The sequence below is a fragment of the Halococcus salsus genome (assembly GCF_009900715.1).
GTDB lineage: Archaea > Halobacteriota > Halobacteria > Halobacteriales > Halococcaceae > Halococcus > Halococcus salsus.
Map to the genome: position 1 here is coordinate 54872 of NZ_JAAAJC010000007.1, position 84157 is coordinate 139028.

Here is an 84157-nt window from a genome sequence, read left to right on the forward strand (position 1 = left end):
GAATATCATCACGGGAGACGTCTGACGACGCGCGACGACGGAGGTGGTCCTCGGGGTGGTCGGTGACCGGACCGCCTCGAAATAAAAGTCGGGTTCTGCGAGCCTCAGTTGCCGTCGCCGGTCTCGATCGGGGTGCGGATCATGCTGCCCCACTCGGTCCACGAGCCGTCGTAGTTGCGGACGTCCTCGAAGCCGAGGAGCTCGCGCAGCGCGAACCACTCGATCGAGGAGCGCTCGCCGACGCGGCAGTAGGCGATGGTCGACTCCTCGCCGTCGACGCCGGCCTCGGCGTAGATCTCGCGGAGCTCGTCGGGACTCTTGAACGTGTCGTCGTCGTTGAGGATGGTCGCGATCGGGACGTTCGACGCGCCGGGGATGTGGCCCGCGCGCTGGGCGGTCTCGTTGAGCCCCTCGGGCGCGATGACCTCGCCGGAGAACTCCTCGGGCGAGCGCACATCGACCATCGGCAGGCCCTGGTCGATGGCCGTGTCGACGTCGTCGCGGTAGGCGCGGATCGACTCGAAGGGACCACGGGCGTTGTACTCCTGGGACGAGAAGTCGGGGACCTCCTCGGTGAGCGGGTAGTCGTTGGCGACCCAGTAGCCCTTCCCGCCGTCGAGCACCTTCGCGTCCTCGTGGCCGTAGTACTTCGCCTGCCAGTAGGCGAAGAGCGCGAACCAGTTGGGGACCCGACCGCCGCCGTAGAACACGATCGTGTCGTCCTCGGTGATGCCCGCCTCGCCCATCGTCTGCTCGAAGGCGTCCTTCGAGAGGATGTCGCGGGTCTGCTGGTCGGTGAAGTCCTCCTCCCAGTCGAAGAAGATCGCGCCCGGCGCGTGACCCTCCTCGTAGGCGGTGTACTCCGAATCCGCCGTCACGGTCGGGTTGTTCACTTCGAGCAGTCGATAGCCCGAGTCCTCGTCCTGGAACTCGTCGAGATGCTCCTCGACCCAGTCCGCCGACACCAGTACGTCGTTTGCGTAGTCACTCATGTCCACTCCCCGTTTCGCACCCGGGGCATATATTACCGATACATTCGGCAGGTTCCGCCAGTGCTCCACGTATACCGGAGATTTCTGCCGGATCCTGGGCGGTTCCAGTCGAAGTCACGGGCCGACCGACCGCCAGCGGCCGCGTGGGCCCGGAGGCGGGGGCGAACGGACCGACGAAACCGGACGATGTTACTCACACTTCGCGCGTGTCGGGGTCAGGGAACGACACCCACGGTCAGCAGCGTCCCGAGGGTCCGGTAGCGCTCGACCATCGCCTCGCGGCTCTCGAAGCCCTCGGTCGGGAATTCACTACGGGGCGGGATCTCGATCTCACGGTCCGGGATGGTGTCCTGACTCGCGACGTGAAACCCCGCCTCGCGGAAGGCCGCGCGGTACTCGTCCATGTCCCAGCGGGTCATCGGGATCTCGATCGCGTCCTGCCAGTCGTGACTCGCGGTGTTCTCCTCGTAGTAGTTCACCGCACAGGAGAAAGTGGCCCCCGAGCGGAGCACCCGCCGGAGATCCCGGAGTGTCTCGACGGGGTTCGCGGCGTAGTAGAAGGCCTCCATCGAGAAGGCGTGGTCGAACGAGTCGTCGGCGAACGGCAGCGCGCCGAAGTCGCCGACGAGGAACTCGAGGCGGGAGTCGTCGGCGTACGACCGCGCGTTGTGGACCATCTCGGGGGAGCCATCGAGCCCATAGGCGTGGGCGTCCGCAGCGTCGGCGAGCGCCCGGGCGGCGTAGCCGCTCCCCGTTCCGAGGTCGAGCACGCGTTCCCCGGCCTCGACCGGCATCCGTCCGAGGACGTGCTTCGCGGTGTGCCAGTGGCGGTCCTCCATTCCGCGGTCGCGGCCGTCGGCGGCCCACGCGTCGAACTCCTCGCGAGCGCTCATGGCCCGAAGATGGGGGTGGGCGTGAAAACCCGTTCGGCGTGGACCGGCCCCGAGAGCGGAGATGTCTTGAGGGCCGGGGATAACCCACCGACATGGCGCGGAGACGGATACCCCGGTTCAAGGTCGCGGACTTCGCCCAGCAGATCGTCGGCGGGTTCCTGCTCGCCGGCCCGTTCGTGATCACCGAGGAGGTCTGGGTGGCGGCGGCCGAGACCTCGACGGTCCAGTGGCTCGTCGCGGTCGGGATGGTGTTCGTCATCGGCTACGGCGCGCTCTATCAGGCCGACGTCGACCGCGACCCCGACGCCGAGGCGGAGGTCGGCGGGGTCCCGATCCGGTTCGTCTCGCTGATGTTCGTCTCGTTCGGTTCGGTCGCCATCCTGATGGCGGTCTTCGGCGCACCGTGGACGTTCCTCGCGGGTCTCGACGTTCCCCGGGACCGGTGGCCGATGGTCACCCTCCACGCGGCCGCCATCGCATCGGTGTTCAGCGTGGTCGGGGCGGCCACCGCCGACAGCGTGTTCTGACGTCGGTGGGATTAAGGGGGTCGCCATCCCGGTTCGCGCATGGATTATGCCCTCACAGTCGAGGACACCCCCGAGACGATTCCCGGCGGGACCGGCGTGCTCTTGGTCCACCCGAGCACCGGCGAGACCGACCGTATCGACACCGACTTCCTGAACACCGACACCGACCACCTCCTGGTCATCTCGACCCGAACCACCGCCCGCGAGGTCGAACAGAAGCTCGAACACTACGACGTCGACCGCGAGAAGGCGACCATCCTCGACACCCTCAGCATCGAACGCGGCTACTCGCGACGCTCCGGCGAGGGCGTCCGGTACGTCGCCGCCCCCGACGACCTCGACGGGATCGTCGAGACCGTCCGCGAGTTCCTGGATTCACACGACGGCAAACGCCGGATCAGCGTCGACTCGATCACGGAGATGGCCTACTACGCCGACGAGGCACGCACCCGCGAGGCCGTCGAAGCCCTGCTCGATCTGTTGAAGGAATACGACGCCGTCGGTGTCTTCCACCTCGCGCGCGAGGTCCACGACGACGAGGTGGTCGAGGGCTACCGCGACCTGTTCGACGGGGTCGTCTCGCTCGACCCCGACGGCAGCGTCAGCGGCGAGTTCTGAGGATCCCGTTCGGCCGCCGGCACAAATGATTTGTTCGTTCTCGCTCGAATCGAAACGATGGGACGGTTTCGAACGAGGGAGGGCTGGTGCGTCGTCGAACACGGCGAGGTCCGCCTCGAATCGCTCGGGGTTCGGGGACGGCTCGTGCGGACGCTGCGGAACGCGAAGCGCTCGCACGAACAGCGGTACGAGCGGGGTGTCCTCCGGTTCGTGGGAGTCGTTCTGCTCGGGGCGTTCTCGGTCGGTCAGCTCGTCTATCGGGCGCTGTTCGTCGACTGGCGATGGCTCCCGCTCGGGGTCGGCGTCTTCGTGGTCGTCGTCGGAGTGGTCTACGCCGTCCACGTCCTCCGTCGGTTCGTCCGACGGCGGTTCCGCGGCTACACCGACGACCGGACGATCCCGCTTCGGGCGGTCGACTCGGTCGAGCCACGTCAGAAGCGGCTGTTCAGGGCACCACACGTCGTGGTTCGCTACCACGAGTACGGCGACGCGAAGAAACGCCGTATCGGGGTCTGTACGCGAACGCCGCTCGCGGCGGACGAGTTCGAGACCGCGAAGGCCCTCCTGCTCGACGATCACGACCTCCCGATAGCGCCCGCGTGAGTCGTTCCGTCCGTCGAGTCCTCCCTGTCGAGCCGCCAGTAAAGTACGAACCGGGTGCTGGCGAACGGGAGACGACCTGCGAACGGAAATCGGAAACGTTCGTGGTATGTTCCCGTATAATAATGTTTATTGAAACCGGCCGTGAGTCGTGAGTAGACGACGGCTCGCGGGTGGACGCCCGAGGGTCGTCCGAAACGAACCCAGCAATGGACATCAGAGACCGCATCGCCCGCCGCTATCGTGCCGAGAACGGTCCGCAGGTGATCCGCGACCCCGAAGCGGTGAACCCCGCTGCCCACGTCCGGGACCCGGTCGGACGGGGGCCGGTGCTCGAACGGCTGCTCGACCGGCTCGACCCCGCGTTCGAGGGAGCGGTCCCGCCGAACACCTACGTCTGGGGACCGAAAGGGGCCGGGAAGTCGGCGCTCGTCACGGCGCTGTTCGGCGAGCTCCGCAGGCTGGAGGGCGGGTCGCGCGCGAGCATCCACACCGCCACCCGGGTCGACGACGCCGCGACCGTCACCTTCGGCTACGTCGACGCCCGCCACGCGACCACCGAGTTCGCGCTCCGTCACGCCATCCTCGACGAACTGGTCGACGAACCGGTGCCGAAGAACGGCGTCAGCGCGAGCCGGTTCCGGTCGCTGCTCGCCGACCACGTCGCCTCGTCCGGTCGGCGGGCCGTGGTGGCGGTCGACCATCTCGGTGACCCCGAGACGCCGTCGCTCCGGGCCGTCGCCGAGTTCCTCGACGGTGTCTCGGGGTCGGTGGCGTGGGTCGGCGTGGGACGAACGCCGCCCGAGGAGCTCGACCCGTCCCCGAGCGAGACGGTCGCGATCGACCTCGCGCCGCCGTACCTCCTCGCGGACATCCTCTCGGACCGGGCGTCGGCGGGCCTCGCGCGCGGCGCGCTCGACCACGAGAGCACCCGTCGGGTCGCCGAGTGGGCCGACGGGGACGCCCACGACGCGCTCGCCGCGGTGTTCGGGGCCGCGGTGGTCGCCGACGACGCCGGCGAGAACCGGATCGGTCCCGACGCGCTCGATGCCGGTATCGAGGGGGTCCCCCGACCGTGTACCGCGGTCGGCCGGATCCGCTCGCTCCCGGCGAACCGCCAGCGCGTCCTCCGGGAACTCTTCGACCTCGACGCCGCCGACCGGGAGTCGGTTCGAGCGGCGGCGGCCGGGGTGGCGGCCGCCGACACGGTGGGGCTGTCGGCGACGACGGTCGAACGAATTCTCTACGAGCTCGCCGATTCGGGGATCGTCCGACGGGTCTCCACCGACCGAACCGACGGGCTCGGACGCCCGCCGAGCGGGCTCGAACCGTGTTTTCCGGCGCTGGTCTTCCGCCGACTCTACGACCTCGCGTCGTCGACACCCTGAGAGAACGTGGAAAGTTTTATCATGAACGACAGTATTCGTTACGGGTAATACGGCACCGCCAGTAAAGAACGGTGTCGTTCGCCCGAAGCCGGGCACCTACTCATGACACCAGACACCTACGTCGGCGCGGTCGACCAGGGAACGACGGGCACCCGATTCATGGTCTTCGACCATGGGGGCCGAGTCGTCGCCAACGCCTACGAACGACACGAGCAGTTCTATCCCGAACCCGGTTGGGTCGAGCACGACCCGGTCGAGATCTGGGAGAAGACCCAGTCGGTGGTACGTGAAGCCCTCGACAGCGCGGGGATCGAGGCCAGCCAGCTCGAAGCCATCGGGGTCACCAACCAGCGCGAGACCACGCTGTTCTGGGACGCCGAGTCCGGCCAGCCGATCCACCGCGCGATCGTCTGGCAGGACCGCCGGACCACCGACCGGGTCGAGGAGCTCGAAGCGAACGGGAAGGCCGAGACCATCCAGGCGAAGACCGGCCTCCAGCCCGACGCCTACTTCTCGGCCACCAAGGCCGAGTGGCTCCTCGACAACGCCGACCCGATCAAGCTCCAGCGTGCGCGGCCCGCCGACACCCGCGAGCGCGCCGAGGCCGGCGACCTCCACTTCGGCACCATCGACTCGTGGCTGATCGAGAAACTCACTGGCAATCACGTCACGGACGTGACCAACGCCTCGCGAACCATGCTGTTCGACATCCACGAGATGGCGTGGGACGACGAACTCTTGGAGGAGTTCCGGGTTCCGCGCGCGACCCTGCCCGAGGTCCGTCCCTCCAGCGACGAGGATTACTACGGCACCACGGATCCCGACGGCTTCCTGGGTGCCGAGGTCCCCGTCGCGGGCGCGCTCGGCGACCAGCAGGCCGCGCTGTTCGGCCAGACGTGCTTCGACGAGGGCGACGCGAAGAACACCTACGGAACCGGATCGTTCTTCCTGCTCAACACCGGCGAGGAGGCCGTCGAGAGCGACAACGGGCTGCTCACGACGGTGGGCTTCCAGCGCTCCGGCGAACCCGTCCAGTACGCGCTCGAAGGCTCGATCTTCGTCACCGGCGCGGCGGTCGAGTGGCTCGGCGACGTCGGGCTGATCGACGACGCGAGCGAGACCGAGGACCTCGCGCGAAGCGTGGATTCGACGGACGGGGTCTACCTCGTCCCGGCCTTCACCGGGCTGGGCGCGCCCCACTGGGACCAGCGCGCACGTGGGACCATCGTCGGGATGACCCGCGGCACGCGCCGCGAACACATCGTCCGCGCGACGCTCGAATCGATAGCCTACCAGACCCGCGACGTCGCCGAGGCGATGGAGCACGACTCCGGGATCGAAGTCGAGGAGCTCCGAGTCGACGGCGGGGCGGTCAAGAACAACTTCCTCTGTCAGCTCCAGGCCGACGTGCTCGGTGTGGACATCGTTCGTCCGGAGGTCGACGAGACCACCGCGCTCGGCTCCGCGTACGCCGCGGGGCTCGCGGTGGGCTACTGGGAGACCGCCGACGAACTCCGGAAGAACTGGCAGGTCGACAGCGAGTTCGCCCCGAAACGGACCGACGAGGGCGACGCGATGTACGAGCGCTGGCACGACGCGGTCGACCGCTCGCTCGACTGGGCACGGGAAGACTGATCGATGCAGGCACTCCTCCAGATCCCCGTGATCGGCCTCGGCGTCGAAGAGTTCCTCATGATGGCGATCGCCGCCCTCGCCGGCGGCGCGCTCGCGGCCGCACTCGGCGCGCTCCCCGCGTTCGTCTTCACGGGCTTCGCGGTCTTCCTCGGTGAAGGGCTCGAAGTTCTGGGTGGTGACGTCGGCGGTATCTCGGGCATCCAACGTGCCGCCACCGCCGGCATCACGGACTCGATCGGGTTCGGGATGGTGTTCGGCCCGCACGTCTCCTTCGCCGCCGGCGTGGCGGCCTCGGCCTACGTCGGGAAGAAGTACCCCGAGATGACGCCCGCGGGCTGGGACTACCACCCGGGGAAGGTCATCACCGAAGCCTACGGCACCAAACCCGACATCCTCGCGGTCGGCGCGGTCTTCGGGCTCCTCGGCATGCTGATCACACAGGTCGCGGGCGGGCTCGGCGTTCCCACCGACGGCATCGCGCTGGCGGTCGTGATATCGGCACTGGTCGCGCGGGCGGCCTTCGGCTACCCGATCGTCGGGTCGGCGGCCGGGTCGTCGCTCCTCGACATGTCGCCGTTCGAGCGCGGCGAGACGAAACCGATGACCGACGGCGGTGTCGAACGCGAACAGCTCACGGTCCAGCCGTGGCTCGGCCACCAGTACAAGTGGTCCGGCGTCACCGCGATCGGCGTCGTGGGCGGCGTGCTCGGCGGGTTCATCTGGATCGAGACCGGGAGCGTCTTCCTCGGCTACGCGTTCTCCGCGATGACTTTGCTCTTCTTGAACCTCGGCGTCGAGCGGATCCCCGTCACCCACCACATCACCCTGCTCGGCTCGGTCGGTGCGGTGATCGGTGCGGCGTGGTTCGGGAGTCCGGTGCTCACGATCCTCGTCGCGGGCGTCTTCGGTGGCCTCACCGGGGTCATCGGCGAGGGCATGCAACGGATCCTCTACTCGCACTCGGGCACCCACGTCGACCCGCCCGCGATGGCGATCATGGTCGCGATGTTCATCGTGGGCATCGGCTACCTCGTGGGACTCTTCCCGACCTCGTCGTACCTCGGGCTCTAACCGGCCCGAGACCCGTTCTCAGGCGAACCCCAGTGCGACCATGACGACCAGCGCGACCACGATGGCGGTGACGACCGTCCCGAGGACGATCTTGGTTGGTTGACTCATGGGATCGGGTTCGCGTGGCGGTGTGTTAAGTGCTTATTTTGTGGACCGCCGGGGTATTCGAACGTCGACTCGTGTGGGTTGGGTTACTCGCTAAGCTCGTTCGTTCGACGACTCGCTGTGGCTCGTTCGTTCGAAGACCCGCTGGCTCGTCGGTCGGACTACGCTTCGTCGTCGCCGAGCCACGTCTCGGGAACCTCGATGACGTACTGGCCGTCCTCCCGGAGCGCGATGATGTACTCCTCCCGGTTGTAGAGTTCCATCAGGTTGAGTTCGTACTGACCCGGTTCGAGGATCTTGATGCTCTCGAACTGGTCGTCGAGCTCGCGCCGGAGCGCCGCCATGTCGGATTCGTCCGATGGGTCGGGCGTGTCCGTCGTCGACTCGGTCTCGGGGGGTGGGTCGCCGAGCTCGTTCGTCGGTGTCTCCGGTACCCTCTCGTTCGACACCCCTTCGTTTCCGGTCGAGTCGGGGTCGGCGGTGTCGGTGGGGTGGTCGTCCCCGGAGACGACCTCGCGTCGCGCGTCGGCCTGTGCCGGGTTCTCACCCGGTGCGGACGGTTCCGCGTCGGCGCTCGCGCCCTCGGCGCGTGCGTCGGCGGCGGGTTCGAACTTGAACTTGTTGCCCCCACACTCCGGACAGCCCGAGAGCATCTCCTTCGAGCCGTCGGGGAACGTGTGACCGCACTGAGTGCATTGATGAGGCATAGGAGGCGTACGGGTGGGGGGCGGAACTAGGTTTGGAGTTACCGACGCGTGACGAGGGTGCTGATCAGCGTCTCGTCCTTATGGAGGGTTTCGAGCCGGTTGGCCGGGCCGATCACGGTGAGCTTGGTGTCGGAACTTCGACCCATCAGGCGGTCGAAGAGGCCGCCGCTCGATTGGCCGGCCCCGGGGTAGGTCTCGATCTCGATCCCGGTGAACCCGTCGGGGCTGATCTCGGTCATGGTGACCTCGATGAGTTTGGACTCCTCGTCGGGGTCGAGCCCCTCTTCCAGGATCACGATGTTGCCGTCGTGGACCCCATCGAGGATCAGCCGGATCTTCTCCATGCTCGTGAGCTGGTCCATCCGCTCGCCGCTGATCATGTCGAGTTGGACGCTGTCGGACGGGGCGGGGCTCTCGTCCTCGCCGTTGCCATCGTCGCCGGCACCGATGCTCGGGTCGTCGTCTGCGTCGGCCATCAGCCGAAGTACTCCGCTATCTTTTCGTACACTTCGTCCATGTTCTCCCCTTCGAGCGCCGAGAGCGGCACCGTTTCGTGCTGCGGGAAGGCGTTCTTGATGCGCTGGATGCTCGATTCCTCGAGGTCGATCTTGTTGGCGAAGATCAACACCGGAAGGTCCTGACTCTCGATGATGCCAACCAGCATGGTGTTGACCTGCGTGAACGGGTCCTCCGCCGAGTCGAGCACGTAGATCACGCCGTCGACGTCCTCGCGGAGCCAGTGCATCGCCTCCGCGACGCCCTCGGTGGCCTCGCGCGAGCGCCGGACGGCGTCGTCCTTCTCCATGTCGTGGTCGAGGAACTCGGTGTAATCCACCTTGGTGGCGACACCGGGCGTGTCCACGATGTCGATGGTCACCGACTTGCCGTTGCGCTCGATCTCGATGTCCTCCTTCCGGCGGGCTCGACGGGTCTCATGTGGAACCTGGCTTTCGGGCCCCACCGCGTCGCCGGTCCAATCGCGCGCGATCCGGTTCGCGAGCGTGGTCTTGCCGGCGTTCGGCGGTCCGTAGATCCCGATACGGCGCTGTTTCTGCCCGCCCGTGAAGAAGTTCGAAATGCTGTTCCGGAGTCCAGTGAGCAGTCCCATTTATCTCCCCCCGCCCGACCGTCGGGCGGATCTGGACGGAGAACGTCGGTGCATGCACTTAAACCCACGTCAGACACGTATCAGGCTTTGGATACCGTCCCCCTCCGGTCGAACGACCGTGCCACCCGTCGGATAGCACCTCTCCCGACGCTGTGAGGACGGTAGTCACGATGGATATTACCGTAGAGCATACCTCCTGCCGACACCCCCACCCCTCCGTTTCGGGTGGAGCCGGGATCGACCCCGTCGACAGGGATGGGATGGAGGTGGTCGTTCGGTGCGGTCTCGATCGAACCGATGGCACTCCGTCCGAACTGGTCTAGAGATCATCAAGAACGACGAGCGAAGACGATCTAGGAACGAACTAGACGGAATCTAGAAACGACTACAACCAACAAGAGCAACCCCTCTTCCTGTTCTTCGGTTACTGTTCTCAGGCTTCTCACTTAGTTCTTCCCCTGGTAAACTCCCTCTCCGAGCCCATCCTCCCTCTCCAACGGTTCCACCCGAAACGAAGGGGTGGGGGGCTCACCGACATCAAACGACCATCACCAATCATATTCATATTCAATCCGACACATCCGACACATCCGATACGCTCGACACGCTCGACCATCGATGGAACCCGAACGGCGACGTACCACCTCTGCGAACGAAGATGGAAACCATCCTCACCGTTCGTCTCAGGCCGTTCAGTCGCTCAGCCGCTCTCACGTCGACCAGTCCTTCGCCTCGTTCGGGACGGGTTCCGTTCCGTAGCACCGAAATCGGCGGGCGTTGGGAGGAGTCAGTGGGAATCGAGGAGGATCGGGGAGGATCAGAAGCGGCCGGGTCCGGTGAAAATCGGGACGGTTCGAGGTCGGTGGATTCCTTCGATCGTTCGATCGACAAGATTAATATACTCCCCACCTCTGGTTCCGCTGGACGATTCACGGCGGACGCACGCGCCACCGCTCATCTCATACCCCCGTAGCCGTCTTCTACACCTGATATTCGCGCTCCTCCGGGTATGCGTGGTGCGTCCTCCATCCGAAAGCAAGGGGTTCTAAACACCGAACTGCTATGACACGAGACGACCCGACACCCGACGACCACGACGGCGAGGAGCCCTTTCCGGAGGGAGAACGCGATACCGACGATGGGGAGGCCGACGCGAACGACCCCGGCGACACGGAGGATTCCGACCTCCCGAACGAGTCCGCTGTCGGGGACGGCCTCGATATCCCCGACGACTCCGCCGCCGAGGAGACCACGAACGAGGCCAGCCGACCGGACCACCGGCCCGCGGCGGCCAACTCCACTGACCCCACTGACCCCACCGACTCCGACCCGTTCGCGGTCCACTCCGCGGACGAGCTCGGATCGGCGTCCGACCCGAGTGTCGACGACGGGATGGCATCGGTCACGGACCCGAACCCCTCCCCGGAGGGCGGGGAGAGCGGGGGGAGTTCCTCCCAGGGGCTGTTCGACGACCTCCTGAGCGGCGACCCGATCTTCGAGAACAAGGACGTGCTGCGGCCCTCCTACACACCCGAGCGTCTCCCGCACCGCAACGAGCAGATCAACAACATGGCGACGATCCTCGTCGGCGCGCTCCGTGGGGAGACCCCCTCGAACATCCTGATCTACGGCAAGACCGGGACCGGGAAGACCGCGAGCGCGAAGTTCGTGAGCAACGAGCTCGAAACCACTTCGCAAAAATACGACGTCCCCTGCGAGGTCGAGTACATCAACTGCGAGGTCACCGACACCCAGTATCGGGTGCTCGCCCAGCTCGCGAACACCTTCATCGAGGCCAACCAGCGACACGTCGAGGAGCGCCTCGACGAGGTCCGTGCGCTCGCCGACCGCGCCGAGACGAACCCGGGGGCGCTCGACGGCACCGAGTTCGAGACCCCCGAGGCCGTCGAAAGCCGGATCGAGGAGTTAGAGACCGACCTCGACGAGTTCGAGCCGGTGCCGATGACCGGCTGGCCGACCGACCGGGTCTACGCCACCTTCTTCGACGCGGTGGACTACCGCGAACGCGTCGTGGTGATCATGCTCGACGAGATCGACAAACTCGTCGAGAAGTCGGGCGACGACACCCTCTACAACCTCTCGCGAATGAACTCCGAACTCGACAACTCACGGGTCTCGATCATGGGGATCTCGAACGACCTCAAGTTCACCGAGTTCCTCGATCCCCGGGTGAAGTCCTCGTTGGGAGAAGAGGAGATCGTCTTCCCGCCCTACGACGCCACCCAGCTCCGGGACATCCTCGCCGCGCGCGCGACGCTCGCGTTCGTCGACGACGCGCTCTCCGAGGACGTCATCCCGCTCTGTGCGGCCTTCGCCGCCCAGGAACACGGCGACGCCCGGCGCGCGCTCGACCTCCTCCGGACCGCCGGCGAACTCGCCGAGCGGAGCCAGACCGACCGGGTCGACGAGGACCACGTTCGCGAGGCCCAGGAGAAGATCGAGATCGACCGGGTGGTCGAGGTGGTCCGCACACTCCCCACCCAGTCGAAGGTCGTCCTCTTTGCCGTGATCCTCCTCGAACGCAAGGGCGCGAAGAACATCAACACCGGCGAGGTCTACAACATCTACCGTCGACTCTGCGACGAGATCGACGCCGACGTCCTGACCCAGCGCCGCGTCACCGACCTCATCTCCGAACTCGACATGCTCGGGATCGTCAACGCGGTCGTGGTCTCGAAGGGTCGCTACGGCCGGACCAAGGAGATGAACCTCTCGGTCCCCATCGAGGACACCGAAGCCGTCCTCACCAGCGACTCACGGCTCGGCGACATCGAGGACGTCAAACCGTTCGTCCAGGCGCGCTTCGACAACTGAGTTCTCACCCACCTCGACCGGCCGAATCAGAACTCATCAGCGGAGCCCACCCCAAGCCCACACGCCGACAAGCAGGTCGTCAGGGCGCTGCCGCGATCGGGGCGGCTCCGTTCGCGGTCGGCGTGTTCGTTCCGTTTACCGCGGGACCAGCCGCCCCAACGGTCTCGTTCCCCGCGGGGCCGGTCGGTGCGGCGCTGCCCGGCGCGGCGCTCACCTGGCCGAAGAACAGTCGGATCTTCCCGAGCCACGGGATCCGGAGTTCGGCGGTGCCGACGACCCAGGCGGGTTCGACCGGACCGCTGATGGGGTCCAGACCGGTGCTGATCTGGTCGTAGGCGTCGTTGGCGTCGCCCTTGGTGACGAACCCGGCGTGCGGGGCGGGACAGTTCGCTAGCTCCTCGCAGTTCTCGGCGGTCCCGAGGTAGGACTCGTTGGCCTTCTCGTACCAGTTCTCGCTCTCGTTCACCCAGAAGCGCGCGCGGTGGATGATCGGCGTCGCCTGTGAGTCGCCGTCCGGCTGATAGACGATGACGTCGCCGGGCTCATCGAACTGGGTGTACCCCGCGGCGGCCCCCGACCGATAGGTCACCACGCCGGTTCCGTCCTGGGCCGCCCCGCCCGCGAACCGGTGTTCCTCCATGACGAAGACGAGGTCGCCCTTCTGCATGTGGGGGGTCATGCTCTCGCTCTCGATGGCGACCAGCGGCGGCCAGAGCCCGCTCACCGCGAACAACACCAGCCCGATCACCACGACGATCCCGAGGCTCGAAAGCACCTCCCGAACGAACACCACCCACTCCTCGTCGGTGTCGAAGAACCAGCGAACCCGCGAGAGCGGCCCGCCATCGCTCGCCTCGTTCCCGTCGCCGTCCTCGTCCCCGTCGCCCCCGGAGCCGGTCTCCCGGTCGTTCCACTCCCACGAATCCTCACCGTCTCCGGAAGCCATTACCACCCCTTCCGTTCACGGTCGTTTCAACGTTTCCTTCCGACGTCCGGGTCCGCTACGTTTTTGCTCCGCGCCGCGGAAGACCGTGTGTGCCGCGCTCGTCCTCGGTTCGGGTGGTCACCGCGCTCGCCAGCCACGGCTACAACGCCGACCGCGAGGCCGTCACCCTCATCGCGGGTGCGAGCGACCCCGAAATCGCGATCGAACGCGCCGTCGACGCCGCCCCGGACGACGCGCTCACGCTTACTGCCGACCACGCCCGGGCAGCCATCGACGAAACCGACCGCGCCCCCGTGTTCGAGGAGTCCACCCCCCCGGAAACCCCGACAATCGATCCCGACAACCCCTCTGTTTCGACTGGAACCCCCGACTCACCCGACGACGCCGAGACCCATTCTCCAGTTGAAACGAAGGGGTCGACCGACGGGTATGGGGCCGGAGCGGCCGGTAGAGGGGCGAACGACCCCGAACGACGTTCGCTCGCGGTGGCCGGCGACATCACCGGACGCTCCACCGGAACCGGAACCTACGAGGACTTCGTGCGGACCTTTCGTGACCGCTACGAGCAGCTCTCGGGGATGCTCCGTTCGCGGGTCAACCACCGACCGGCCAGCGCCATCGACGCGATGGCGGGCGGGAGCGACGCCGCGATCGTCGGGATGATCTCGGACATCCGCTCGACCGCGAACGGCCACTGGCTCGTCGAACTCGAGGACACCACCGGGACCTTCCCCTGTCTCATCATGAAGGACCGCGATCTGGCCTCCGTCGTCGACGAACTCCTCCTCGACGAGGTCATCGCCGTCGAGGGCACCCTCGCGGGCGACGGCGGCATCCTGTTCGTCGACGACCTCCACTTCCCCGACATCCCCCGAAACCACCGGCCCTCGACCGCCGACCGCCACGTCCGCGCCGCCCTCATTTCAGATGTGCACGTCGGCAGCCAGGAGTTCGCCCGCGACCGCTGGTCGGCCTTCGCCGACTGGCTCCACACCGACGAGGCGGCCGAGGTCGAGTACCTCCTGATCGCCGGCGACATGGTCGAAGGCGTCGGGGTCTACCCCAACCAGGACGAAGAGCTCGACATCGTCGACATCTACGAGCAGTACGAGCGCTTCTCGGAGTATCTGAAGGAAGTCCCGGGCGACATGGAGATCCTGATGATCCCGGGCAACCACGACGCCGTCCGGCTGGCCGAACCCCAGCCCGGCTTCACCGAGGAACTCAGGGATATCATGACCGCCCACGACGCCCGGATCTCGGGCAACCCCTCGATGGTTACCGTCGAGGGCGTGAAGATCCTGATGTACCACGGCGTGAGCCTCGACGAGGTGATCGCCGAACTCCCCGAGTCGAAAGCCAGCTACGAGGAGCCCCACAAACCGATGTACCAGCTCCTGAAGAAGCGCCACGTCGCGCCCCAGTACGGTGGTCACATCCGGATCTCCCCCGAGGAGCGGGATTACCTCGTGATGGACGAGATCCCCGACGTCTTTCACACCGGTCACGTCCACAAACTCGGCTACGGCAAGTACCACGACGTGCTCGCGCTCAACTCGGGCTGCTGGCAGGAACAGACCGGTTTCCAGCGTAGCGTCAACATCGACCCCGACGTCGGCTACGCGCCGGTCGTCGACCTCGACACCCTCGACCTCACGATCCAGAAGTTCTGACGCGCGGTCTCTCAGACGGTCTTGATCACGTGCGTGAGACCGACGGTCTCGGCCACGACCCACCCTACGAACAGCACGTAGGCAGCGAGCAGGGTGTACGACTCCAGCGTGGTGAGCGAGAGCTCGGTTCGCATGGCGGTGAACAGGAGTACCGTAGCGAGGGTCAACACCCCCAGCATCGGCACCGCGACCGCGAAGTCGACGGGCGCGCTCCCGACGATCAACACCCCGACCGGGATCGCCACGAGGAGGTCGAACGTGTTCGAGCCGAGCACGTTCCCGAGGCTGGTGACGCCTTCGCCGTGGCGGGCCGAGCGCACGCTCACGAGGGTGTCGGGCAAACTCGTGGCCGCCGCGATGATCGTCACGCCCGCGAGGAACGCCGGGATCGAGAAGGTCGTGCTCAGCGACTCGACCCCGCTCACCAGCGCTTCGACCGCGACGAGGATCACGACCAGCCCGACGACGAGCTTCCCCCACGCGCGGAGCACGTTCGTCTCCCCCGTCCCCTCGGCGTCGTAGTCGCTGACGTCCTGATACTGGATGAAGAGGTAGAGCCCGTAGAGCAGGAGGGGGATCATCGCGAGCGGGCGGGTGATCTCCCCCACGAGCTCGGTCCCCGGAACCGGGCTGTAGATCACCGCGAGCGCGAACGTCACCACGACGGTCGCGACGGCGACCATGTAGAACTGGGCCTCCTTGTAGACGATCGTCCGGCTGGCTTCGAGGTCGTCGTCGGTGGTGAGGCCCGCGAGCGCGGGGATCACGAGGATGTTGAACACCGCCGACCCCACGATGGCCCCGACGCCCATGTCGAACGAGCCCGCGAGCGCGGTGAGCACCACGCTCGACAGTTCGGGAAAGCTCGATCCCACTGCAACTACTACCGATCCTTGTACTACTGCCGGCAGGCCGTAGTAGCTTCCGAGTCGCTCGGCCGACGCCTCCAGCCAGCCGCTCCCGAACCAGATGAACCCGGTGGCAACGAGGATCACGGCGACGTTCACCGGGGGTGTGCTCGGGAGGAGTCCGCCGAGTACCATTGGTGATAAAATGCAGCGATCACGGGTTTGAATCCACCGATGACGACGAGTTCGTCACCGGACCGCTCCACCCGCCAGCCGCGAGCGACCCCTACGGGTCGCGTCGAAACGCGACGGTCTCCGCGCCGTCGAACCGCGGCCCGGAGCCGCGTTCCTCGAAGCCCGCGTCGAGGGCCGCGGCCCGGAGACCTTCACGGTCGGCCTCGACGAGGAGTTCGACCGGCATCCCCTCGCCGTCGGCGAACCGACCGGGTTCGCGGAGGAGGCGTTCGGCGACCTCGCGATCCCCCTCGAACTGCGTGACGTGCACTGCGTCGCGCCGGGCGTCGAAGCTCACGAACCCGACCACTCGCCCCCCGTCGTCGGCCACCCGCACGGTCCTGTCGTGGACGAGGTTGCGCATGGTCTCGGCGGGCGCGTCCGCGAGCGCGGCCAGGGGCTCCGCGTCGGCCTCGACGGCATCGCGAACCTCCATGGTCCTCGGAGGGGCGGTGCGCGCTTAAACCCTCAGCCGACCGGAGAACGGATGGAAGCAGTTATCCCCGGTCCGTCCAACCGGCAACCATGTCCTACATTCACACGCCAGCGAGGGTTTGCGGGCGACGGAGTCGACGATGCGGGTCGTAGCCAAGTTCGGCGGCACGAGCCTCGGCAGCGGCTCGCGGGTGAACCGAGCGGCGGACTCGGTCGCCGCGGCGGTCGAGGCGGGCCACGAGATCGCGGTGGTCGTCAGCGCGATGGGCTCGACCACCGACTACCTCCTCCGGGAGATCCAGTTCGACGCCGACGAGGCCGACCGCGCCGAGATCGTGAGCATGGGCGAGCGGACCTCGGCACGGATGGTGAAGGCCGCGCTCTCGGCCCGTGGGGTCGACGCGACCTTCCTCGAACCCGGCTCGGAGCACTGGCCGGTCGTCACCGACTCGCGGGGCGAGGTCGACGTCGAGGAGACCACCCGCCGCGCCCAGGCGCTCGCCGACCAGCTCGACGGCATGGTCCCGATCATCACCGGCTTCCTCGCCGAGGACCACGCGGGCTCGGTCACCACGCTCGGCCGCGGCGGCTCGGACACGACCGCGGTGATGCTCGGCAACTACATGGCGGCCGACGAGGTCGTGATCGTCACCGACGTCGAGGGCGTGATGACCGGCGACCCCCGTGTCGTGGAGGGCGCACGCAACGTCGCGAAGATAAGCGTCGACGAACTCCGGAACCTCTCGTTCCGCGGCGCGGAGGTGATCGCGCCGAGCGCGCTCAACTACAAAACAACTGACCTCACCGTCCGTGTCGTCCACTACCAGCACGGCGACCTCCTCCAGGGCGGCACCCACATCGAGGGCACCTTCGAGACCCTGATCGACCTCCAGGAGGAGCCGCTGGCGTGTCTCACCGTCGCGGGCCGGGCGATCCGCAACAGCCCCGGGATCCTCGCGGCGCTCTCGGGCGCGCTCGCGGAGGTCGACATCAACATCGACGCGGCGGCCAGCGGGCTGGACTCGGTGACCTTCTACGTCTACTCCAGCGAGAGCGCCGAGGCCGAGACCGTCCTCCACGAGCGGGTGATCAACGAGGACGCGCTCTCCAGTGTGACCGTCGACGAGGAGGTCGCGGCGCTCCGGGTCACCGGCGGCGAGCTCCCGACCCAGTCGGGGGTCGTCCAGGGGATGATCGAGACCCTCGCGGACGAACGCATCGCGGTCCACGACGTGATCACCAGCGCCACCTCGGTCGCGGTGTTCGTCGACTGGGACGACCGCGAACAGGCGCTCTCGGTCATCCAGGACACGTTCCGCTGACCGGACGGCGAGCGTAGCTTTATCCCGTTCACCGCGACAGTTCCCGCATGGGAACCGACACGAGCGGTGGGGTCGACGAGAACGGTGGCGACGACGGCCCAGTGAACCCGAAGGGAATGGGGCTCGGTCTCGCGCTTGGCGTCGGGATCGGGGCCGCGCTCGGCGTCGCCACCGACGACGTCGGGATATGGCTCGCGGTCGGTGCCGGCATCGGCACGGCATTCGGAGCGGCGTTCAGCACTCAGTTCGACGACGAGTGACCGAGAGCGCGCTCTGCGCGATACCGACCTCCTCCCGAACAGTACTCCCGAACACGATGCACCCGGGTCGAGGCTCGCTCACCGCCCCTTCCGAAGTCGGCTGCCGATGGCTTCGGGCAGGCCCGCCTCGGTCACCGCGCGCTCGACCGCGTCGATCTCGTACTCGACGCGGCGCTCCTCGACCGTCATCGCGTCGAGGTCCAGGATCGCGTACGCCGCCCGCGGGTCGCCGTCGCGGGGCTGGCCGATGCTGCCGGGGTTCATGACGATCCCCTCGTCGTAGATTTCGTGGTGTTGGACGTGGGTGTGCCCGAGCACGAGCACGTCCTCCTCGCCGAGCATCTCGGGGCCGAACAGGTCAGGGTAGGTGTAGCGGTCGGGGTCGTCGGGGTGGCCGTGGACGACCTTCACCCGGTCGAACTCCGTGCGCTCGTCCGGGAGTCCCCCGAGCCAGTCCATTTGATCGGCGTCGAGCTGCTCGCGGGCGTACTCGACGCCCGCGCCGGCCATGCTGTTGAAGCCGAAGGCGGTGCCGGTCGTGGTCGCCCGGTCGTGGTTGCCCATCACGGTCGGGATCGAACGCTCGCGGACGCGGTCGACGCACGCGCCGGGCCAGGGGTTGTAGCCCACGACGTCGCCCGCACACACCAGCCCGTCGACGGGCGGCATGTCGTCGAAGACCGCGTCGAGCGCGACTCGATTCCCGTGGACATCCGAGATGACGCCGACGTTCATGCTCCCCCTCGACCCTCCACGGCCTTCAACGCGGGGTGCGAGGCCGGGACGGCTCGCGGTTCGCGTCGGACGGCGGGTTCAGGACGTATAAATCCGGGCCGGACCTGCAGTCGACATGACCGACGGCGGATTGAACCTCACGGAGACGGTCTCGATGGCGATCGGGGGGATGGTCGGCGGCGGGATCTTCGCGGCGCTCGGCGTCGTCGCGGTCACCGCCGACACCCTCGCGTGGTTCGCGTTCGTGGTCGCGGGGCTGATCGCGGCGTGTGCGGGCTACTCGTTCGTCCGGCTCAACCGGCTCGCCGGCGGCAACGCCGGCCCGATGACCTACGTCGAGCGGTTCACCGGCAGCACGACGCTCGCCGGGATGGTCGGCTGGACGTTCGTCATCGGCTACGTCGGCACGATGTCGCTCTACGCCTTCGCCTTCGGTGGCTACTTCACCGAACTCGTCGGGGTCGCGAACGTCGCCGGAGTGCCGCTCCGTCCCCTGATATCGGTCCTCGTGGTCGGGATCTTCGTGGCGCTCAACACCGCCGGGGCGCACGCTTCGGGCCGCTCGGAGGAACTCCTCGTCGGCGTCAAAGTCTCGATCCTCCTCGTGTTCGGCGTCGCCGGCGTCTACTACGGCTTCACCAACGGCGAACTCGTCACCGGATTCGAGCACTTCGGGGTCGGGCCGGTCGTCGCCGGCGGCCTCGCGTTCGTCGCGTTCGAGGGCTGGGAACTCCTCTTCTTCGACCAGGACTCGATCGCGAACCCCGAGCGCACGGTTCGAAACGCGGTCTACATCGCGATCGCCGCCGCCACGGGGCTCTACGTGCTGGCCGCCGTCGTCACGACCGACCTCGTTCCCCTCCCGGTGATCCAGCGAAACGCCGACACCGCGCTCGCGGTCGCGGCCCGGCCCTTCTTCGGCCAGGCGGGCTTCGTGCTCGTCGCCATCGCGGCGCTGTTCTCGACCGCGAGCGCGCTCAACGCCACCCTGTTCAGCTCCGCGCGGCTCTCGAAACGGATGGTGGCCGACGACTTCCTCCCGAACCGACTCCGTGGCGCGACCGGCGACGAACCGACGCGCCTCCTCGTGGTGCTCGGGCTCCTCACCGCCGCCTTCGTGCTCGTCGGGAGCCTCGACGCCATCACCTCGTTCGCCTCGCTCGCGTTCATCACGATCTTCGGCGGGATGAGCGCGCTGGCGTTCACCCAGCGCGAGTCGCTCCTCGATACCGTTATCCCCGGGTTCGGGGCGGTCGGCGCGGTCGCGGCGGTGGTCTCGCTGCTCTCACACCTCCTCAGCACCGAGTTCGACACGTTCGTCGTGGTGGTCGCGCTCGCGGTCGGCGTCGTCGCCGTCGAACTCCTCTACTTCGAACGCGAACCGATCGCACGCGAACTCCGCGAGGTCGAGGACTCGCTCTGAACTGACCGTCCCTCGGGTCAGTCGGCCGGGTCCGTCCGCCAGCGCCGATAGCAGAACTCGATGCTGGCGGAGATGCCGTAGAGCACGAGGTAGAACGGTGCCCAGTAGATGGCCAGCGCGAACGCCGGCGCGTCGCCCCTTCCTGGAGCCACGAGTGGTGCAACGAACGTGAGAAACACGAGCACCAGGCCCATCAGCGCTATCGGCCCACGGTAGCCGAATCGCAGCCAGAGGACGACCGGCATGCCGACGGTCCCGAGCGTGAAACCGACGGTGGTCGGATAGCCCGTGAGGAAGCCCCCGGAGAAACGCAAGTCCTGCCCGACAGCCAACGCGAACCCGATCGCGACCAGCGGGTAGACCGCGGACGCGACCGCACCCACGAGAAGCGCCTCGCGCCACGACGTCGGTGGTCGGATCGATCGGAAACGGATTGCCATTGCGTTTTTCCCGATCGATACCGCGAAAAAACTACCGACGAGACCGGGTCGTCCTGGGTGAATCCGCTTCGGTGAGCGGGTACGCAACCGTTTTACGCGAACGCCGGTTTGACTGCGTATCATGAGTACGCTCGAAGCCGAGTACCAATTAGCGTATTTCGAGGAGGAGGGGTTCACTCGGAAGGAGTGTCCGGGCTGTGGGTCGTTCTTCTGGACGCGCGACGAGGGCCGGGAGACCTGTGGCGAACCGCCGTGTGACGAGTACGCCTTCATCGGCGAGCGGAGCCTCGACGAGGCGCACAGTTTAGAGGAGATGCGCGAGGCGTTCCTCGCCTTCTTCGAGGAGCACGACCACGAACGGGTCGACCCCTACCCCGTGGCGGCGAACCGCTGGCGCGACGACGTCCTGCTCACCCAGGCGTCGATCTACGACTTCCAGCCGCTCGTCACCGCCGGCAAGAGCCCGCCGCCGGCGAACCCGCTCGCGATCAGCCAGCCCTGCATCCGGATGCAGGACATCGACAACGTCGGGAAGACGGGAAGACATACAATGGCCTTCGAGATGATGTCCCACACCGCGTTCAACGCACGAGAGGACCTCGAGGACCCCGGCCAGTACGCCTACGAGGGCGAGGTCTACTGGAAGGACCAGACCGTCCGCTACTGCGATTCGTTCTTCGAGGCGATGGGGGCAAACATCGACGAGATCACCTACATCGAGGACCCGTGGGTCGGCGGCGGCAACGCCGGACCGGCGATCGAGGTCATCTATCGCGGGGTCGAACTCGCCACGCTCGTCTTCATGTCGATGGAGCAGGACCCCGAGGGCGACTACGAGCTGAAGGACGGCAACCGCTACTCGAAGATGGACACCTACATCGTCGATACGGGTTACGGCCTCGAACGCTGGACCTGGGTCTCCCAGGGGACGCCGACCGTCTACGAGGCGATCTACCCCGAGATGATCGACTTCCTGAAGGAGCACGCGGGGATCGACCACACCGACGACGAGGAGGAACTCGTCACGCGCGCGGCGACGCTCTCGGGCCACATGGACATCGACGAGGCCGAGGACGCGGAGGCGGCTCGCGGCGAGATCGCCGACCAGCTCGGCGTCGAGGTCGACGAGCTGCGGGAGCTCCTCGAACCCCTCGAAGCCATCTACGCGGTCGCGGACCACTGCCGGACCCTCGCGTACATGCTCGGCGACGAGATCGTGCCCTCGAACGTCTCCACCGGGTATCTCGCCCGGATGGTGCTCCGACGGACCAAACGCCTCTGTGACACCGTCGACATCGACGCGCCGCTCGACGAGCTGGTCGACATGCAGGCCGACCGGCTCGGCTACGAGAACCGCGACACCATCCGCGACATCGTCCGGACGGAGCTCGAGAAGTATCGGGAAACCCTCGAACGCGGTGGGCGACGGGTCCGCCAGCTCGCCGAGGAGTACGCCGACCGCGACGAACCGATCCCCACGGACGAGCTCCTCGAACTCTACGACTCACACGGGATCCAGCCCGACATGGTGGCCGAGATCGCCCGCGAGAAGGGGGCCGAGGTCGCGGTTCCCGACGACTTCTACAGCCGGGTCGCGGCGCGTCACGGCGACCCCGAGGCCGACGAGACGGCGACCGAGACGGTCGACGAGCGGATCGCGGACCTCCCCGAGACCGAGCTCGGCTACTACGACGACCAGGAGCGCATGGAGTTCGAGGCGATGGTGCTCGACGTCTTCGAGCGCGAGGACGGCTACGACGTGGTGCTCGACCGGACCCTCTTCTACCCCGAGGGCGGCGGCCAGCCCGCCGATACGGGCACGCTGAACACCGACGACGTCACCGCCGACGTCGAGGACGTCCGACGGGAGGGCGACGTCGTGGTCCACCACACCGACGAGGACCCCGGTACCGGCGAGTTCGTTCGCGGGACCATCGACGCCGGCCGGCGACGCCAGCTGATGCGCAACCACACCGCGACCCACATCGTCGGTCACGCCGCGCGCGAGGTGCTCGGCGACCACATCCGGCAGGCCGGTGCGCAGAAGGGGCTCGATAGGTCGCGGCTCGACATCCACCACTACGACCGGATCTCCCGCGAGGAGGTCAAGGCGATCGAACACCGCGTCAACGAACTCGTCACCGAGAACGTCCAGGTCACGGCGGAGTGGCCCGACCGCAACGACGCCGAGAAGCGCTACGGCTTCGACCTCTATCAGGGCGGGATCCCGCCGGGCGAGCACATCCGGCTGATCCACGTCTCCGACGACGTCCAGGCCTGCGGCGGGACCCACGTTTCGCGTACCGGCGACATCGGGGCGATCAAGGTCCGCTCCACCGAACGCGTCCAGGACGGCGTCGAACGGCTGACCTTCGCGGCGGGCGAGGCGGCCATCGCGGCGACCCAGGACACCGAGGACGCCCTCTACGGTGCGGCCGAGACCTTCGACGTCTCGCCGGCGGAGGTGCCGGGGACCGCCGAGCGCTTCTTCAGTGAGTGGAAGGCGCGCGGCAAGCGCATCGACGACCTCGAAGCCGAACTCGCGGAGGCGCGCGCCGCGGGCGGCGTCGACGGCGAGGAGGTCGACGTCGGCGACGCGACGGCGGTGATCCAGCGCCTCGACGCCGCGGTCGACGAGCTCCGCGCGACGGCGAACGCCCTGGCCGACGGCGGGCAGGTCGCGGTGGTCGGGAGCGGTGCGGACGGCGCGCAGTTCGTGGTCGCGGTCCCCGACGGCGTCGGGATCGACGCGGGCGAGGTGGTCGGCGAGCTCGCCGCGAGGGTCGGCGGCGGCGGCGGCGGGCCCGCGGACTTCGCCCAGGGCGGCGGTCCCAACACCGACGACCTCGACGCCGCGCTCGACGACGCACCCGACGTGCTCCGGCGTGTGCTGAACGCCTGACCCTCCACTTTTTTCGACGGGGGTTGAGGGCCGCGAAGCGGCCCGATGCCCCCGTCCAAAAACCTGTCTTGCTGAGCATCGCGAAGCAAGGCTCGGAAGACGCGAAGTCGTTCGAGAGAGCGAAGCTCTCTCGTGATGACGAAACGGCGAAGCCGTTTCGAACCACGTCTTCCGGCGGACTAAAAAGGCCGCTCGTTCGCCTCCGGCTCACTCGCGGGACGACCACTTCCTCCTCACCGCCACCGCCCCGCGTCAGCCACACCCTCCCCAGCCGACTGCGCTCCTCGTTCGCTCGGCTCACGGCTCACTTCGTTCGCCGTTCGCGACCGAGGTTCTCCTTTCAGTCGAACCTCGCGCCGCTCACTCCGGTGCTCATCCACTGGCAGAGCAAAGCTCTGCCAAGCCTGCACTCACTCCGCTCGTGCAGACCTCGCACGAGTCGCACGCTCCGCGTGCTCCCGCGCGCCACTGCGACCGAACCGCCACCGCTCCGCAGCCGAATCGCCTCACAACTGATTCGAACGGCTTTCCACGCTGGCCGACCCACGCCGGCTATGGACCGCCGTACGTTCGTCGCGACCGGTGCCGGCGGAGCGGTGCTGCTCGGTACGGGGGGGATGCTCGGCGCGGACGCGCTCCTGAGCGACGGACCGGAGAACGGGCCCGCCTACGGGTCGATCCCCGTCCCCGAACCGAGCGGGTCGACGACGCTCGACAACGGTCGGCGGGCGTCGCTCTACGCCGACGGCCGGGTCGCGCTGTTCGGCGCGTCGCTCGCGAGCCAGTACACGGGGGTGCCGGCGGTCGTCGGCCGGCTCCGAAACGTCTCGGGGTCGGCCATCGAACAGGTCCGGCTCGATATCCAGTTTCTCGACGACGCCGGCGAGCTGCTCGCCGGTGGCTGGGTCGGCAGCGACACGCTCGCACCCGGCGAGGTGTGGCGGTTCGTCGTCAACTACCCGAACAACGACCCGAAGAACATCGCCACCGCGCGGGTCGCCGGGATCGAGGTCGCCTGAGGAGCGCTCGAACCGCGTGTCGCTCGCGTCGCCTTACCCTTCGACTTCGAACGAGACCTCGACCTCGGCCTGGTATTCGTGGCCGTCCGCCGAGGCGACCTCGACGCTCAATCCTTCGACCTCGATCCAGTAGACGTTCTCGAGGCTATCCGTGGCCTCCCGAGCCGCGTTGTCGACGGCATCCTCGAAGCTCTCGGGGCTCGTTCCGATCAGCGTGACCTTCTTGTACACCATTGCACTCCCCCGTGCGAGCAGGGACCGAATGAACGGTCGGTTCTCGGTGACGACGGCCGCCACTCACCCCTTTTAGTGGACTGCCACGAACACCAGAGTCAAACCGTTCGACCGCCGAACGGGACCATGCCGATCGATCTTCCCCGGCTCGGACTCGGGACCTATTCGAGCGACGAGGGCGACGACTGGGCCGACACCGTCTCCACGGCGCTCGATACGGGCTATCGCGCCGTCGACACCGCACAGGTCTACGGCAACGAGGAAAGCGTCGGCGAGGGCATCCGGTCGTCGTCGGTCGACCGCGACGACGTGTTCCTCGCGACCAAGACGGTCCACGTCGACGTGCCACCCGAACCCGAGGAGGTCCCCGAGGCCATCGACGGCTGTCTCGACCGGCTCGGGGTCGACGCCGTCGACCTGCTCTACGTCCACTGGCCCTCCGGGATCTACGACCATGAGGACGTGCTCCCCGCCTTCGACGAGGCCTACGAGGCCGGCAAGGCCCACAACATCGGGCTCTCGAACTTCACCCCGGAGCTCCTCGACGAGGCCCGCGAGGTCCTCGACGCGCCGCTCGCCGCTCACCAAGTCGAGATGCACCCCCTCTGTCAGCAGGAGGAGCTCGTGGCCTACGCCCAAGAACACGACCACTGGCTGGTGGCGTACTCGCCGCTCGCCCGTGGCGAGGTGTTCGACCTCCCCGAGATCGAGGAGGTCGCCGAGAAACACGACGCGACGCCGGCCCAGACCACCATCGCGTGGCTGCTCGCGAAGGAGAACGTCGCCGTGATCCCGAAGGCGAGTAGCGAGGACCACCTCCGCGACAACCTCGCGGCGCGCGACATCGAACTCGACGACGAGGACATCGACCTGATCGACTCGGTCGAGGGCGACTACCGGGTCGTCGACCCCGACCACGCGCCCTGGAACTGAATTCGTCGAGTCGGCGAACCGTTCACTCCCCGACGGAGAACGTGGCCGTGCTGTTGCACTGTTCGCAGTCGAAGACCACCTGCTCCGCGTTCCATATCTCGATGTCCACGTCGCGGTTCTCACAGTAGGGGCACGTGATCCATTCCCGAACGGACCGGCGGTCGTCCGTCCCGGAGCCATCGAGCGGTCGCATCAGTGTGTGTACATCTCACACCCGCTATAGCCTTCTGCTTGCAAGGCCGCGACGACCCCACCGACCGGGTTCCACTGAGCGAAACCACCGCGCATCGATTCCCCCGACTCGACCGCGCTCGGTCGCTCGTCAGAACAGCGCCGTTCGATACCGTTCCCAGCACTCCTCGCAGACCCGAACGTCCCGTTCGTCCGCCGAACTCTCGCCGTCGCTGAGCGTGATATAATAGTGCGGTTGTTCTTCAGAGAGGGCCGTACCACAGAGCGGACAATCCATGCCTCGCCTGGGGAGAGCCCCCTAATAAAGGCTCAGTATTCAAAGCCCGCTCGCCCTCACGAGAGCTCCGCCTCGATCCCGTTCCAGCAGTCCTCACAGACGCGGACGGGGTCGGTCGTCCCGTCGTCGGATGCCGCCGAACGCGTCCCGTCGACCACCCTGAGCGCGACGCGATATCCGGGACGGGCCGCCGGAAGCGTGGCCCCACACAGCGGACAGTCCATATCCCGGCGTGCGTCGTCATGTAAAATAAACATAAGTGATCCGTACCGCTACGGACCGTGGCCTTCCCATCGGGACGAGAACCGACGGATGGCGCTCGGCTCGCGGGTCAATCGTAACGATCCGACGACCGCGATATTTTCCGGATAGCCACAGGATAGCTTATACATCCCGCCCGAATATCCCCCCGAATGACCGCACGCGACGACACGAGCGACGACCCGGAGTGGTCACTGCTCGGCCCCGGACTGCTCGTGGCCGCCACCGGCGTGGGTGCCGGGGACCTCGCCGCCGGCCTCGTCGCCGGGAGCCGGTACGGACTGAACTTCGTCTGGGCCGTCCTCGTCGGGATCGTCCTCAAGTTCGCGCTCAACGAGGGGGTCGGGCGCTACCACCTCGCGACCGACCGGACGATAATCGAAGGGATCCACTCGCTGGGGCGGTGGGCGAGCGGCTTCTTCGGTGGCTACTCGCTCCTCTGGGGGTTCGTCTACGGGGCCGCCGCGAGTTCGTCGTGTGCGCTGGCCGCGAACGCCCTCTTCCCCGGTATCCCCTTCTGGGTCTACGTCGTCGTCCATCCCATCGCGGGCGCGGTGCTCGTGCTCGCCAACCGCTACGAGGTCTTTGAAGACATCATCACCGCCTTCATCTCGCTGATGGTGGTCACCGTCGTCGGCGCTGCGGTCTTCGTCCTCCCGCAGCTCGGTGACATCATCGCGACCGGGCTCCCCGCCCTCCCCGAGGGTTCGACGATCTACGCGCTGGGGCTCATCGGCGGCACCGGCGGTACGATCACCATGGCCTCCTACGGCTACTGGCTCAGCGAGAAGGAGTGGGAGGGCTCGCGCTACATCCCCGTCATGCGCCGCGACGCCGCCTCGGCCTACATCATCACCGGGATCTTCGTGATCGCGCTGATCGTCATGAGCGCGGCGCTGCTCTACGGCACCGGGGCCTCGGTCTCCGGCGAGGACGGCCTGCTGACGCTGGCCGCCAACCTCGGCAACCAGCTCCACCCCGCCCTCCGGTACGCCTTCCTGATCGGCTTCTGGGCGGCCTCCTTCACCTCCGTGCTCGGGACCTGGCACGGCGTCTCGTACCTCTTCGCCGACTTCGTCGGTCGGTTCACCGGCGGCCCGACCGAGGAGACCCAACTCCGGGAGACGACCGCCTACAAGTTCTACGTGCTCTGGCTGACGTTCCCGCCGATGCTGCTCTACTTCCTCGGCCAGCCGGTCTTCATCATCATCGTCTACGGTGCGCTCGGGGCGGTCTTCATGCCGTTCCTCGCCATCTCGCTGCTCGTCCTCCTCAACTCGGACCGGGTCAACCCGGCCGACAGGAACGGCCCGGTGTTCAACTCGCTGCTGGTCGTCAGCGCCCTGCTGTTCATCGCGTTGCTGGTGAACGAACTCAGCAGTCTCCTCCTGTAGAACCGGGGGCTCTCTCGATGTCGGATCCCGTGCGCGAACCCCCTCGACCGCCACGGGTGCGGGTGTCGCAAGCCGTGCCGGTTTCAGTGCCCGGCCGTGTGTATCGAGTGTTCATGACCGATTGGCGCTCCGTCGGTATCGGGTTCGGTTTCCAGGTCGTGTTCGGGGTCGTCGCGTTCGCGCTCCCCGGGCTCGGGACGATCATCGCCGGGTTTCTCGCGGGTCTCATCTCGGCGTATCTCACCAACAACGGTGCCAGGGAGGGCGCGTGGCACTCGCTGCTCTCCGGCGCGCTCGGCGGGGTCATCGTCGCGGTCCTCGCGGGTATTGCCATCTCCCTGCTCGGCCTCGCCTTCGGTTCGTCGGGACTCTGGGCGCTGTTCGGCGGTGGTGTCGTGGCCGTCGGCGTCGTGATAGCGTTCCTCACCGCGATCCCGAGCGCGGTCGGTGGCGCGATCGGCGGGTCCGTCAACTGAGGTCCATAGACGACTGAGGGATCCCTCTTCGAGCACTACTATCCGTACACCGTTCCGTTGAGCACCGCTGTTACGTTTCGATGGTACGAGAAGTCGAGTAGTCCCACCAGGACTACGTCGCATAAATTGATAATCCAAACGGCCATTCGCGTTTTCATGGTCGACGCCACCGACGTCCAGGGCTACCGCGACAAGTACGACGGGCAGATGGACCAGCTCGATAGCGCCGACATCGACGACCGTGACCGCGATGCCATCGAACGCTTCATCGTTCACTGCCGAACCAACGACTCCTCGATCGAATCGCTGGGGACGGTCGTCGGCCACCTCAATCGCCTCCGACTCTCCGCTGAACGCGCTCCCGAGCCGCTCGTCGATCTCGAAAGCGTCGACGATGTCAACGCCTTCAAACTCCACCTCGAAGACGAGCACGGCCTCTCCGAGGGGACGATCCGCAACTACGCGAAGGCGCTTCGCAAGTTCCTCGACTGGCGCGAACTCGACTGGGCGAGCGACGTCTCGGTCGGTCCACCACCGAAACGTCGCCACGACCCCGACGAGGAAATCGACGCCGACGAACTCGGAGCGCTCCTCGATGCCGCTGCAAACCCACGCGACAAAGCCCTCATCGCGATACTCAGCGATACGGGCCTCCGAATCGGGGCGGTACTCTCCCTTCAGATGCGCCACGTCGACTTCGACGGACGGCGCGCGACGATCACCATCAACGAGCAGGCGAACGTCAAAGGCGACGACGGGCCCAAACCCATCACGTGGTCGCGCGGGTACGTCGCGAACTGGATCGATATTCATCCGCGACCCGACGATCCCGACGCCGCCCTGATCCACAAGCTGCGCCGCTGGGACGACGAGGATGACGCCGCGCTTGCCCAGCAGTATGCCGGCCGAATCATCTCCGAGACGGCCGAACGCGCTGGTCTGGATGTTGATCGCATCCAAGCGCGGTTGTTCCGTGCGACCTCGATCTCTCAGTGGATTCGGGATAACATGGGCGAACAGGCCATCAAACATCGTACTGGGTGGGAGAAGGACTCTCGAATGTTCGAGGTCTACTCGCGTGTCACCGACGAGGAGATGAACGACGTCGTCTTCGATCACTACGGCATCGACGGTATCGACAGCGAACAGTCGGGTCCGTCGCTCGAAGAGTGCCCACAATGCCGAACGCCGCTGCGCGGGAGTGAGGCGTTCTGTCCGGGCTGTGCAACCCCCTTGTCTTCCAGTGCAACCGAAGCGACTGACAGGACGTCCTCGGCGCTGCGAGAATTCATGGTCGAAGCCGACGACGTCGACGCGCGGGCGGCCGCTGCGGGCGCTGCCGAAACGGCCGAAAACGACCCGGCGTTCGCGAGCGCTCTCATCGAGGAACTCCAGAACCTCGGTTAGCTCACTCATCACTATCCTCTCGCTCCCCAGCAGCGGTTTTGAGTGCTCGGAAGATCGCGCCGATCTCATCGTCACGCTCGGCGAGATGCTCGACAGTCCCGCCATGTTCTTCGTAGACATCGGCCGCCATCGGCTGCTCGACGGCCCGGCTCACCGGCACTCACCCCCGCTCTCGTGCTCCCACTCGTCTCGCGCGCGCGCCAGGTAGCCAGTGATGAATTCGGTGAGCACGCAAACCTCACACATGAGCACGATCAGCGTATTGACGGTAGCGATCGTGAGGGGACTCATCCGCTCTTACTCCCTACAGTGATGATCTCTTGGGCGGTAATCCACTGATCGCGGTCGACGTCAATTCGTCGAGAGAGCGTCTTCGCGGTAGCTTTACATGTGTTCGACGTGAAAGTGTGATTGCTCTGGTGCATTGTCTTAGGAGTCCGGTCTTGAATCCGCTGTGGATTCGTGATCGGGATCTGGTAGTGCCAGAGGTGTCCTGTGCGGGTTCGGCGGATTCTGAATGGCTGGTACCATTCAGAGCGTGAAATCGATTTAACCCGCACTGACACAATACGCCCGTGAGCTGAGCGTCTGCGTACTCGCCAAACGACGCTTGCTGACATCGCTTGCGTTGATAGAGTGCGGTTTTCTGCATTCGATTGCCTCTGACAGTAGCTTCATTTGAGGTCGTCACTATTAAAAGCACGCATAGATGTTATTCATCAGTAGCTCAAAAAATGTGTCTACTGGTTAAGTCCAGCGATGTTAAGCGGAGGGGTGCTGGATTCCTGCACTAATGCCGCCATGGGTACCGTGGATGAGCCGAGTTGACGAGCAAATCCTCCAAGTGCTCGATCAAGTCGGATTTCCTCTCCCACCGAAAGCTATCATGCTTGGTATCCGAGCACGATATGGGGAGGAGGCAACTCCGGGAGCAAACCATGTCTCACGGAGAGTACGCGGGCCACTTTCTGAGCATGGATTGGTTGATCGCCCTCTCCCCAACGAGGCGAGGACTTACTACGGCGTTACAGAACTTGGCGAGCGGTATCTGCATGACTCCGACGCCGAACCCGGAGAATTCGTCGCCGATGTGGATACCTCCAAGGGGTGATCGTGTCTGCATGGAGGCAAGTACACCCTCATCCATTCCCAGCCAGGCCTGTTTCATTTGTTTTGGCTCTGCTTGTCGCAAAGCAGGGACTACACTTATCGTATCGCCCCTTCGGACTCCGAAACTCTATGTGACGTGAAAGAAGCTGCTCTTGAATTTATTCGAACAAACGTCACTCGTGTGATGCTAAAATAAAAGTGTATTACCAGTGTCGTCCATCGAAGCTACCAGAAGTCTCTGGTGGGTTTTCCTCCGGACAGTTGGCCATCTCTCGATATGAGTCATATATACCTTCAGCCCATTCAATGATTTCCGGGTTTTCGCTCACGATCATGGCGATGTGTTTTCCCTCACCCTGTTCATTGTATGCGCCAACCGCAACTCTCCGGTCATCATATAGACCGACGCCAAGCGTGTGAGAATCTTCGAGATAGAGTGGCTGGTAGTGTTCGTATTTGGCGTGCGTAGCAAAGTCGAATGTATTCTGATCTGCCTTGATATAGCTTTGCCAATCAAGAATGCCCTCAGCCTCGACACCAAAATCGAGCATCGTTTTGTACGCAAAGAATAAAACGGGATTGTAGATTGAACAGATACACCGAAACCGGCTCACTCGAAGGTCGCAGAGTCTGAGAGCGGCCCCGAGTACGTCCGATGGGCTAGCTGTATCCGATGCGACAACGGTTGCATCAGCGAGTTTCTCAACTGGAACAGTTGCATTCTCCAAAGGAAGACGTTGTAACCATTCTGCTTTCTCTATGATCTGTTCAGCAGCAACCAATAATTCCTTGTAGGCGATCAGTGCCTCTTCCCCAGCATCAGTGATTCGATACGTGTGGCCTCTTTCGTCCGCTAGATTGTAGTCGGATTCGTCGAACCACTTGAGGTGATGCTTGACCGTCTGTTTGGTAGATGATATAGACGCTTTCCGCTGAATTTCCTCCGCATTCTGATACTCTCTGTGTAGATTCGAGAGAATCGTGAGCGCGATTTTAGTTCTGGTCAGTTCCGCAAATTCATCTCTTGGAATTGGAATGGCTTGGAGACACTTGTCGACTGCTTCCAGGAGTACCTTTCCGCCAGCAGTTGGCTCAATATTCTCTCGGTAGGTTTTGATGATTCCGCGGTCTTGAAACTCTGAAAGGTGCTTTTTAGCTGTCTTACGCGATGTCCCTGCACGATCGGCAATCTCGTTTCGACGAGTCGGAAGCGAAAGATCGTTCACCGCACGCAAAATATCCAATCGCTTCGTGTCAACAATATCGTTTATGACCTGTTGAACGTCGAGCTCTTGGCCAGATAGAGGATGCGTTTGTGTAGACACGTTCCATGGCGAAACGTGATTTATGGATTTATCTGGCGGTTTTCGTCTGGGTCTGATGTGAAGTGCTTTCAACGCTCCGGCGGCGAGGTGTAACCAGTGAATAGCAATACGCAGCTCCCGCCTTCACCCGAAGGTTACCCTATCGTTGGTCATGCGGTTGATTTCGGTAATGACCCCTTCGGATTTCTTGATCGCGCCACGAGCGAGTGTGGCGATGTCTACTGCATGGAATTGCCGGGTACAGATGTGTACGTCCTCGCGGGATCGGAGTACTTAGAACAGGCGCTCGTTACGGATGTCGATGCGTTCGGTAAGACAGATGATTTCAATCGAGTCTTTGGAAACGGGGTACTTTCAACGGAAGGCGAGCAGTGGAGTCGTCAGCGTGGTATTCTGCAACCGTTGTTTCATCCTGAGCGGGTGAGCGGCTATGCAGATGACATGGTTGCAGCGACTCAGCGCCGACTCTCAATATGGGAAGATGGTGAGAGTCGAGATATCGAATCTGAAATGCAGGATCTCACGATTGAGATTCTGTTCGCAACACTGTTCGGTCGCGACTTGGCACCCGGTGATGGGGAGGACCTGCGTGATGCATCAGACGGTCTCAATAAATGGTTTGTTCCAACCTCCTGGCTGCTTCCTCACTGGGTGCCGACGCCATCCCGCCGAGAGTTCAGCAACTCGGAATCACGGTTGCGAGTCGAAATCCGTCAGTTGCTCGCAGAGTACGAATATGCCGGCAAATCAGGCACGGTAACGCTCGCCGATCAGATAGGAGACCCTCCATCCGAAAGCCAGTCAGGGGATTCAGAGAGCGAAACACTGCTCTCGAAACTGTCTGAAGCAGGCGAGGCAACAGGCGAGAACCATCTGAGTCGTGAAGAAATCGAGGATCAGATGCTGACGATGATTTTCGCCGGGTATGAGACGACCGCCGCCGCTATCGCGTTCGCTCTGTATTCACTGGCGACTGAACCCAACGTCTGCGACGCCTTCCACGAGGAACTCGATACAGTGCTCGATGGGAGCCCACCGACGCTGGACGACGTGAGTCGTCTCGATCTCACTAATCGGATCGTCACCGAGACGCTTCGTCTTTACCCGCCTATCCATACGATCCCTCGGCAGACAACGAGAGAAGTCGATGTCGGCGATTATCGGCTTCCAGCCGACGAGCAGGTGCATCTCTCGGTGATTTCGGTCCATCGTGATCAACGATACTACGACGCTCCTCTAGAATTCCGGCCCGAGCGCTGGACGAACGGATTCGAGGAGGAGTTAGACGACTACGCCTTCATTCCGTTCGGAGGTGGACGACGGACATGTATCGGACGAGAGTTCGCTCGGCTTGAGGCAACGCTCGCGCTCGCAACCATCGGTCAGCGATTCGATCTCGAATGGACCGGCGATGAGACGGACATGGCTATTGAGCCAGAAATGACGACGAAAACACAGAATGGATTGCCGATGACCCTTAGTCAGCGATAATTGTTTGTCGATAAGCTGCTCCCGAGGTACACCAGAGCTGGCGATAGGGGACTGTTATAGGGGCTCGCACTGATTTTAGAATTTATACATTACAAGTTATTGATCTTCCGAAATCAACATACGAGATACAGGGCGCGTATGCAGGGCAGCGACAGCAAGCGTCTTGGTACTGAATAACTCTTTTTACAATCCCCGGCACCCGCTTACGCATGGTCCGATATACTCGTGTTTGGCTTCTCAACGTTCGACAGAACCATTGGACGAAATGTATCCAAGGTCCAAAAGATCCGAGCATTCACGGTGACGAAAACGTTGGGAAGCCTTGGTACGGAAGGAGAGTAAAGGGTAATCCGGGTTTTAGGAAAGGAGACATAGCAATCGCCCGTTTAGCGTCACGTGGTGGAAATCGACCATCTGGCGCCTACGGTATCTGGAGGTTCATGGATTCCGCTCAAGTTAACTCACAAAAATCCGTTCCCTGGAACGATGGACCGTACAAGCGCGTCCTCTACTGCAGAGCTATTCAACGAGAGCTCCCCCAGATCCTCACAGAACACTTCGAACACAATTCGGAGATTCCATTCGACCAGCGGACGATACAAGCGGACGCAAAGAGCTTAGAACCGGAGGACGCTTACGGCTATGTTAACTGGCTTCTAGGGCAAGATGGCCTAAATGAAGAAGCGGTTGAAGCACTTGAAGAGACGGTCTGGGCACTGAATGGAGCTTCGCCCATAACTGCTGGAGTAGGGAGTGGTTTGAGTAGTGGGAGTGGTTCCAGCAGTAACAGAGGCACTCGGCAAGGTCGTTATCAGTCAATCCTTGACCGTCGGTACCGGGATGAGACGTTAGTTCGGGAGCTTAAGGAACTCTATGGAAACGAGTGTCAAGTCTGCGGAGCTCGCCGGCAGAAAGGAGCTACTACAGGATATTCAGAAGTTCACCATATCCGGCCACTTGGGTCACCACATGAGGGTCCGGATGAGCGAGGCAATCTGCTAGTTCTCTGTCCAAATCACCATTCGGATTTCGACTACGGTACTATTGAGGTTGATCCCAATACCCTCAAGCTCAACCATTTGTACGAAGCTTCCGTTTCAGGTACGAAGCTTTACGCTCAGCATAGTGTGAATCCAACGAGGATTAGCTACCATAACAAGACTATATCTCAAGTCTCCTAACCACGTCATTGGTTAAGGAACCGCTCAGACGTCAATCTCCATTGGCTCAATCACTTGATCGATCTCGAGAAAGAGTTGAGCTGTCTGCTCAACACATCTTCTGTATCTCGCACGCCACTCTCAACAGAAACTTGCCAATTCTTCAAATGACGATAGAGAAATGGCGTAGGCCCTGTTCCGGGAGGAATGTGAACTTGGTGGCATACCCACCGAACTTCTTCCCCACCGTCCACAGCTTCGGAGTCATTCGTCAGTTGCCATCCAGACGAGAGACGGTCCTACTTTCTTGCTGCGCACTTTCCCTTCCTCCTGGAGTTGACGAAGGCGATAGTCTGCATTCTGCCGCGCGAATCCAACTGCATTCGCGATCTCGGTCGTTGACGCGGGCTCATACTCGTGAACGGCAGCGAGAATCTCCTCTGTAGAATACTTTTTCGTGAATTGACCCTGCTCGTCACGTTCGTCCATACTCGGATGCACCGACGCGAAGGACTTCACCCTTTGCATTGTGGCATACCGAAGCCTTTAACACCGTATGCACTGTAGCATATGGTAGAGACAGACCAGTCCATCGGAGCGTTCTCATCGAGAGAATGCCCGCGTGCGCCAACACGCGGGCTGGCTGTCTTATGGAGCCAACAGCCAATGTCCACTACGAACGCAGTTACGGAAAGTTGTATCGACCTGACCAACGCTCGTTTCGAGCGTGCGGTCACACAGGAATTCGATGTCGAGCGCACCGCGCCGCTCACCTACGAGGTCCACCACGACGGCGAGACGTACGCTATCGACCTCGAATCGGCAAGTTGCACCTGTCCCGACGCGCAGTACCGCTCTCTCGGGTGCAAGCACGCTATCGCGTGTGCTCTCTATGAGTTGTTTACCGACGGAACGCAGAGTCGCTTCGTCGCGCAGGTTGCCGCGCTCGCCCACGAACAGGGCTGTCCGTTTGACTCGCGCGACTGTGACGGTCCCTGTGGAATCGGGAACTATCCCTGTCCGGACTGTGTTTCCGGCGTCAGGGTCGGTGACTGGGCGGTTTGGACGCACCTCGTGCGGGATACGGGCGGTGAACGCCGATGAGAAAGTCCTGTGTCGGCTGTGGAAAGGACATGTGGGAGTACACTGAGGAAGCGAAAGCCGACGGCTGGTGTATTTCCTGCGCGCCTGAGTGCTACGTCGGCGGCGTCCACGCGGCCGCTTTGGAAAGGGAGGGGAGCCGATGAGCGCCTTCGCCTGTCGGCAGGCAACGCGGGGGACACCGGTCGGCCACGAGGACTCACTCCGATGCGTTCGTGCGAAGTGTGAGGCCGCGCTGACGGAGGGCAGTGAGGTCGCGGCGCTCGTCTATCGGCAGGGCGACGAATGTGCGTTCACCGTTGGTTCGCTGTTCTGTCGTGCCTGTCGCGTCGGGGAGGTTCGCAGCCCTACGCAGGGATCTGAGGAGTACGTCGTCTATGCACGGCTTGGTACGGTCGCTGACGTTGCCGAACAGCGTCACTGGCTAGTGATCGTCGACCCCGAGATCGTGGCCTCGTCGCTGGCTACGGATGGTTCGGGCGTTGCTAAGGAGGTTCGGTGAGATGGCTCATACTCACTCTCCATCGGCGACTACGGACGACGGCGAGCAGTCTGCCGAGCATACAGACGCAGAGTACGTTCACGAGCTGCCCGATGCCGAGCGTGAACGCCGGATGTCTCCGTGGGGCTACGACAGTTGGGACGACGTCGATCCTGAGGCGGTGGAGTGCAAGCGCTATCCTGGCAGCACTGAAGGAAGCCTCGCGTGCCACGCCTACGACTGTCCCGACGAGGAACTGGTCGAATTACTCGGCCAGCCCGTTGACTTCGAACCCGGTCATCCCGACGACTTCTGTGAGCAGTATGAGTGCGTTGGCTGCGGTCGCACCGGGAAGATGGTCATCGAGCATTATCCCGTGGTGAACGAGTATTCGACCGTCCAACAGTTCGACACCCGAACCCGGTACACCGGAGTGCTTCGAGAATAGCGTCGACAGAGCGCACCACCTAACATTTGGGTGCATGACTCGTTTCCCGTTTTCAAATCTCCTCAGCTGGAGAGAAGCCGATTAGAAAATAGAGAATCCTATCCGAGAGTTACTTCTTGTGAGTTGGCTATCTCCGCTTGTACGAGGTCTTTGAGTTCCGCTTCTGTGAGTGATTCCACTGGTTCCTGAGAACCGGTTTCAGTGTAAAGAACACTGGCTGAGATATCCCGGTCAGGGAAGCTTTGTCTAACGACATGATAGTAGACGCTGATCTGTTTGCGGTATTCGGAGTGAGCGTGCTGACCACGATCAGTTTTATAATCGATGATTGTCACCTCATCTGGTGTCACACACAGCAAATCGATTACTCCGGAAATCGTCACCTGCTCGCCACCGATAGTGAGTGGAAGGTAGGCTGATTTCTCGGCGTGAAGCTCTCCATTGAGTGAGTCGATGAGCCGCTGCACGTTCTGTTCGTCCTCTTCAGTGTCGCCTGTGGCCGGCGCATCCACTTCGCCCAGTATATATTGTTCTGCGAACTCGTGGACTCGCTGTCCGAATGCTGTTCCTTCTCCATTGGTGACGCCCTCGAAGACGCTATCGTCGATGAGGGAGTGTGGGGATTGGCTGATTGGTCCAGTCTGTTTTGGAACCGTAATCTGGAGGTGGCTCTGTACGGTGTTGTCGGCTTCCGCCGATTGCACATCCGGCTCGATTCGAGCTGGTTTGAGCGGAAGGTTCTCGAAGAACGGGCTTGGTGCCGTCTCCGCCGAAAAGAGCAGGTGGTCTTTCGCTCGCGTCATCGCGACGTAGAGCAAGCGACGTTCCTCGTCGTATTCGCGGGGTAGACACGAAGACCGGACATCATGTCGCCAGCTATGATAGACGTGCGGCAGTCCATGAGCAGTTGAGTACTCCTTCGTCTGCCGGAGTCCTACGATGTCGTTGTATCGAATAGCGTCGCCACCACCGCCCATCGATGGGAAGTTGTACTGGTTGAGGTTCGCAAGGATGACGATCGGGTGCTCGAGACCCTTCGCTGCGTGGATCGTCTGCACGGTGACCGCATCCGCACTCGGGCAGTCATCGACCTCGTGAGTGCTCTCTGCTTCGAGACTTCGTTCGATGAACTGGATCACTTCCCCGCGATTCAGATGGGTGCTCGAAAACACCTCTTCGAGCGTGGTCATCAGGGTGTCTGCGTAGGCGTCATCATAGCCATATCTCTCGAAGACTCGATGAGCAATCCCACCGATGGTTTCGATACTCGCTAATTCATCGCGGAAGCGCTTCATGTTCGAGGGATAGACGCTCCGTTCAAGGATCTGGTCCGCCTCCTCGATCGTGTAGCCTGCTCGCTCGAGCACGACTGCCCAACCACGGTCAGCATCGTTTTCGAGGATCCGAAGCCACGCTAACAGGAGTAGGGCCTGGTCAGTTTCGAACAGTTCAACGCCACCCTCGTAGGCCATCGGGAACCCATACTGACTGGCGCGTTTCTGGAACTCTCGGCCGAACCGTCGGGTCCGGGTAAGAACGGCGATATCGTCGTACTCGGGTGGACGAAAGCCACCCTCGGCTTCGCCGTCCGCGATCCTATACTCGGTGTTGCCGACGATCGTCTGTATTCGGTCAAGAAGCGCCTCGTGTTCGTCGTCGCCGGTTATCGCTTCGATTCGGGAGTGGGAAGCCTCCGAATTCGCTTCGAGCGAGACGATCCTCTCTTGGATAGCTTCGGTATCGAGTTCCTCGCTCTGTGTTGCCGGCAGTGTCAGACTACACTCCGAGAAATCCAGTATCTCTTGGGTCGACCGATAGTTCTCGACGAGCTCGATCTCGGTTACGTCATCGATAGGGTACTCAATGCGTACCGAGTCATCGTTGAGTTCGTCTCTGTACTGCTGAAGACGCTCCTCGAAGTGACGGATGTTGTCGACGGAGGCATACTGGAAGCTGTAGATGCTCTGCTTCCAGTCGCCCACCACACAGATGTTGTCGGTCCCGGCGAGCAGGAGGGCGAGTTTGAACTGGATCTCGCTGGTGTCCTGGAACTCGTCGATCATCGTATACTCGAAGGCAAACTCCTCGCGAACTCCATGATCCTCACAGAGCAATGCGAACGCGAATAGCAGGAGGAAGCTGAAGTTGAGGTAATTCCGACTGAGAGCGAACTCGATATACTCGAAATAGAGGTCGTGGACGAACCCCTTCAGCTCCGAGCGCTCCTCCTCAAAGACACGGTCGGCCCAATCGGTATCGATCTGCTTCGTTCCACCCTCACCGCGAAGCTCCGTTTCCGAGGGTGCATCCGGGAGATAGCATTTGTTGTCGCCGTAGCCTCCAAGACTACTCCGGAGGTCAGACTGTGTTGGCCCAGATTTACCTTCGTTCGGGGCATTAGCATCTATGAAGCACTCTTTGAACTCTTCGAAGTCACCGTCGAGATAGCGCTCGCCATGACGGAACCATCCCTCGCGAGTCGGAAAGACGCCCTTTGCGGCGAGCTGTTTGATCAGACCGAGGAGCGAGGAATCGTCCGAGAGAACCCGGAAGTAATCCTCGTACTCCGGGTGTTCACGAATGAAGCGATTCGTGAATTCTTGGAAGCGCTCGTTTTCGATGACCTCGTTGTCGAGGAGCTGAGTCGTCGAGGTGATGCGGTCGTCGATGCCGAGAATCTGTGGCGCCTCGAAGCCGTACTGGAGCAGGATATCGTGTGCGAGACTGTGGAAAGTACTGATAGGTGCATCTCGGAGCGCAGCCATGCTGTACTCACAATGGCTAACAATTCGATCTTTCATCTCGTCGGCAGCGTTGTTCGTAAAGGTCAACAGGAGGAGGTCGTCGGGTTCGACGCTATTCTGATCGAGAACATTTGCGTAGCGTCGGGTGACAGTGAACGTCTTCCCCGTGCCAGCGCCCGCATCAACGAGGTAGGTGCCTTCGGTTGCGTCGATCAACTTCTGCTGTTGATCGTTGGGTGTAACGTCGGTCATCGGTCGACCCCCGTGGTCTCGGAAGTGGATGTCTGAGGGTCATCGGGGGTTGGGGACTGAGCGTGTTCCTCCGTGAGGATGAGGTCGCGGTGGTCAACCCGATCAAAGTTCGGCTCGCCAGCAAGGTCGGTCGCGACTGGGAAACGAGACGTTCGCCAGTCGTTCAGGCTATCGATACGGTCATCCACGAATGCCTCGAAGGCGTCGACCTCCGGGGCGAAATAGTTCTCCATGCGGAGGGAGTGGAACTCGCGGAGCGCTTGCGAACAGCCCTTCTCGACGTATTTGTAATCGCCGACGGCGCTTTTCATTCGCGACATGAGCTCATCAGCGAATGCTGATTCGAGCAGCTCGTCTTTCTCGTACGTCGTCGGGATCTCGTGCGCGTCGAGAAACGAGTGATACGTCTCGTAGTCGATCTTTCCGAATGTCTTCTGACAATCGTTGTATCCCTCCTCGCGAAGTGTCTCGAAGGTCGTCTCGCGCTGAATGTACGCCTCGAACGAGGTCGGATGGTAGGTGACGCTCGTGAGTCCCGGTTCGAGATTGGGTGGGTCCTCGCCCGTGACCGCCTCATCGAGAGTTTCGAGGAAATGGAAAAGACGGAATCGTAGCTGTTCGTCCGGGCGTTCATCGCGGTGCTGAGCGATATAGAGCAACGCCTGGAAGTTCGGGGTGTCGCTAATCTCGTCGATCCGTGCGTTTTCGACGACTTTCTTTGCAGAGGTGTGTTTCCCACTTTTGTAATCGAGAAGCCGACTGGGAGTGCGAATCAGGTCGATAACGCCCTTGCCACCAACGTCGATGTTCTCGAACCACTGTTCGGTGATCGGTGAGTCTATCGGTTGGTTGAACTGATCGGCAAAGCGATTTCCCCAACCTGGACTCGTATAAGCCTCGTAGACTGACTCTTCCGGGGGATGTTCGTCGAGATATCGGATGATAGTCTCGGTGCCGATCCAGAGTTCGGTTTCGAGAGTCGCAAGATCATGGTCATCCACGTAGGGCTCCATGTCATCGAGCATGATCTCGACGATGCTATCGAGGCCCTCCGCATCAACCGTCTCTGGGTGATCGACGTAGAACTCCGCGAAGTCGTGGAAGAGGTTGCCCTTCTCGATGTAGTCGCGATCCGGGCCATCAACGAGGCGGTCGAAGTAGTAGTCTCGGGGACAGTTGACCAGCGTACTCAGTGATGATTGGCTGATGGTCTCGACAGTATCTGGGGAAGTCTCGATTGACTCTTTCTCGAACCCGGAGGTAGCGGTCGCTGGTGTGGCGTGAGTGTACTCTCGATGCGGGAGGTCTGTGAATCGGTCGAACTCCTCGTCGAGAAGATCGTTGAAATAGAGGCAGGGTGTGATCGCTCTCCCTGCCTCAGTATCCTGGACGAGGTAGTACTGGTCGACGCCGTTCTGCAGCAGAATCTGGAACTGCTCGAGATACTGCTGGTCTTTCTGGTCGGCGTCGATCCAGGGTTTGTCCGGGATTGGGTTCGTCCACCCAGTACCTAGCCCGAGATAGAAGACAACCGGACGGTCGACGTAGGCCGCAGAGTTGACGGATGCGAGAAGCACCCCCTCCTGGCTCTCATCGGTCGGGATATCGATCGACTGGAAATAGTACTCTAAGTCGTCAAGAAGTTCTTCAGTCACTAGCTCGTCCAGGAGATCCAGGCGATCGAGTTCGGTACGGAGGTCAGTGAGCGAGGTGTCGGCCCAGCGTTCGTAGGTCGTGAGGGATTCTTCGAGAGTGTGGTCGTCGACGGTTCCATAGAACGCCTGGAACGGGACGAGTCGTGGTTCGTCGAGCGTCTGGAGTCGTTTTTGGTCGTCCTCGATCGCCTGGTCGATACCCATCGTAGTGAGGATCGGCCGAACATCGCTAACGCGTAAGCTCTCGCTCGAAAACGCTTTTCGAAGCAGTCTGAGAAACGTTCGGACGCGCGGTTGGTCAGTGAACCCTGGGCCACCGTAGTACGGAATGTCGGCAGATTCGAGTGCCGACTCGACGAGCGTTGGATACTCGCTCCCGCGGTCCATGACTACGGCGACGTCCTCGGCGGTTTCGGCAGTGGTGGTATCGACGACTGTCTCGACGATGGCGGTCGCCGAGTCGAACACGGAGAACGCCGGCAGGTCAAACGAATCTGTTGTGAATGGACTGATGGTATCGTAATCGTCGGGTAGAATGGAGCAATCGAGTGTCGTGAACTGTGCTTCACCGATGACTGCGACGTCGAGATCGTTGTCGATGGTATAGTTGGCGAGCTCGAGATAGGAGCTTTCGGCCCGTTCGATGGCGGCGATCGCCTGCTGAGTTGCTTCGCTGTTGTATCGGTCGTGATTGAGAATTGCTTCAATATCGCCGGTTTCTGCCCAGCACTCGAGGATATTATCGATGAGATACGTTGTCTGTTTCCAGCTGAGGTTGGTGGTGGTGACGAGGTCCGCGAAGAGGCTGTGTCGGTCGTGTGGAACGAGCTCGTCCGACGCAAGCATTCGGGGTGTGGTAGCGAACCGGCCTAATCGAGGTTGGTTGAGGCGGCGATTCAGGGCGAGACTCAGCGGGCCGTCTGTTGTGAGAACAAGGTCGTAATCCTCTGTTATTGCGTAGAGTTCGTCTATAGAGCGGGCACGCTGGAGTGGCATTGCCGTAACGATCAGGCGGTCTGAATCTAAAGCTACCGGTGGATGAGATCACTTTCGGTATCTCACTGACTGGCCTACAGATATCGGCAGTTAACTCTGATTACTATCAGCTACAGTCAGAACACTCGAAACGAATAGAGAACCAGGGCTTTAGCGGTTGAAACAAATTCTCAAGATACCCATATCGCGCTTGTCTCCTCACTGGGCGAGATACCCACCGTCGATAACCAGTTCGGATCCGGTCATGAAGCTGGCCTCGTCGCTTGCGACAAATAGAACGCCATTGGCGATTTCTCGTGGATCCGCCTGCCGTCCCATGGGTGTCGCAGCGATGACCGCTTCGTTGAGCTCATCGTCTTGCCGTTCCATAAGGGGTGTATCGATAGCACCCGGATGAAGCGAGTTGACACGAATATCGTCATCCGCGTAGGTAATTGCGGCGTTTTTCGACATGTTGCGGACTGCGCCCTTCGCTGCTTGGTACGCTGCCGTTCCTTCGGCCCCGACATTCCCCCAGATTGAGGAGCTATTGATAATCGACCCTCCACCTGTTTCTCTCATGACGGGGATACTGTGTTTCATCCCCAACATTACTCCCGTCTGATCGACGCTGATCTCGTTTTCCCAGGTCTCTAAGTCGATTTCTGTTATCGTATCGTATGCAATGATGCCCGCATTGTTGAACAGAACGTCTAGTTGGCCGTACTCCGATTGGATGTGGTCTGCGACGTTCTCCCAGTCATCTTCATCGGCGACATTGAGCTCGACGAAATCAGCATCCCCAGCATCATACGGCTCTGGCTCTTCGATATCCCCGACCACCACCCTGGCACCTTCTTCCAGAAAGCGCTCCGTAGTCGCACGACCGATTCCGTTTGCACCGCCGGTGATCAATGCTACCTTGTCTTGGAGACGTCCCTGTTGTCCAGACATGGTCAAATTGTCCACATTGAATCATGGTACCTATGCACAAGTACTCTTGGTTGATTTGGCTGCAAAGCGGTGTTCGCGAGCGGCATGTAGTATCAACTCACCCCTGTACATCTACAGCACCAGGGGTCGTTGGCCCCGCACAGAGTGCCAAGGATTGATGTGCCCTTCACTCAGTAGGCGAGGAAAAGTGAATCCGATGACGGTAAACATGTGTTGTAATTACTGAACACCCTCAAACGAGTATTCACCCGAATTGATTGGAGCGTCATCAGGAACGTTGCTTTTGTTCAGCAGCCGATCCGGGAAGCTAGCCTGAGCAACGCCGATGAGCTGTGGCTCGACCTCGGCGAGATACGCCTCGTAACCATATGGTCCAATGTCCACGCCTTGTTTCCAAGCTCGCACCCAGAGGTACGTCTGTTCCTTGAGCCGGTGAGTCCCTGATTCGAATAGTTCGCTTGCCCACGCCACTTTCCGCGAATCGTTTTCGAAGAGTGCCATGGAGAGTTCGCCGACGTGCCAGTAGTCTCCATCGCCCCAGCGAGCGAAGCTCCGAGTACTCGACCGATCGGCGGCGATTTCCGTGAAGTTCGCGCTCAGTTCGTTCTTCTTCCCGTACGCTTCCGCTTTCCCGATGTATCGCGGGACGATACCCGGTCGATTACCCTCTTCGGAGTCTTCGAGCTGATACATGAGGTAGATCAATCCCTCGCATCCATCCTCTCTCAGTCCCCCGGCGTGGACGCACTTTTGGCCCTCTTCGCGAATTCGTTCGTCGATAGATGCCGAGCGTTTGAGACACCCGTTGTCGGTCAGTTCGACTTGTAGTTGCTCATCGGTGGCGAACAAAGGGATCGGGTCAGCTGTCGATTCGTCCGCGAGATCTGGGTAGACGTATTTCTCGAGCCAGTGGTCCCAGAGTTCGGCTTTCGAGTATCCCGTCGTGGGTGCTGTCTCTTGCGGGGGTGCGTTCGCAGTCCCTGGTCGCGTGAACTCAGTCGTGAGCCACTCGTGACCGGCGTTGCCGATCTCGTAGAGCGCTTGATTCGGCGCGAACTCACGATTGGTCATCGTCTGCCGATACTCCGGATGGGCGAAGATGAGTCCGACCAGTTTCGCTTCGAGCTCCTGGCGATACGTCTCGACACCATAAGGCGAGCTCTCTATCGTATCGACGTCGAGAATCCACACGTAGAGTCGTGAGTCGGCAGCATCCCGGACTGCGGCGATGTGGTCGTACTTCGAGAAGCTGCCCCACGAGCCGTCGTCTTCCCAATCATCGACCGGGAGTGCATCGTCGATTTTCTTGTAGTGTCGGTAAATTCGAGAGCCAATGTTTCGGGATTCACCGACGTAGACGGGGGTGATGTCGGATGCAGTGTCGAGTGGTTCATTCGCTAGGTAGATGAGATACAGGTAATCGCCGTCGTTCTTCCCGTATCGATAGCTATCGAGTGCATCAGTGGTGTCGAGCTGTCCGTCGACTCTCGTTAAGAATGGGACTGGGTCCGGATGCTCGGGGTTCTGGACATCTTGGAGGAGAGTATCTTCCAGCCACGTGGTCCACAAATCTGCCTTTGACCCCCGCATCTGATGTATCTTGGTTACCCTCAGGACTTATCCATTGTGTCCTTCATGAGAAAGGGAAGTGAGCGATAGAGTCAACTGTCCAGGAGCTCGCTCAAACTTCTTCTCGGAAAAACTGTTCTGCTAATCTGGCCCTATCATCCTTCCTCTGGGAAAATAATCTACCTCGACCAAATTAGAGCTTCTTCCGAACTAACGATCGGTTGCTCCCACTTCTCTTACGGAATGGGTTCCGACCAATAGCAGGACGACTCTTCCGCTGTTTGGATTTACGATGTGACGTTTTCTTTTTTGACGACGACTTAGAGGACCGATGCTTCGGAGTAGGGATCTGAAGCGAGCGGACTGTTTCATCTGCTGGCGGTGCTTCAATGGTCGCTTTTGCATATCCTGATCTCTTGTCCGTAATTCTCACAATCACGTTCTCTGAGTCGTGGCCTTCGGCGTCATCGATATGCACTCGACCCCTTTTCGACAGTCCGAGCCCTGATTCTTTGACCCGATCAATTTTTACCTGGATGTAGGCACCCTCTTCGAGTTGTCGAAAGCTCACCTTTTCATCGCTTACTTCCACAGGCCACTCGACCGATCGGGTGGATGACGCAGGTGGTGGAAGCTCTATCTTGAATCTATCCGCAGCGATTTCAACCTCGTTGTCAAAGGCTGTCTTCGCTGCTTGACTGAATTCCTTCGATGGGGTCTCAGTCTCCGGCGCAAAGTTGGTCAAAACTAGCTTTTTGGCCTTTGCTCGTGCGGCAATTCGACCAGCATCGACTGCTGTCGAGTGACCTATCGTATGGGTCTGTTCAGCCACCCGCTTTGGCCCAGCGGATTCATGGATTAGTAAATCCGCGTTTTGAGAACCCTCAACAACTGTGTCTGCTGGCCGTGTGTCGCCAGTATATACGATATGTCGACCTGCTATCGGGTCCCCAAAGACTTGCCGAGGGTCGACCTCACGGCCACCCTCCAATGAGACCTTCTCGCCTTTACTCAGTTTTCTGTAGAGAGTTTTGTCGAGTACCCCGAGCGCCTTTGCATGGATCTCGTCGAACGCCCCTTGATGGGGCATCTCTTTCAGTACATACCCTATGGAGGGATCGTTTGAGGACGTCTCAATTGCCTCAATGCTGTACTCTCCTGTAGAGAGTACTTCTCCCTCGCTTACTTCGAGAACAACTATTGGGTAATCGAACTCACCGAATGCGTCGATAAGGCTCTCAATTCTCTCACCGGTCCCTACAGGGGTGTAGACATGCAGCTTCCTTGTCCGCTTCTCAGCAGTGTATCTCCTGAGGAGAGGGCCTAATCCGCCAGTATGATCGATGGCTACCGACGTGAGGAATATTGCATCGATGTCTATGTTAGAGCAATGTGACGTCAAACGCTGCTGGGTTCCCTCTCCGACATCAAACAGGAACTGCTCGTTTCCTCGTTTCAGAAGTATCGAACTCGTTATTCTGTCGTCTGTTGGACGTTCTCCGGCTGTTCCAAGGAATGTGATGGCGACGGGCTCATCGTATGTCTTTGCCTTTTGGAACTCAAAAAGTGAGGGGCGAGAATCAAACGTATCACTACGGATCTGGTGTCTTCGGTCTTTCAGCGTGGTACTTCCTTCACTGTTGACACCTGGTTGTACATGGGTTGCACGGGGCCCTTTCTCGGCGGTAGTGTGAACAAATGCTACCTTAGTGCCTTCTTGAACGTCAGGGCCACCGAGATCCTCCATGTGGTAGAAAACGTCTTCTGCGAGTTCCGAACATGAGATGAACCCGTATCCACCGGTGTCGTTAAAGAAATCTACAGTGCCATAGTAGATGGTTCCCGAGCGGGGTTTGTCGGGTCGCCATTTCGTAGTCCCCGATGTCGTCTGAGTTGGATTTTTCTCCGCCGTTTCTGTGGGGTGTCGTTCACGAAGGTAGTCGACCAGTTGGCCACGTTGGCTCTCACTTAGGTCCCCTTCTCGTAGAAGCAGCTCAAAAAACTCTTTTCGAGAGCTTGGAGATATCGCTTCTTCGGATATCGTTGGAATCTCTTTGAGCGATTTAGGCGGCTTAACTCCTGACCGGTGTGTGTAGATTAGTTTGAACCGATGGAGAGCGTAGAGGATCTCACCAGAGATGGTGTCACCATCCCTATATCCGAGTTTCTTGAGAATCCGATACGCAATAGCTGTGACCTGATATGTGACGCTCTGGCCGTTATGATTGGCATAGATATAGAATCCATTCTTTTCGTTGTTGGGAGCATACCTGTGTAGCCTTGGCATACCACACAACCCATGGATTTACCTAATGATAAAACTACCTACTGTTTTGGGTCTGTACCTTAACCTTCGTTCTGCAACCAGGAGTATCTTAGAGACGTAAGGCGATAGCGTTGATGAAGGAACTCAATTCTTGAAGTCAGGGTAGTCCAAGAAGATCGGAGTTAGACTGATGAACGTGGCTGAATTTCTCATTTAGAGCTATAGGAAATGAGAGAGCACATCTTCTAATTGGGATTCTACCTCAGACGCTTGCAGTATCTTAATCTCACTTCCTGTTTGATCCTCAAGCGGGGCCGTTGGTTCGTCTAAGTCCTGCGCTACGAGAAGTCCATTCCATCCTTCTCCGAAATACTTGCTAGTTGATGTTTCTCGCCCAAAGACGAACTGTTCGTCGTGGCGCAAGAAGGCGAGATATTCGAGCGTCTCTTTGATACCCTGACGAATCGTCCCTTTGTTTGAACTGTTCTTGACTTCAGTGACCAGGTAATCACGGTCATCCTCTTTCCGGCGAATCTCAATCACGATCAAGTCAGGGCGCCCAGTTTGTGTCCTGAAATTGTGATCCGTGAAATAGCTCTGTGCGACGTCGAATCCCGTTGTATGCACCTTCTCAGTTCGGGAGAGCTGCTCTTCGCCTTCGTTAGGGACGGGTATGAATGAAATACCTCGGTCGCCACCGGAGTTGTCGTGGTAAACTACTATCTCTGGTTGATCTTCCCCTGTGAGTCGAGCAACTTCTTGACGACCGGACTTGATCGTCTCAAAGCGCGCATCGGTTTCGCGGAGTTTCTCTAACGTTGCGATGAATCGGAAGAGAACGAATAACTCGAGTAGCGTTTCGTCGTCATCCGGCGTTATAGCTGTCTCAGTAAGGAGGCGTTCGAGCGGCTCCTTATCGCCGGCGAATAGATTTCGGCGCATTGTGAGCAGCTTAGCTGCCTCTCGATATACGTCATGACGTGACTCGCTGGCGGTGTTGAGCATGCGGTCGGTCGGCTCGTACGCTCTCGGCTCTCGAATACGCCGTACGTGGACGTTCTGTTCGATAACACGACGAAGGTTGTTGATCAGTGGGTCGTTCCAGCGCTCGTTGACCCAGGTGTAGTCCTGACGGAGGTACTCTTCAGCCTCCTCGAGCGTTCGCCGAATAACGGCGATAAGCTGCTTGAAGACGAGGTTTTCAGCGGTGTCGTAATCTTCGGAACGATGGTCGCAAACGAATGCTGACCGGTCACCGGGATTTCGGCTGTAGCGATGTTTGATAGTGGCCGCCCAGTTGATCTTTCCATTAGTCGCACCCCGAGTCGTGCGTGATACCGATTCTGTTTCGGTCTTCAGCGTTCGCACACGTCGCGGTAGCGATTCAACGAACTCGACTACCTCGGGGAGTAGAATGAAATGCAGGTCGAGTAAGAGCTCATACTCAATGAAGCGCTCATCCAGCGCTTCGGGCTTGATCGCGGCGGCGAACTCGCGCTCGGGGAAAGCGCCGTGCATGACATACGCTAGTACATCATCGGTCAGATTGTCGAGGAGCTCTTGTCTATCCATTAGAATCGGAGACTATTGTCGTCTGTAAGATGTCCCGTGCTGCCTCCTCTAGTAGGTCTCTCTCAATGTGGTCGATATCGGCGATCTCCTTGACAATTGTACCTCGCTTCGGAACTCCTTCGAGCTGCGGGAAGATATACGAGATAACGGCTTGTGTTAGTCGACGTTGCCACGGAATGGTGGGGGTTTCGGCGAGAAAGCCGAGAATATCCTTTACGACAGCTGGGCCGATAGCACGGTCATCGATAGCGGTGTTTACAGCTTGCCAGACCTTGGCTACATCTAGAAGTGGGTTGACTCCGGCTCCTGCTTGTAGTTCTTCGGAGGTAATATCCCAAACTGCAGCGTCGGTATAGGATTCGATGAGCGTCTGGAGCTCCTCCGGACTCCGTTCTTCCAAGGTAGGGACTGGGACGCGAATAAACGCAAATCGGCGCATGAATGCGTAGCTCATCTCGTAGAGAGACGTCTTATCGTAGGTGTTGAGCGTCGCAAACAGGGTCCAGGAGGTCGGGATCCCGTACTGGTGCGGAGAGAGGTCGGGGCGACCATTGAGTGGCGCAATTTCGACCTCATCCCCGTTCTTCGTGTATGGGAGGTGAACCTGCTGTCCGGAAAGGACAGTAAATAGTTGACCGAACGCCTTGTCGATATCAGCTCGATTGAGCTCGTCGATGACAAGCGGCTCGTTGCGTTGGATGTTCCTCGAACGCGTCTTGAAGCGATTTAGTACGAGACCAGGGGTGAACTCAAGCTGATTGTTGTTTGTGCCGTCTTCGCCCGGCATGTAGCCGCCGACAGTATCGAAGGTCGACCAATCGGCTGTCGCTGTTGTGATCTGCGAACCAGAGTAGAGGTAGGGATAGTGCTCGACGAGGTACGTTCCAATACGCCGAGCGATTTCCGTCTTGCCCGTCCCGGGCGGGCCAGTAAGGATCACATGCTTCCTCGAACGAAGAGCCCCTCCGATCTGTGCGATGATCTCTTCGCCAGTGTTGTTGGGGAAGTAGAGCCCATCGAGGATTTCGTCGGTCTCTAACTTTCCATCGAATGCTTTGTTCAGTGCGACTGGTGGCGACTCACGGAGTGAGTTTGCGAGTTGTCCTACCAGTGCGATTGCTTGGTCGTGGTTACTGAGGGGAACGACTGTACGTTGACCGGGGAAGCCGGAATCGCCAGTTGCGTTATAGATCTCGTTGGCTTCTGCGAATGGAACTGAGTTAGCTGTGAGGGCTGTGAGTTCGGCGTTGATGGCTGTGGATTCTTTGGCGAAGATTTCCTGCGTGAAATCGATATCGGCGAGGTTGCCGCTCGTATAGAGATGCTCAAAGCTCACCAAGTACGGGAATGTGTCGTCCTTTGGTCGTCCCTCTTGCTCGTCATACCACCACGAATCCTCTCTAGCTTTAGTCGACGTATTTCCGATAATCCCGCCGCCGATAATACTCGAGTTTTGCTCGTCGAGCTCTTCCCATCCTGGTGCAGCTGTCGAGTGAAAGAGCAGCACGTCACCGGGCTCGAGATCGTTCCAGATATCTTGGTCGTCCGGTTCGAACCCAACAGCTGCATGTTCGTAGGCCGTGAGCCAGTAGTCCGGTGGTGCAGTGAATTTGTAGACTGACGGGTTTGTCGAGCGAATGTGGTTGGCTAGTGGATGTGTGGAGTCTGTCTTGGGTTGAGTGTTAATTTCTTCTTCCCCTGAAAGATGATTTGGCTTGTCCGGATAACCGTCGTCTCCACGAGAGACACCAAGATGATCAGCTACGTCGTCAATTGGTTTCTCGAAATCATTACTCAAGTCCGCTGCTTCCATGCGACGACCCACTGCACCAACAAAATGATCCACCTCAGCTACGAACTCCTCAAGAGTCCAATTGTGGAACAGCTTTTTTCCTTGTTTGAGACAGTTGACGGCAATACCCTGCTCTGGGAATGAATGCCAGTCAACCTCAAGAAAGTGCTCGTGGTCGAACTCGGGGGGACCAATAGTAGCCGGGTCCTCAAACTCCTCCATTGTCTCGAAATAAGACTTCGTGACGCGTCCTATACCAAATGTGACGTCGATTTTCTTCTTGGGTGACCCTGCAATAATAACATCGCCGGCCTCGATCTCTTCCTGGAAACTATATACCTGATTTTCAGGGGAATTGTGGGGCGACGAGGGACTCTCAACCAAATCCTCGAAATCAAATGATTTGCCTTTCCACCCTACTGAGGCAATACTCTCTTCCTGCCAAGTATCCCAGTAGGCTTCTTCTCCTCCTTCAGGTGAAATCTTCCAGACATTCGCGTCGCCGATATTGAACTGTGGAACTGAATATAGTGTGTTGAGAAACTTCTCGTATATATCGATAAGAGTTGTTAAGTCAGAAACTACTGTTTCATCTGCTAAGTCTCCCAATTCATCGAGGTCATACGTACGACACAGAATTGTGCCCGCATTGTAGGGTTTTGCTCGCGATACTTCCTCGGGCTCTCCAGCAACCGCGATTTCCTCAGAAAGGGAAGCGGCCTCATTGGTAAACTGCTCTGGGCAGTCGATGAGTTCTCGATACATTGCAGCATGTTTCCTGAGAATTTCATTCGCGTATGGCTTACCTGACAACAACCCCGAGGCTCGCTGTGCCTCAGTAGCTCCCTGATTCAGAGTGAGATAGAGATTTCTGGCGTCTGTATCAAACAGATAAACAATATAGATACCCTTCTGTGTCGTCTGTGTTTCGTCAGGACGAAGGATTGGAATATACGGGATATCGGCCATCGTGGTCTGGCCGATTGTCGGATTGATTTTGAACTCATCAGCTCGATTGCCAAGCGCATCAGCAACTGCTATCTCAGCTGTTCCTGTAACTAATTCATGCAGATCCGGATCCGAGTTGATTCGGTGGTATTCGCGACCTTCCCCAATATCCTTTGGAGAGGGGTACTCCTGAAGAATCGATCGTAGAACCTCACCTAAGCGAGGTGTTGAATCCATGTTGACTAATACCATGAGTATAGCATGAAGCCTTTGATTCATACAAAACTCTATGAGCACGAGGAGATGCTCCGATGAGATTGTTAGATGATTGAGATATCGACTCAATATGCTCCTCAAAGAGCAACTGATACTCACTGACTGCTGGTCGACCTGATTCACTGGCCGACAATTGCAGAGATTCTTACCTAACATTAGAACGAGGATGTCGACCTGACGTTTGGTAAGATACTTCGGAATCTACCAGTGACCAGGGAGTGATTTTGAGAGAAGAGCCAACGATTCGGAGAGGATGGCAACTTACACTCATTATTGGACAGTGATTCTCCCCACACAGATCATATTGATTACATTACCCAGCGAAATTGCCAACAGAAACAATATACATAGTGTATGAGAAGATCACCCTATGATGTTCAGCGTGGATCGTGAGGCAGGCCGTCTTGACGACGTTATCGAGCGGTCGTTCCACGATCTCGATGTCCTCGAACGCTACGACCTCCAAGAGTGGGTTATTGAGAAGCCGCGTATTCTCGGAGAGGAGTTGCTGATCGTCACTTCGGAGTTTCAGAACTTCGTCCACACGCGCGAACGGCTGGACGTGCTCGCCCTCGACCCCGCAGGAAAGCTAGTCGTAGTAGAGCTAAAGCGGGACAAGGCCGATGAGACTACCGACCTCCAAGCGATCAAGTATGCGAGCTACTGCGCGACACTCACTGCTCAAGATGTTCAAGAAGAATACCGGAAATTTCACCGAAAACGTACGGATAGTCCGATGCCACCAGAGGATGTCGGGGATCGCTTTATCTCTTTTCTTGATGAGCCAGATGAACCGTTCACCATAGATGAAGAGGGCTGGGCAGAATTCGAGCTCGATGACCGTCCTCGTATCCTGCTGGCAGCAGGCGAATTCGGCAGAGAGATCACTGCACCAGTCATTTGGCTCACGAGAGAATTCGGGATGGAGATCACCTGCATCCGCGTCGATGCCTATGAGCACCAAGACCGAGTCCTACTGAATAGCCGGCAGATCATCCCCACTCCAGAAGTTGAGGAGTATCTGACACGCCGTCAAGAGAAGGAACGAAGACAAAGTGAGACGCGGCGTGGACGGACAATCAACGCGCTTCTCGACAGTGGAGCACTTGAATCGGGCCAGCAGGTAGTCTATAACCCAGATCAGGTTCCAAAGAGCATCGACAGAGAGTACGATCCTTTGAACGAATTCTGGCAAGCGGAGGTAACAGGCAATACAGGCCAGAGCAACAACGTTCGGTGGCTCCACAATGGTAAGACCTACTCATTCACTGGCCTTACGAAAGAGCTGCTCAACGAACTCATCGACCGCGATAGAGGGCTAGCGCTCAACGGTTACAATTACTGGATACAACCGGACTACGACCGAACGCTCGCGGACCTTAGAGACGAACCTGTGCGCGCAGAATAAGAATAATACGGCATTTGATTTCGATGGCTCAACCGCTTGGAGTGTCTGATAGCAATCATATCTCAAATGCACTTGAAGCCAGCTACCCTTCTAGGGTTGCGCGGTCGAAGCGAATAGAATCCAGCTTGTCGCCGTACAACAGTTCAGGGCCATGCTTGAGGCATACGGTGCCGCCGACATCAGTGACGACTTAGATAGCGTTCAATCACCAGATGCAGTGGTCGACGCTGATACTGGCGGAACCACGATCTTACGTCCTCTCTTCCCACCATAGCTCGCGTACGGCTCATGCCATGCATTTCAGGTGAACAGAGGTTAAGAAACGTTCAACCCTTTTGTTTTCGTAGAGGAAGCTACCAATCATGGTGGAATCCGAGGAACCGGTTTTCCACGAACTTGTGCCTCAAGCTGTTCGGGACTACTGGACACACGAAGCTCACGACTTCACTCCCTGGTTAGCGGACTCAGTACGAAACGAGAAGGTGTCTCACTTAGAGGACGAACTGGGTCTGGATTTAGAAGTGATTGAGACAGAGCGGAGCGTCGGAAGGTACAATCTCGATATCCTTGCCGAGGTCATCGACGATGGGCGGCAGGTCGTGATTGAGAATCAGTTGGAGCAGTCCGACCATGACCATCTCGGGAAATCCATCGCGTATGCAGCCGGTGTGGATGCTGATATAATTGTATGGATTGCACCTGAATTCAGCGATGAGCACTGCGATGCCTTTCAGTGGTTAAATCAGAATAGCCGGGAAGGTATCGACCTCTTCGCAATCAGACTGGAAGTCTGGAAGATTAGCGAATCCCCACCAGCGGTTCGGCTGAATTCCATTGAAGATCCAAGCGAATGGAAGAAGAAAGCCCAGCGATCCGATGGTGAGATAACGGACGTGAAGCAGCTCCAAGAGGAATTTTGGACTCAGTTTCGTGACCGAATCGAGCAGTCTTCGACCCAACTCAGCTCTCGAAAGCCGAAACCACGCCACTACTACAGCAACCCGATTGGGAAAAGCGGATTCCATATCTCGTTTGTAAATTTGTTCAGCGAGGATGAGCTGTTTGTAGATTTCATTATTGAGGACAATGAAGCGGCATTTTGGGATTTGAAATCTAATGAGGAAACAATCGAAGAGGAGCTTGGATACGAGGTACAGTGGGAAGAGCCCCGAGAAACACACGGTGGAAACATGCGAAGTAACATCAGGGTAGTCCGGGGTGCCGACCTCGAAAACCGAGAGCAGTGGGAGGAGTATCTCGATTGGCTCTTAGAGTACGGCGAACGATTTCACGAAGTGTTCCGTCATCGGATTCAACAGTTCTAACGGGCACATCTGCCGAACTTGGTGCCGCCGGATTACAACCTTGAGCTTGCCATCGTAAAAGCGTGCTTCCGAGCTATGCAGCTCGTCGACGACGAGACCATATTCCGAGGCGACGGCTGCGAGCGCGCGGTCGGGTGGGGGGATCTCCATCGCGGATGAGGTTGGCGCGCTCTCCCTGGGGATCGTGACGAGCCACCAGCGCTCGCGACGTTCGACGTTCACTAGTGGAGTTCAATGGTCGGCTATCGAAAGCTCATACGTTTAGTAATCCACGCATATAGTTTCTATTGGCGAGGGGGAAAATTGGGCAACACAGTTTCATTCACCCCCCGATGACCCATCCCTGCTCCTGCTAGTGCTCTTCTCAAGTGGCGAGTGCCGCTCGCGCGGGGTCTGGCCGCGGGCATCACTGGCGAAGGCGATTAGCGCCTCGGTAACAAGTAAGCAGTCTTGCGAATGCATGGGTGCGGTGGTCACGTTATCGCATAAGAAGTTATCTCGTTAGCTGACGAGCGAGTCGTCGAATCTCGTCGGTCTCTTCGATGGCGCTCGTCCAGCACTCGGGGAGAGCATCCACGCCGAACCGTCCGCCGGCCACAGCTCCTGCCACTGCACCAATTGTATCGGTGTCGCCACCCATCGCGACAGCGTCCACGGTAGCAGCTTCCGCGGAGTCAGCACTCAGCGCGTGATATTTTTCGCATAATATCTACACACTACCGATTGCAGAAGGCGCATCATTGGAAAGGGAACCTCGGTAGCGGTGGGGAGTCACCGACCCTCTTGTCACGAATCTCGGTGCCGAAACTCTGAGCTTTCTAAGAACTGGTGCTGAGTGAGAGATAGATTTATGTGAATCAGATTACGTGTATAGTACATGGAGTTCTGCGAAAGATGTGGTGTTCTCCTCGTTCCGAGTGCGAAAACGACGACTTGCGACAGATGCGACCCACGAAGTGGTGCCCCGATATTTTCGCGACAAGTCCGACCAGGGGTAGAGACAGACCTCGAGGACCTTCGATCCACGAAGAGCGGTCATATCCGTAAACGGGACAGTATGAAGTGGCTCCACGACCGTGAACTGCCGAATTCAGTAGAACTCAAACGCTCGGTCCTTCCGAAGCCAGATGGATTTAGCGGGAGTAGTTTCGAGACCGATATCTCGAATATTCGAATAACTGGCGATGCACGGTTTATCGAAACAGCTGCGGGACTTCTCAAGCCGCTCCTCGATTTGGAGAACGACGAAACGCGTCTCGAGATCAATCTTCAGCGCACGAAGGTACGAGATACCAAACAATATACGGGAAACTACGCTCTTTATCTCTCTGTCGCCGAACGTGGTGGGGAAGGCTTGCACGGGTAGAGTGTAGCTGGAAGTAACTCTCGTCACTGAATCTTCAGATTAGGATGTTTTGCATGCTCAACCCACCTTACGGTATCATAGTGAAAATACAGACTATCTTCGCTCCATTCGACAGCGAGTGCACACTGACCGGGACCCAGGAAGACGAGTTGCTAGACTTGGCTCACGTCCTCCCAGGAAGTCAGCGTCCCGACCTCGCGGAGAATCCAAGCAACGTGCTGGTGTTGAACTCGCTACACCACCGCGCGTTCGACGCTGCCCTGTTCACTATCGATAGCGACTATCGGATCCGAGTGAGCCCCGCGTTCGATCCTGCCCATCCTTTCCTCCATGAGACGACCGTCGAGCGACAAGGCGAGCAACTCTCGTTCCCGCCGACTACGGCGATCGAGCCGTCGTTTCTCGAGGAGCTCAACACTGGTCTATCGTGGCTGTAGTCGTCCTCAGCGACGCGCTTGGAGTAGAAACGTTGTCGAAGGACCTCTGGTGGCTCATCGAAACTGTGAGCAATATCGGTGTCGACGTCTCACAAGGTGAGTGAATGACACCAACCTCTGTGCCAAAGGGTGACTGAAATCGAGCGAGGGTATCAAATCAAGCCGAGGAACGAATTTCGGCACTCGGGAGGCTCGGGTCACGGTAGGGATTGTGACCATAGACCGCATCGTGGAGGTCACGTTCGTCGAGTTGGTCGACGAGGGTCCGGCGGAGCCGATTGAGACTGGTGGTGTCGAGGTCGTGGTTCTCGCAGAGGCTCGTGAATCGCTCCTCGTCGGTAATGGAGTGAAATTGCTCGTAGAGGGCTGCGAGTTTCTCTGGGGACTGATCGGCGATCCACTCGTCGTCGTGGAGACCGAGATGATGCTCACGTTCGCGGTCGACGACGTGGCGGATCACGACGAGTGCGACCTTCGGGATGGCACGCTGACTGCCGAAGGCAGTGAGGTCAAGATCGACCATAGTGCCGATAGCGCGATCACGTTGCCACGGGGTGAGATCCAGACTGCTACACAATGCGTGGGTTAATCGGAGTTTTTCGAGACGGTGAGCCCGCCGGCTGTAACCCTCCATCGCGGGATGGCGTTCGTCGTGGAGCCGCCGAACGTTCTCGCTGAGGTCATGTTCGGGTGCGTCCGCGCGGCCGATACGCGTCGCACTCGGCGTCACGAGCCCCCATCGCCGGACGGTTTCGTCGCGCTGGAGGTCCGCCCGTGAGACAGTACTATCCCCAGGAAGCTGGCTGAGCGGCGAGATATCGCGTTCGCTAAGCAGCTCCGGGTGGCGGTCCTCGACCGCTGGGAGCAAATACCGGCCAGCATCCTCATCGGTCATTACACAGCCAGTACTGCCTGCTCGTAGTTGAAAGGCATGGCTACGTGCAGTAATCCTCCACCGAGAAACCAGCGCGTTCCTCCCTCGTATCTACACCTTGTCGCCAGAAGCACTTAAAGAATCTGCGACCCTTACATATCTCCGATTTTCCTTGGTCTTTGTATCTTACCAAACAGTTAGCACATCGAAAGAACTGGAGTTTGGTAAGACAAAACTTACTTCTCGTAGTAGCAAGATGACCATCTTCAGGACTCTCGCTGCGTGAAGTACGCGTCCAAGTGAAGTTCGTAAGTGATTCTTCTCAGCGATGACTCACCACAATCGTCGCATTTGGCTGGCGTATCGGGCGACGCGTAGACCCTCCTCCACTGCCTCTACCCTCGCGTGATTATATGTTGCGAGTAGAGACCACCAACGAAGGTCATCTCACTTATCTGTAAAGTAGAGCAGCACCATTTCATTAGGCTGGATATGAAGCGGATCGTATGATTCGATAGCAAATGAGTCGTCAGCACGATCGGTCTTCGTGAATACAACAGCGAGAAACAGTTATGGATGTGTAGAACTTACACACGAATCATGGCAGAAGAGAAAACTCGCGTCGATTTCAATGCCCCGGCGTCGATTGTCGAGCGAGCCGACAATGCTGCCGAGTTACTCGACATCTCTCGAACGCAACTTCTCATTGACGCTCTCCAAGACGAACTCGATGGACTCGCCGACGACGACGGGTTTCGCAGTCGTCTCCGAGACGCCTACTATGATGAGCGGGTCGACTTCCAGACCGTGAAATCCGTTCTCGGACAGGAGGAAGCCATGCGAATGAAGCTCCTTCGGGCATCGATCGATCGCGAACCACCCGAACCCCAGCTGAAAGCGGAGCTCCCCACGGACGAGGAGTTCTACGATGGTGAGGTTCCCGTGTGGCGGTCCGATGAAGCAGGCGACGGGGACGACGCTGAGTCGACCGCCTAACAGTGGACGACAAACCCATCAGTGTCGTCGATACCAACGTCCTGTTGAACCTCGCAACGCCGGTTGTGGATGGACGCCCAGCGGCCCCAACCGGTGCCGACCCACTCAAAGCGTTGCTTAGCTCCTACCACGTTCATGTGCCTACGAGCGTTATCGGAGAGCTGAGTGCTGCGACGGGGAGTGATGACTTGCTCTCGGCAGCAGCGGATCTGGTCTTGAAGGCGTCTCATCACCTGACGACACACGACGTCGAAGCGAAAATCGATGAACCCCTCGACTATGGGCTAGATCAGGGCGAATCAGACGGGATCTGGCTCGCGAACACTCTCGATGCACCGTTATTCATCACCGACGAGTTCAATTCGACGAATTACCTGTTCGTGAGTCTAGCACTCGACGACCGCAATACACTGTTCACGACGCCACACGTACTCTGTAAACTCGCGTCGCACGAGGTTCTCCCTTCCGAATACGTCGACGCCGCACTCAGTTACTATGTTGATTCGAAAGGGTGGGACGAACAGTACCTCAACCAACTCCGCCACAAGTATCTGAGAGACTGATCGTCTGATCCAACGTTCACCGAGAGTATGGCGTGCTCAGGATGGCCAACACGTCACGACCGAAGCGGATTCCGGCCACACACTACTAATCGCTCGCGGGCATCACCTAGATCATGGCGGAGATCACGATCACGGAAGACGACGGTTGGTTCGTGGTCAGCGACGAGGAAAGTGGAGTCACCACACAGGGTGAAACCAAGCTGGAAGCGTTGTTGATGCTCGCGGATGCGCTCGCTGCTTACGAGGATAGCGACGAGGACCTCCTGGCGACTGCGCTGGAGGTATTCGTCCCCGACCCCGAGGACGAAGAACTCTACGCGGAACTCGAAGACGAGGAGTACGAACTGCCGGAGGTGAGCGACGAACAGGTGTCCCGTCAGCGCGAGGCAACCCTCTGGCTGGCGAAGTCCCACAAACGCACCGACTACTCCGAGCCACATCGATTCGGGATGCTCCGCGCGCTCGTGTTCGGTGACTCGTATGGGATGGCGATCGAGCAGTTCGGGGACCTCGTTTCGACCGGGTACTGGGACGTATTCGAAGCGATCGCGACTAGGGTGCGGGATCCCGATACACTCGCTGAACAGCTCAACGTAGATCGGGAGTTCATCAACGAGGCCGTTACGGAGTTGAAGATGGGATTGGTCGGCGAAGCCAGCGACGGCTCGCTGTACGCTGCCCATCGCGTCGTCGGCATCAGCCCATATCCCATCGATGACGAGAACATCATCGACTGGGAGGCCCACTACGAGCATACGCTGGCCCGGAATATCGATGAAGAGGAGCTACCGACAACCGTCGAGGAAGGCGTCTTCGTGGAACGACAGGGGACGGAATATGGATGGTGTCACGATCCCGACTCCTACCAGCCCCACCCCGACGAGGTCGTGATGACATTTGAGGAGGCGGATCAGAACGGAGCGCATTCCTGTCCACGATGCTTCCCGGAGAGCGACTACGGTAGCCGGTTCGACGTCACCGAGATGCCCGGTGGAACCACGAAATACATCCAAAGAGATCCAGAGGAAGACGGCAGGTGACTGAAGACAGTATCGACGGTGAGCATACGACTGGGAGCGAGGAGTACTATACTCCTCGTTATTATTCACCGCTCTCTGAGGATTGCTGGCTATCAGCTTCTTTGAAGGCGTCAGTCATTTGATCAGCTAGATCACCGGCTTCGATGTGTGAGTAGTGCTCCCGAACTACTTCTTCAGAGTTATCGAGAGCACGTGCAGCAGCCGCGTGGCCTGAGGTGCGAACGAGGACCTCGCCAGCACCGCGTCGAGCTCCATGGGGCATCAGATACTCGTCGTCATCATCGAGTTCGATATCTGCCTGGTCACAAAGCCGCTTGAGAACGTGGCGTCCAGCGTCGGTCGTGATCGAGGGTGGTGCGACATCGAATTCGATACAGGACTCGATAAGCGACTGGTCTACTTTGATCTCCTCTATTTCCGTCTCGGTATAGCCACGCTCGGCGAGCGTCTCGGTAATCCGTTGAGACAGCGTCGGGCGGTGGAAGGAGGGGAAGACCGGCCAATTCGGACTTGGTACGTCGAGAATACGCTGGTAGGCCTCGAAGGGATAGACCACAGGCCCTGGAAGACCGCGGTCGTCAAGGCGCTGTTTTTTCGCGAACACCGTCACGTAGCGGTCCTTGAGGTGAACGTCCTCCCAGCGGAGTCCCTGGCGACGCTCATCGCTCTTGTCGCGGAGAACCTCGGCTCCTCGAACACCTGAGTATGACAGAAGATACACGAGAACGCGGTCGCGACAGGCTTTGATTGCAGCCTCTCGGTCCTCACTGACGTTATCAATAGCTTCGTGTGCCTGCTCATCGACGAACGCAGTGACCCGTTGACGATCGTCGGCAGACCAGGCCTGTTGCTCTCCGCTCTTGTGCCCGCCATCATCGGGGATGGGTTCGGTGGCGTTGCGTCGCTGGGCGACGTTCTCAGCGAGGTGACCTTCGCGAACGGCCCAGCCACAGAACGCGGAGACGTATGCGTAGTAAGTTCGGACTGTGCCCGTCGCCCAGCCCTGGCGGGTGAGATGTCGGGCGTACTTACGGAGATGGCCTGACTCCAACTCCTCGAACGTCGTCACGGCGTCCTCGTGCTGAGCGAGGAACTCGACGAAGCGATTGAGCTCCCTGTTAGCGTCGCTACGATAGTTCCCGCTCTTGCCACCCTGACCTTTCCCTTTGTCCGTCAGGAAATCCTCAGTAACTGCGTCGATACGAACGATACTACACACCCTCTCTTTTCACTGACTTTTGCATTCTCTTGGCCCGCGTAACCCCGGTCCTGAGTCGTTGCATCGTGTTGGCTGTGGGAGAGGGCGGGGTTATGGGTAAAGTTACTGGTCCTTAATTAATCTAAGCACGAGTAATCTGCTTTAGCCCTGATTCCGCCGGTTACGGCTATCTCAGGTGCCTCAAGAGGTATTATCGCCACTTATACACTGTGTAGAGGTGCATCGAATCTTGAGCGCTCCGCCAGACTTATTGCAGATTACGCATAATCTATAAACAGAGCTTTCACCCATGTCACAGACCGCTCCACGGGAGGAAGACAACATCGTTCGTGACTTTCTCTCGATCGCCGACCTTCTCGAAGAGACCCAGCTCGCTCGCATCTACACGCATGTCTACTGTGAAGACGAGGCGACCGTCGGCGAACTCATCGACGCTCTTGAGATTTCACAGGGGACAGCCTACACGTACGTGAACCAGCTCGTCGACGCTGGCGTTCTCACTTCGACGAGCGACACACAACCACAGCGGTACACAGCCGTCAATATCGAACTCACATTGACCGCCGACAACAAGCGTGAGTACACGATCTCACCCGCTCTCATTGCCGCGGTCGCACGCCGGGCAAGTAACGAGACCATCGATTCGTATATCGACCGTCGTGGGATTCACGGCCTCGCGACCGCGCTCACCCACGCCCTCGCTCGTGAACAGGGTGAAACCACTCACCGCCTCGTGGCCGAGGACCTCGAGATGTCGCCACTCGAAGCCGAGGTGATCCTCCAGGCTCTCCGACCGGTCGTCCACGAACACTTCTCGCTCGAAGACTCCGGTGCCTCGCTCGCAGATGTGGTCGATGCCGAAAACCTCGACGAGTGAGCGTCCTCCACATTGCGGACACTGGGTTCTTCGTCGCGCTCGGAGCGCCCAACAATCAGCGCTATCGGCGGGTTCGAAGGTTCGCTCACCGAAACGAGATCATGTTCGTCGTTCCAGAACGTGTCTACGGAGAACTGACTACGACCGACACCAGCGAGAGTATCGAAATCGAAACGGTTCCGGTTGATGCTGCCATTGATGACGGATGGGTTCGCATCGCTGAGCCACTGGATTACACGAACCCGGCCGTTTCGAAGACGATGGACGGCATTCAACGCTATATCGCGAATGCTGACGGTCGGCCAGCTGATGAGATCGAGCGTGCTGACCCGGCTCTCGGTGCGCTCGCGATACAGGCACTCAGTTCAGGCGATGCGAGTCACGCCTATATCTACACCACCGATATTGCCGCCGGAGAGGGAGCAGAGACCGTTCTCACGAGTGAGGGGTATGGCGGCACAGTGACGTTCGTCAACGGCTTCAGATTCATCGACGACCTTCTAGACGAGCAGGAGTAACGAGATTCTCTCCATGAGGCGAGAGGGTGAGTCCCGAGGACTGCCACCAACCGCTGAAGCCTCTCTCAACTCCGCAAAAACTAAGATAAGCAACCGTGATCTATCGGTAATGAGAGTCGCTTCTCATCCCAATATGTGTGGACGCCACACAGAGAAGCGACCAGTTTCGCGGTAGCGGCCATTCGAGCGTCACTCGGCGGCCGGTCCCCGTTGCTCCCTCGTTTCTTCGCTCGTCTCACTCTCCGAGTAGCCGCTACCAACATATTGACATGGACCACGACACGCTGTTTCCGACACGCATCGAAACTGACCGCCTCCTACTCGAACGCCTCTGCCACGACAACGTGGGTCTGCAGGAGTACTACCGTATCTGCTCGAACGATGAGGCTATCGACGAGGTCACTGAGTACGTCACATGGTCACCCCACGAGACGCTCAAAGAGACCAAAGAGTACATCGACACCGTCGAATCCGAGTGGAACGACGGCGACGGAGCTTCGTACCTCATTCGACCGGTTTCACCGGACACCGACGAGATCGTCGGAGCAGCCGGGCTAAGCATCGATTGGGATCGCCGGGCGGGGACACTCGGCACATGGCTCCGCAAACCCTACTGGGGGCGGGGCTACTCGGGTGAGCGCGCGACCGCACTCATCAGCCTCGCGTTCGAGCAACTTGATCTCGACGTCATCGAGGTGAGTCATCACCCTGACAACGACAAGTCACAGCGTGCGATCGAGAAATACATCGAGGCGCACGGTGGCCGACGAGATGGTGTCCTCCGAAACGGTCTGGTCTATCAAGATGGCACCGTCGTCGATATCGCCCACTACAGCATCACGCGAGATGAGTATCGGGAGGCGGCTGAAACTGAGTAGTCACCGCAGATGCGAAGCGCCACGGCCAGCAGATCGTCGTCCCACGACCCTCCGCCCCACGTTTTTTGATGGTTCTACTCAGAGTGGTAGATATGAGAAGACGAGATCGTAATCCTCTGTTTCCGCGTAGCGTTCGTTTATAGAGCGGGCTCGCTGGAGTGGCATTGCCGTAACTATCAGACGGTCTGAATCTAAAGCTACCGGTGAGTGAGATATGGCTACGGTAACTCACAACTCACTGAATAGAATAGGGTGGCCACAATCGAATTCGATTACTATCAGCTACAGCAGGAATGATGGAAAACGAATAGCTTCAGCTAGCGATTCCAGGGTGCGTAATCCCGGTCAATGATGCGCTTTTCGCGCTCGATTTCATCTATCTGGACGATATCCTCATCGCTCAAGTTGAGTTCCTGAGCGGCGAGATTGTCGTGGAGATGACCTAGACTAGATGCCTTCGGGATTACGGCGACATTGTCTTTTGAAAGAAGCCAGGCGAGGCTCACCTGTGCTGGTGATGCATCGTGACGCTGCGCAATTTCTTGAATTTCTGGGACATCGAATACTGCTCCTTGTGCTAAGGGACAGAACGCAACGATCCACTGGTCGTGGTCTTGGGCGTATGCAACGAGCTCCTCCTGCTGAAGAAGCGGATGCATCTCGATTTGGTTCGCGAACAGTGGCGAATCGAGAACTTCCTGTGCGCGATTGAGCTGGTGAGGTTCGAAATTACAGACGCCAACGCGTTCGATCTTTCCCTTCTCTCGGAGTTCGTCAAAGGCGCCAAGGGTGGTTTCTGGGTCGTATAGGTCAGCCGGCCAGTGCACATACAGCAGATCGATATAGTCTGTACCCAGTCGATCAAGGCTACCTTCGACGCCGCTTAGTATATCCTCGTGCTCTGGACCCGGTTCCACCTCGTGAACTGTCTTTGTCGCCAGGAAGATGTCCTCCCGGGGCACTTCGGATTGGTCAATTCCCTCCCCAATATACTCCTCGTTTCCATACACTTCAGCCGTATCAATAGCCCGATAGCCTGCATCAAGTGCTTGAGACACGTTTTCTCGCCACTGCTCTCGGTTCTCTTCGGAGTAAGTCCCTAGCCCAATCCGCTGAAAGTCTGCGGGCATATCCCGAATCGTTCGAGCTATGCTATTTTAATAATAATGGTTGGCGAAAAACTATTTCTAATCGATTCTCCACTTGGATCTGCCTGCTCTCCGAAGAGACACTACCTTCGAACTTATTTCATTGCGTTTCTCGCAATCTTCTTACTTTTCAATTCTTCAATTATCAAAATTCAAGGTGCAACTACCGATGATACGCCGTTGTGACATCCTCTTCTTGCAGTATTCTATAATGGTTATGCGGGATATACCCTGATCGTTAGAACTTTATTTGAGCAGTAAACCTCTGTAAGGTATGGGTGACAATCACAATACTCGTGGCCGTCGTAAGTTTTTGAAGTCAGTCGCTGGTGGGTCTGGTGTAGCACTGACTGTTTTCAGTGGATGTCTCAGTGGAGGAGGCGGAGGGAGTGAAAGTGGAACTGGAAACAGCAGTACCAGCGGTGACAGCAGTGGAGGAAGTGCTAATAGTACCAGTGGCGGTTCCAGCACTAATAGTGGAACGCAGAGTGGGAGTTCCTCCTCGCTTCAGAACCTTCCGGATGGGAAAATCCAGATGATCGTACCGTGGGCGGCAGGTGGTGGTACTGATCGGACTGCCCGAAAACTAGCATCAGAAGCGAAGAAAAAGAGCGACTCCTCGTTCTACGTGTCGAATATCACGGGAGGAAGCGGCAGTGCTGGTTTCCGACGAGCAGCGAACGCTGAACCGGATGGAACAACCATGGGTGTTCTCACCGTCGAGATCTGTACCATCTCTCATATCGGCATCTCCGACGTTACTCCCGAAGGATTTGCTCCAGTAATTCAGTACAACTTCGATCCAGCGGCACTGACGGTTTCCAAAGATGCTCCATACGATACTGTAGAGGGGTTCGTCGATTACGCCAAGAACAAGAGCGATGGGCCGGTGAAGATTTCGAACTCCGGAATCGGAGCGATCTGGCATCTCTCTGCGGCCAAATTTGCACAACAAGTTGGCATCAGCGATAGCGTTCAGCACATCGGCTATGAGGGCGGTGCACCGGCCATAAAAGCAGTTGTCGGTGGAGAAGTAGATGCTACAGCAGCAAGTGCTGCTGAAGTAGCCCCACAGGTCAAAGATGGGCCTCTCAAGACACTTGGCGTCATGGGCGAGAATCGGGTTAACCTCTTACCAGACGTAAAAACCTTCCAACAGCAAGGTTTCGACGTGAAGATCGGCGCATGGCGGGGGCTAGGTGTCCCTGCAGAGACACCAAAGCCAAAGGTGCAGGCACTCGCTAATCTGTTTTCATCAATCTACGATTCCAAAAGCTTCCAGAGCTTCATGAAAAACAACGGATTTGGGATGGTCTATCGGAACTCCAATCAGTTCGGTCAGTTCATGTCCTCCGAATACGACCGATTCGGGAACCTCATCAACCGACTTGATCTGAACAAATGAGCCCGGCCCAGGAGGGGTCGGAAGAGGTGAGAGCAATACGTCTCTCACACACGGACGAAGTGGCCTCGATATTGCTTTGTTTGATGGCGATCGGGGTCTTCTTCGTTAGTCGCGGCTTCCCAGAAAGCCCTACCAGTGCCCCTGATCCCGCGTTCTTCCCGCGAGTCATTGCTGGTGGGATCGCGCTACTAGCCGTCATCCAGTTTGGGTCCGCTCTCTCTAGTGACGAGACACGCGTGGTAACAGTAACCACGAGAAAGGTTCGTCGGGTAGTCATACCGCTACTCTTCCTCGTTGGCTACGTGGTTCTCCTTCCCGTACTTGGGTTCATTATAGCCACTATCGCGTTTCTCCTGTTAGTGATGTACTATTCGGGAGCACGTGACGTCCGCTTAACAATTCCCATAGCGCTCGTTGCGGGCGTCATTCTACAAAACCTATTTGTGGGGTTCTTGCACGTCCCACTGCCGACAGGAATGATTCCCATTCGAGAGTGGCTATCGCTAACAATAGTCAGTTTCTGGGTGCCTCTATGAGTCCATTAGCGAACCTGATCGACGCGATCGCCATCGTTTTCCAACCGATGCCGCTTTTGCTCATCACCATCGGCGTCGTTATCGGGATCACGATGGGGTCACTTCCGGGGATGACTGCCACGATGACGGTTGCTGTCCTCGTTTCGTTTACCTTCGGCATGGAACCAGTCCATGGGATGATGCTGCTTCTTGGAATCTATGGGGGCGCATTGTACGCCGGTTCGATCCCGGCCATTCTCATTCGGACGCCAGGGACTCCTAGCGCCGCCGCTACTGTCTTTGATGGATTTCCGCTCGCTCAGCAAGGTCGTGCGGGTGAAGCCATCACCGTCGCTACTGTCGCCTCATTCATTGGAGGCGTAGTCAGTGTGATCGTGCTTGCGCTGTTGTCCCCTCAAATCGCCTCATTCGCCCTTGACTTCGGCTCGCCAGAATTCTTCGCTCTCGCCGTCTTTGGACTTTCTATAATTGCAAGTGTCAGTGGCGATTCTTTGGTGAAGGGCCTTATCTCCGGTTTGCTGGGGATATTACTCGCGACTGTCGGACTGGATCCAGTACTCTCCGCTCCACGGTTCACATTCGGCATTACAGCACTCACGTCCGGCATCCAATTCATTGCGGTAATGATCGGGCTGTTCGGCATCTCTGAAGGTCTGTATCGGTACCAACAAGGGCTCGGACGTAACGATACGACACAGAACATTACTAATCTCCTTCCCGGGAGAAACCTCCTCAAGAAGATCGCTCCGGTCACGCTTGGGTCCAGTGTTGTCGGTGCGATTGTCGGGGCTATTCCGGGAGCGGGTGGTGACATTGCATCATTTTTGACCTATAACGAATCGAAACGCTGGTTTGACGACGGTTCGTTCGGTAATGGCGATGTTCGCGGGGTAGCATCGGCAGAATCGGGGAACAATGCCAGTACTGGAGGTGCGTTGATCCCGACTCTTACTCTCGGGATCCCCGGCGATTCGGTTACAGCCATCCTCATTGGTGCACTAACGGTTCACGGAATTCGGCCGGGACCGGGTTTGTTTCGCAGCAATCCGGACCTCGTGTACTCTATATTTGTGGGCTTCTTTGTCGTCTACGTCTTCATTCTCGTCATTGGACTCATTGGTGCACGATTCTGGGCTCGAATTATCGATTTCCCTGCGAAATACCTCTGGCCAGTCATCTTCATCCTTTCTCTGGTCGGTGCGTACGCACTGCGAGGAAACCTGCTTGATGTGTGGGTTACGATCGGTGCCGGCGCGCTCGGGTACATCTTGCGAGTTGAAGATTACCCGCTTGCACCAATGGTTCTTGGACTCATCTTGGGTCCGATTGCGGAGGTCAATCTCCGACGCGCTCTTGAACTCTCCGGTGGTTCGTTAGACATCTTTTTCGAGAATACGTTCGCTTTGGTGATCCTACTTGCGACCGTTCTCTCGCTAGCCTACCCGATCGTACAACAGTGGCGTGGGTCGTCGAGTAGTAGTGCTGACGCTTCCTGAACTCTCACTCTCTTTGAGGGCGGGTTCGTGTATTCGGAGTCGTCGCTATTGACATTCTCCCCCTCCGTGAACGGCGAGGATTTCCGATCGTGGTTGGGATATTAGGGTTTGAGGGTCGCCTGTTCTCGCGGGAGGAATCCTCTGGCGCGATAAGCGGAATAAATGTGTTACTCTCAGCGAGGTCGGGGTGCGTTTTCGTATTTGACCATCTTCTCAGGCTTGTCGGATATCGTCTCGTAGATACGCTGGAGCGTCTCCTCGGCCTTCAGCAGGTTGTGCTCGTCAAGGAACTCCCGACCTTCGTCGCTCAGACCGTAGAATTTCCATGGGTAGCCCTGCCGGTGTTCACCATCGGGGAGCGCAGCCTCTTCGACAATACCAGCGTCTATCAGTTTTTGAGTGTGTTTGTAGACGGTAGCATCGCTGAGGCTTGGATTCAGCTCCTCGAGCTCGTACATTGAGGGGAGCTGTTCGGGGTGCTGGAGAATATTATTGAGGAGCGTGAATCGCGTCTGTTGGGTCACGAAGTGGAGGAGTTCATGTGATTCCATCCCCCCAACAGCACTCGCGTCGGTACTCATACGAGCAACTACACACCGAATCGACAAGTAGTTTACTCTCAAGTAATTCACTCCCGAGTAGATCACAGACTAGTTAACCAAATGATTCGATAGGTAAAACATATTCTTTGTGATACGCTATATGTGGTATATCTGATGAAGGGTCGCCAGTTCCTGATGAAATTCTCATGAGTGCGAAAGAAGAGCTCGACCAAGACGAACTCTCGCTAGCGGATAACGAGGAGATTCTTCACGCAGTAGGCGAGCTCACACCGATCTACGAAAACGATCGGTCGTATTTCGTCCTCGGAAACTACGACCGGAAACCGATTCGGCGACTAAATTTAGTCGTTGATCGGCTCAATCGGCGTCAGGATGCCTACGCGTTCCGTATGGTGGATATCCGTGGAGAATGGGATAATAGCATCCAGAAGTTCTGTTTGATTGCCGATTTCGTCACGTATCTGGTCGGCGTCGCCGAAAAAGATCCCAGTGACTTTCTCGTTGAACAGGGCTTGCTCGTCGGGACAGTAGAGTACTTTGCGAAGAGTCATGTCCTCAAACGGGTCTACGAAGACGAAGAGCATCCGTTCGGATGGATGCAGGATGGTATTTTTGATCAATTCGAGAAAGAAGGCCGGCTTTACCGATGGCGCACTGAAGACGATCTCGTCGAAGTCGCCAAAGAGATCCCATGATTGAGAAAGGTAGAAGAATACTCGTAGGGTAGCGTCTCACTATCTAACGTAAATACATCAGATCAACCGGCCTCTCTATCGGCTTCCATAGCTACCGAGTCAACTTCCCCGGCCTAAAGGCCGGTGCTTGTCGGTGGACTCCCGCTCTGGCCGATATTCTCGGCAGGTGTGAAATCACCATTCGCGTTCACCGTCCCCGACTTTAGGGCCAGTTGACGTGCGGCCCGTCCCGACCGAGACTTTTGCCCGGTCCGGACATACTTCCATCCGATGTTCTTCGCCGCGTTGTAGTCCGCGTGAAGCTCGTAGCCGCATTTCTGGCAACCAAACTCGTCGTCGCCGTTCGATCGGTTGCCCTTCGCGGTGTGCCCGCACGCAGAACACCGCTGACTCGTGTACTGTGGCGGAACCTTCGTTACGTCGATACCGACCGCTTCGGCCTTGTACTCAACGTACTCGTACAACTGGTTGAACGCCCAAACGTGAAACTTCTTCGCGCCGAGCATACGGTTTCGGATACCGTTCAACCGCTCGAATACGATAGCCGAACACTTGTATTCGATTGCTTCGGCGACCAACTCTTTCGAGACGTTGTGCAAGAGGTCTTTCGCCCATCGACTTTCGCGGTCGCCGATGGACTGAATCGTTCGATGTGCCGATTCCGTTCCGGTTCGCTGAAGGTCTCCGCGAAGTTTCTCGTAAGCGTTGCGACGGTGGTTCAACAGTCCGCCAGACCAGAACCCGCCGGTCGAAGTAACCGCCAGATTGTCGATGCCGAGGTCCACACCGAGGACCGTGGGGTGCTCGGAGGTTTCGGTATCGTCCACGTCCGCCTTTGTTCGGACGTGAAGATAGAACACACCGTCGCGGTGGTGGAGTGTCGCGCCGCCGATGTTGAAGTCGCCGGAAAAGAGGTATTTGCCGTGTGGCGTGTCGTTGAGGTCGTCTTCGTGTGGCAGAACGTACTCGGCGTCGATTCGCCCATCGACGGTTGAAAGCGACACATGGTCGTCGTGAAACGTCGCGGCGCGCTTGTTGTAATCGATGAAATCGGCGGTGAACGTCGGAAGTTCGGCGTACTCGCCGTCCTTCCATCGGGCGACGACGCCTTTGAGGGCGTCCGCCGCTCGGTTACGCGCCGTTTGGACGAGGTTCGCTTGGAGGTCTGGAACGCGCTCGCGGACTTCGCGGTAGGTGCGTTCGTGGAGACCTTGTTTTGTCGTTTCGACGTAACCGTTTTCTTTGCGCGCACGGTCCACAGCACAGTTCGCGGCAAAACGGAAATCCAGAATGGTCGCAAACAGGGATTCGGCGGCACTGTCGCTCACGTCGAGCTTGACCGGCACGGTGCGACGAATCGCCATACTGCATATACAACAGTGGGATACTTAAAGACACCACTCGGGAGTCGGGCTGCCGACACCGATCAAACGGCGGTTGCACAGTCGCAAAACCAAGCTTACGCAATTCCAGCCCGCCGTGAACGGCGGGATTGCCTTGCTGATTAAAGATGCTCTCAAACGAGAATTCAGCCGAGTTGATTGGAGCGTCATCAGGGACGTTGCTTTTGTTCAGCAGTCGATCCGGGAAGCCGGCTTGAGCAACGCCGATGAGCTGTGGCAAGATAATGTCGCAGTTCACTCGAGTGCTCCAGTTAACCCATCAGAAGAAATCCCCCGCACAGGACAGCGCGAAGCACGCGAAATGAGGTTTCTGACGGTTACGAAGACCATCTACTTCATCAACGCTTTCTTCGAGGGGTTAGAAATAGCGGGTGTGACCCCCACCGATAATCAGGAGGCGTGGTGGCAGTCGCGACTCTTGTGGATGATCGAACGATTCACGTCCGGCCCGGAGGCCATCGTCTTACTTGCATTCTGGGTCCGAATCCTCGCCATCCCATTTTCACTGTTCGCTATCAATCCCTATTCGACCGCCGACGTTACTGGATTCATTCGACGAGCAACCCGGATAGGAACAGGGTTCCAGAACGGTGAGATACTCACCAGGGCGCTCTACCGCGGCGGGGAGACTACGCTCATCTCGTTTTTCCTCGGCGGTGGTGGAGCAACCTTCAATGTCTCTGAATATTGGGCACTCTTGATTTCGCCGTTCTGGGCGTTGCCAGGCCCAAGCATCATCTATGCACATATCGGGATCGCGTTGCTGGGGGCGCTCGCGGTTTACAATATCTATGCTCTCGGCCGCTACTACCACTCCTCGGCGGCAGGAGTACTTGCTGCACTTCCGGTTGCAGTGTACCCGAGTTATATATTCATCCAGTCGACCCCACTCCGTGAAGTGGCGATGATCGCAGGTATCACGACCACCGCTCTTCTCTTTATTTGTCCACCGCGTCGGTTGCCGCGACCTCTGTCTATCGTGGGTGCAGTTCTCGTTCTTGCAGCTATCGCCCCGCTCCGACCGGAGAACATCCCGCTGTATCTTCTCACGCTTGCCATCGGCGCGGTCGCTGCGACCCTCCAACACCTCGATGCCGACTGGCGGACCAGCGGTGCTCTTGCCGTCGGTGCAATCGCCGTGATCGCCGTCGTTGGGAGCGACCTACTCCAGAGCGCTATCGACCGACTCGGACGAGTTCACGAGCTGCGTGCGACTGGCCGAACGGCCTACCTCACCGGGGTCGAGTTCAACACCATTGCAGAGGCCATCCAGTTCGGCCCAATTGGGGTATTTTACTTCTTGTATTCACCGATGCCATGGATGATCGGGACAGCCCCAGATGTGATTATCGCGCTTCAAGCGCTCGGGAACATCGCATTTACGATCGCGGCGCTGTGGGGGATTCGGTACGCGTTCCGGCGCGCGCCTGTAGCCACAATTACGCTGTCCGTTGGTTTTCTCGCAGCGGTGGGACTATACGGGATCGTCGGCGCGAACGTCGGTACGTCCGTCCGCCACCGTCAGATGTTCCTTTGGGTAGTGTACTTATTCGGCGCGATTAGGGTGGTGGAGTGGTATCACCGCAAGCCTGCCCACCGCCGAGCAGGTCGTTAAAATTTGGCCAGAACCTTCATACTCCATGCTGTGGTACTGCTTGTCAGAGAGGGCAGGATCACCATGATCTACGGGAGGCATGTGGTCCTCTCTCTCTATCCCATAGTTCTGAGAAGTACGTCTGCCGAACTTAGCGCCGCCGGACTACGACCTCGAGCTTGCCATCTTTAAACAGCGAGGGAATCTCGTCCTGAAGCCGAGCGGAGCGAGGATGAAGGGCGGGCGGGAATCGCGTAATCTTTCCCGTGGTGTTCTTCTTTTGGCGTTCGTCGTCTTGATGCTGCCGCCATCATCGCTTTGCGACTGCTAGCCTACGGTATCGACAACATGAACAGCGATAATCAGGGGAATGTGGTAGGCTCAGAGCCCTCTTGTCAGTCCACCATTGCGGAAGTCCGCCGCACCGGTGTATTCGCCGGTCTCCTGGTCAACACGAATCGTCATGACGTTGCCGAGTCGGGTGAACGGAGATAGCTCGTAACCTAGTTCGCGCAGTCCCCGCTGGACCTCTTCGGGAACACTCGCTTCTGGATAGATAGCGGGTTCGGAGTTGGCGTATAGCCGCGGTTCGGCGACCGCCTCCGCGAGGTCCATATCGAAGTCGACGAGATTGATGATCATCTCCGCGACCGTCGTGATAATGGTCGTGCCGCCGGGCGAGCCCACGGTAAAAAACGGCTCGCCGTCGCGGAAGACGATGGTCGGGCTCGTCGAACTGAGCGGCCGCTTCAGGGGCTGGACTTCGTTCGGTCCACCCGGCTCGGCGTCGAAGTCGGTGATCTCGTTGTTGAGCATGAATCCGTGGTCGGGCACCATGATACCGCTCCCGAACAGCTGTTCGATGGTGCTCGTCCACGAGACCATGTTGCCCTCGCCATCGGCGACGGTGAAGTGAGTCGTGCTGCCGCGCGGGCTGGGGATGTACGGGCGCGGCGCGTCCCGGACTTTCGAGACGTCGTCGACGGTGAGCGGGTCGATTGCGTAGGGATCGCCGGGCTGGTAGCTCCACGGGTCGCCCGGCTGCTGGGTCTCGGTCGTCGCTTCTCCGGACTCCATCGTTGCTCGGCGCTTGTTGAGGTAGGCCTCGTCGAGCAGCCCCTGCCACGGCGCGTCGACGAACTGTTTGTCGCCCATGTACTCGCCGCGGTCGGCGTAAGCAAGCTTGAACGCCTCGACCAGCAACTGGGAGACTTCGACCGACTGGCGGTCGTGTTGCGCGAGGTCGAACGGCTTCAGTAGCGAGAGGATGTGTGCAATCGTCAGCCCGCCGGAGCTTGGCAGCGGCTGGGTTCGTACCGTGACGTCGCCGTACTCGACGTACTCGGGCGTGTCGATGGTCACGTTGTACGCGCCCAAATCGGCGGCCGTCATGCTGCCGCCGTTCTCCTGAACGACATTGGCGACGGCTTCGCCGACATCTCCCTTGTAAAGAGCTCCGACGCCCTCGTCGGCGATGGTCTCGAAGGTCGCGGCGAGGTCCGGTTGCTCGACGCGGTCGCCGATGTCGAGCGGTGTGCCGCCGGGTGCGAACACCGCGCGCGCGGCGTCATTGAACTTCTCGTACTCTTCTTCAATCGTACTACCGAGGTAATAATCGACCCGCGCGCCGCCCGCGAGGTCAATAGCCGGTTCGATGAGGTCGGCGATCTCCCGCGTGCCGAACCGTTTCAGCGCGATATCACAGGCCTTGAGCGTGCCGGGTACGCCGACCGCCTGCCCGAGCGTGATGCGCTCGTCGAACGGTATCGGCTCGCCGTCTTCGAGGAACATGTCGGGCGTCGCGCCGAAGGGGGCGCGCTCGCGGTTGTCCACCGAATAGAGTTCGTCCTCACCGGCGTCGTAGAACAACATGAACCCGCCGCCGCCGATGCCCGACGTGTGGGGCTGGACGACGTTGAGCGCGAACTGGACCGCGACCGCCGCATCGACCGCGTTGCCGCCCGCGCGGAGCACGTCGGCACCGATAGTACTCGCCCGTGGATCCGACGAAGCGACCATTCCCTCGTCGCTGGTTGCCGTGTCTACCCGACCGGTGCCGTCGCGTTCGTCCGATTCGTCGCTGTGAGCGCTGGCCCGGTTGGCCATGGCGGGAAACGCACTTGCGCCAAGTGCGACGGCCGATCCTTTCAAAAACGTCCGTCGGCGGGTCTCGCCTTGCTCGCTGTCTGTTGGTCCGCTCTCACTCATCGACTGCTCTCTGCTCCCTGCTTGCCGATTACCATCATTTATCATGTATTTGGAACACATAGCACATTCTATTAACGCTATTTGATTATTACGAGATAACTAGTAACGAAAACTATGCGGTTGGGATAGGACAGTCGGTGAGTTGATTGGACCGATCTATGAAGTGATGATAGCCCGCCGTGAACGGCGAGGATTGCTGCGTTGCACTACACGCTGCGCATCATGGATGAGGACCTCACCCCAGCGTCCTGTTCGCGATGGGCGGTCCGGAGAACGAGAGATACAGCGCATTTGAGGAGTCCGTGACGGCCCGCAGTCTCGCGGCCAGAGTGCCCAAGCAGTGTGATTTCGTGAAGAAGGTAAGATTACAGGGTAAGATTTCTACTGAACAGCTCTAATCTGCTGGGCCGTCAACGGGGATGGTTCGCGGTTCGGAACCCGTCAGCCAGAGCACGTAGTCCTGCTCGTCATCACTCGGGTTTACGTCCCGATGAACGACGCCTGCAGAGATGTGGAAGAACTCTCCAGCGCGAGCCAATGCTCGTTCATCCTCAACGTAGCCTTCGCCGTCGAGCACGTAACCGAGAACGTCGTTGTCACCGTGATGATGCCAGTCAGAAGCGACGCGTCCGGAAGCGTGACCACGCACCTGCTGAACAGGGGCTTCAGGGAACGGCATTAATCGGGTGAGATTTTTCAGTTCCCCCGCCGAAGCAAGATCATCCGTGCCAGCGCGTTGTGGAGTTCGCTCAAATTGCTCTGTACGGGAATCGCCGGTAGTCACCTCCGGCTGGCCGGGCTCGACAGAGGTAATGAGCATCTCCACTTTTTCGTCGGCCGTCGTGAGGCGATAGCTGACGCCAGCAGGGATATAGAGAAACTCATCAACGCTGATACTGAACGAACTGGAACCGTACTCCACGCGACTCTGCCCTGAAAGAACGACTCCATACGCGTCGTGGTCATCGTGGTGTCGCCATTCACCTGTCGTCTCGCCAGTTTGCTCGACTCGTTCGAGCAACACGCGAGGCGTTTCGAAAACGATTTCTCGTGTTTCAGCTGGTGTGGAACGATCCGATTGCCGCAGGTTATCCCCTTCAATAATCTCGATGCCCGGGTGTGGCGTCTCCATGTGTCTGTTGTCTGCCGGATTGTGGAAGTAAGACTATTCTGGCCAACTAGCTTTTCAGAAACACAGCAGAGGACGTCGGATCGAACGTCAGCTCTAACTATCATACACTGAGTAAAGAGAGCCCTCATCGATCACCTCTCATCGGAATACTGCACCTCGTACGTTAGAACTGCAAAGACGTCATCATATTTTTGCACGTCAGCCAGTTTCAGGGGCGGTTCAGTGATCCTGCGCGGCAACAGTGGCGCACCCGAAGCGAGCGTAACGGGAGCGACGCTGAGAATAATCTCGTCGAGTAGACCCTGATCATGGAATTGTCCCACAAGATCACCACCGCCAACAAGCCAGACGTTCTTGCCGTCTGCGGCCTTCACCATATCGTCATGAACGGACGCAACGTCCCTCTGCACGAAGTCAATGTCCGCACCATCAACTACCGGTAATTTCCGACTACTAAACACCCAAGCTGGGATCTCATATGGCCATTGTTCTGGGCTCTCCAGCAAATTTTCGTGCTCTATGAGCCACTCGTAGGTCGTCGAACCCATGGCTGCGGCACCAACTTGGTCCATGAACTGTGGGTAGTCATCCTCCATGCCCTCGACTTCTCCGAACTGGAAGAGCCAGTCGAGTGAATTTTCGTCATCGGCGAGATAACCGTCGATGCTCGTTGCTGTGTAATATTGCGTCTTCATTGTTTCAGCCGCCGTTTGGAAGCGTTCTGGCGATATAAAGGTTATAAACCATCAGCTCGCGTTCTTACTTCTACACAGTTCCCTGGATCTGCAAATCTAAGTATCACCGCAGCGAATTCCTCTCATGGACAAATCGACCGTGCCGGAAGCGTGTGACATCACGCAAACGGGTCCCGCGGTGAGTCGCCAATGACACGACACGATGACCGTTTCCGCGAAAACCGATTCGAGACGCTCGCCGTCGGGGCAGCTGAGAACGCGACGCACTCTGACAAGGGCGGAACAAGCGACGTCATTCCGCCGATACACCTCTCGAGCACCTTCGAGTGGGCCAGCGGGGACGATGCTAACGAACACGATTACTCACGCAAGAGCAACCCGACGCGAGCGGCCCTCGAAGAGCAGTTGGCCCGCCTCGAAGGCGGTGAGCATGGGCTGGCGTTCGCCTCGGGGATGGCCGCCATCTCAACGACGATGCTCTCGCTAGTCCCGCCAGGGGGACACCTCGTCTCGTCGGACTCCGTCTATAGCGGGACCGAGAAACTGCTCACAGAATCCATCGCCAATCACTTCGGTGTCAATGTCGAGTTTGTCGACGCCCGCGAGCCCGAAAATGTCGATGCAGCGGTCGATTCAGATACCGATCTGATTTGGGCGGAGACACCCACGAACCCGCTGATGCGTTTGTGTGATATCCGTTCGATAGCCGACATCGCTCACGATCACGCCATTCCATTTGGGGTCGACAACACCTTCGCGAGCCCGTACTTCCAAGCGCCGCTTGAACTAGGTGCTGACATTGCCGTCCACAGCACAACCAAGTATCTCAATGGACACTCCGACTCGATCGGTGGTGCCATCGTCACCGACGACGACGAGATCTTCGAGAAACTGGCGTTTTCCCAGCAGATCGGATTCGGAAACATGCTCTCGCCGTTCGACTGCTACCTCGTTACGCGCGGCATTAAGACGCTGCCGGCACGGATGGATCACCATCAGGAGAATGCGATGGCGGTTGCTCGCCTCCTCGAGGCCCACGACCGGGTCGCTCGCGTCCACTACCCGGGCCTTGAAAGTCACCCACAATACGATCTCGCGGCCAAACAGATGTCAGGATACAGCGGGATGCTTTCCTTCGAGTTCGACGGCACGATGGCCGAAATCGAGGCGTTCATTGATAGCCTTGAGATATTTACCCCAGGGACCAGTCTCGGTGGCGTCGAGAGCCTTATCGAGGTGCCGTCGCTGATGATCCCTGATAAGGTCAGTCACAGGTCGGACACCACGGAAATCCCCGAGACCCTGGTCCGGATATCGGTTGGCATCGAACACACCGACGACCTCCGTGAGGACCTCCGGACGGCGCTGCCATAGGCTCGTATTCTTTTTCTTCCCCTGATCGTCTCGATCGGCAAGCGGGAAAGACGAACCGTTTCTAAGCGAAAAGCTCCGGATTATTCGAGCGGTTCGATGGTGTCTCCGGGGCGAATCAGCCCATCTTTAAGAACGTCTGCTCGGAGGCCTCCTCGGTGGGTGAGTGCCTGCAATACGCCATCTTGAGTGATGCGCTGAAGATGATTACATGGTTCACACAGCCGATCCCCTCGGCAGATGGCGTCACCGACCTGGAATCGTTGTCCAACGAGATGGTTGAGTGCGACATCACGAGTTTCGATGTTCCGTCGGTGTTCTCCGGGTTCGAGTTCGATTTCCGCTTCACGTTCGATTGCTGTAACAGCCTCCTGCTCGATTAATGTGAGGTCGTACCCATCGGGGCGTTTCTCGTCTGATTCCCACTTGACGAAGGTCCCCGTCTCGATCTCGCTAAAGTACCGATCACCTCGTAGCCCCTTTCCGGCGATCGCTTCAACGTCGGCCTGTTCCTCCATCTGAGCTTCGGCTTCATGCGCGATAAACGCCCGTTCAACAGTGCCAGACCTAGTCATGCGTGCTATACCATTTAACAGAGATATAAACACCCGGAAGCTCAATCTTGCGGATAACCGATACGCGCTGTCTAGTCAGTAGCAACTGCGAAATATAATGGATCTCTGCCAAGATAGACGTGCGAGATTCAGAGGGTGTATTCAGCAAGTGGCCGCCATTCGTTTCACATCCTCAGTAGTAGAGCAATCGTTCCGTATTTGAGTAGGAGGTCTGTGATTCGCGGCAAAAGTTCTGTCGAGGCCGCTCACTCAGTCTTGAACCGCCCCGAGCGTATCGAGGTAACCGGCCCCGTAGTACGCTTTGTCGTACCCGTTCGGCACCTCGGCGGTGTTTCTGAGAGTCGACATGACCTGATTCGCGTTATAATCCGGATTGACACTCTTGACGAGTGCGGCGGCAGCGGTCACCTGCGGGGCGGCCATCGAGGTGCCGGCCTTCCAGCCGTACGAAGGCACGAACGGAGGCTCTGGAATGTCGTCGCCGTCGGTGTCTTCACCAGTGAATGTCGTGTTAAACACGAGATCTTGCTGCGAGCCTGGGACCTCGCTGTCAAGCGCTTCGAGATCTGCATCACCACCAGGTGCGGCGAGGTCAACAGCGTTCGTCCCGTAGTTGGTGTAGAACGCCGGACTCTCTGGAGGTGCTTCGAGTCCGGGTTCGCCCCACTTGTAGCCGATGGGACCCGTTGCCGCGATACTCATCACATTCGCGGCCTCGTTCGGGAGGCTGATCCAGTGACCGCCCTTGAGGACGACTTCTTCGAGTTCACCGTCACCGTCCGTGTCGACTTCGAGAACCTCGCCGTTGTCGTGCTGGAGGTCGGCACTGTCGTTGCCCGCCGAAACCACGACCACCATCCCTTGATTTCTCGCGTACGCCATCGTCTTGTTCAGCACGCCACCGTAGAAGCTCCCGTTTTTCCGCCTGTCGACAGGATACGCGCCGATGCTCATGTTCGCAGCGTCACAACCGATCTCCGCACTGTAGACGACCGCCGCGAGGATGTCGGCGAAGGTTGCGGATGGGCCGGAGAATACGCGACACGCGACCAGTTCAGTGCCCGGTGCGCTGCCGACGGTTCCCGTTTCGTTGGTGTCGTCGGCCGCGACGATACCCGCGACGTGCGTACCGTGGTCGCTGCCGACAGGGCTGAAGTCTTCGCCGTCGTTGGTGAAGTTTCGTGACAACTCGGTGTTCAGCGGGCCAGTGAGGTCCTCGTGAGTCTCAAGGATTCCGGAATCGATAATCGAAACCCGCGTTCCCTCCCCGCGGGTTATTTCGTGAACTTCGGGGATTTGCTGGTCCTGTTTGTCCCACTGGAAGGGTTCGTAGTACGGTTCGTCCGTCGCACTCTCCTGTGTCGGTTCGACGGGTGTATCAAGCGTATAGACCAAGTCCGGTGCGTACTTTCCACCGAGCTTTTTGACTTCTTTCTCACTGCCGCGTACCACGAGCAGGTTCACCGGATCCAGTCGATGAACGACTTCGACCCCGTCTGTGTGTTTCACGCTTTTTGCATCGACGATGAACCGCTCGCGTGATTCGGCTGCTACGACGTTCGTACCTACAGCAATGCCTCCGAGCGCCGCACCACTTACCTTCAGGAACGCTCGCCTGGTTTTGTGTCCCATGATAGTTTGTCATACACCATCGCAATATTTGTTACGGTCTGTGATTCATGGAAACATGTAACAGGCCATGTTCATTTCATTGAGAATAATATATCGCGTCGAGATCGATCGGTGTTGATTAAAAACCTACTTGAGCCCGCGAGTATCGGAACCATTCACAAATTTGCAATTTGTCTTGTTCTATGAATTTAGCAATGATATCAATCATGTAGAACTGTCGAAAACGCCATTCGCAACCGATATGCAAAATACGCGCTCTCTATCCAGCAGGAAGGCTCGCTGTTATCGTCGTGCCGAGAGGAAGAAACATTCTTCATCGGCACACGTTCGTCCGAGATGGCTCGTCATCCGAAATCCAAGAACGAGTGGGCAACGGCACCGGAAGACGCTGACCACCCGTCACACCCACGAGGACGTCCTGAACGACCGCGAGTTCGCACTCCTGCTGGAAGCGTGTACCGTACTCCCTGACCCGCGAGGGTTCGAAGCGCGGTTTGTCTGCCTAGTCGGTAGGCGACTCGGGCCCCGCGCTGGAGAGATAGCTCATTTCCAGACTTCATGAATCGACTGGGATCGCAAGCTCATCCGGATTCCACAGCATGAACCGTGTGGCTGTGGCTACTGTCGATGTCAGGCCCGTCAGGAGGCAGCCCACAATGAACAGCTTACACCTCTCACACCGGATATCTGTCTCCTCCATGCTACATTCGGTCTTCGCGCTGTTTGCCATGGCGAATACTCGAACAAAGCTCACCGTCTATGATCCAGACGGCGAGAGCGTCGGGGCACAGACTGTCGAATCGTCGGCATAGGACGGTGATTATCCCGATGCCGTCCCCGACCTCATGCCCGGGACAGCTGCGGCGTTGTGGCCCTCTGCCGTGACGATGTCAAGCGCCGCAGCGACACATAGATCTTTATATATACTACGAAAGATCATTAACTAGAGGACGGTCATAAAGTGGGACAGTCGGCGACGCCGATGTGCTCTGTGCCTCCGGTGGCGACGGAAGCGGTGCCGAAAACCGATCTATACCACATCCACGAAAGCATATTGTTCCAGGCTGTCCCGCGTGAAAACCGTTCTTTGACATCATCTCATGAGCGATACCCCTGATCAGCAACTCCTCGACCTTCCCCCAAGCGCGAAGCTCGTTTTCGTTGTACTAGGGCAGAAGGGGCCACTTACACAGAAACAAATAGCCAATGAACCACGCCTCTCTCAGCGGACAGTCCACTATGCAATACAACAATTCGAGGAGATCGATTCGACGCCTGATAACCGTGCGGACCTGCTTTCTATCCGATATACTTATCCGTTCGTTTTCCGACCTATCCGGATGCTATGATGGATGACTTGAACGCCTTCCAACGTGACCTCCTATACGTAATCGCCGGTCTTGAGAACGGAATCCCACCACACGGCCTCGCCATCAAGGACTCCCTCGAAGAGGATTACTCAGGCACGATCCACCACGGCAGACTCTATCCGAACCTCGACACGCTCGCTGACATGGGGTTGATCGACGTCTCCGAGATCGACAAGCGCACCAATGCCTACTCGGTCACCCAACGCGGTCAGCGCGAGCTCGAGGCTCGTCGTGAGTGGGAACGCCAGCATATCGATCTGGGCTCCAGCTAAGAATCATGTCTTGATTCTCTCTATAGATCCGCTCTAGAATCCGAGATCCAACATTCTATTGCTAACAAGCAACAAGCAAATCACTGAGAGAAAAACCAAGAAGGTCCCGAAAGCGACCCCCCAACCAGCAACGTCCGCAATCGTTCCGATGACGACACTTCCGGTCGCGCTCATCATCATATAAGTTGTCCGTACGAGACCGAACCCAGCACCCCGTTCAGCACTTGAGAGATTATCTACGAAACGCGGCAGGAGTGCCGCACCCCACCCCATCGAAACACCAATAAGAACGATTCCAACGAGGAGGACAGTTAGCTGCGATCCAGCAAGAAGCAGTCCGAACCCACCGATCCCAAGAACTGCACATAAGCCCCCAATTTCTTCTCGACCATACCGATCCGATAGCGACCCGATACCAGGTTGTGTGAGTCCCTGTATGACGAAGTATGCCGAAAACAGTGTACTGGCGAACGTCACCGAATATCCATGATAGGCGATTAGAAATGTAGGGAGAAATGAAGCCGTTGCCTGCCAGATAAACTCGAATAGGAACGCCAGTAGGGCAGTGAACGCGATCTTTCGTCGGGAGAGCAACTCGATAACCGGTCTGAGGGCGAACCGCTCGCCCATTGGCTGTGTAGGACGTGCGGGTTCCGTTGGCCGCACTTTCCATTGAAAAAGTACGAATACAGGTAAGGCAGCGACAGCCCCGAGCGCGATCGCTGCCCGCCAGCCAAACCACTGACTTACAGCGGCCGCTGCAATGGGGGCTACCAATCCCGCTATCGGTGCTCCAGAATTGTGGAGACCGATCGCGGTGCCAATATTGTTCAGTTTCCGGGTAAGGAACGTCGTCGCAACACTGTAGTGCAATCCTGCAACGCCGCCCAAAAGGAGTGTGAAGAGGAGGAAGACGGGCATTGATGGCGAGAGTGCAAGCAGGGCACTAACGACCGCTGTAAGTCCAACTGCAGCGAGGATAATACGGCGCTCACCGTATCGGTCGGCGAGAACACCGCTTGGAAACTGCACGAACGCGTACGCCATCCAGAGACCTGTTAGAGCGAGTCCGAGGGTACCGCTTGAGGAGTCAAACGTATCGACGATCTCCGGCACCACTGGACTGATGACCAACCGAGCGACCATCGTCGCGAAAAACGCCAGCGTACAGAGCACGACGAGAGTTACTCGGTAATCCCAAATTCGCTTCACTGCCTGCGATTTTCGCTTGAGATGGGAAAGCGTGCTGACTTCTCATAGGACTCGTCAGTATCACCACAATAGCTCACCATGGCTGATTCTGTTAGGTTGCTGGATATCAGCGGGAGTAGTGTTGTAGTGACTACTACCTCAACATACTAAGCGACAGCTCCCATGTACTCTGAAGCCCGCTTCTAAGCGGCTCGTCTACCTGGATCTATCTATTGGTTTCAATTCAGTGATGCCTCAAACATACGATCCGGCCAAGATTGAGGAGCATTGCTTTTGTCTACCTGCTTCAAAATTACCTTCGAACAGCGGCGACAGTTGCGACTGCTACTCTCTATGCAGAGGACAATTCATGTGATTGAACTCAACGTTCCGATTCTGCCTCAAACATTCTTGAGAATACTTTCCGTTGAACGGTGCGATTAAGTTGGGAGAAAGCAGACGGAGAAACCCCTAGAATCTCTGCCACTTCCGAACCTGAGTTTTCCCGTGGCGTTTCAAAGTATCCACTCTGATAGGCCGTTCTCACCGCTTCCAGTTGCCGATCAGTGAGTTGGTTGAAGATCTGTGACCTAGTCATATCATTGATATTGTTCGTACGCTGCCGATTGCGCTGCGTGAGAAGAGTCATATCCTGAAACTCCTGTGTGAGAATGTTGTTGACGGTTCGAGTGGCCGTTGGGTTGGGGACTTCAATTTTGAGACGCATTGCTTCCGGATTTACTGATATTTCACGGAGAATCGCTCCATGATCAACAAGCTTAGTCGCAATGAAGGGGTCTGAAAACCGAAACTGGACGATCGAATCACCTCCGTTCGTTGATTTAGAAATCACCCGGAAATCCTCAATACCGACGACCGATGTAGCTGCTTCACGTAGCGCATCAAGTGAACTATGTTCAACTTTCGCAATTGCTGATATCCCTTGGGAGGTCTGTTGGAGCCCTTCATCAAAGCAGATTGTACAGTCGGCGACGCGTGCAAGCTGGAGTAAGATAGATTCCTTATCAGTCGTCTTGTACTCTAACTCAGTAGCAGTATCACTGAGCAGTGCATCCCGCTGCTTTGCTGAAGTGATCGCCGCAGCAATTGTTTCACTCAATTCACCGAGTACTGCCTGTGAGGTTTCATCGAACGCCTCCTGCTGGCTTGCATACATAGTTACGACACCGTAGAACGCCTCTTCATGGATCAGGGGAAGGCTGAGAGCAGAACGGAACCCATGAGCGAGTGCTTCCGATCTCCAAGCTTCCACTTGAAGCTCACTCGCAACATTTGAGACTACTGTCGGTTGGTGAGTTTCAGCTGCCTGAGCCGTCGGTTCTTCATGTGGAATATCCTCG

Annotated in this window: 80 protein-coding genes (1 of these 80 only partly in view); 41 read left to right on the top strand and 39 right to left on the bottom strand. The window is 58.9% G+C overall.

Annotated features, from left to right (window positions below; genetic code table 11):
- A protein-coding gene (locus GT355_RS14615) for an ABC transporter substrate-binding protein (protein WP_160135305.1) crosses the window boundary here: on the top strand, window positions 1–25 show its end. 1199 nt of this gene lie to the left of the window's left edge; the window shows 25 of its 1224 coding nt (coding positions 1200–1224); its start codon lies beyond the left edge, outside the window; it ends in the stop codon at window positions 23–25.
- A 79-nt stretch (window positions 26–104) separates the two neighbouring features.
- Here GT355_RS14615 and GT355_RS14620 read toward each other — a convergent pair whose 3' ends face one another.
- On the bottom strand, window positions 105–992 hold the full coding sequence (locus tag GT355_RS14620) for a sulfurtransferase (protein ID WP_120074342.1): 888 nt from the start codon (window positions 990–992) through the stop codon (window positions 105–107).
- Between the two features lie 215 nt (window positions 993–1207).
- Window positions 1208–1885 (bottom strand): class I SAM-dependent methyltransferase, encoded by a 678-nt coding sequence (locus GT355_RS14625; protein ID WP_160135306.1) that lies wholly within the window; start codon window positions 1883–1885, stop codon window positions 1208–1210.
- A 92-nt stretch (window positions 1886–1977) separates the two neighbouring features.
- Here GT355_RS14625 and GT355_RS14630 point away from each other — a divergent pair, with 92 nt between their 5' ends.
- The 6 genes from GT355_RS14630 (at window position 1978) to GT355_RS14655 (ending at window position 7724) form a co-directional block, all read left to right on the top strand.
- Window positions 1978–2412, top strand: coding sequence for a DUF2391 family protein (locus GT355_RS14630; RefSeq protein WP_120074346.1), 435 nt, complete (start codon window positions 1978–1980; stop codon window positions 2410–2412).
- Window positions 2413–2451: 39 nt separating this feature from the next.
- The gene (locus GT355_RS14635) at window positions 2452–3030 is read left to right on the top strand and encodes a DUF7090 family protein (RefSeq protein WP_160135307.1); all 579 of its coding nucleotides are present in this window, start codon (window positions 2452–2454) and stop codon (window positions 3028–3030) included.
- A gap of 57 nt (window positions 3031–3087) precedes the next feature.
- Window positions 3088–3633 (top strand): hypothetical protein, encoded by a 546-nt coding sequence (locus GT355_RS14640; RefSeq protein ID WP_160135308.1) that lies wholly within the window; start codon window positions 3088–3090, stop codon window positions 3631–3633.
- Between the two features lie 206 nt (window positions 3634–3839).
- A complete protein-coding gene (locus GT355_RS14645; RefSeq protein WP_160135309.1) occupies window positions 3840–5018 on the top strand; it encodes a Cdc6/Cdc18 family protein in 1179 nt (392 codons plus the stop codon).
- Window positions 5019–5120: 102 nt separating this feature from the next.
- Entirely contained in the window at window positions 5121–6653 is a 1533-nt protein-coding gene (gene glpK / locus GT355_RS14650) for a glycerol kinase GlpK (protein ID WP_120074354.1), read from the top strand.
- 3 nt (window positions 6654–6656) lie between these two features.
- Complete coding sequence (locus GT355_RS14655) at window positions 6657–7724, top strand: DUF7973 family transport facilitator (protein ID WP_160135310.1); 1068 nt, start codon at window positions 6657–6659, stop codon at window positions 7722–7724.
- A 266-nt stretch (window positions 7725–7990) separates the two neighbouring features.
- Here GT355_RS14655 and GT355_RS14660 read toward each other — a convergent pair whose 3' ends face one another.
- Genes GT355_RS14660 through GT355_RS14670 form a run of 3 tightly spaced genes read right to left on the bottom strand, consistent with a single transcriptional unit; the run spans window position 7991 to window position 9644 of the window.
- Window positions 7991–8536 (bottom strand): OapC/ArvC family zinc-ribbon domain-containing protein, encoded by a 546-nt coding sequence (locus tag GT355_RS14660; protein ID WP_160135311.1) that lies wholly within the window; start codon window positions 8534–8536, stop codon window positions 7991–7993.
- A gap of 38 nt (window positions 8537–8574) precedes the next feature.
- The gene (locus GT355_RS14665) at window positions 8575–9012 is read right to left on the bottom strand and encodes a DUF2073 domain-containing protein (protein ID WP_160135312.1); all 438 of its coding nucleotides are present in this window, start codon (window positions 9010–9012) and stop codon (window positions 8575–8577) included.
- Window positions 9012–9644: an Era-like GTP-binding protein gene (locus GT355_RS14670; RefSeq protein WP_007690760.1), complete on the bottom strand. Its 633-nt coding sequence runs from the start codon at window positions 9642–9644 to the stop codon at window positions 9012–9014. The genes GT355_RS14665 and GT355_RS14670 overlap by 1 nt, the downstream gene beginning before the upstream one ends.
- A 1062-nt stretch (window positions 9645–10706) precedes the next feature.
- Between GT355_RS14670 and GT355_RS14675 the strand changes: the two genes are divergently transcribed.
- Window positions 10707–12479, top strand: coding sequence for an ORC1-type DNA replication protein (locus GT355_RS14675; RefSeq protein ID WP_160135313.1), 1773 nt, complete (start codon window positions 10707–10709; stop codon window positions 12477–12479).
- A gap of 79 nt (window positions 12480–12558) precedes the next feature.
- Here GT355_RS14675 and GT355_RS14680 read toward each other — a convergent pair whose 3' ends face one another.
- Window positions 12559–13425, bottom strand: coding sequence for a S24/S26 family peptidase (locus GT355_RS14680; protein WP_160135314.1), 867 nt, complete (start codon window positions 13423–13425; stop codon window positions 12559–12561).
- 89 nt (window positions 13426–13514) lie between these two features.
- On the opposite strand from GT355_RS14680, the gene GT355_RS14685 reads away from it, so the two are divergent.
- On the top strand, window positions 13515–15098 hold the full coding sequence (locus GT355_RS14685; RefSeq protein WP_160135315.1) for a DNA-directed DNA polymerase II small subunit: 1584 nt from the start codon (window positions 13515–13517) through the stop codon (window positions 15096–15098).
- 11 nt (window positions 15099–15109) lie between these two features.
- Here GT355_RS14685 and GT355_RS14690 read toward each other — a convergent pair whose 3' ends face one another.
- Window positions 15110–16141, bottom strand: coding sequence for a sodium:calcium antiporter (locus tag GT355_RS14690; protein WP_160135316.1), 1032 nt, complete (start codon window positions 16139–16141; stop codon window positions 15110–15112).
- Between the two features lie 91 nt (window positions 16142–16232).
- Window positions 16233–16616, bottom strand: coding sequence for a hypothetical protein (locus GT355_RS14695; RefSeq protein WP_120073359.1), 384 nt, complete (start codon window positions 16614–16616; stop codon window positions 16233–16235).
- Between the two features lie 139 nt (window positions 16617–16755).
- On the opposite strand from GT355_RS14695, the gene GT355_RS14700 reads away from it, so the two are divergent.
- Together GT355_RS14700 and GT355_RS14705 are read left to right on the top strand one after the other, a co-directional pair.
- Window positions 16756–17937, top strand: a complete 1182-nt coding sequence (locus GT355_RS14700; protein WP_160135317.1) for an aspartate kinase — start codon at window positions 16756–16758, stop codon at window positions 17935–17937.
- A gap of 47 nt (window positions 17938–17984) precedes the next feature.
- On the top strand, window positions 17985–18197 hold the full coding sequence (locus GT355_RS14705; protein ID WP_160135318.1) for a glycine zipper domain-containing protein: 213 nt from the start codon (window positions 17985–17987) through the stop codon (window positions 18195–18197).
- 78 nt (window positions 18198–18275) lie between these two features.
- On the opposite strand, the gene GT355_RS14710 is transcribed toward GT355_RS14705, so the two are convergent.
- Entirely contained in the window at window positions 18276–18932 is a 657-nt protein-coding gene (locus GT355_RS14710) for a metallophosphoesterase family protein (RefSeq protein ID WP_160135319.1), read from the bottom strand.
- A 115-nt stretch (window positions 18933–19047) separates the two neighbouring features.
- Here GT355_RS14710 and GT355_RS14715 point away from each other — a divergent pair, with 115 nt between their 5' ends.
- Window positions 19048–20355: an APC family permease gene (locus GT355_RS14715; RefSeq protein ID WP_160135320.1), complete on the top strand. Its 1308-nt coding sequence runs from the start codon at window positions 19048–19050 to the stop codon at window positions 20353–20355.
- Window positions 20356–20372: 17 nt separating this feature from the next.
- On the opposite strand, the gene GT355_RS14720 is transcribed toward GT355_RS14715, so the two are convergent.
- Window positions 20373–20795, bottom strand: a complete 423-nt coding sequence (locus tag GT355_RS14720; protein WP_160135321.1) for a hypothetical protein — start codon at window positions 20793–20795, stop codon at window positions 20373–20375.
- A 121-nt stretch (window positions 20796–20916) separates the two neighbouring features.
- On the opposite strand from GT355_RS14720, the gene alaS reads away from it, so the two are divergent.
- Together alaS and GT355_RS14730 are read left to right on the top strand one after the other, a co-directional pair.
- Window positions 20917–23697, top strand: a complete 2781-nt coding sequence (alaS, locus tag GT355_RS14725; RefSeq protein WP_160135322.1) for an alanine--tRNA ligase — start codon at window positions 20917–20919, stop codon at window positions 23695–23697.
- Window positions 23698–24251: 554 nt separating this feature from the next.
- The gene (locus GT355_RS14730; RefSeq protein WP_160135323.1) at window positions 24252–24716 is read left to right on the top strand and encodes an FxLYD domain-containing protein; all 465 of its coding nucleotides are present in this window, start codon (window positions 24252–24254) and stop codon (window positions 24714–24716) included.
- Between the two features lie 33 nt (window positions 24717–24749).
- Here the strand turns inward: GT355_RS14730 and GT355_RS14735 are convergent, their stop codons facing one another.
- Complete coding sequence (locus tag GT355_RS14735) at window positions 24750–24950, bottom strand: dodecin (protein ID WP_120073373.1); 201 nt, start codon at window positions 24948–24950, stop codon at window positions 24750–24752.
- Between the two features lie 126 nt (window positions 24951–25076).
- Between GT355_RS14735 and GT355_RS14740 the strand changes: the two genes are divergently transcribed.
- Window positions 25077–25883 carry an aldo/keto reductase gene (locus GT355_RS14740; RefSeq protein WP_160135324.1) on the top strand — a complete coding sequence of 269 codons (807 nt, stop codon included), beginning with the start codon at window positions 25077–25079 and terminating at the stop codon, window positions 25881–25883.
- Between the two features lie 22 nt (window positions 25884–25905).
- Here the strand turns inward: GT355_RS14740 and GT355_RS14745 are convergent, their stop codons facing one another.
- From GT355_RS14745 to GT355_RS14750, 3 genes are all read right to left on the bottom strand, one after another.
- Window positions 25906–26076, bottom strand: a complete 171-nt coding sequence (locus GT355_RS14745; protein ID WP_120073345.1) for a hypothetical protein — start codon at window positions 26074–26076, stop codon at window positions 25906–25908.
- Window positions 26077–26205: 129 nt separating this feature from the next.
- Window positions 26206–26352, bottom strand: coding sequence for a hypothetical protein (locus GT355_RS18100; protein WP_192928029.1), 147 nt, complete (start codon window positions 26350–26352; stop codon window positions 26206–26208).
- Between the two features lie 56 nt (window positions 26353–26408).
- Window positions 26409–26576: a hypothetical protein gene (locus tag GT355_RS14750; protein ID WP_158589393.1), complete on the bottom strand. Its 168-nt coding sequence runs from the start codon at window positions 26574–26576 to the stop codon at window positions 26409–26411.
- A gap of 189 nt (window positions 26577–26765) precedes the next feature.
- Here GT355_RS14750 and GT355_RS14755 point away from each other — a divergent pair, with 189 nt between their 5' ends.
- The 3 genes from GT355_RS14755 to GT355_RS14765 all read left to right on the top strand — a co-directional run bounded on the left by GT355_RS14755 (window position 26766) and on the right by GT355_RS14765 (window position 29890).
- Window positions 26766–28007, top strand: a complete 1242-nt coding sequence (locus GT355_RS14755) for an Nramp family divalent metal transporter (RefSeq protein WP_160135325.1) — start codon at window positions 26766–26768, stop codon at window positions 28005–28007.
- A 113-nt stretch (window positions 28008–28120) separates the two neighbouring features.
- The gene (locus tag GT355_RS14760; RefSeq protein ID WP_160135326.1) at window positions 28121–28483 is read left to right on the top strand and encodes a DUF5518 domain-containing protein; all 363 of its coding nucleotides are present in this window, start codon (window positions 28121–28123) and stop codon (window positions 28481–28483) included.
- 156 nt (window positions 28484–28639) lie between these two features.
- Entirely contained in the window at window positions 28640–29890 is a 1251-nt protein-coding gene (locus GT355_RS14765) for a tyrosine-type recombinase/integrase (RefSeq protein WP_160135327.1), read from the top strand.
- 1 nt (window position 29891) lies between these two features.
- Here the strand turns inward: GT355_RS14765 and GT355_RS14770 are convergent, their stop codons facing one another.
- The 3 genes from GT355_RS14770 to GT355_RS14775 form a co-directional block, all read right to left on the bottom strand.
- Window positions 29892–30044: a hypothetical protein gene (locus GT355_RS14770; RefSeq protein ID WP_160135328.1), complete on the bottom strand. Its 153-nt coding sequence runs from the start codon at window positions 30042–30044 to the stop codon at window positions 29892–29894.
- Window positions 30041–30181, bottom strand: a complete 141-nt coding sequence (locus GT355_RS18140) for a hypothetical protein (RefSeq protein WP_205250448.1) — start codon at window positions 30179–30181, stop codon at window positions 30041–30043. Before GT355_RS18140 ends, GT355_RS14770 begins: the two co-directional genes overlap by 4 nt.
- A 1022-nt stretch (window positions 30182–31203) precedes the next feature.
- Window positions 31204–32325, bottom strand: a complete 1122-nt coding sequence (locus GT355_RS14775) for a helix-turn-helix domain-containing protein (RefSeq protein ID WP_160135329.1) — start codon at window positions 32323–32325, stop codon at window positions 31204–31206.
- A gap of 96 nt (window positions 32326–32421) precedes the next feature.
- Here GT355_RS14775 and GT355_RS14780 point away from each other — a divergent pair, with 96 nt between their 5' ends.
- Together GT355_RS14780 and GT355_RS18580 are read left to right on the top strand one after the other, a co-directional pair.
- Window positions 32422–33816, top strand: coding sequence for a cytochrome P450 (locus GT355_RS14780; protein WP_160135330.1), 1395 nt, complete (start codon window positions 32422–32424; stop codon window positions 33814–33816).
- Between the two features lie 440 nt (window positions 33817–34256).
- Complete coding sequence (locus GT355_RS18580; protein WP_160135331.1) at window positions 34257–34997, top strand: HNH endonuclease; 741 nt, start codon at window positions 34257–34259, stop codon at window positions 34995–34997.
- A 243-nt stretch (window positions 34998–35240) separates the two neighbouring features.
- On the opposite strand, the gene GT355_RS14790 is transcribed toward GT355_RS18580, so the two are convergent.
- Window positions 35241–35465 (bottom strand): winged helix-turn-helix domain-containing protein, encoded by a 225-nt coding sequence (locus tag GT355_RS14790; RefSeq protein ID WP_160135332.1) that lies wholly within the window; start codon window positions 35463–35465, stop codon window positions 35241–35243.
- 177 nt (window positions 35466–35642) lie between these two features.
- On the opposite strand from GT355_RS14790, the gene GT355_RS14795 reads away from it, so the two are divergent.
- From GT355_RS14795 to GT355_RS14805, 3 genes are all read left to right on the top strand, one after another.
- On the top strand, window positions 35643–36080 hold the full coding sequence (locus tag GT355_RS14795; protein ID WP_205250449.1) for an SWIM zinc finger family protein: 438 nt from the start codon (window positions 35643–35645) through the stop codon (window positions 36078–36080).
- Window positions 36081–36219: 139 nt separating this feature from the next.
- Window positions 36220–36579, top strand: coding sequence for a DUF8112 family protein (locus GT355_RS14800; protein ID WP_160135334.1), 360 nt, complete (start codon window positions 36220–36222; stop codon window positions 36577–36579).
- Entirely contained in the window at window positions 36548–37006 is a 459-nt protein-coding gene (locus GT355_RS14805) for a hypothetical protein (RefSeq protein ID WP_160135335.1), read from the top strand. Before GT355_RS14800 ends, GT355_RS14805 begins: the two co-directional genes overlap by 32 nt.
- Window positions 37007–37104: 98 nt before the next feature.
- On the opposite strand, the gene GT355_RS14810 is transcribed toward GT355_RS14805, so the two are convergent.
- The 7 genes from GT355_RS14810 to GT355_RS14840 form a co-directional block, all read right to left on the bottom strand.
- Window positions 37105–40002, bottom strand: coding sequence for a UvrD-helicase domain-containing protein (locus GT355_RS14810; protein ID WP_160135336.1), 2898 nt, complete (start codon window positions 40000–40002; stop codon window positions 37105–37107).
- Window positions 39999–42653 (bottom strand): PD-(D/E)XK nuclease family protein, encoded by a 2655-nt coding sequence (locus tag GT355_RS14815; RefSeq protein ID WP_160135337.1) that lies wholly within the window; start codon window positions 42651–42653, stop codon window positions 39999–40001. Before GT355_RS14815 ends, GT355_RS14810 begins: the two co-directional genes overlap by 4 nt.
- A 198-nt stretch (window positions 42654–42851) precedes the next feature.
- Window positions 42852–43586, bottom strand: a complete 735-nt coding sequence (locus GT355_RS14820; protein WP_160135338.1) for an SDR family NAD(P)-dependent oxidoreductase — start codon at window positions 43584–43586, stop codon at window positions 42852–42854.
- A 219-nt stretch (window positions 43587–43805) separates the two neighbouring features.
- Entirely contained in the window at window positions 43806–45176 is a 1371-nt protein-coding gene (locus GT355_RS14825; protein WP_160135339.1) for a GIY-YIG nuclease family protein, read from the bottom strand.
- Between the two features lie 172 nt (window positions 45177–45348).
- Window positions 45349–47442 (bottom strand): cold shock domain-containing protein, encoded by a 2094-nt coding sequence (locus tag GT355_RS14830; RefSeq protein WP_160135340.1) that lies wholly within the window; start codon window positions 47440–47442, stop codon window positions 45349–45351.
- Window positions 47443–47640: 198 nt separating this feature from the next.
- Window positions 47641–48993, bottom strand: coding sequence for a hypothetical protein (locus GT355_RS14835; RefSeq protein WP_160135341.1), 1353 nt, complete (start codon window positions 48991–48993; stop codon window positions 47641–47643).
- Entirely contained in the window at window positions 48986–51970 is a 2985-nt protein-coding gene (locus GT355_RS14840; protein ID WP_160135342.1) for an MrcB family domain-containing protein, read from the bottom strand. Before GT355_RS14840 ends, GT355_RS14835 begins: the two co-directional genes overlap by 8 nt.
- A 409-nt stretch (window positions 51971–52379) precedes the next feature.
- On the opposite strand from GT355_RS14840, the gene GT355_RS14845 reads away from it, so the two are divergent.
- Together GT355_RS14845 and GT355_RS14850 are read left to right on the top strand one after the other, a co-directional pair.
- On the top strand, window positions 52380–53417 hold the full coding sequence (locus GT355_RS14845) for a PDDEXK family nuclease (protein ID WP_160135343.1): 1038 nt from the start codon (window positions 52380–52382) through the stop codon (window positions 53415–53417).
- Window positions 53418–53779: 362 nt separating this feature from the next.
- A complete protein-coding gene (locus GT355_RS14850; RefSeq protein ID WP_160135344.1) occupies window positions 53780–54742 on the top strand; it encodes a DUF4268 domain-containing protein in 963 nt (320 codons plus the stop codon).
- A 493-nt stretch (window positions 54743–55235) separates the two neighbouring features.
- Here the strand turns inward: GT355_RS14850 and GT355_RS14855 are convergent, their stop codons facing one another.
- The gene (locus tag GT355_RS14855) at window positions 55236–55451 is read right to left on the bottom strand and encodes an ADP-ribosylglycohydrolase family protein (RefSeq protein ID WP_160135368.1); all 216 of its coding nucleotides are present in this window, start codon (window positions 55449–55451) and stop codon (window positions 55236–55238) included.
- A gap of 348 nt (window positions 55452–55799) precedes the next feature.
- On the opposite strand from GT355_RS14855, the gene GT355_RS18145 reads away from it, so the two are divergent.
- Together GT355_RS18145 and GT355_RS14865 are read left to right on the top strand one after the other, a co-directional pair.
- On the top strand, window positions 55800–56108 hold the full coding sequence (locus GT355_RS18145; protein ID WP_205250450.1) for a hypothetical protein: 309 nt from the start codon (window positions 55800–55802) through the stop codon (window positions 56106–56108).
- A 53-nt stretch (window positions 56109–56161) separates the two neighbouring features.
- Complete coding sequence (locus GT355_RS14865; protein ID WP_205250451.1) at window positions 56162–56545, top strand: HNH endonuclease signature motif containing protein; 384 nt, start codon at window positions 56162–56164, stop codon at window positions 56543–56545.
- Window positions 56546–56702: 157 nt separating this feature from the next.
- Here the strand turns inward: GT355_RS14865 and GT355_RS14870 are convergent, their stop codons facing one another.
- On the bottom strand, window positions 56703–57440 hold the full coding sequence (locus GT355_RS14870) for a DNA-directed RNA polymerase subunit epsilon (protein ID WP_160135346.1): 738 nt from the start codon (window positions 57438–57440) through the stop codon (window positions 56703–56705).
- Window positions 57441–58019: 579 nt separating this feature from the next.
- Here GT355_RS14870 and GT355_RS14875 point away from each other — a divergent pair.
- The 3 genes from GT355_RS14875 (at window position 58020) to GT355_RS14885 (ending at window position 60018) form a co-directional block, all read left to right on the top strand.
- A complete protein-coding gene (locus tag GT355_RS14875; protein WP_160135347.1) occupies window positions 58020–58415 on the top strand; it encodes a hypothetical protein in 396 nt (131 codons plus the stop codon).
- A 2-nt stretch (window positions 58416–58417) separates the two neighbouring features.
- Window positions 58418–58978: a PIN domain-containing protein gene (locus GT355_RS14880; RefSeq protein WP_160135348.1), complete on the top strand. Its 561-nt coding sequence runs from the start codon at window positions 58418–58420 to the stop codon at window positions 58976–58978.
- 113 nt (window positions 58979–59091) lie between these two features.
- Window positions 59092–60018: a type II toxin-antitoxin system HicB family antitoxin gene (locus GT355_RS14885; protein ID WP_160135349.1), complete on the top strand. Its 927-nt coding sequence runs from the start codon at window positions 59092–59094 to the stop codon at window positions 60016–60018.
- A gap of 61 nt (window positions 60019–60079) precedes the next feature.
- Here GT355_RS14885 and GT355_RS14890 read toward each other — a convergent pair whose 3' ends face one another.
- The gene (locus GT355_RS14890; RefSeq protein WP_160135369.1) at window positions 60080–61228 is read right to left on the bottom strand and encodes a site-specific integrase; all 1149 of its coding nucleotides are present in this window, start codon (window positions 61226–61228) and stop codon (window positions 60080–60082) included.
- Between the two features lie 298 nt (window positions 61229–61526).
- On the opposite strand from GT355_RS14890, the gene GT355_RS14895 reads away from it, so the two are divergent.
- The 3 genes from GT355_RS14895 to GT355_RS14905 all read left to right on the top strand — a co-directional run bounded on the left by GT355_RS14895 (window position 61527) and on the right by GT355_RS14905 (window position 63510).
- A complete protein-coding gene (locus tag GT355_RS14895; protein ID WP_160135350.1) occupies window positions 61527–62114 on the top strand; it encodes a helix-turn-helix domain-containing protein in 588 nt (195 codons plus the stop codon).
- The gene (locus GT355_RS14900) at window positions 62111–62632 is read left to right on the top strand and encodes a PIN domain-containing protein (RefSeq protein WP_160135351.1); all 522 of its coding nucleotides are present in this window, start codon (window positions 62111–62113) and stop codon (window positions 62630–62632) included. Before GT355_RS14895 ends, GT355_RS14900 begins: the two co-directional genes overlap by 4 nt.
- Window positions 62633–62769: 137 nt before the next feature.
- Complete coding sequence (locus tag GT355_RS14905) at window positions 62770–63510, top strand: GNAT family N-acetyltransferase (protein ID WP_338036191.1); 741 nt, start codon at window positions 62770–62772, stop codon at window positions 63508–63510.
- Between the two features lie 317 nt (window positions 63511–63827).
- Here the strand turns inward: GT355_RS14905 and GT355_RS14910 are convergent, their stop codons facing one another.
- Complete coding sequence (locus GT355_RS14910) at window positions 63828–64640, bottom strand: aldo/keto reductase (protein ID WP_160135352.1); 813 nt, start codon at window positions 64638–64640, stop codon at window positions 63828–63830.
- 292 nt (window positions 64641–64932) lie between these two features.
- Here GT355_RS14910 and GT355_RS14915 point away from each other — a divergent pair, with 292 nt between their 5' ends.
- Genes GT355_RS14915 through GT355_RS14925 form a run of 3 tightly spaced genes read left to right on the top strand, consistent with a single transcriptional unit; the run spans window position 64933 to window position 68095 of the window.
- On the top strand, window positions 64933–66063 hold the full coding sequence (locus tag GT355_RS14915; protein ID WP_240145829.1) for a tripartite tricarboxylate transporter substrate binding protein: 1131 nt from the start codon (window positions 64933–64935) through the stop codon (window positions 66061–66063).
- Window positions 66060–66599 carry a tripartite tricarboxylate transporter TctB family protein gene (locus GT355_RS14920; RefSeq protein WP_160135353.1) on the top strand — a complete coding sequence of 180 codons (540 nt, stop codon included), beginning with the start codon at window positions 66060–66062 and terminating at the stop codon, window positions 66597–66599. The genes GT355_RS14915 and GT355_RS14920 overlap by 4 nt, the downstream gene beginning before the upstream one ends.
- Window positions 66596–68095 carry a tripartite tricarboxylate transporter permease gene (locus GT355_RS14925; protein WP_160135354.1) on the top strand — a complete coding sequence of 500 codons (1500 nt, stop codon included), beginning with the start codon at window positions 66596–66598 and terminating at the stop codon, window positions 68093–68095. The genes GT355_RS14920 and GT355_RS14925 overlap by 4 nt, the downstream gene beginning before the upstream one ends.
- A 173-nt stretch (window positions 68096–68268) precedes the next feature.
- Here GT355_RS14925 and GT355_RS14930 read toward each other — a convergent pair whose 3' ends face one another.
- Complete coding sequence (locus tag GT355_RS14930) at window positions 68269–68676, bottom strand: helix-turn-helix domain-containing protein (protein ID WP_160135355.1); 408 nt, start codon at window positions 68674–68676, stop codon at window positions 68269–68271.
- 128 nt (window positions 68677–68804) lie between these two features.
- On the opposite strand from GT355_RS14930, the gene GT355_RS14935 reads away from it, so the two are divergent.
- Window positions 68805–69353 carry a DUF8170 family protein gene (locus GT355_RS14935; protein WP_160135372.1) on the top strand — a complete coding sequence of 183 codons (549 nt, stop codon included), beginning with the start codon at window positions 68805–68807 and terminating at the stop codon, window positions 69351–69353.
- A 113-nt stretch (window positions 69354–69466) separates the two neighbouring features.
- On the opposite strand, the gene GT355_RS14940 is transcribed toward GT355_RS14935, so the two are convergent.
- Complete coding sequence (locus GT355_RS14940) at window positions 69467–70717, bottom strand: RNA-guided endonuclease InsQ/TnpB family protein (protein WP_160135356.1); 1251 nt, start codon at window positions 70715–70717, stop codon at window positions 69467–69469.
- A 115-nt stretch (window positions 70718–70832) separates the two neighbouring features.
- Between GT355_RS14940 and GT355_RS14945 the strand changes: the two genes are divergently transcribed.
- The gene (locus GT355_RS14945; protein ID WP_160135357.1) at window positions 70833–72371 is read left to right on the top strand and encodes a hypothetical protein; all 1539 of its coding nucleotides are present in this window, start codon (window positions 70833–70835) and stop codon (window positions 72369–72371) included.
- A 360-nt stretch (window positions 72372–72731) separates the two neighbouring features.
- On the opposite strand, the gene ggt is transcribed toward GT355_RS14945, so the two are convergent.
- From ggt to GT355_RS14960, 3 genes are all read right to left on the bottom strand, one after another.
- A complete protein-coding gene (gene ggt / locus GT355_RS14950) occupies window positions 72732–74456 on the bottom strand; it encodes a gamma-glutamyltransferase (RefSeq protein ID WP_240145830.1) in 1725 nt (574 codons plus the stop codon).
- Between the two features lie 496 nt (window positions 74457–74952).
- On the bottom strand, window positions 74953–75690 hold the full coding sequence (locus tag GT355_RS14955; RefSeq protein WP_160135359.1) for a cupin domain-containing protein: 738 nt from the start codon (window positions 75688–75690) through the stop codon (window positions 74953–74955).
- A 131-nt stretch (window positions 75691–75821) separates the two neighbouring features.
- Window positions 75822–76385: a dihydrofolate reductase family protein gene (locus tag GT355_RS14960; RefSeq protein WP_160135360.1), complete on the bottom strand. Its 564-nt coding sequence runs from the start codon at window positions 76383–76385 to the stop codon at window positions 75822–75824.
- Window positions 76386–76574: 189 nt separating this feature from the next.
- On the opposite strand from GT355_RS14960, the gene GT355_RS14965 reads away from it, so the two are divergent.
- Window positions 76575–77759 carry a trans-sulfuration enzyme family protein gene (locus GT355_RS14965; RefSeq protein WP_160135361.1) on the top strand — a complete coding sequence of 395 codons (1185 nt, stop codon included), beginning with the start codon at window positions 76575–76577 and terminating at the stop codon, window positions 77757–77759.
- Window positions 77760–77839: 80 nt separating this feature from the next.
- On the opposite strand, the gene GT355_RS14970 is transcribed toward GT355_RS14965, so the two are convergent.
- From GT355_RS14970 to GT355_RS14980, 3 genes are all read right to left on the bottom strand, one after another.
- Window positions 77840–78331 carry an MOSC domain-containing protein gene (locus tag GT355_RS14970; protein WP_160135362.1) on the bottom strand — a complete coding sequence of 164 codons (492 nt, stop codon included), beginning with the start codon at window positions 78329–78331 and terminating at the stop codon, window positions 77840–77842.
- A 249-nt stretch (window positions 78332–78580) separates the two neighbouring features.
- A complete protein-coding gene (locus GT355_RS14975) occupies window positions 78581–79963 on the bottom strand; it encodes a S8 family peptidase (protein ID WP_160135363.1) in 1383 nt (460 codons plus the stop codon).
- A 556-nt stretch (window positions 79964–80519) separates the two neighbouring features.
- Window positions 80520–80693, bottom strand: coding sequence for a hypothetical protein (locus GT355_RS14980; protein WP_160135364.1), 174 nt, complete (start codon window positions 80691–80693; stop codon window positions 80520–80522).
- Between the two features lie 370 nt (window positions 80694–81063).
- On the opposite strand from GT355_RS14980, the gene GT355_RS18585 reads away from it, so the two are divergent.
- Window positions 81064–81312 carry a MarR family transcriptional regulator gene (locus GT355_RS18585; protein ID WP_420825975.1) on the top strand — a complete coding sequence of 83 codons (249 nt, stop codon included), beginning with the start codon at window positions 81064–81066 and terminating at the stop codon, window positions 81310–81312.
- Window positions 81312–81605, top strand: coding sequence for a PadR family transcriptional regulator (locus GT355_RS14985; RefSeq protein ID WP_160135373.1), 294 nt, complete (start codon window positions 81312–81314; stop codon window positions 81603–81605). The genes GT355_RS18585 and GT355_RS14985 overlap by 1 nt, the downstream gene beginning before the upstream one ends.
- Window positions 81606–81638: 33 nt before the next feature.
- Here GT355_RS14985 and GT355_RS14990 read toward each other — a convergent pair whose 3' ends face one another.
- Both GT355_RS14990 and GT355_RS14995 read right to left on the bottom strand, forming a co-directional pair.
- Window positions 81639–82781, bottom strand: coding sequence for an MFS transporter (locus GT355_RS14990; RefSeq protein WP_275690156.1), 1143 nt, complete (start codon window positions 82779–82781; stop codon window positions 81639–81641).
- Between the two features lie 397 nt (window positions 82782–83178).
- Window positions 83179–84157: bacterio-opsin activator domain-containing protein (locus tag GT355_RS14995; RefSeq protein WP_160135365.1), on the bottom strand; the 979-nt coding region annotated here is incomplete at its 5' end.

What these genes read in the sequence shown, in the direction of transcription:
- GT355_RS14620 (WP_120074342.1), bottom strand. Translation starts at nt 992, where the DNA reads ATGAGTGACTACGCAAACGACGTACTGGTGTCGGCGGACTGGGTCGAG.
- GT355_RS14625 (WP_160135306.1), bottom strand. Translation starts at nt 1,885, where the DNA reads ATGAGCGCTCGCGAGGAGTTCGACGCGTGGGCCGCCGACGGCCGCGAC.
- GT355_RS14630 (WP_120074346.1), top strand. Translation starts at nt 1,978, where the DNA reads ATGGCGCGGAGACGGATACCCCGGTTCAAGGTCGCGGACTTCGCCCAG.
- GT355_RS14635 (WP_160135307.1), top strand. Translation starts at nt 2,452, where the DNA reads ATGGATTATGCCCTCACAGTCGAGGACACCCCCGAGACGATTCCCGGC.
- GT355_RS14640 (WP_160135308.1), top strand. Translation starts at nt 3,088, where the DNA reads ATGGGACGGTTTCGAACGAGGGAGGGCTGGTGCGTCGTCGAACACGGC.
- GT355_RS14645 (WP_160135309.1), top strand. Translation starts at nt 3,840, where the DNA reads ATGGACATCAGAGACCGCATCGCCCGCCGCTATCGTGCCGAGAACGGT.
- glpK (WP_120074354.1), top strand. Translation starts at nt 5,121, where the DNA reads ATGACACCAGACACCTACGTCGGCGCGGTCGACCAGGGAACGACGGGC.
- GT355_RS14655 (WP_160135310.1), top strand. Translation starts at nt 6,657, where the DNA reads ATGCAGGCACTCCTCCAGATCCCCGTGATCGGCCTCGGCGTCGAAGAG.
- GT355_RS14660 (WP_160135311.1), bottom strand. Translation starts at nt 8,536, where the DNA reads ATGCCTCATCAATGCACTCAGTGCGGTCACACGTTCCCCGACGGCTCG.
- GT355_RS14665 (WP_160135312.1), bottom strand. Translation starts at nt 9,012, where the DNA reads ATGGCCGACGCAGACGACGACCCGAGCATCGGTGCCGGCGACGATGGC.
- GT355_RS14670 (WP_007690760.1), bottom strand. Translation starts at nt 9,644, where the DNA reads ATGGGACTGCTCACTGGACTCCGGAACAGCATTTCGAACTTCTTCACG.
- GT355_RS14675 (WP_160135313.1), top strand. Translation starts at nt 10,707, where the DNA reads ATGACACGAGACGACCCGACACCCGACGACCACGACGGCGAGGAGCCC.
- GT355_RS14680 (WP_160135314.1), bottom strand. Translation starts at nt 13,425, where the DNA reads ATGGCTTCCGGAGACGGTGAGGATTCGTGGGAGTGGAACGACCGGGAG.
- GT355_RS14690 (WP_160135316.1), bottom strand. Translation starts at nt 16,141, where the DNA reads ATGGTACTCGGCGGACTCCTCCCGAGCACACCCCCGGTGAACGTCGCC.
- GT355_RS14695 (WP_120073359.1), bottom strand. Translation starts at nt 16,616, where the DNA reads ATGGAGGTTCGCGATGCCGTCGAGGCCGACGCGGAGCCCCTGGCCGCG.
- GT355_RS14700 (WP_160135317.1), top strand. Translation starts at nt 16,756, where the DNA reads ATGCGGGTCGTAGCCAAGTTCGGCGGCACGAGCCTCGGCAGCGGCTCG.
- GT355_RS14705 (WP_160135318.1), top strand. Translation starts at nt 17,985, where the DNA reads ATGGGAACCGACACGAGCGGTGGGGTCGACGAGAACGGTGGCGACGAC.
- GT355_RS14710 (WP_160135319.1), bottom strand. Translation starts at nt 18,932, where the DNA reads ATGAACGTCGGCGTCATCTCGGATGTCCACGGGAATCGAGTCGCGCTC.
- GT355_RS14715 (WP_160135320.1), top strand. Translation starts at nt 19,048, where the DNA reads ATGACCGACGGCGGATTGAACCTCACGGAGACGGTCTCGATGGCGATC.
- GT355_RS14720 (WP_160135321.1), bottom strand. Translation starts at nt 20,795, where the DNA reads ATGGCAATCCGTTTCCGATCGATCCGACCACCGACGTCGTGGCGCGAG.
- alaS (WP_160135322.1), top strand. Translation starts at nt 20,917, where the DNA reads ATGAGTACGCTCGAAGCCGAGTACCAATTAGCGTATTTCGAGGAGGAG.
- GT355_RS14730 (WP_160135323.1), top strand. Translation starts at nt 24,252, where the DNA reads ATGGACCGCCGTACGTTCGTCGCGACCGGTGCCGGCGGAGCGGTGCTG.
- GT355_RS14735 (WP_120073373.1), bottom strand. Translation starts at nt 24,950, where the DNA reads ATGGTGTACAAGAAGGTCACGCTGATCGGAACGAGCCCCGAGAGCTTC.
- GT355_RS14740 (WP_160135324.1), top strand. Translation starts at nt 25,077, where the DNA reads ATGCCGATCGATCTTCCCCGGCTCGGACTCGGGACCTATTCGAGCGAC.
- GT355_RS14745 (WP_120073345.1), bottom strand. Translation starts at nt 26,076, where the DNA reads ATGCGACCGCTCGATGGCTCCGGGACGGACGACCGCCGGTCCGTTCGG.
- GT355_RS18100 (WP_192928029.1), bottom strand. Translation starts at nt 26,352, where the DNA reads ATGGATTGTCCGCTCTGTGGTACGGCCCTCTCTGAAGAACAACCGCAC.
- GT355_RS14750 (WP_158589393.1), bottom strand. Translation starts at nt 26,576, where the DNA reads ATGGACTGTCCGCTGTGTGGGGCCACGCTTCCGGCGGCCCGTCCCGGA.
- GT355_RS14755 (WP_160135325.1), top strand. Translation starts at nt 26,766, where the DNA reads ATGACCGCACGCGACGACACGAGCGACGACCCGGAGTGGTCACTGCTC.
- GT355_RS14760 (WP_160135326.1), top strand. Translation starts at nt 28,121, where the DNA reads ATGACCGATTGGCGCTCCGTCGGTATCGGGTTCGGTTTCCAGGTCGTG.
- GT355_RS14765 (WP_160135327.1), top strand. Translation starts at nt 28,640, where the DNA reads ATGGTCGACGCCACCGACGTCCAGGGCTACCGCGACAAGTACGACGGG.
- GT355_RS18140 (WP_205250448.1), bottom strand. Translation starts at nt 30,181, where the DNA reads ATGAGTCCCCTCACGATCGCTACCGTCAATACGCTGATCGTGCTCATG.
- GT355_RS18580 (WP_160135331.1), top strand. Translation starts at nt 34,257, where the DNA reads ATGGATTCCGCTCAAGTTAACTCACAAAAATCCGTTCCCTGGAACGAT.
- GT355_RS14790 (WP_160135332.1), bottom strand. Translation starts at nt 35,465, where the DNA reads ATGGACGAACGTGACGAGCAGGGTCAATTCACGAAAAAGTATTCTACA.
- GT355_RS14795 (WP_205250449.1), top strand. Translation starts at nt 35,643, where the DNA reads ATGTCCACTACGAACGCAGTTACGGAAAGTTGTATCGACCTGACCAAC.
- GT355_RS14800 (WP_160135334.1), top strand. Translation starts at nt 36,220, where the DNA reads ATGAGCGCCTTCGCCTGTCGGCAGGCAACGCGGGGGACACCGGTCGGC.
- GT355_RS14805 (WP_160135335.1), top strand. Translation starts at nt 36,548, where the DNA reads ATGGTTCGGGCGTTGCTAAGGAGGTTCGGTGAGATGGCTCATACTCAC.
- GT355_RS14810 (WP_160135336.1), bottom strand. Translation starts at nt 40,002, where the DNA reads ATGACCGACGTTACACCCAACGATCAACAGCAGAAGTTGATCGACGCA.
- GT355_RS14815 (WP_160135337.1), bottom strand. Translation starts at nt 42,653, where the DNA reads ATGCCACTCCAGCGTGCCCGCTCTATAGACGAACTCTACGCAATAACA.
- GT355_RS14820 (WP_160135338.1), bottom strand. Translation starts at nt 43,586, where the DNA reads ATGTCTGGACAACAGGGACGTCTCCAAGACAAGGTAGCATTGATCACC.
- GT355_RS14825 (WP_160135339.1), bottom strand. Translation starts at nt 45,176, where the DNA reads ATGCGGGGGTCAAAGGCAGATTTGTGGACCACGTGGCTGGAAGATACT.
- GT355_RS14830 (WP_160135340.1), bottom strand. Translation starts at nt 47,442, where the DNA reads ATGCCAAGGCTACACAGGTATGCTCCCAACAACGAAAAGAATGGATTC.
- GT355_RS14835 (WP_160135341.1), bottom strand. Translation starts at nt 48,993, where the DNA reads ATGGATAGACAAGAGCTCCTCGACAATCTGACCGATGATGTACTAGCG.
- GT355_RS14840 (WP_160135342.1), bottom strand. Translation starts at nt 51,970, where the DNA reads ATGGATTCAACACCTCGCTTAGGTGAGGTTCTACGATCGATTCTTCAG.
- GT355_RS14845 (WP_160135343.1), top strand. Translation starts at nt 52,380, where the DNA reads ATGATGTTCAGCGTGGATCGTGAGGCAGGCCGTCTTGACGACGTTATC.
- GT355_RS14850 (WP_160135344.1), top strand. Translation starts at nt 53,780, where the DNA reads ATGGTGGAATCCGAGGAACCGGTTTTCCACGAACTTGTGCCTCAAGCT.
- GT355_RS18145 (WP_205250450.1), top strand. Translation starts at nt 55,800, where the DNA reads ATGAAGTGGCTCCACGACCGTGAACTGCCGAATTCAGTAGAACTCAAA.
- GT355_RS14865 (WP_205250451.1), top strand. Translation starts at nt 56,162, where the DNA reads ATGCTCAACCCACCTTACGGTATCATAGTGAAAATACAGACTATCTTC.
- GT355_RS14870 (WP_160135346.1), bottom strand. Translation starts at nt 57,440, where the DNA reads ATGACCGATGAGGATGCTGGCCGGTATTTGCTCCCAGCGGTCGAGGAC.
- GT355_RS14875 (WP_160135347.1), top strand. Translation starts at nt 58,020, where the DNA reads ATGGCAGAAGAGAAAACTCGCGTCGATTTCAATGCCCCGGCGTCGATT.
- GT355_RS14885 (WP_160135349.1), top strand. Translation starts at nt 59,092, where the DNA reads ATGGCGGAGATCACGATCACGGAAGACGACGGTTGGTTCGTGGTCAGC.
- GT355_RS14895 (WP_160135350.1), top strand. Translation starts at nt 61,527, where the DNA reads ATGTCACAGACCGCTCCACGGGAGGAAGACAACATCGTTCGTGACTTT.
- GT355_RS14910 (WP_160135352.1), bottom strand. Translation starts at nt 64,640, where the DNA reads ATGCCCGCAGACTTTCAGCGGATTGGGCTAGGGACTTACTCCGAAGAG.
- GT355_RS14915 (WP_240145829.1), top strand. Translation starts at nt 64,933, where the DNA reads ATGGGTGACAATCACAATACTCGTGGCCGTCGTAAGTTTTTGAAGTCA.
- GT355_RS14920 (WP_160135353.1), top strand. Translation starts at nt 66,060, where the DNA reads ATGAGCCCGGCCCAGGAGGGGTCGGAAGAGGTGAGAGCAATACGTCTC.
- GT355_RS14925 (WP_160135354.1), top strand. Translation starts at nt 66,596, where the DNA reads ATGAGTCCATTAGCGAACCTGATCGACGCGATCGCCATCGTTTTCCAA.
- GT355_RS14930 (WP_160135355.1), bottom strand. Translation starts at nt 68,676, where the DNA reads ATGAGTACCGACGCGAGTGCTGTTGGGGGGATGGAATCACATGAACTC.
- GT355_RS14940 (WP_160135356.1), bottom strand. Translation starts at nt 70,717, where the DNA reads ATGGCGATTCGTCGCACCGTGCCGGTCAAGCTCGACGTGAGCGACAGT.
- ggt (WP_240145830.1), bottom strand. Translation starts at nt 74,456, where the DNA reads ATGGCCAACCGGGCCAGCGCTCACAGCGACGAATCGGACGAACGCGAC.
- GT355_RS14955 (WP_160135359.1), bottom strand. Translation starts at nt 75,690, where the DNA reads ATGGAGACGCCACACCCGGGCATCGAGATTATTGAAGGGGATAACCTG.
- GT355_RS14960 (WP_160135360.1), bottom strand. Translation starts at nt 76,385, where the DNA reads ATGAAGACGCAATATTACACAGCAACGAGCATCGACGGTTATCTCGCC.
- GT355_RS14965 (WP_160135361.1), top strand. Translation starts at nt 76,575, where the DNA reads ATGACACGACACGATGACCGTTTCCGCGAAAACCGATTCGAGACGCTC.
- GT355_RS14970 (WP_160135362.1), bottom strand. Translation starts at nt 78,331, where the DNA reads ATGACTAGGTCTGGCACTGTTGAACGGGCGTTTATCGCGCATGAAGCC.
- GT355_RS14975 (WP_160135363.1), bottom strand. Translation starts at nt 79,963, where the DNA reads ATGGGACACAAAACCAGGCGAGCGTTCCTGAAGGTAAGTGGTGCGGCG.
- GT355_RS14980 (WP_160135364.1), bottom strand. Translation starts at nt 80,693, where the DNA reads ATGGCAAACAGCGCGAAGACCGAATGTAGCATGGAGGAGACAGATATC.
- GT355_RS18585 (WP_420825975.1), top strand. Translation starts at nt 81,064, where the DNA reads ATGAGCGATACCCCTGATCAGCAACTCCTCGACCTTCCCCCAAGCGCG.
- GT355_RS14985 (WP_160135373.1), top strand. Translation starts at nt 81,312, where the DNA reads ATGGATGACTTGAACGCCTTCCAACGTGACCTCCTATACGTAATCGCC.